This window comes from Arthrobacter sp. LAPM80, from assembly GCF_046736435.1.
In the GTDB taxonomy this organism is placed as follows: domain Bacteria; phylum Actinomycetota; class Actinomycetes; order Actinomycetales; family Micrococcaceae; genus Specibacter.
In genome coordinates this window covers 1-91,315 of sequence record NZ_JBCHVD010000015.1, presented here as the reverse complement: position 1 = coordinate 91,315, position 91,315 = coordinate 1, and the positions used below count along the sequence as shown (strand labels likewise).

The following is a 91,315-nucleotide window of genomic DNA, read 5'->3' as shown; positions in this document are numbered from 1 at the left end:
TCTTTTTTGACCTTTTTATGGATTAAATCAAGCCCCAAGTGCTTCGAGTTGCCTAAATATCGATCGGGCGAGGAACCGCTTGAGGCATCTCTTGATTTCTCGGTAGCTCAGTCCCTCTGCGGTTCGTCGCCCCACGTAGGCCTTGGTTTTCTCATCGAATCTCATCTGGTTCGTGGCAATGATATCCAAAGCCATGTTCAGTTGCCTGTCGCCTCCGCGGTCAACAGTCGGGTAACTCATGGCGGGCATCAACTCCTCAGTCGATTAACCGCACCAGAGCATTCAAGGCATTGCGGTTTGCGGTGCGCTGATGATCGATACGGCGGCGGTCTCGTATCCCAGAACACTCGTAGCTGCAGCAAATGCGTTGATCGGATCGGATTTGCCGACCCCATGACGGGCCTTCTTCCGTGGTGTTTTCACCTCCACTACGCGCACCCCCTCAACAATCAGCGCACGGCGAATGCAAGACCCGTAGGAGTTGGTTCCCTACAATGGCAGCCAAGATCTCCCCGAAGGTATCCCTGTGGATCCAGGCGATGGCACGGTTCATCCCGGGTTTGGTGACAGGGAATGCTTTACAGCCGAGGTTGGCTCCGGTGCTGGTGTTTATGAGGGCGTACGCATGGGTACGCGAGTGCGTGTCGATGCCGTTATTTGGTGGCATCGCATCCGGTGTTCAAGCCTTGCCCGGCAGATCTCTCATGAGACCCGCACCATCACTGGTGTGGTCAACCTTTTATCAAGCCACGTCAAGGGGGCGGGCTGATGCCACTGCCATTCAATGGACGAATCAAAAATAGGGCAGATGGATTCATCGCCAGAGAAAGATCGAGTCACGTTGAGAAGCAGTGGCACCTATCCTGCCAGTGGGCACCAGGCACACCAAGAATCATTAGAGAGCAAGATAGTGATTATGCCCAAGAATTTTCCCCCGAAGTTTGTGACCGTGCAGTGCGTATGGTGTTGGATCACCTGCCGGAATATCCGTCCGTAAATGCTGCGTGCAAGGTGGTCACTCCGAAGCTCGGCGTTGGAAGTGAGTCGCTGCGCCGCAGGGCGATCCAGGCCCGGATTGATGCTGGCGAGAAGACCGGTCCGTCCAGTGTTGAGCTCTAGGAGATCAAGTGGTTGTAGGCCGAGGTGCGGGACTTGAAGGAATCCAACGAGATCTTGAAACAGGCCTCGAATTTCTTTAGCTAAGGGAACTCGACCCTCGCCGCCGCTGATCTGCCGCTTCATCGATGAAATGCGCGCTATTGGGTACGCGGTCGAGTCGATCTGCACTGTCCTGCGAGAGCGGCGCGTGCAGGTCGCCGCACGACCCTACCGGGCCTGGAAAACACGGGTGCCAGCCCTGCGCATCTTTGAAGATGCCCGGATCACTGACGCGCGCCGAGCACTGACGGTAGAAGAAGCGGAAGATCGGCCCCGGCCCGAGATTATCTGCTGGTGGCGAAAGGTGACTGCGTGGCGGCTTGAAAGCCGCTAGCCTTCGAACACAACGCTCATCGGTCGGAGTCGGTCGGTAGGTCGCGGTATGTGCCGCTGACCTGCGGTTTCGCTGTCGGGGAATGGTCTCGAGAGGCGTCGTTCGGACCGGACTCATTAAAAGCTCATTAAATCGACGGTCGGTGTTTGTTTGGCTCGTGGTTTTCCAGCTGCTCGGGCCCCCGTCTGTTTTTCATTGCGGAGCATTCCCCGGTCCAGGAGATGGTTAGTGCCACGCCGCGTTTGGAAGCGTCATGGCATTCGTAAGTCATACGGACTTCCTGCCACAAGCCTGCTCGAGGATGCCTTCCGACGCCAACGGGAACTTTGCCAGGTTACGCTGACCTGGTCGCTGAACGGATTGCTCTGCCACTGGCAGGCCGGCACAAAGTGGGCGCAGGACTTGCAGGTCGCCTTCGATGAGGCGCAAGAATCTGCCGATGGGGTCATGCCTGAAGCTAAAGAGGAACAGCAAGAAGCCCTGCGCCAGGAGATTGGCAGGGTCGTTGGCGCTGTCATGGCTGACCTGGGGTGCCGCGCAAGACCGCCCAGAAACGACGGGGCGTTGTGGACAGCTTTTCGAAAGGTATGGTGATTGACGATGCACTTCGGGATGATTTGTGATCTCCCAAAAATCACCATGGCCGTTTGCTGTCGTTCATGATATCCAAGCGGCAGTCGGATCGACCTCCATTAATCGCTCATTTGCACAAATGATGCGGGAGATAGAGCTTCGACGGTTGCCAGCTCCGAATCGAAGGACCAAGACGGATCGGTGGATTCAGGCTTAGCGTTTCTCGAATTGCTGTGGCGGCCCCGGTTTCAAATGCGGAGAGACGAATGCCCAGCTGGTGCAATTTGTCCCGTGAAGCATTTATGGCGGTGCCAAATGACCTGCATGCTTGGCGGTGCCCCGACCGTAGGCTGTTATCAAGAACCCACGCAAACTTGGAGGAACGCATGCTTTTGGCCGTATTGCAGGCGCAGGCGCAGGTGCTCGATAGCAACGCGAACCTAGCCACTCTCGAAGATGCCGCCGAGCGCGCAGCCTTGGCCGGGGCAGACGTGCTGCTGACCCCGGAGCTGTTTCCCGTTGGCTATGCCCCGCGCAGGTTGCGTAGCGAACTGGATCCAGCTTCGCTGCCCGCACTTCATGACCGCTTGGCTCGGATTGCTGTCCGGCACTCCATAGCCATCGTCTATTCCCTCCCGGATATCCAAAGGGGCAGCTGGAACATCACATCCACATTTGTGGACGAAGTCGGAATCGTCCGAGGCGGCTACGTCAAGGTCCATCTCTTTGGGGCCGGAGAAAAGGAAGTGTTTACCCCCGGGGATCGGCCGGCAACCATCATCGACTACCAAGGCCTGAAGTTGGGCATGATCATTTGCTTCGATGTTGAGTTCCCCGAAGCGGTCCGTGCAGCAGCCTTGCAGGGGGCGCAGCTGCTGCTGGTGCCCACCGCCTTGGGGCGTGGCTACGAATCGGTGAGCACCACCCTCGTTCCCGCGCGCGCTTTGGAAAGCCAGCTCTATATTGCCTACGCCAACCACGTCGGCATCGAGGACGGTTTTGCGTTGGGAGGTGGCAGCGTCGTCGCCGACCCGTTCGGCCAAATCCTGGCCATGGGCGGCCAAGAAGAGCAGCTGCTCTTTGCACGGGTCGAACCACAGGAGCTGGAAAAGGCCCGCGCCGAGATTCCTTATCTCACCGAGCGCCGCACAGATCTGTATCGTGGCTGGGGTCTTTAAACCGCCCAGTGTTTCAGGGCAGGAAGCGAAGCGCCACAAACAGCTCGTAGCGCACCGCTGCGCGGGTCAGGTCCATGTCCAGGATCTCGGTGATGGAGGCGATGTGCCGTCGTACCGAGTTGCGATGTAAGTCGATGGCCGCGGCCGTCGCGTCCCAGGACCCATTGGTGTCCAACCACGATCGCAAGACCTGTAGGTAGAGTTCCCTGCGCTTGGTCGGCAGCTGCAGCAGGTCACCCAGCATATGCTCTGCCAGCTGCCGGCTTGCGTCCTGGGGCAGCAGGGCGGAGAACGACTGTGGTAATTCCTCGGCGCTGAGGCTGCGACCCTCATCCAGCAGACGTGGCACCAATCCGCGGGCCTGCCGAGCCAACGCGCGCAGGTTCGCGGCCAGCGCGATTCCCTTACTCTCCGGTTGGAACAGATCCGCCGGTTGGCTGAATGCGGCCAAATAGCCAGCCGCCTCAATTCGCTCGAGCAGATCCTGGGTTGGTTCACTGCGCGTGATCGCGGCAAAGCTCCCCTCGCTGTGGGCTACCAGCTTGGTTTCCAGGAGCGAGCGAAAGCGGGTGAGAGCATGGCTGGGGTCTTGTGCGGGCAAGTGGGGGCGCGGGATGGCTACCGCGACCCGGGGAGCTCGCCGCGGGGTGCCACCGAGCGAACTGTTGAACAGTTCCAACGCTCCGGAGCCCAGCGAGTCGACACCGTCCAACAAGAGGATCGTTGCCAACTGGGTGGGGGCGAAGGCTCCCAGGACGCGCTGGCGTGCGACCACTTCCAGCAACCCCAATGCAGTGGACATGAGATTGTGTTCGGCAGCCCCCGGCTTGTTCTCGAAGCTCAGTTGCAGTACCCCGAGCAGCGGCGGAACCCGCGTGCCCGAGGTTGCCGTTGACCTGATTGGAAAAGCCAAATGATGCCGTCCCGCGGATTCGCTCAACACAAGCTTGGGGCCCTGCGCGGCAGAAGCCTGCGCCAGCAGCGCCTCCAGCTCCTGTCCTTGGGCGGGTTGGAGGCCTGCGGGAGCTGCATAATGGCGCAACCGACCGTCCTGGTCCAGCAGTTGCGCAGCGCATTTAGCACGGTGCGCGAGCACCGAGACGATTTCCTGCTCGGGATGCTCGCTGGCCACGCAGCGCATCAGGTGCCGGTTCGCTTCGGCGTTCTCCCGCAGCATCCGGGCGTTGTCGGCTTCCATGAGCTTGGCGAAGGCCAAGCCGATGGCAGCGAAGGAGATCGACGCAGGGATCTGCCACAGGGGCAGGCCCAACTCGCGGCAGGCATCAATCACGGTGGACGGCACAGCGGAGAAATATGGGTCCAGCCCGAAGCCCAGTGCCGAGACTTGCGCATCGACCAGGCGTGCAATGAATTGGCGGACCTCGGCGGCATCCCCGGCATGCTTCACGAGTGGGAATCCGCTGGTGAGAATCAGTTCATGGTCCACCAGGTACGGTGTGGGATCGTCGATGTCACTGGGTTCCACCCACCGCAGGGGGCGATCTCCTGCCTCGTGCAGGACTTCGATTCCCGGGGGAAGCTGGCGAAGGAACCGGGCCAGGGTGATTGAATCCCAAGGCCGGGCAAATTCCTGGTTCAGAGGTAGTATGGATTCGCGATCCGGTGCAATTTGTCCCATGAGAAACAATTTTAGTTCAAATCGGCACGCTGTGAGAGCGAGGTCACAAGCTTAGGGTTGGTACCGGCAACGCCGAGAGACCGTTCAAACGAGGATTCGCAAATGCAAACCACCATCAGTACAGAGCGCCGTGCACCGGTCCGACTGGACCAGCAGCTCAGGCGACGAAAGTCGATCAGTTCCATGCTCCGGGAAGCAGAGAACAATGCCGGTGGCGGCAAGATGCACCGCAGCCTGGGTCTGCTGCAACTGACCATGATCAGTGTCGGCGCCACCATGGGCACCGGCATCTTGGTGGTTTTGGGCGCCACGGTTCCCGTGGCCGGTCCGGCGATTTGGATCTCCTTTGTTCTTGCCGGCATCACCGCCTTGTTCTCGGCCATCTCGTACGCCGAAATGGCGGGTATGGTGCCGGTCTCCGGCTCCAGCTACTCGTACACCTACGCCACCATGGGTGAGGGAATCGCCTGGGTATGCGGCTGGTGCCTGGTCCTGGAATACGCGGTATCCGTTGCCGCGGTGGCCGTGGGCGCGGGCGAATACGTCAACGAAGCGCTGCGTACCTTCGGCATGGATCTTCCCACCGCACTTGCCGGCGGACCCACCGAGGGAGGGGTTGTAAACCTCCCGGCGCTGGTGGTCGTGGTGCTCGCCACCTTGCTGCTGGCTCGTGGCGCACGGGAATCGGCAATCGTGAACACCATCGTGGTGATCATCAAGGCATGCATTCTGGTCTTTTTCTCGATCGTGGCCTTCACGGCCTTCGACGCCGGCAACTTCGAACCCTTGCTGCCGATGGGCGCCGCTGGCGTCACCGGTGCAGCCTCGATTGTCTTCTTCTCCTATATCGGCTTTGACGCTGCCTCAACCGCGGGCGAGGAAGCGACAAACCCCAAGCGGGACATGCCGCGAGCCATCATGCTCTCAATGGCCATCGTGACGGTGACCTATGTGCTCGTCGCGGTTTCCGCTATCGGTGCCCGCGACTGGACATGGTTCGTGGGAACCCAAGCGGCACTCGTGCAGATCATCGGCGAACTGACCGGGCAGGCCTGGATCGTGCTGCTCTTTGCCGTAGCTGCCGTACTGGCCATAGCATCGGTAGTACTGACGGTTCTTTACGGTCAAACCCGTATCCTGCTGACCATGTCCCGCGACGGACTGGTACCCCCGATTTTCTCCCGCGTCTCCAAGCGCACCGGAACCCCGGTGGCCGGCACCTTCATCACCGGCGGCATCGTGGCCATCACCGCCGGATTCATTCCACTCGGCGCGCTGGCCGAGGCGACCAGCATCGGCACCCTGTTCGCCTTCGCCCTGGTCGGCGTCTCGGTCATCTACTTACGGCGCAAACAGCCACTGGTTGAACGCACGTTCAAGGCGCCGCTGTACCCGCTCACCCCGCTTTTGGGAATCGCGGCCTGCCTCTTCCTAATGGCCAACCTTTCGTGGCACACCTGGCTGGTGTTCGGCATCTGGATGCTCGTCGGAGTGGGCCTGTACCTGGGCTATGGACGCCGACGTTCCCGGCTTGGGGCATTGAGCAAGCAGCAATACATCGAGAGCCACAGCGGCAACCAATAACCCACGACTTTCATTTTCCTCAACCACAGAAACACTCGAAGGACCAAAGAGATGACCTCGATTCCGCAGGCTGACGGCACGATCAACATGCTAAATCCCGACTTTCCGTTCAACTACGACCTGTTCTTGCAGAACCCCGCGGGCCTTGGCAGCGTCCCGGAAGAGCTGCACGGCACCGAAGTCGCCGTCATCGGCGCAGGACTTTCCGGACTGGTGACCGCCTACGAGCTGATGAAACTCGGCCTTAAACCGGTTGTCTACGAGGCTGACCAAATCGGTGGACGGCTGCGTACCGCCAGCTTCGCCTCAGCCCCGGAGGTCACCTGCGACCTCGGTGGCATGCGCTTCCCGATTTCCAGCAAAGCGCTCTACCATTACATCGACTTGCTGGGACTAGAGACCTACGATTTCCCGAACCCGCTGGCTGCGCCGACCGACTCGACGGTCATCGAGCTCAAGGGCGAAAAAGTCTACGTGGAAAATGAGGGCGACCTGCCGCAGTTCTTCCACGAAGTTTCCGACGCCTGGAAGCGGGCGCTGCGTGAGGACGCCAAGTTCGATGAAATGCAGCAGGCCATAAAGTCCCGCGATGCGCACGAGGTGAAGCGGATTTGGAACTCGTTGCTGAAAGACTTCGACGAGGAGAGCTTCTACGGCTTCATCGCCAATTCGAAGGCCTTTAAGGAGGCCGGCTTCGACCACCGTGAGGCGTTCGGCCAGGTCGGCTTCGGATCCGGCGGCTGGGACACCGACTTCTCGAACTCCATCCTGGAGATCCTGCGCGTGGTGTACACCGACGCTGATGACAATCACCGTGGCATCAGCGGCGGCGCGGCCAAGCTGCCGCACGCCTTGTGGAACCACGCACCCGAACAGCTGGTGCACTGGCCCCAGGGCACGACACTCTCCGCACTGCACGCCGGCGCCCCGCGCGGCGCCGTGGCTACGATCCGCCGCTCGGATGCCGAGGGATTCAATGGGGCCAACGCCATCGAGATCAGCGAACGATTCGGGCGCACCGAGACCTACCCTGCGGTGGTCTCCTCGGTGCAGTCATGGCTGCTGTCCACCGGCATCGACACGGAGGAATCGTTGTTCCCGGCCGAGCTATGGACGGCGATCGAGCGCTCCCACTATATGCAGTCGTCGAAGACCTTCGTGATGGTGGATCGCCCGTTCTGGAAAGACCGCGACCCGGTGACCGGCGAGTACCTGATGTCGATGACGCTCACTGACCGGCTCAACCGTGCCACCTACCTGCTGGATAACGGTGAGGATAAGCCCGCCGTCATCCTGCTCTCCTACACGTGGAACGACGACGCGCTGAAGTGGCTCGCGCTCTCGGCAGAACGACGTATGGAACTGATGCTGCACTCGCTCCAGAAGATCTACCCGGGAGTCGATATCCGCAGCCACATCGTCGGACAGCCGATCACAGTTTCATGGGAGGCCGAGCCGAACTTCATGGGCGCCTTCAAAGCCAACCTGCCCGGCCACTACCGCTATCAGGAACGCTTATACACGCACTTCGACCAACACGGGCTGGCCGCCAAGCACCGGGGTATTTTCCTCACCGGTGACGACGTTTCCTGGACGGCCGGCTGGGCGGAAGGTGCAGTGACCACCGGGCTGAACGCCGTGTGGGGCGTGCTGAGGCACTTGGGCGGACAGGATGCAGAGAAGAACCCAGGCCCGGGCCAATTCCTCGCGGAGCTCGGACCATTAAAGATTTAGGAATTAGCTACGCCCAGCAGCTGATCCACGATCCCATTTTGTTCCCGGGTTTTAGCGTGCTGTTGTAAGTGTCACGATGACCCTGGGGGAGTAGTTCAGTACGCCTCGCCTAGCAGATCCTGGATCGTAGTGAGCAGCTGAAATCGACCGAGCTGAAGTTGGGCGAGCTGGCCACACGAGGGACTGGTCCGTAGGGAGCCTGCCGTCGCTTGTCCGGCCGGAGTGAATCTGATCCGCGAATCGTCGAGGGAACACGGTACGGCATCGGCTGAACCGGGGTAGGCGTCGACACTCACGCAACCACATATACGCTATCGTTTCCGGCGCCACCGGTGGCGGCATCCGTCCCGGCGGTCCTCAGAGACCTTCGCAGGTGAGGACTTCGGCCGACGCGAGCGTGGCTTCAGGGCAGCCGCCTGACCTTCATCACGGGCCCTGGTCTTGATCGTGTAAGAGGTCTTCCGTGTGGTCTCGTGTTCAGCGCAGATGGTGGTGACAGCGCCGCGTGGTCCATCATCGGGTCAATGGGCTTCACCACCACGAACCACCAAAATGTCGCCGACGTAGCGAGGCAGAACTGTCACCGCTGTCCTGCGAGATCACGGACCTATTAGAGAATCCTTGACTGTATGGCCGGAGTGTGTTTGGTTGTGGTGGCCTCGGCAGCTTCTCAAAATGGGTCACAGTCTAACCCTCATGCCGGGGCGGATGTTGTGTGAGAACATGCCCTGTTCCGCGGCGTCCAGACGCTCCGCAAGGTTCGACTTTGCCTCGGCTGTCTTGCCCTCAAGGACGAGCCGGCAGAATTCCTCGTGCTGGGCCAGGCCATGGGCCGTGACGCTTTCATCGGCTTCCTGGCGAACGATGACCAGGCGCAGTCGTGTCATCAGGTCTTGATGGGTTTGCGAGAGGATCTGTGACCTCAGGAACCCAACTGTCCGCGCATGGCACAGGGAGTCGGCTTGGACAAACCCGACGACGTCGTCGTTCTCCACAGCCTCCCGCATGCCGTCGACGGCAAGTTTGAGCAGCTGCAACTCCTCGTGGCTTGCTGTCTGCGAGGCTGCCACGCCAGCCAGCTCCAAAACCCTGCGGGCCTGGTAGATCTCAGCGATGTCCTCGGCATCCAGACTGATCACTTCCAGGACGCGTGTGGCGGGATTGCGGACTAACAAGCCCTCACTGACCAAGGTGTTGAGGGCCTGGCGCACGGTGGCACGCGAGATGCCCAATTCCTGTGCCATCGCATCTTCGGTAATCCTGGCTCCGGGGGCAATATCGCCGTCGAGGATCTGTTTCCGCAGTGCCGACGTGCTTAACTCCGCTGTGGTGGTTCGTTGGATCTTATTCACGGTGTGGCGCTCCTGGCATCTGTCGTCCATGCCGGCAGTCATCCCGGCATGCTTCACTGTTGTGCCTATTGTATTGTGTTCACTGTTCGCCGGGTCGGCGTGGCGCTGACAGAGCCGCAGCGCGTTGCCCGTCCAGCAGGCGGGCGGGCCGGAATCCGGCGAAGAGAGGTTCCGGCGTGCCATATAGCTCCGCTGCGACGCCGGAGCCAAGCAGCGGCGCCAGCGTGACTCCGCTGTGTGTGGCTACCAGGTACAGCCATGGAGCGGAGTCCACAGTCCCAATGATGCTTCGTCCATCGGCTGGCATCGCCCGCCGGCCAACACCCAACTCGGTGATGGCCACATCTTTGGTGTTGCGCAGCAGCCCCTGCAGCCGGCTTGAGAATTCGGCGGCGAGCGCTGAGCGGGTGCCTGGGGTGCTGATGGCTGACGCCGTGGCGTCCAGGTCCAGAGCTTGGAGCATCAGCCTGCCCCCGCCTGCCGGCCTGACGTTGAGTTCCGCACTGGTGACGAGCCGGGTGATGTCGGTGGGGAGCTGGTTCGTTGTGGCCAGGTAACCCACCGTGACGTCGCCAGGTGTCTGGTAATCGGTCATGACCGGTCCCAGCCCTGCCATGGCGGTTATGGAATTGGTCCACCGGCCCGCCGCACTGATGACGTGATCGGCATATATGGTCCCCCCGTCGCAGAGTCCGACCGTGGCCCCGGAACCACTGGCGGACAGCTGTTCAACCTTGACCCCGGAGAGGACCTGCAACTTGTGGGGGCGGGCTTGGCTCAGCCGGTTGCGGATGTACAGGCTGGGGTAACAGTGGGCCTCATGCGGGAAAAAGGCGGCAACCTCGCAGGAGGCGGGGATGAGCAGGTCCGGAACCAGGACTCGGGCACGGGATGACGTAATTTTTTCGCAGGTATACCCGCGCGCTGCCAGCCGGTCCACCCTCCCCTGCAGTTCCGCGGCATGCGCAGGGTCGGTGGCGAACTCCACATGGCCGGTTGGCACGAACCAGCCGGAGCCGGCGCCTGCCAGACGGTAGTGGGCCTCAACTCCCGCGCGGTTGAGCTCGAAGTAGTCCTGTGGGTCCTTGTTATTGGCATTGACCCACCCGTACGACAGCGAGGAGGTACCGGATCCGGGGGAGTGCTTGTCAATGAGTGTCACGTCGGCGCCACGTGCGGCGGCTTCGGCCGCGATGGAAACACCGAGCATGCCTGCGCCGATTACTACGATCTTCACTCTGGTTCCTGTCTTCTCGTGGTCTCTAAAGGACTTTGCTCAGGAATGCCTGGGTGCGTTCCTCTTGCGGGTTCAGGAGTACGTCAGAGGGTTTGCCGCTTTCCACGACCACGCCTCCATCCATGAACACCACAGAATCTGCAACTTCCCGCGCGAACCCCATCTCGTGGGTCACGACGATCATGGTCATGCCGCTGGCCGCCAGGTCCTGCATGACATCGAGCACCTCTCCCACCAGCTCTGGATCCAGTGCCGAGGTGGGTTCGTCAAAGAGCATGAGTTTGGGTTCCATGGCAAGTGCCCGGGCAATGGCAATGCGCTGCTGCTGCCCGCCGGAGAGTGACGACGGATAGGCGTTTCGTTTTTCACTGAGGCCCACGCGTTCAAGCAGGGCTTCTGCCCGCGCCTTGACGTGGGATTTGGGCTCCTTTTTTACCCCGACCGGTGCCTCCATGATGTTCTGCAGTGCGGTCATGTGCGGGAAGAGGTTGAATTGCTGAAACACCATGCCCACTTCTGAACGCATTCTGGCGATGACCTGGGGACGCAGTTCGTGCAGCGCCCCAGCCTGCTCCCGGTAACCCACCAGGTCGCCATCGACGGTGATCCGCCCGGCCGAGACGGTGTCGAGGTGGTTGATCAGCCGCAGAAAGGTTGACTTTCCCGATCCGGAGGGACCGAGCAGGGTCATCACTTCCCCCTTTTGTACTTGGAGGTTGATGCCCTTGAGCACGTCGTTGTGGCCGAAGGACTTCCATACGTCCTTGGCTGTGACCATGGCTTGGGGTGACTGGTTCATGGCGATCTCCTAGCGGGTGCCGGCGGTGGCGCCGCGGCGTGTTTGTAGTTGCAGCAGACGGCTCAGCAGCCCTTGGCCTTCCAACCGGTTGCTCCGGCCGTAGTGGCGCTCGATGTAGAACTGGCCGATCGTCATGAGGGTGGTCACAATCAGGTACCAGATGGAGGCGGTGATCAACAAGGGGATGGTTTGGAAGTTATCGGCATAGATCAATTGCGTGGCATACAACAGTTCCGGGAAGGACAAGACGCTGACCAGGGAGGTGGTCTTGAGCATCGAGATGACGTTGTTGGCGGTGGGTGGGACGATCACACGCATCGCCTGGGGCAGGATCACACGACGCAGAGTCCGCAAGTTGGACATTCCCAGGGCATGGGCGGCCTCTGTCTGGCCCTTGCCAACGGACACGATTCCGGCCCGGATGATTTCCGCCATGTAGGCGGCTTCGTTGAGTCCGAGCCCCAGGATGGCGGCCATGAGGGGGGTGATCAAGGAGTTGGTTTCCATGGCGAACAACGTGGGGCCGCCGGGGATAGACAGGCCCACGGTGGGGTAGAGCGCCGAGATGAAACCCCAAAACAGCAACTGCACGAAGATGGGTGTTCCCCGGAAAAACCAGATGTACAGCCCAGCCGGCCCGGACAGTGCTGGATTGGTGCTCAGGCGCATGACTGCCAGGATCACGCCCAAAACCAAGCCCAGGGCCATGGCTGCCACGGTCAGCTGGAGCGTGTTTCCCAATCCTGCCAAGACGCGGGGCGAGGTGAAGTATTCGGCCACAACCGGCCAGCCGAAATTTGGATTGGTGGTTACCGAGCGGAGGATGAGAAGGCCGGCAAGACCCATGGCCGCGTAGCTCGCCCAACGCACCGGACGTTTGAGTTTGATGACTTTTTCGGGGGGCCTGCGCCCAGAGACGGCCGGGCCGTCACCGGCTACAGCCAACTTCCCGGAGACTGTGATCATGAGCGGGCCCCGTTGATTTCAGACTTCTCAATGGCGATGGGGGACAGGTTCCACTTCTTGAGCAGCGTTGAGTACGTGCCGTCGCTGATGAGTTCATTGATGGCGGCGTTGACCGCGGCGGTGAGCTCGCTGCCCTTGGGCAGGGCAACGCCTCCGGGGTTGGGGTTCTTCAGTAGCGGACCGACCGTTTCGAACTTGGTGGGGTTCTTCGCCGCAGCGTCAGCAAGCGGCGGGGCATCAAGCATGACGGCGTCGATGCGGTTGCTCTGCAACGCCAGCTCTGCCTGCGGGGCGGTCTGGAACACATTTGCGGTGGGGGCTTGCAGCCCGGCGTCCTTGCACGTGGCGCTCTGCTCCGGCAGGAACGTTGTCTGCTGCAGGGAACCGCGGATGACGCCGACCTTTATGCCGCAGGCACGGTCACTGGTTAGTCCCTTGGGATTACCCTTACCCACCAGCAGCAGGGTGCCGTTCCAGTAGTAGGTGGCGAAGTCAAGGGTCTCTTCCCGCAGCTTTGTGTCACCGATCGATGACACTGCCATGTCAACCTGCTTGGCCTGGAGCGCTGGAATGAGCGCATCAAAGGAAGTGGGCACAAACTCGACCTTCAGGCCGAGCAGACCGCTGATGGCGCTTGCCAAATCCGGATCGAAGCCCACAATAGTCTTTCCGTCCTCGGCCATGGATTCGAAGGGAGGGTACGTGGGGTCTGTTGCCACCCGAATCTTGCCGGAGTCCATCATGGCGGCCGGCACCATTGCTGAGATGGCCAAGTTTTTCCCCGGGGCCGCCGAGGCTGCGGCTTTTGTGCCATCGGGTTGTGGCGTTGATGCAGCACTGCAGGCGGTGATGGCCAGCAAGCTCGTACCGATTGCTAAGACCATGAACTTTTTGGCCTTGATGTGAATACCCATATCGTAACTCCTTAGTATCAGACTGTCTGACAGACTAAGTGTCACACTTCACAGCCACTGCGTCAATGGGGATGGGGAACCGTCTATTTGAGTCAAGAAAAAGGTGGGGCTGGAACACGGCGTGGTGTAGCCGCAGCGGGCAGAAAGGCAAGGTGGGGCGACGGCGTGGCCATGTTGGGCAGCCGGCCCGCCAGGCGGCCGGGCGGAGTGCACTGCTGATCCGAGGAGATGTCGACTCTCGGCGGGCGCGTTGATTCCCGTGGCCGCTGGCGACTGAGATGCCGGAGTCGATGCCGGGCAGCCTTGATTGTCAGCGGGGAACGGTTCCGAGCTTTTCAAGGACGGTGAGTTCGGATTCGTTGAGCCGTTGCGTCAGGTTTTGCTGGGCTTGCTCAAGGTGGCCGGCCAGAATTTTTGCGGTGAATTCCTCATGGATTTTCAGCGATTCCAGGTTGTCCTGCTTATCGACGGTCACATGGGCGATGGCGATCCTCAGCTTGGACATCAGCAGGGTGTGGGCTTCGGAGAGGTTCCGGGATCCAAGGAAACCGACGATTGCGGCATGGCAGTCGTAATCGGCCTCAATAAAACCTTCCAGATCGCCTGCGTCCACGGCCTTTACCAGGCCTCGCAGGGCAAGGCGCAATTGCTCGAGCTGCTGCGCTGAGGCAGTGGCGGCGGCATTGATGCCGCCCAGTTCAAGGAACCGGCGAGCCCTGTAGATGTCCCGGACGTCGTCGTGATTCAGGGTGGTTACCTCCAGTACGCGCGTGCTGGGGTGCCTGGTCAGCAGCCCCTCCAAGAGCAGGGTGTTCAGGGCCTGACGCAAGGTGGGGCGGGAGATGCCGTATTGCTCGGCCATGGCTTCCTCGGTCACCGGGGTCCCTTGAAGAAGCCGGCCGCGCAGAATGGATTGGCGTAGCGCTGTGGTGACGCGTTCGGTCACGGTTTCACGGTGTATCTTGCTCACGGGAACTGTCTGCTTTCAATGTCAGGCCTCGGTAGGTCCGACGACGAAGTGCAAACTTGATTTTCCATGCAAGTTTCCCCGCGATGGTGCCGGCAGCCGGATCCCCTACGGTCTTCCGGCTGCGGTCCCCTAGCTGATTGCCAGGTCAGCTCCGACGGCTGCTGGCTCCGTGTGGACGCTCGCGAGCATTTCTGCCAGGGTGAGCCCGGCGAGGCCCATGGACTCCGCATCGCGTCCGGTCAGGGCATAGTCCGTCTGGTTGTAGGCATTCGTGATGGTGATGCATGCATCGATCATCGGTGTTGGCACCCCGCCCATTCGCGCCAGTTCCTGGATGGGCACAAGGAGGTAGGGAACGTCTTCGCTGACGTAGCGATGATTCGGCGAATTCGGGGCGTTCGTGATTTTGCTGTGGGCATCGGAGCTGCGATTGAGCTCGAAGACGGATGTTTCGTGCAGCCCATAGAGCTTGTTCATGGCAGCGAGTTCCGACATCAGCGACAGGCCCAGCGAACGGCCGATTGCCTGGCGTTCCTCCTCCATCACGGCGGCGGCACGAGCCGTTGCCGGTGAGCAGCAGTCCCGGTAGTAGTTGAACTTCCCGTCGAAGTTTTCCAGCAGTCCCATGCTCAGGGTGGTCAACAGTGGATGGCCGCCGAAGTTGATGTTTTCCAGACCGGCAGCCAACACGTTATCTAGGGCAGTCAGCGGCAGTGGCATGAGGGGAGCTAGCCGGGCTATGGCATCCTCGGTCCGGGTAGAGGGCAGTGCAGCGACTGGCAGGCAGGTTTTGAGGCCCATGATGGCGATGTGGGCGGGGCCGGTGATGCGGCAGGCCCATGGGCTGGAGATGGCCTCAACAAAGATTAGCCGCTGAGTGTAGCCACGTTCGTGCTGGCGGCGGCGCAGCGCGAGGCTTCCGAAGTTGCCGGGTAGGAGCATAATAATCTGTTCGTCCCGCAGGTGCGGCAGAAGTGCGTCGAAGAGTGGAAGTTGGGCGAAGGACGGCACCGGCAGCAACAGCACGTCGGCGTAAGCTGCGGCTTCGGCGACGTCATCGGTGAGCGTGTGGACCGCCTGAAATCCCGCGAAGTCCAAATCTGCACCGTCCAGTGTTGCGTCGGCGCGAATGCCGCCGGCCTGGCGGATGTCATCTAGGGGCTGCGCGAAGCCGGGGGACCCGTACAAGCAGACGTCCACGTTCAGGGCTGAGAGGTGATATGCGGCGGTCAAGGCAGCGTTGCCGGTGCCGATGATGCTAACGCGGTGGTTGGAGTTCATGGTGTTCCCCTTCAGGGAGTCGTTCTGGGATGAGAAAGTGGGAAATCAGGTGAGATGGTCACGAAAGGGCTGCGCCCACGGCGACAAAGGCCGTGCACAGGACGATGAGGATCAGCAACAGCGGGCCGATGAAACGCAGATATCGCTGGTAGGGAACCTGTGCCAGCGCCAGCCCGCCCATGACCACCGCCGAGGTGGGTGCGACCAGGTTGATAATGCCGTGGGCAGACTGCAGAGCCGTGACCACGACGGCGCGGGAAACTCCCGCGAAATCGGCCAGTGGAGCTAGGATCGGCATGGCCAGGCCAGCGTGTCCCGACGACGAGGGGATCAGGAAACCCAGGGGCAGGTTGATCAGGAACATGACGGCTCCGAAAACTGCGGAACTGGTGCTAGTCACGAGGTTCTCCATCGAGTTCAGCACCGTGTCGGTGATGTAGGCGTTGTTCATGATGACGGTGACACCGCGGGCCAGGACGATGATCAGGCCTACCCCGATGAAGTCTCCGGCGCCGCGTACAAGGGCGGTGGTCAGTTCCTTCTCTTTGAGTCCACCGATGAAACCGACCACGATGGAAGCCACAATGAACAGCGCAGCCAGTTCCGGGAAATACCAGTCCAGTTGCCAGCTGTAGCTGGCAGCACCGGTTCCACCGATGACCTGGGCCCAGGGGACGATGGCGAAGATCATCATCGCAAAAGTTAGCCCAACCACCACGAGCACCACTTTTTGGCGCCTGGTCAACACCGTGTCGGTGCCGGGGGCGGCGAAGTTGCTGCTTGGCATGTCTGCCACCAGGGATTTGCTGGAGTCCTTCTTTACCCGGCGAGCGTAGCGCAGGACGTAGAGAATCGAAATCGTTGTCAGGACCACATACATCAGCACGCGAAGTCCGATTCCGCTTCCGATTGAGATGTCAGCGGCCGCGGAGGCGACACCGGTGGAAAAGGGGTTGATGGTAGACGCGAGAACGCCGATGCCTGCCCCGATGAGAATGGTTCCGGCCGCCACCATCCGGTCGTAGCCCAGGCTCAGCATCAACGGCACCAGCAGCGCGTAGAAGCCGAGGGTCTCCTCAGACATACCCTCCGTTGTGCCGCCAATGGAGAAAAGGACCATCAAGATAACGATGAGCACGCCGCCGCGATGGGAGAATCGCTGGGCCACCCGGGCAATGCCATTCTCGATGGCGCCCGTGCGCATCCCCATCGTGATGAACACTCCGATGGCCAGAACAAACATGAATACCCCGGCTGCCCCGTAGAGTTCACCGCTCTCGTAAGGGCCAATGAATCCTGTGGTTGGATTCTTGACGCCGTAGAGCCCGTTGATGGGGGCAAGGAACAGCTGCATGAGCCGGTTGCCCCACGAAAGGTTTGCATTGATCGCGTGATATGTGCCGGGAATGGGTCCGCCATCAGCCTTCGTGTCGTACGTGCCGGAGGGCAGAATCAAGGCGGCAAGCCACACCAGAATCGTGACGCCGGCCAACACGGTGAAGGCGCTGGGGAAACTGAATTGTCTTCGCGGCTTCATATGGTTGGGCGAGGCTGTGAGAATTTTAGTATTCGGCATATCAGTCCTTGGACGCTATGAGCTAAGAATTTGACTACGGGACGAGAACTCTGCCGGGGAGAGCGGCAGAGTTCCTGTCGGACCGTACTAGCGGCATCGACAAGGCCCTCTGCGGAACCGCATTGACAGTGACCAACAAATTTACATTGTCTTACTGTCAGCTTGTCATACAACGATTGTGATGGGTCTCTCATTGTTTTGTCAACTTTCGCACCGTCCGCGCTTCATCTCAACGGCTTCCCCCTTCGGTCTGGGCATAACTGAAATGACGCCATTGATGCGTTGGGCCAGTAGGGGGTGCCGGAGTAAGATCTCGCTGGCCAGATTGCATCCGAGGCGGGGGCGGAGATCTGTGCGAAGATCACGTCACTCGCAGGTTATGTCCCATGGAGTGTGTAGTTTCCGGTTGCTGGGCTTCCAGTTTCCGATGTCAAGAGCCATCGTGCGATGGTCAGTGAGTATCGATCGAAGAACTCACAAAAGGACACAAACGCACGATGGCTCGAGACTAGTCTGCCCTGCTCGATCTGCTGGGAAAACTTAGAGGGTCTGACCAAGAGTCGGTTAACAATTTGGGATGGTATTTCAGGGACCGGTCATCCTATGCATAAGGGCTAGGGCGTTTTGCCTGACAAGGCCGCCAAACCGCAAAGAGTGGCACCCGCGCTGACCAGTAGGGCTGATTGCTCACAGTGGTGACCGCCATCCGCAGGCCTCTGGCCAGGCCAAATTCCATGCTGGCCCAGGGTCCTCCCGGCACGCTTACGATTACGTGAGGGATCAAGTTTGCCACTAACTCAGAGCTTGAGTGTTATCGGTAGGGTTCCCGCATGGGGGCGGATAAAAAGCGCCATGGTGTCGTTACCTTTGCATGGGTTGGTGGGCAGCGGGAGCACCAACCCTTCGCGGATGGATGTGGTACACAGATCAGCATCAATAATTGCGATACCGGCGAGAATTCACCTCGTACCCACGAACGTGCGTCATTATCCTCACGACAGGAATTGTTTCGCAGATCCGCGGCGACTGCTACACCCGCAAGATGTGTGGGTGGTTCCATGGGCTGTTGGCCATAACTCGTCCGCCCCAAGGATGCCTCGACCTCCGTGTAGCGTTCCCCGGTCATCGCGAACCTGCGGTAGGCAGTGACTGAAGTAAAGGTGCAATATTTAGCGTCGACAACAACAGGCCTCGAAGCTACCGAACCACGCCGCAAGTCGCCATGGCGCTCCACTGTGACCACACCACCTTGAGGCGAGAACGGCTGTGCGCCTCCGGGGCCGCTAGGTAGCTCACCAACATTTTTGAACGCAACGCCAAGAAACTGTTGCCCACATCACAAATTTAAACTAGAGTCTAGTTTCAGTTATTGAATTTGCCGCTGGACGTTCAGGACCCCCGTGGGGAACTGCCGTCCGTGATTTTGGAGTGATTAGATGCCGCTGTCCCTCACAGAAGAGCACGCCGACCTGGCTGCCGCCGTTTCTGAATTCGCTGATCGGTTCGCCGATATCCTGCAGACGCGGGAACTATTCGACGCTTACGGCGCTGGCGGCCGCCCCGCACACTGGGGTGAGCTGGTGGACAACGGACTCCACTCCCTGCATATCAGCGAGGAACGCGGAGGGCAGGGCGGCAGTGTTGCCGACACCGCGATCGTGGTTGAAGAATTTGGGCACCGTCTGGTGCCCGGACCTTATGTATCTACCGTCCTGGCTAGTGCGGCTGTGGCCGGAGCCGCCGAATGCAAGGCATCCACGCGGGGACTGGACATTTTCGCCGAGGGCGCCACCGGGGCGTTGATCATGCCCACCTCCGCCATCACTGCCGCCGCCAACGGTGAAGGCTGGACACTGAACGGCCGCACGGAAGTGGCGTCGCTGCTTTCGGCCGAATGGCTCGTTATCGGTTTCAACGACGGTACAGCAACACGCTTTGCCCTCGTTGATGCCGAGAGCGCGGACCTTTCCAAAGCGGCCGGCAGCAGTACTGACCTGACCCGCGACGCCGGAACGCTGGTCCTTGACTCTGTGGTGATCGAGGCCAATGACGTTTTGGCGGGCCTCGATGAGCAGTATGTTCGCACCCTGCAGGCCGGACTGCTCGCCGCAGAGGCCGCAGGCATTATGCGCTGGGCAGTGGAAACGACCACTGAGTATGTCAAGATCCGCGAACAGTTCGGCAAGCCTGTGGGCTCCTTCCAGGCCGTCAAGCACAAGTGCGCCAACCTGCTCATCGCCTCCGAATTGGCCACCGCTGCCGCCTGGTCGGCGCTGGTAGCCATAGACCAAGACGCCGCCCAGCAGGTGCTCGCGGCCGGCTCCGCCATTCAAACGGGCATTGTCCCGGCGGTGGATGCGCTCACTGAGGCCGTCACTATCTTTGGTGGCATCGGCTACACCTGGGAGCACGACACTCACCTGTACCTGCGCCGCGCCATCACCCTGGCAGCGCAGGTGGGCACTGTAAGCACGCACATGGCAGCTCTGGGCCGGGTTGCACTGGAGCTGGACCGCCGCATTGACATTGAACTCCCGGATCAAGATCCAGCCTTCCGCCAGCGCATCGGCGCGCTTCTGGACCAAGCCCGCGAACTAAGGAACGAACATGACGGCGGGCGCTGGAATTCCCGCGGCTCGCAACGCACATTCCTGGCCGAAAACGGCCTTGCAGCCCCGCACTGGCCAGCCCCGTACGGCCTGGGTGCAAGCCCTGCAGAGCAGGTAGTCATCGCCCAGGAATATGCCCGGCGGAATTTGACCCAGCCCTCGTCGGTCATCGGCGAATGGGCCATGCCCACCGTCCTCGCCTTCGGCAGCGAGGAGGTTAAGGAAAAGTTCGCACTCCCCACTCTGCGCGGCGAACTTATCTGGTGCCAGCTGTTCTCTGAACCCGGCGCCGGCTCCGATCTTGCCGGTCTGTCCACCCGTGCCGTGAAGGTCGACGGCGGATGGGAGCTGAAGGGGCAAAAGGTTTGGACCTCCGGTGCCCACGAGGCGGACTGGGGGATCTGCCTGGCACGCACCGACGCCGACGTGCCCAAGCACAAGGGACTGAGCTACTTCCTCGTTGACATGCGAGCCAAGGGCGTCGATATCCGGCCGCTGAAGCAGTCCACGGGTGACTCCGAATTCAATGAGGTCTTCCTGGATTCCGTGTTCGTCCCGGACGCATTACTGCTGGGCGAACCAGGCCAAGGATGGCGCATCACGGCCACTACGCTGCAGAATGAGCGCACTCAAATCTCCTCCGGTGTTTCTGTTGGAACCGAAGAGTCCCTGCGTCAGCTCATCCGCGACGGCGGTTTTGCCGGCGCCGCAGAGGAGGCCTACGCGGCACTCGGGCGCATTGTGGCCGTCAGCTCCGCCATTGGAGCCCTGAACCTGCGCGAAACACTGCGCCAAGTCAACGGGCTTCAGCCCGGGGTTGGCTCCTCCCTCGCGAAGGTGGCCCACGCCCGGCTCTCGCGTGAAGCCGCCACTGTGGTTCTGCAACTGGCCGGCCCGGGCGCACTGTTTGCGCAGGCGCCGGGGGACGCGGTGACAGGGCTGCTGGGCGTGCCCCAGGTCCTCATTGGCGGCGGCACGGTTGAAATCCAGCTCAATGTCATTGCCGAACGCATCCTTGGCCTGCCCCGGGGCTAGGCACCGCACCGACCGCGGGAACACTGCGGCGAGGAACAATCCTTCAGTAATCTAAGTTTCACCGAAAGGAACACTTTTCGCATGACAACGATGACAGGCGAGGCCGCCACATTGAAGAACCTTGACACAGCACGGCTGAGGGAGCTTGTTGAGCCCCGAAGCATTGTCATTATCGGCGCCAACACGAAGTCCAGCTGGTCCCACTTCACCCATTCCAACCTCCTGGCAGGCGGTTTTGAGGGGGAGCTGTTCATGGTCAACCGGCGTGGCGAGGAGTGCCACGGCCAGCCGTCGTTCACCTCGATCGCCGAACTGCCCGACGTACCCGATCTGGCCATTGTGCTTACCGGCGTCAACTCGTTGGAGACCATCCTTGAAGAGGCCAGGGTCAAGGGCATCCGCAACCTGATCATGCTTGCTTCCGGTCTCGGCGAGGCAGGAGCGGAGGGCCAAGCGCTGCAGGCGAAGCTCGTGGAGCGGGCCCGTGAAGCCGACCAGCTCATCCTGGGCCCGAACAACCTGGGCTTCGTGAACTCCCACGCGAAGGTGGCCGCGTTCAGCCACATGACGCAGATGCCCATGATTCCCGGCGGTGTTGGCGTAGCCAGCCAGTCAGGGGCCCTGGCCATCTACCTGCTGCCGCACATGGCCTCCCGCGGGGTGGGTTGTTCCACGGCCGTCACGGTGGGCAATGAGGCCATGATTACCGCCATTGACGTCATGGACATGCTCGTTGAAGACCCGGACACCCGCGTCATTGCCGCCTACCTGGAGCAAATCTCCGACCCGGGGCACTTCTTGTCCGTGGCTAAACGCGCCCGCCTGGCCGGCAAGCCAATCGTGGTGTTCAAGGCCGGGCGTGGGGAGGCCTCCGCCCGCGTGGCAGCCGCCCACACCGGCTCGCTCGTGGGGGATGACAGGATCATCGATGCCGCGTGCAGGCAGTTCGGCGTGGTGCGGGTGGACAACATCGAGGACCTCGTGGCCACCGCCGGCATCATGGAATCCCACGGCCGGATTTCCGGTAGCCGCATGGGCGTGGTGACAGGATCCGGCGCCATGTGCGCACTGATCGCCGAGAAGGCCGAAGAAGCGGGACTGGACATGCCCGCCCCGGCCGAGAAAACGGTGCGGGCCCTGCATGAGGCCGGCCTGCCCACGTTCTCCACCGTCAACAACCCCATGGACACCACCGGATACATTTCGGTTGACCCGACCATCATCACCAAGGCCAACCAGTGTTTCATCGACGATGACAACTTTGACTTCATCGTGATCAACAGCAGCTGGCCCATGAACCAGCCCATGGCAGACATGGGGCTCCTCAACCAAGATGAACTGCACCGCCAGCTCACCTCATCCCCGAAGCCCGTTATCGGGATGAGCTTCCTGCCCACCGAGGTCACCGATTTTGGGCGTGCCTTCGCCAACAAACACGGCCTGCCGCATGCTTCGGACTCCTTTGACCGTGGCATCCCTGCCGTGGCACGCAGCGCCTGGTGGAGCAAGCGCTCTGATGAACTCGCCACCGACCCCGTCGTGGCGCCGGCAGAGATCATTGTGAAGCCATCCGGTGCCGAGAGTTGGAGCGAAATTGAGGCCGGTGCGTTCCTGCGCGGGCACGGCGTTCCCTATGTTCCGGCCGCCATAGCTACCTCGGCCTCGGACGCCGTAGCGGCGGCGCAGGACATGGGCTATCCGGTGGTCCTGAAGGTGGCCTCCGAAGACATTGCCCACAAGACGGAGGTGGGCGGCGTCCGGCTCATGCTGCGCGACGCCGAGGCCGTCACCGAGGCTTACGACTTCATCATGGATTCCGTGGCAGTTCTCGCCCCGGAGGCACACATCCAGGGTGTGGCTGTCTCGCCCATGCGGCCCGCCGGAAACGAGCTGCTCGTGGGAATCGTCCGGGACCCGCAATGGGGACTGGTGCTCGCGGTGGGATTTGGCGGTGTCATGGTGGAGATCCTCAAGGACTCCGCGTTGCGTCTGCTGCCCGTGGGGCCGGTGGAGATCCGCCGCATGCTCGATTCTCTCAAGGGCATTGACCTACTCAAGGGTTTCCGTGGAAATCCGGCGACGGACCTGAATGAACTGGCCGAAGTTATCTTCCGGATTTCTCAGGTGGCCGTGGGCCTCGGTGACGAGCTGGAAGAGCTTGAAATCAACCCGCTGCGCGTTGCCGGCGACGAGATTGAGGCTCTCGACGCCTTAGTTCGCTGGAAGCAGCCCTAATGCGAAGCGTCGAACCCCAGTGCGCCAAGGCCCGGTGGTAGCGTTGGTAGCCAACCGGATATTTACGCAGGAGGCGAACCATGACCGGAGTACTATCTGGGGAAAGGACCGAGCTTCCCGCCTATCAAAAGCTGCGACGGCAACGGATCCTGGATGCCGCGAAATCGCTGCTACGCAACCACGAGTACGAATCGATCCAGATTCGCGACGTCGCAGCAGAATCAAACGTCGCACTGGGAACGCTCTACAGGTACTTCTCCTCGAAGGAACACCTGTATGCGAATGTGGTCTACGACTGGAGCCTGCCGTTCAACGCGGCGGAGCCGGCACAGGCGGAGAACCTCAACACGATAGAGTGCATCTCCCGGCGGTTGCGCATGGCGTTGGCTGCGTTCGAACGGCAGCCGAATTTCTACAAGGCAATCCTGATGCTGCGCTCCACGAACGATCCCGACGTCGCCGCGCTCATGCAGCAGCTGGGCACGGTGCTCGAGGAACCCATTCTCTCGGACCTCTCGATGCTGCCGCACGACGAGGCCTCGGACATTACGGCCATGGTCTGGTGCGTGTTGATGGACCTGGTCGCCAGACTGCTGTCAGGGGACAAGACCATGGGCGAGGCTCTGCGGATCTCGGACAGATTCGTGCAGATGGTCGGATTGCGGCTGGCGCAATTCGAGGCCGAAACCGCCTAGTCGCCGCGCCGGACGCACCCTGCGGGGAGGTGGGGGCATGAGCGCCCACGAGCTTGACCACCTGGCCATCGCGGTCCCTTCGTGGGCACCGGCCGGTGCCGTCCTGAACCGCGAGCTGGGTGCCCGCTGGGCCAGCGGCTTCCACATGGAAGCCTTCAGTCCCTGCCAGCTGGCGGTGGCGCAGGACATGCGGCTGGAGCTTCTGGAACCCGGCAGCGGGGAACACTCGTTCATTCAACGTTTTCTTTCCGAGAATGATGGACATGCCGCCCCGCACCACATCACGTTCAAGGTCCATGACATCCGTGCGGCCATTGCCAGAGCGCAGGAAGCCGGGATCGAGCCGATCCTGGTCAACTTGGAGCACCCCCAATGGCAGGAGGCTTTCCTGCACCCCCGAGATACGGGGCTGGGTTTCCTTGCCCAGATGGTGCAGGCGCCCCTGAGTGTGGAAGAGCTGACCGGAACGGACGACGGCGGTGGCCTCGCCTGCCCGTGGGAGCAGAACGACACCGTGCCCCTGCAGATCCCGCTTATTTATGGGAACGTCACCCATTTGTCGCAGGCCGGTGCTGTTCTGCGCGATGTTCTTGGTGCCCGGGAGTACTCCACTAATATGGGCGCCGCAACCGCGGGCTTCTACTGGGACGAGGGCGCCGATTTGCTGCTCTCAGAGATAGGTGACGCATCAGGAAATGGTGGAATCCAAGGGATTCTGGCCCTTCCGGCAGACACGGACTTCTCGCCTCGGGACTTCCCGGAACACCTGGCTGCCGTGCTGGCCGCGGGCGTTGACCATCCAGAGATTGGCCTGAAAATCTCAGTCCTGGCGAATGTTCCCGCCGGCGCCAGCCCTTAGCTCCAGCACGTCCATGCAACCACCAACAGATCACCATCCCGTACACCCAAAAACAGGTGCAGAGGATGAAAATGAACGAATATTTAAGGAGATCACCATGGGACTTCGAGGAGAAGCCGCAATCCTTGGCTTTTACGAATTGCCACCGCAGCGCAAACTTGCCCGCGAAAAAACCTTCAACTTAGAACAGTGGGCCAGGCTTTCCAAGGCCGCGCTGGACGATGCCGGGCTGGACGCTAGCGATGTGAACGGCATTGTCACACCCCTGATTGGTGAAGCCAGCATGTTTGTGCCGTCCACCATCACGGAATACCTGGGCATCGATGCGAACTTTGCCGAGATCGTTGACCTGGGCGGGGCAGGCTCGGCCGCCGCTGTCTGGCGTGCCGCGGCCGCCGTCGAACTTGGCTTGTGCGACGCCGTCCTGGTCACCTTCCCGGGGACGCACGAGGTGCCCACCCACGAGCGCCACCCCTTTGTGATGGAAGATTCCATGTACTTTGGTGCTTCCTCCAACAAGTACGGCTCGCCGCAGGCGGAATTTGAGATCCCGTACGCAAACCTTGGGCAGAACGGCCCCTACGCCCAGATCGCCAAACGCTACGGCTACGAATTTGGCTACGACGAGCTGGCCATGGCAAAGATTGCCGTGGACCAGCGCACCAACGCCTGTGCCACACCGGACGCCATTTTCCATGGCAAGCCCATCACAGCCCAGGACGTCTTGGACTCCCCGATGGTGGCTGACCCGCTGCACATGCTGGAAATTGTGATGCCCTGCCAGGGCGGCGCGGCCGTGGTGATTGGCAACAAGGAAATGGCCGCCAAGTCCAAGAACCGGCCCGTCTGGATCAAGGGCTTTGGTGAGCGAGTCCCCTACAAGACACCCACCTATGCCAAGGACCTCATGTACTCGCCCATGGTCCATGCTGCAGACCAGGCGTTCAGCATGGCCGGGATCACCCGGGACGAGGTGGACATGGTCTCCATCTACGACTGCTACTCCATCACCGTGCTCATGAGCCTGGAGGATGCCGGCTTTGCCGAAAAGGGCAAAGGCATGCAGTTCGTGAACGAGCACGACTTGACGTTCCGTGGCGACTTCCCGATGAATACGGCCGGCGGTCAGCTGTCCTTTGGCCAGGCGGGCATTGCCGGCGGCATGCACCACGTGATCGACGGCGTCCGCCAGATCATGGGGCGCGCCGGCGAGGCACAGGTCGCTGACTGCAACCGTGCCTTTGTCACCGGCAACGGCGGCATCATGAGCGAGCAAACAGCACTAATTTTCGAAGGGGAATAGGAACACACCATGAGCACCACTTACACACCTCCGGCCTTAACACAGCCGCTTCCCGTCCCCACCCCGTTGACCCAGCCATTCTGGGACGCACTGGCTGAGCACAAGATCCGTATCCAGTACTCCCCGTCGCTGGGTGAATACATCTTTTACCCACGCCCGCTGGCGCCGGGCACTCTGGCCGACGACCTTCAATGGCGGGAGATCTCCGGGGCTGGAACGCTGTACACGTACACCATCACCACACGGCCGGTGTCGCCGCACTTTGCCGCGGCGGGTCCCATGGTCTTGGCCGTTGTGCAGTGGGACGAGGGTCCCAAGTTCTCCACGGAGCTTGTCAACGTTCCCTTCGAGGACGTGAAGATCGGCATGCGGGTCAAGCCTGTGTTCTGCGACTATCCCGAAGCGGACGTCACCATGCTCCGCTACGAAGCTGAGGCCTGAGATGAGTATTGCGACCGAGCAGAGGGCACCCGGATTCGTGCTGCCGGAAGTGACCCTGCGCATTGGGTCCACCTCACGTGCCACGGGCTCCGGCACCCACCACCACATCAACCCGGCCACGGGCCTTGCTGATGCCACGGTGCCCCTGGCCAGCGCAGCCGATGTTGACGAAGCCGTCTGTAACTCACATGAGGCATTTTCGGTGTGGAAGTCAACCCCCGCAGTTCAACGGGCCCGCGCGCTGCTGAAGCTGGCGGACCTTGTGGAAGAGCATACCGGCGAGTTCGCCGCCCTGGCCACGGCGGATAACGGCACTCCGGCACGTACGGCGAAACTTATGGTGGGCGCCGCGGTCGAGTGGATTCGGTACTACGCTGGCTGGGCCGACAAGCTGCCGCTGGGCCGTGTCACGTCGGTGGCCGGCGCCGGTGGTTCCTTCGGGCACACACTGCGCCAACCCTACGGTGTGATTGGCATCATCATCACGTGGAACGCGCCGCTTATGTCGCTGGCCATGAAGGTTCCGGCCGCGTTGGCGGCCGGCAACACCGTGGTGGCCAAACCGAGCGAATTGACTCCGTTCAGCGCCATGCTCTTTGCCGACCTGATCCGCGAGGCTGGCATTCCCGACGGCGTGTTCAACGTTGTCACCGGCGGCGCCGACGCCGGCTCCGCCCTTGTCAGCCACCCGCTGGTCAAAAAGGTGTCCTTCACCGGAGGCCCCGACACGGCACGGAAGATCACGGCCGAGTGCGCACGCACGTTCAAGCCCGTCCTGCTGGAGCTGGGTGGAAAATCTGCGAATCTAGTGTTTGCCGATGCCGACCTTGAAGCAGCCGCGTTGCACGCGGCCTTCATGGCGTTTGGGATCATGACCGGCCAAGGCTGCGCGCTGCCCACTCGCCTGCTGGTGCAGGAGTCCATTTACGAACAGTTCGCGGCCAGAGTGGCGGAGATTGCCAGTTCCTTCACGGTGGGCAGCCCGCTTGAGCTGGACACAGTTTGCGGACCTGTCATCAACCAGGGCGCAATCGACCGCATCGAGTCCATGGTGGCTCAGGCACGGAACGACGGCGCCCGCGTCCTGACCGGCGGAAGCCGCCTGGGCGGGGAGCTAGCCGATGGCTACTACTATCCGCCGACGGTTGTTGCCGACGTCGACAGGCAGAGTGAACTGGCCCGGCAGGAAGTCTTCGGCCCAGTGCTGGCCATATTGCGCTTCAGTGACGAAGCCGATGCCGTGGCCCTGGCCAACGGCACCGACTACGGACTTTCCGGATACGTGTGGACCTCGGACGCCAAGCGCGCCATGCGCGTCGTGGAAGCGTTGGAAACCGGCGAAGTGGTGGTCAACGGGGCACCCAATGCAGTGGCCGAGCGCCCCTTCGGTGGTATCGGCCACTCCGGCAATGGCAACGAAGGCGGTTTGGAAGGGCTCGAGGAGTTCTTCTGGACCAAGTCCGTCGCCTACGGCGCCAACTAGGCACCCTGCTCAAACTGCTTCTCCCTTTTTGACCCATGGCCCACCGGTCCACGGTGTGCCTTGGGGAAGCGTGTCAAAACCGCCTGTGCTGCCTCATGCGGCAGCGCAGGCGGGGAACGGCCGGGCCAACACCATCATGTTCGTCCGCCGTTTCAAAGAATGTTCGTTACATTGCCTGCGGATTCCGTGAGGGCACAACCACTTTCTTTTCAGCACACCCACGAAAGGCTGGACAAAGATGTCCTTCGCTAACCTCCGGAAATCCGGACCCCTGCAAAATCTCAAGCGCCCCGGATTCGCCGCCGTGGTGACAGTTCTTATCCTGGCCGAGGTTGTCTCGGCCTTTGAACTGTCCATGATGTACGTAACGCTGCCCACCTTGATCAAGGAATTCCACGTTGATGCCAGCACAGTGGCCTGGGTTGTCACGGCCTACCTCCTGGTTTCCGCTTCCGCAGGTGTCATGGGCGGGCGTTTCGGCGACATGTACGGACGTCGAAAGGTCATGGTTATCGTCTTGATGATCGCCTGCGCCGGCTCGGTGATCTCCCTGATCGGCGGCAGCCTGGGCATGATCATCCTGGGCCGTGCGATCCAGGGCACCGCTGGTGCCTTGATGGGGCTGGCCTTCGGGCTGGCACGCGAACACATGGCCAAGGAACGCATCCCCGTGGGCGTCTCCATGATCGGAGCCTCTGCCCTGATCGCAGGCGCAGGAGGGGCATTCATTGCCGGTGCCATGATCCAGCTCTTCTCCTGGCACCTGATCTTCATCTTCTCAGCAGTGCTTGCCGTGATTTCGGCAGTGGCCATCATGGCGGTGATTCCCCGCGACACACTAATCCCCAGCAAGGACAAGCCCGACTACCTCGGCGCTGTCCTGCTGCCGATCGCCGTCAGCGCAATCCTGCTGGCACTCTCCAACGTCTCGAAGACCGGCTTTGGCTCGGTCGAGTTCCTTGGCCTGATGGCCGTGGGCATCGTCGTCGCAGCCCTGTGGGTTTGGTGGGAATTGCGCATTGAGTCTCCCATTGTGAACCTGAGGATGTTCAAGAACCGCCAGATCGCTCTCGTCATGACGGCCACCATGCTCGCTGCCCTGGGCCCCATCGGGGGCATGTCGGTCCCCACCCAAATGGTTTTGCAGTACCCGACGACGCTGGGCTTTGGTCTGGGCTTCACCCCCGCGGCAGCAGGTATTTTCAGCGCACTGACGGCCGTTGTCGGCTACCTCTTCTCGCCCTTGGGTGGCAAGCTGGCGTTCCGCCTCGGCGCACGATCGGTCTTCATTGGCGGACTCATCCTCATGGCAGTTGTCATACCGATCATCCTTCTCACTTACGGCAACGTGGTGGCATTCTGCCTGGCCATGGCCCTGAACGGCATTGGCATCTCGTTGACCTTCGGCGCACTGCCCAATGTGCTCATTGAAGCCATCCCGGAAACCCACACCTCGGAAACAGCCGGCACCAACACGATGGTCCGCAACATCGGCCAGTCCGCGGCCACGGCCGTTGGAGCCATCATCCTTGCCAGCTACCAGAACCCGGAGACCACCGTGGTGGCTCAGGGCGGCATCAGCGCAAGCTTTGTCTTCGTGCTCGTGTTCGCGGTGCTGGCCGTTGGTGTAGCCCTGCTCCTGAAACGTCATCCCGTGCAGTGGGTTCCGGAAACAACTCAGGAGCGTGCCATCCGGCGCGGAACACCGGCCCAGGTTCCCGTGATGGCCGCCGACTGAACCGGTTCCGTCTGTGCTGCGCGGAGCGCAGCGGACCACGAGGCGCTCTGCCAACCTACCCTTTTCGGGGCAGGCAGGGCGCCTCGTCTCATCATGTGGGTTCGGACCAGTGCAGGGATGTACGAAACTTGGGCGGCCCAGCCGTAGACAAGAACTAGAATCTCGTTATAGTATTTTATCTAGAGTGATCCACGCCACCTCCGGGTGGCCGGCTGAATCGTTGGGGGACACCCCGTGAAAGGAGCAGGGCAGTGGCGATCCACATGCACAACATTGGAAAGAAAAATGAGGGGGAGCCCTTCTCCTGGACGTCAAAAGATGCGCTTTTGTATGCGCTGAGCGTGGGCGCCGGTGCCAGCGACCAGTTGAAGAATTTGGCCTTCACCACCGAAAATTCGCGTGGCATCGAGCAAAAGGTCCTGCCCACGTTCGCGGTGTTGTTGGGCTCCTCGGCGGGCCCCATGGATCAGCTGGGCGACTTCAAGCTCTCACAGATCCTGCACGGCGGCCAGCAGATCACACTGCACCGGGCTTTGCCCGCCAGTGGAACCGTGGTCCCCGTCAGTGGCATGAGCGCCGTGTATGACAAGGGAAAAAACGCGATCATCGAGCTGAGCACGGAAGTGCTTGACCCGAGGACGCGTGAACTCGTGGCCACGAGCGTGACCACCATGATCATCCGTGGCGAGGGCGGCTTCAACGGGCCAACGGGGCCGTCCGAAAGCTGGGAGGTTCCAATCCGCCCGGCAGATGTGACGGTCGTGGAAAAAACCACCCTTGACCAGGCCCTCCTCTACCGTCTTAACGGCGATACGAACCCGCTCCATTCAGATCCGCAGCTAGCCAAGATGGTCGGCTTTGACAAGCCGATCCTCCACGGTCTGTGCACCATGGGATTTGCCGGCCGGGTAATCCTGGAGCAGCTCTGTGACTCGGAGCCGGCCGTATTCGGCTCGCTCAGTGTCCGCTTTGCCTCACCCGTGGTGCCTGGCGACGAGCTGTCCATCAGCATCTGGAAGACCGAAACCGGCGCAGAGTTCCAGGTCCGGGTGGCGGACACCGTTGTCCTGGACCGGGGTACCTACACGCACCGCACCGCCGAACCGGGCACCACCACCGAAGAACTGGAAGCAGCAACGGCCTAGGGCCGTCTGGACGGGAAGGAAAACCATGAAGATTGCAGTACTGATCAAGCAGGTCCCAGATACCGGCGAGGACAGGAAGCTGACCGCATCCGGTGCCGTGGACAGGGCTGCCAGCGACCGTGTTGCCGATGAAATCACCGAGCGTGCCCTGGAAATTGCGCTGCGTGAAAAGGATGCCGACAAGTCGGTAGAGATTGTGGCCGTCACGATGGGCCCCGGAACGGCCACGGAAGCGCTGCGCAAGGCTCTGTCCATGGGAGTCGACTCGGCCATCCACGTGCTGGACGACACCTTTGCAGGCTCCGACGCCCTCACAACCGCCAAGGCGCTGACCGGCGCGTTGCAAGGAGGCGGATTTGACCTCGTCGTTGCCGGCAACGAGTCCACCGACGGCCGCGGCGGCGTTGTGCCGGCCATGATTGCCGAATTGCTGGCGCACCCGTACCTGGGCTCACTGGACACCGTTGTCATCGAGCGCGGCAGGGTGTCCGGGCAGCGCCGGGACGCCGAAAGCATCCAGACACTGGCAGGAGAGCTCCCGGCCGTCATTTCCATCACCGAGAGTTCCGCCGAGGCACGGTTCCCCAAGTTCAAGGGCATCATGACCGCCAAGCGAAAGCCAGTATCGGTTGTCAGCGCCGCGCAGCTTGGGCATTCGGCCTCCAGCCAGGCAAACGGCAACGTGGTTCTGTCCACGAGTCTGCGCCCCGCCCGCACAGCCGGCATGAAGGTTATTGACGACGGAACTGCGGCCACACAACTCGCTGATTTCCTCAGCGCCGAAAACCTGATCTGAAAGGGCTGCCCATCATGAGCAACATTCTTGTCAACATTGAACTTGCAGCGGACGGATCGCTGCGCTCCACTACGGCCCACCTGCTCAGCCTGGCAACACGCCTCGGCGAGCCCGTCGCCGTCCTGGCCGCGCCCCCGGGCGACTCCGGCGAGCTCGTTGCCGAACTGGGCGGGCTGGGGGCGGCCGTGGTGGTGCTCGGTGAGTGCCCGGCGTCGTCAAACCTCGTCGCAGCAGCATCGGTGGCTGCACTGGCCGAGGCCATAGCCAGCCATGCACCTGCTGCCGTGCTGGCCTCCACGAGTCCGACTGCGCGCGAAGTCATTGGCCGCCTCGCAGCCCGCACCGGTCACGCTGTGATTCTCGACGCCGTTGACATCACCATGAACGGCGGCCAGATCGTGGCAAGCCATTCGATTTTCGGTGGAAGCTATACGACCGAATCCGGTGTTGGCGCAGGGATCGCGCTGGTCACCGTCTCCTCCAGCGGTTCCGCGCCTGCCACGGCAGTTACCTCACCCGTGGTGGAGGTGCGCCAGGTGGATGTTTCCAATCAGGGGGCCGCAGTCATCACGGATGCGCGGGTGGAAGCGGCAGGTTCGGGCCGTCCCGAGCTCCGGTCGGCCCGGATCGTGGTCTCAGGGGGCCGCGGCCTGGGCTCGAAGGAAAACTTTGAGCTGATTGAGGAACTGGCCGACATGCTCGGGGCTGGATTGGGGGCGTCCCGAGCGGCTGTCGACGCCGGATATGTCCCGCAGAGCTGCCAGGTGGGCCAGACCGGTGTGAGTGTTTCGCCCGAACTGTACCTTGCCGTGGGCATCTCCGGCGCCATCCAGCACCGGGCCGGCATGCAGACGGCCAAGCGGATTGTGGCCATCAACGAAGACGCCGACGCCCCGATCTTCGACGTCGCCGACTTTGGCATTGTCGGGGACCTGTTCACGGTCCTGCCTCAACTGCGGGAGGCCATTGCAGCACGCAGCGGCGTTCCCGCGGGCGTCTAGGGAGGTTGGCCTGTGTCACTGCTAACCAAGCCCACACCACAATCCCAGGGTAGGCACAAGCGCTGGCTTGGACCGGCCGCGTGGGCCGCTGCCGCAGTGGTGGCGCTGGCCGCCGTCGTGATTTTTGCCCGATGGGCCCGCGAATTGGCGCCCATCCAAGACTTCCTGCTGCAGTTCCCCGGCCACAGCGAACTGCCCGCGAACGCACCCGTGGGGATTCCCGCGTGGCTTAGCTGGCAGCACTTCCTCAATGCCTTCTTCCTGGTGCTCATCATCAGATCGGGCTGGCAGGTGCGGACCACTGCCCGGCCCAAGGCGTACTGGACCCGGAAGAACACAGGGCTGCTGAAGACGAAGACCAAGCCGGCCAAGATCAGCTTGGAACTGTGGTTCCACTTGAGCGTGGATGTCCTGTGGCTGCTCAATGGCGCAGTGTTTGTAATTCTGCTGTTTGCCACCGGTGCCTGGATGAGGATTGTGCCCACAAGCTGGGACATCTTTCCCAACGCGCTCAGTGCCGGATTGCAATATGCGTCGCTGAGCTGGCCGGTGGAAAACGGCTGGGTTTACTACAACGCCCTGCAGGTCCTGGCCTACTTTGCCGTGGTGTTCATCGCGGCTCCTTTGGCCGCCATCACTGGCCTGCGCATGAGCCCGGCCTGGCCCAAGGAGAAGATAGCGCTCTCGAAGGCCCTCCCCATCGAAATGGCCCGCAAGATCCACTTCCCCGTCATGGTGTTTTTCAGCGGCTTCGTCATCATGCACGTGGCGCTCGTGCTGTGTACGGGGGCGTTGGCAAACCTGAACCACATGTTCGCCGCTCGCCAAGACGCCGGCTGGCTGGGCTTTGGAATATTCGCCGCCTCGCTCGCCGTCATGGTGGGGGCGTGCTTCATGGCCCGGCCCCTCTTCCTGCGGCCCATCGCGGGCACCATGGGCAAAATTTCCAAATAGGCGCTGCGACTTCGGCCAGAATTGTCCACCAAGTCCGCAACCTAAGGATCGAGAGATTCAACCATCGAAAACCAAGGAGTCAGCATGCAGCTCGAGAACAAGATAGTCGTCGTCACCGGTGGGGCTTCGGGAATTGGGGGTGCGATTTCCAGGGTGTTGGTGGCCCGCGGCGCCAAGGTCGTGGCGGTTGATGTCAACGGAGATGCGGGGGAAGCCCTTAAACAGGATCTTGGTGTGAACATCCAGTTCGTCTTGGGCGATGTCAGCGAGAAGTCGGTTGCAGTGGCCGCCGTCGAACTGGCGGGCGCAACCTTTGGCGGGCTGGACGGGCTGGTCAACAACGCCCATGCGTCGCGACAGGCCATGTTCAATGACCTGACCGAGGAACAGTGGGACCTTTCCTTCAACACAGGTTTCCGTGCCACCCGCCAGTTCATGGCGGCAGCGTACCCGCTGCTGGCCGTCAACGGCGGCTCGGTCGTGAACTTCGGCTCGGGCTCGGCCATAGTCGGGCAACAGACCCAGGCTGCCTACGCGTCAGCCAAGGAAGCCATCCGCGGGCTGTCCCGTGTCACGGCCAACGAATGGGCCAAGGACAACATCCGCGTCAACGTCGTCTCACCCATGGCATTGACCCCAGGGGTAAAGGCATGGAGCGAGGCGTTCCCTGAGATGTACAAGGACTCCCTCGCAAAGGTTCCCCTGGGGCGCTTCGGAGATCCCGAAGCAGATGTCGCCCCGATCGTCGCATTCCTGCTCTCTGACGATTCACGGTATATGACCGGCCAAACCCTCATGGCGGACGGTGGAGCCAACAAGGTCTACTAATCCGCCCAAGCTATTTGTTCCACATTGGACACGGCTACTTCTGAAGGTGGGGACTGCCCCGTCCCGGGAATCATGCCGCCGTATTATTTGTGGCGAGGCCGGACCTAACCCGGTGGTTCAGATCGAGGACGCAACACGTCCAGGAACAGTGTTAGGTGTGCCCGTTAGCTGCCTTGGCGAGCTAGGCACACCTTCACCTGGGGGTGGATTGGCTGAGACGGGCCCGGCGTGGCCGGACCCGTCCCAGTCAGACGTTATTTCTGGAGTGCTTTGATGACTTCCTTCGCGACGTCCTCGCTGGACTGGGGGTTCTGTCCGGTGATGAGGTTGCCGTCGCGGATAACATGCGAGCTCCAGGGGGCAGCGTTTTCGATGATGGCGCCCTTTTCACTCAGTGCGTCCTCGACGAACCAGGGAGTGTTGGGCCCTGTGCCGCCATTGAGTTCTTCCTCGTTGGTGAACACTGTCAGGCGCCGCCCCTCGAAAGCGAACGTACCTTCGTCATCCACCGCGCTGAGCAGGCCTGCCGGACCGTGGCAGAACGGCGCAACAATCTTACCGGCCTTGTTGGCTGCGATCAGCAGACTACCCAGATCCGCGTCCTTGTAGAGATCAGTCATGGGCCCGTGTCCACCGGGCATGACAACGCCGTCGTAGGTCTCGGCGCTCACCTCGGCCAGGACCAGCGGGGCGCTCAGCTCGGCGTCTATCGAAGCGATGTAATCACGGAAACCGTCTGCCCTTTCCTTGCCCCCTGCCGGATCGTCCATGAGGCTCACCTGGTCCACGGTGGGCTTCACGCCTCCGGGAGTTGCGATGTGAACCGTGTGGCCGGCTTCGAGCAGGGTTTTGTGAGAAACCACTAGCTCTTCTGCCCAGTATCCGGTGGGATGTTCGCTGCCGTCCCGCATGGTGAGGGAATCGGCTGCGGAAACAACCATCAGTATGTTTGCCATGTTCTTGCTCCTAATCTGCCAGCCCTTCCGGGCCAGCGGATGTTGTTGTGTTGTTGCTGCCAGCGGTGGAAAGCGGTCAGCGCGCCGCTTCGAGTTCGGCGTAGGTGTCGTCATCGAGTACGACGGTGGCCGCACCCAGATTCTCTTCGAGGTGTTTCACGGAGCTGGTGCCGGGAATTGGCATCATGACCGGCGAACGTCGCAACAACCATGCCAAGGCCACCTGAGACGTGGTGGCACCGAGCCGCTTCGCGGCCTTATCCAGAGGTCCGCCGGGCTGTGCCAGCTCACCAGCTGAGATCGGCGCCCAAGGGATAAAGCCGATCCCGTTCTGCTCGGCGTAGTTCAGGACGTCCTCGGAACTGCGGTCCGTGAGGTTGTAGCGGTTCTGCACGGTGGAGACGGTGAAGTACTTTCCGGCTTCCTCGAGCTCGGCCACGCTGACCTGCGAGAGGCCCAGCGCCTTGACCTTTCCCTCTTTTTGCAGGTCACGCAGGAGAGTGAATTGCTCTTCCGGGTCCACCTTGGGGTCGATCCGGTGCAACTGCAGCAAATCCAAGGAATCCACTTTGAGTTTGCGCAGGCTCAGCTCGGTCTGCTGGCGCAGGTACTCGGCTCGGCCCACCGGAACCCACACGTCGGGTCCTGTCCGGGTAAAGCCGACCTTGGTGGCGATCTTTAAGCCATCCTTGTACGGGTGCAGCGCCTCGGCCAGGATCTCCTCGCTAATATTTGGTCCATAGGAATCAGCGGTGTCAATGAAGTCGACCCCGAGTTCCACAGCACGGCGTACGACGGCGATCGCGGCACCCCGATCCGCAGGCTCACCCCAGACGCCGTCCCCGACGATGCGCATCGCACCGAACCCGAGACGATGGACCCTGCCCAGATCCAACAGATCGATGGTGGTTGATAGTTCCGGATTCTGTGAGTTGTCTTGGTTCATAGGGGCGACAACCCCCGAAGTCTGCCGCGTATTCCCTAAATGAAGCGTCCTGGACATCGCGCCGCCGTTCTTAAGCGGCGCGGCCGAACGCAACCCCAACCGCTGCGATCCAGGGACGCACCTCTTTAAGGATCAGTGTGAAGTGTTTCAACGAGCCAGTACCCGCGTCGGCGTACCGAAGGTCGGTTCCGTAAATTCAGCTGATTGCGGGCTGACAGTGAGCGGCCACTAGCAAAATTGGAAGCACAGCATTGACCGTGGACGCCGCTGATTGGCTTTGCTCGAGGTCCTGCCGCAGTTGGGTGGGAGTTCCCCCCGCGTCAGACAAAGCTGAAGCGTGATCGAGAAGACCAGCGGCACCGTGTCCCATGCCACGGACACAGGCAAGCAGAACCTCTGTGTCTATTCCAGCGGCGTCGTCAAGATCGGCAGGACGCTGTTCTTCGTGACGCAACGCATGGGCGGACGCATCGTCATGGCCACCAGCGACCGTGACGGTGTCGTGTTCGCCAACACCGAGCTCACCGCCGAGTAGTCCTGGCCAGCCCACAGCACCCAGCCGAACCCAGGGCTGACCTTGCATTCGCGGCCTGCCCGAATAGGCGAATCCAAGCGAGGAGAGCCCACAAAGCGTCTGCGCCTGAGATCTCAGTTCGTGACAACGCCGAAACTTTAATTGCCTTAAGTGTTGGTACTCACATTCATAGCAACGTACAGTGTGTACTGTATACAGAATTATAGGTCGGACAAGGAAGTCAAATGCTTAAATCATTGAAGTTTTTCGCGCCTCTGGTGGCGCTGACACTGCTCACTGGTTGCGCGAGCGGCGGTGGCCCTTCAGTCGTGGGTGCCAAATTGAACCCGGAGGCCGATGTGACAGGGCAGATCACCGTCTGGAGTTGGGACGTGGCTGCAACGGCGTTGAAGCGGTTGGCGTCGTCGTACACCAAAGAGCACCCGGGCACGACCATCAATGTGGTGGACATCGGATATGACAACGCCTATGACAAGATGTCCGTCGCGCTGCAGGCCAAGAGCGGACTCCCGGACGTTGTCACCGTTGAAACGGACCACATGCCCGCTTACATACACCAGTTCCCCAAAGCCTTCACTGACCTCACCCCGTTGGTGGGCGATGCGAAAAGTGAATTCGATCCTTCGAAGGTCTCGGCCTCCTCCAACAGCGACGGCCAGCTGCTGTCCATGCCGTGGGATTCCGGCACCGTCGCACTGTACGTGCGGACCGATTACTTCAAGGCTGCAGGTGTTGATCCCCATCAGCTCGCGACATGGGATGACCTGATTTCGGCTGGCGAGAAGGTGAAGGCTGCGACGGGCCACGCCTTGATCTCCACTGATCTTTCCACTGGCAGCCTATTTCAAATGCTGCTCCAGCAGCAGGGCCAGGGCATCTTTACCCCCGAGGGTGGGATAAACCTGACCTCCCCGGCCGCCGTCAAGGCCCTGACGCTGATTAAAACTATGAACGACAAAGGTCTTTTGGATAACGTCAAGGGCTGGGACGGCCGCGTGACGGCAACCAAGAACGGCAAAACTGCTGTTATGCCATCGGCAGTCTGGTGGATTGGCACACTCACGGGCGAAATGCCCGAACTGGCAGGAAAGTTCACAGTGGTACCGTTGCCTGCCTTCACTTCCGGCGGCACGCAAACCTCCAATGACGGCGGTTCAACCCTGGCCGTCCCCGCTCAGGCCAAGAATCCGCAGCTGGCTGGCTCCTTCGTCAAGTTCATGCTGGCGAACAAGGACAATCAGGTTTCCATGATGAAGGACGAAGGCTTGTTCCCGTCCTACTTGCCGGCACTTAATGCGCCGCTGTTCCACGAGCCTCAGGCGTACTTCGGTGGCGAAAAGGTCTATGAACTCTTCGCCGCGCAAACCACCAAGATCCCGTCAATCACGTACACCAGTGACAACGCCAAGGCCGGGGACATTGTCTCCAACGCCGTAGTTGCCTCGGTCCTCAACCACCAGGACCCTGCCGCGGCGCTGCAATCTGCCGCCGAGCAGATTGCAACCGCAACGGGTCGAAAGATTGCCCAGTAGCCATGGCCAGCACCCTTCTTCGACACTCCCGACGGCCGTCCGCAAATGCGGGCGGCCGGGCGGGGGCGCATGGCTCAGCTCGACGCCGTCGGCCCGGCTATTGGTTTGTCCTGCCGGCAGTCGCCCTCTTCGCCATCTTCTTTCTTTATCCGCTCCTGTCCTCCCTGTGGCAGAGCTTCTTCTCAACCAACGGTGGTGAATCAACGTGGGTGGGAGGGGCGCAATACATGCGCCTGTTCCACGACCCGCTGGTGGCTAAAAGCCTGTTCAACGTTGGCCTGATCCTGGTCATCCAAGTGCCCTTGATGGTTTGCATCGCATTGGGATTGGCCTACCTGCTCAACCAGTCATGGCTGCGCTTCCGCACAGGATTCCGCGCTCTCCATTTCTTGCCAGCCGTGACAACGCTCGTGGCCTACTCGCTTGTCTTCCGAGTCATGCTCGCCACCGACGGCGGCGCCGTTAATCAAATTCTGGGCATGTTCGGCATGTCTGCGGTGGACTGGCTCAACAGCGAAGCCTGGTCACGTGTAGCGCTGATCGCCTCGATCACCTGGCGCTGGACCGGTTACAACATGATCATCATCTTGGCCGGCCTTCAAGGAATCCCATCTGAGCTCTACGAGGCCGCCCGTATCGACGGCGCCGGCCGCTGGGCGATCTTCACCAAGATCGTCATCCCGCAACTTCGCCCCGTGCTCCTCTTCAGCTCCATCACTTCCACCATTGGCGCGTTGCAGCTGTTTGATGAAAACTTCATCCTTACCGGTGGCGGGCCCAACAACGCCACCCTGACCCCCGTTCTGTACCTGTACAAGGTAGGTTTCCAGCAGTTCGACTTTGGCTACGCCTCCGCCATCGCCTGGCTGCTGGTAGCCATCATCGCCGTGGTTTCCGTGGTGCAGTTCGTGATCATGAAAGAGAAGAAATGACACAAGCGCTCAAAAGGCTTCCGGTCTATATAGTCCTGCTGGTCGGTGCAGGCCTGAGCATCATCCCGTTCCTGTGGATGGTTATTGCTTCAACGCATACGACGGCGGACGTGTTCGCGACGCCGCTGCCGGTGCTGCCTGGTGGGGAGCTGTGGAACAACCTTGCCCGGCTCCAGCAGGAAACCAACTTCTCCCAGGTCATGGTGAACTCGCTGCTTGTGGCTGTCATCTACACCGTCTTTTCCTCGGTGGTCAGCGCCATGTGCGGCTACGGCCTGGCAAAATTCCGCTTCCGCGGTCGTGGCCTGGTGCTCGCTGCCGTCCTGCTGACCATGATGATCCCCATGCAGGTGCTGTTGGTGCCCCTGTTCCAGATGATGGCGAGCCTGGGCTGGGTCAACAGCTACCAAGCCCTGATCGTGCCGTTCCTGGCCAACGCCTTCGGCATCTTCCTCATGCGACAGGCGTTCCTGGACTTCCCGGACAGCCTCATCGAGTCGGCCCGCATTGACGGCGCGGGCGAACTGAAGACTTTTTACCGCATTGTGCTGCCGGTTGCCAGGCCCCAGCTTGCGGCGCTGATAATTTACACGTTCATCAGCCAGTGGAACTCCTTCATCTGGCCTCTGCTGATGCTCAACACCGAAGACAAGTACACCCTGCCGGTGGCGTTGAACACCATGATCGGGCTGTCCAGAGTGGATTACTCCGGCCTGATGCTCGGATCTCTGCTGGCCACACTGCCACTGCTGATCGTCTTCATTATTTTCCAAAAACAATTCGTATCAGGACTTATGGGAGGGGCGGTCAAGGGATGACCCGGACGCTTAATCTAGATGGCATCGCCTTTGGTGGCGACTACAATCCGGAGCAATGGCCGCGGGAGGTGTGGGAGGAAGACATCCGGCTGATGCGCCAGGCCGGGGTCAACTTCATCACCGTTTCCGTCTTTTCGTGGCCGCTGCTGGAACCGGAAGAGGGCCACTTTGCCTTCGGCTGGCTCGATGACGTCATCGAGTTGCTGCACGGCGCGGGCATCGCCGTCGACCTGGCGACGGCCACCGCAACCCCGCCGGCGTGGCTCATTCGCAAATATCCGGAAATCCTGCCGGTCACCGCCGACGGCACCAACCTGGAATTTGGCTCCCGGCAGGCGTACTGCTTCAGTTCGCCGATTTTCAGTCAGTACGCGCTGCGGCTCACCCGCGCCATGGCCGAACGTTACGGCAAACACCCTGCGGTGCGCCTCTGGCATGTCTCCAACGAATACGGCGACCACGTCGCACGCTGCTGGTGCGACGCCTCCGCAGTCCACTTCCGCAGCTGGCTGCGCGCCAAGTACACCACCATCGAGGCACTGAACGAGGCGTGGGGCACCAGCTGCTGGGGCCAGCATTACCTCGACTTCGAGGCGATCGAACCGCCGCGCGAATCCACCGGCCCGATCAACTCCACCCAACGGCTCGACTTCGAGCGTTTTTCCTCCGATGCCATGTTGGAACTGTTCACCTCGGAGGTTGACGTGCTCCGCGAGGTCACCCCGGATCTTCCGGTGACCACCAACTTCATGTCCATCCTGCACGACCTCGACTACTTCGCCTTCGCCGACGCCGAGGACATCGTCACCGACGACGCCTATCCGGATCCGGCAGATCCCGGCGCTCACGTGGACGCATCCCTGAACTACGCGCTCATGCGCGGCGCCAAGGGTGGCGCCCCCTGGCTGCTGCTGGAGCAGTCGGCCAGCGCCGTCAGCTGGCGCGAAGTCAACGTGCCCAAGGCACCCGGAGTCATGCGGCTGGACAGCTACCAGGCGCTGGCCCACGGCGCCGACGGCGTCATGTACTTCCAATGGCGGGCCGCCAAGTTCGGTCCGGAAAAATTCCATGCCGCCATCCTGGGGCACCGCGGTGAGGCGAGCCGGACGTTCCAGGAATGCAGCCAACTCGGCGCCGAACTGCGCCAGTTTGGCGCGCTGAAGGGCAGCCGTGTGGTGGCGGACGTCGCCATGCTCTTGGATTGGGACGCCAAGTGGGCCTTGGCCGCGCCGGATTCGCTGCCCACCAACCGGTTGAGCTGGATTGGCCAGGCCCGGGCGTGGCATCGCGCCACCTTCAACCTGGGCGTCACGGTGGACCTCGTCCGCGCCGGCGCCGACTGGTCGAGCTACAAGGTGCTGCTGGTGCCCAATCTGTACCTGACCACCCCGGAGCTGGCCGACCAACTGGAGGCGTACGCTGCTGCCGGCGGGACCGTCGTCGTCGGTGCGTTCTCCGGCGTGGTTGACCGTAACGACCACGTGCACCCGGGCGGGGCGCCCGGCCCGCTGCGCCCGCTGCTGGGCGTCGAGGTGGACGAGGTGTGGCCGCTGCCCGACGGCGACACCGGTCACGTCCTGATGGATGGAGTGCGGCATGAGGTGCACACTGTCAGCGAATGGCTCGACGCCGTGGACGCCCACACCGTGGCGAGCTACTGCGGCGGTGAGCTGGACGGCCGGCCGGCCGTGACAGTGCGCCAACACGGTGCCGGCTCCGCCTGGTACCTGAGCAGCTGCCTGGCCGATGCCGGCCTGCTCACGCTGGTGCGGCGGATCCTCGGCGAATCCGGCGTCTCCGTTCGCTCAAGCGCTGGGCCCGAACTTGAAGTCGTGGTCCGCCGCGGCACCGAGGCTTCCTTCACCTTCGTGCTTAACCGTTCGGCGTCGGCCGTGGATGTCTCCGTGCCCGCCGGTGCGGCCATTCTGGTCGGCGGAGCCGACGCGGAACCCGGCGCCGGGAGACTTCTCGAGCTTGCCGCCCGCGGAGTCATGGTCGTCCAACACGACCATGCCGATGCCGTGAGCGTGGTTGCCGAAGGAGCCCAGCTTCAGGCCGTCTAGACCCGGGTTTCCGCGAGAACCTTGACCTCCGCCCCGCCCCGGCATTTACCGGCGGGGCGGAATGAAATAATTCCCCGCCTAAATCTTGACTGCATAAAACCTTCCGTATAATGTGTACTGTATACAGAATGCAGCAACTCTTGTCGCACCATGCTGCGGTACATCCGCCACCACACCCGAGGTGAATCCATGAACCACCCAGTAACCCACCCCTACATCCCGAACTCGGTCCCGGCCGTCCGGGACGAAATGCTGGCTGCCGTCGGCGCCGCCAACATCGAGGAGTTTTACGCGGACATCCCGGCCAGTTTGCGTGTACAAGGCAGCCTGAACCTGCCGGCGCCCTTCCTGGCCGAGGCTGAGCTGGAGCGTCATGTCAGCTCGTTGCTGAACAAGAACACCAGCACCCGCGAAACCCTGACTTTTCTGGGCGCCGGGACGTACAACCACTACGTGCCGTCCGTGGTCGACGAGGTCATCGGCCGCAGTGAATTCCTGACCGCCTACGCCGGGGAGCCGTACGAGGACCACGGCCGTTTCCAGGCGTTGTTCGAGTACCAGTCCATGATGGCGGAGCTGTTGAACATGGACGTCGTCAACGTCCCCACCTACGACGGCATGCAGGCGACTGCCACGGCACTGGCCATGGCCGGTCGCATCACAGGCCGCCGCGGCATCGTCCTGGTCAGTGACGCCAACCCGGACACGCTCTCCAAGGTTTCCGACTACGTGCGCTCCTTCATGGACCTGCACATCGTCCCCACGTACAACGGCACTGCCGACCTTGAAGCCGCCACATTGGCCATCGGCGCCGACACTGCCGCGGTTTGGATCCAGACGCCCAGCTTCCACGGTGCCTTGGAGGAACAGGGCGCCAAGCTGGCCGAGCTGGCCCACGACGCCGGGGCGCTCGCCGTGGTCGGCACCGACCCCATCGCCTATGGTGCGCTGACTCCGCCCGCAGACTGGGGGGCCGACATCGTCTGCGGCGACATCCAGTCCCTGGGCATCCACCAGTGGTTCGGAGGAGGACGCGGCGGCTTCATCGCCGTCCACGACGACCCCACCTTCGTGCTGGAAATGCCGTCCCGGCTCTTCGGCCTCGAATCCACCGACGTCGAAGGCGAGTACGGTTTCGGCGACGTCGCCTGGGACCGCACCTCCTTCGCCCTGCGTGAAGAAGGGAAGGAATGGGTGGGCACCGCTGCCGCCCTGTGGGGGATTGCGGCCGGTGTCTACCTGGCCTCGATGGGCCCCACCGGCATGGCGGAGCTCGGCGAAACCCTGCTGGCACGCACCGCCTACGCCGCGCAGCAGCTCGCCTCTGTAGATGGCCTGGAACTGTGTGACTCCGCCCTTCACCTGCGCGAGATCGCCGTCGACTTTTCCGGCGCAACATTGACCAGCACCGAGGCTGTCACGGCCTTGCGTGCCCGCGGTATCGAACCCGGCGTCGTCCTTCCCGGCAACCGCCTGCTGGTCTGCGTGACCGAACAGATAACCGCTGCGGACATCGACACCCTTGCCGCCACCCTGACTGCCGTTTTGAAGGAGAACTAAGATGGCACTTCCCGTCGCCCCCAAGCCCGCCCTGCGCCGTTTCCACCAAGCACGGTGGGATGAGCCGATCATTTTCGAACTGACCACCCCCGGAGAGCGCGGCATTCTCGTCCAGCAACCCGAGCCCGCAACCTCTGAGGCTCTGGCCCTGCGCGAGGACCGCCTTGCCCCACTGCGGCGGGCCGTTGCGCCGGCACTGCCGGAAATGGCCCAGATGCGGGTGGTGCGCCATTACCTGCGCGTGAGCCAGGAAAACCTGGGCGCCGACTTCAACATTGACATCGGCCAGGGCACCTGCACCATGAAGTACAGCCCCAAGGTCAATGAGACCATCATCCGCACGCCCAAGCTTATGGATGTTCACCCGCTGCAGGACGAAGACAGCATCCAGGGGGTGCTGGAAATCTTCTGGCGCCTGGAGCAGATGCTCGCGGAGATCTCGGGTATGAGCAGGGTCAGCCTGCAAACCCAGGGCGGGTCGGCAGCGATTTGGGCCAACATCGCCATGATCCGCGCCTATCACGAGTCCAACGGCGAGGGCGAGGTGCGTGACGAGGTCATCACCACGATCTTCTCCCACCCCTCCAACGCCGCCTGTGCAAAGGCCGCCGGTTACAAAGTCATCACGCTGATGCCCGACGCCGACGGTTATCCGGACATTGACGCGCTCAGGGCAGCGGTATCCCCGCGGACCGCGGCGCTGATGATCACCAACCCCGAAGACACCGGCATCTACAACGCCAAGATCCGCGAATTCGTGGACATTGTCCATGAGGTGGGTGCACTTGCCGCCTATGATCAGGCCAACGCCAACGGCATCCTGGGCATCACCCGTGCCTCTGACGCCGGGTTCGACTTATGTCACTTCAATCTGCACAAGACATTCGGCACCCCACATGCCAGCGGCGGACCGGGTGCCGGTGCCAGCTGCGTGTCCGAGAAACTGGTGCCTTTCCTGCCTGGCCCGACCATTGACAAGGTGGGGGAGAAGTTCGTCATCAATCGCGACCACCCGCAGTCGGTGGGCGTCGTGGCCCCGTTCTTCGGTGTGGCCCCGAACATCGTCCGCGCCTACGCCTGGATTATGGCGCTCGGTGCGGACGGATTGCGTCAGGTCGCCGAGATTGCCGTGCTGAACAACAACTACCTGCTGGCCAAGGTGTTGGAAATTCCCGGCGTCTGCGCTCCCTATGCGCAGGGCAAACGCCGCATTGAGCAGGTCCGCTACTCCTGGCAGGAGCTCTTTGAGGAGACCGGCATCTCCTCGGAGGAAATCGGCATCCGCATGTCCGACTTCGGAATGCACTACTGGACCAGCCATCACCCCTATATTGTCCCGCAGCCGTTCACACTGGAGCCCACCGAGTCGTACTCGAAAGCGGAGATCGACGAATACGTGGCTGTGCTGGCGCATGTGGCACAGGAGGCGCGGACCAACCCGGAGCTGGTCCGTTCCGCACCTCACAACCAGACAGTGCACCACATCCACCACGACGACCTGGATGATCCGGCCCGCTGGGCCATCACGTGGCGCGCCTACCAGAAGAAGCATTTGAGTAACTAAGGCAAGAAACGTTCGACGGCGGCAGGCGCCATGCGTGCCGCCGTCGAACGGCTCCATCCCATCAAGCACCAACGAACCAGGAGTATCCCGTGAACCGCATCCCTTTAAGTCGTCGGAATTTCGTTGCAGGCGCCCTGGGCGTTGGCACCTTGCTGGCAGTCACAGCTTGTGGCGGCGCTGCCGGCGGTAACGCCTCCTCCAAAATTACCTGGTCCACCTGGGGCACGCCGGAGGAGGGGCAACGCTTCAAGAAGTTCAACACCCAGTTCAAGACGGACAATCCCAGCATTGAGGCGACCTTGCAGATGGTGCCTTCCTACTCGGACTATCACTCCAAGCTCCTGACCCAGCTCACGTCCGGCACCGCACCGGACGTTTTCTACGTAGGGGATGACCACATCGGAAAATTTGTTTCCGCTGGCGTGCTCATGGACTTGACCCCTGTGGTTAGCGGTGCAGAAACAAACGTCAAAATGGATGACTTCAACCCGGCCCTGTTTGGTGCAGGGAAGACGGACAAGGGGCTTTTTGCCCTTCCCAACGACTGCAACCCGGACGTCTTCTGGTTCGACAAAAAAGCGTTGGCCGCGGCCGGCATCACGGAGAACCCGGCAGAGCTCGCCGCGGCCGGCACCTGGAGCATCGATACGTTCCTGGCCATGTGCACCAAACTGGCTGCCAAGGGCATGACCGGTGCCATGTTCTGGAACTACTGGTCCACGCATTGGAGCTGGGTCGCTGCCCACGGCGGACAGGTCTTCGACGCCGCCGGAACGTTCGTACTGCCGCAGGATCCCAAGAGTGTCGCAGCCATCCAATCGCTTGCCGACGCTTTCACCAGCAAGTCGTTCACGGTGGCTGATACCCTGCCGGACGGTTCCGGTGCAGATAGCCTCTTCGTCTCGCACAAGGCTGGCTTTTACGTCCAGGGGCGGTACGGCATTGCCACCGCCGAACAGTCCGGGAGCAAGGACGACTACGACATCGCCCCTTGGCCCACCGTCTCCGGCAAGCCGGGTCCGTCAGGTGTCGCCGCGTCCTATTTGGTTATCAACGCCAAGACGAAGGCACCAGACGCGGCCAAATCCTTCGTTGGGGACTTCCTTAGCGCCAAGGGCCAGACGCTCCGTCTGGCAGAAGGCGGCAACGCCGTCCCGTCCGTTAAGGGCGCAGACTCTGTGGTCCTGGACGGTAACTACCCTGCCCATGCCAAGTCGTTCCTGGAGATGACGGACACGGGATTTGAGGATTTCTCCCAGGAAGCCAGGGTTCCCGGGCTCTCCTCTGACGTCAGCACCGCCATGCTCACCATGTACCAGGGCAAAGCCAGTGCGCCCGACACCATCGCCGCCGTGGCCAAGTTGATGCAAAAGGCGGTTTGACGCCGTGACCGCCGTCATGACCAGGGCCAACACCGCTGGTGCCGAGCTGGTCGAACGCCCGGAAGCTGGCTGGCGCAAACGTGACCGCTGGTGGGGGCTGGTCTTCGTCAGCCCGCAGCTGATCGGGATGATTGCGTTCGTCCTGCTGCCGTTCGCGGTGGGGCTGGTGCTGGCTTTTGCCCAATGGGACGGCCTGACCGAGCTCACCTGGGTGGGATTTGCCAACTTCCAGGCGCAGCTTGGCGACCCTGTCTTTCTGCGCTCCATCCTGAACACACTGGGCTTGGCGCTGGTCACGGTGCCGGTGGGTTTGGCATTGTCCTTGTTGGTGGCGGTCGGACTGGATCGGCTGCGCGGGCGCACCGGATACCTGCTGCTGTACTTTGCCCCCGTGATGACTAGTTCCATCGCCGTTTCACTAGTGTGGCAGCAGATCCTGCGGGCCGACGGCCCGCTCAACGAGGCCTTCACCAAAGTCTTCGGCATCCCAGGTCCGAACTGGCTCGGTGACCCCCGCTTCGTGCTGCTGGCAGTGAGTATTGTGACCATCTGGTCTTCATTGGGCTTGAACGTCATCATTTTCCTGGCGGGCCTGCAGGGCATCAACCCGAATGTCCTTGAGGCCGCACGGGTTGACGGCGCCGGACCACTGCGCACCATGCTGCAGGTCAGGCTGCCGTTGCTGTCCCCGGTGGTGTTCTTCTCCACCGTCGTTGCCGTCATCAGTTCCTTCCAGACCTTCGACGTAGTCTTCATCCTGACCAAGGGCGGGGGACCGGAAAACTCAGCTAGGACCATCGTGTACCAGATCTATGACGAAGGCTTTGTCCACTTCCAATTCGGCATGGCCAGCGCGGCATCCATCATCCTGCTGGTCCTGACCCTGGTCGTCACCGCCGTGCAGCTTGGCCTGCAGCGCCGATTCGTTCACTACGAAAGCTGATAGACATGGCTACTTCACTGCAACAACGACCCGCCCGCATCGTGCGACTAGCGCCGCGCCGGCGTCCGGCGCGCAGCGTCAAAATGTCCCGGATCATCCTGCACGTGCTGCTGGCCGTGGGGGGCTTGCTCATGGTGGCACCATTTCTGTGGATGCTGCTGACGTCCTTCAAATCGCTGCCCCAAATTCTGGCCAACCCCCTGGGATTGTTCCCTGCTCCTTGGAACTTCGAAAACTACGCGGCAGCCTGGAACGCAGCCCCGTTCGGCCTGGCCTACTGGAACAGTATTTACATTTGCATACTGACAGTCGCCGGAACCATCCTGACTGCTTCCATGGCCGCCTACGCTTTCGCCCGGATTGAGTTCAGGGGTAGCAAGTTCCTGTTCGTCTTGTTTCTGGCCACCCAAATGGTCCCGCAGCAGGTCACGATCGTGCCGCTGTACATGATCTTTGCGAAGCTGGGCTGGGTGGATACCCACCTGGCGCTCATTATCCCGGCTGTGCTGTGCAACCCGTTCGCTGTGTTCCTGGTGCGCCAGTTCATCCGCTCGCTTCCCGTTGAGCTTGAGGAAGCGGCACGTCTGGACGGTGCCGGCCGCTGGCGGATCCTGTTCAGCATCGTGATGCCCAACATCAAGCCCGGTTTGGCAGCGTTGTCCATTGTGGTGGCTCTGGGGGCTTGGAACAATTTCTTCCTGCCCCTGATTGTCCTCAATAGCGAGAACCAGTTCACCGTTCCGCTGTTGCTCTCACAGTTCACCGGCCAATACGGCGGCGTCAATTACTCGCTGATCATGGCGGCTTCGGCCATCTCGATTGTGCCGATGCTGATCGCGTTCCTGATCGGCAACCGCAGGATCCTGAACTCCATGGCCATGTCCGGCATGGGCGGCTCCTGATGAGTGCCTGGCCCGGTGCAGGGGCGTTCCTGGACCTCGACGCCGTTCCGTTGACGGACAGGGGATCCCGGCTTCTCATCTTCGCCCGCCCCGACGGGAGCCTTAGAGTTGCCGGGGCGGTCTACGAGCGCCACGCGGACCGCTGCACGCACCTGCGCCGGCTCGCCGTGGAGGACGCGGACGGCCGGCAGCTGCCGGTCACCGGCGTCGGCCCCGAGGGCATCAGCTTTTCCGACGGCGCGGTATCACTGACGTTCGTCGACGCAGAAACTCTCAGCCTTGGGGTTGCCGACGAGGGCCCCCTGGTCAGAGTGGTCCTTGAAGCCTTTGGGACCGACGAACTTGGGCAACCAATCTCCGAGGCCGACGGCGCGCCCATTCGCTGGTGCAGTACGCAAGGACGCGCCACCTTTGGCGCGCCCAGCATCGTGCTGCCGGCCGGCGGCAGCGTGAGCGTCCGCATGGGCGGCGCCGTGCGTGCAACCCCGGAACCCGGCAGCCACGGGCGGTATGTGGAGGCCGCGTCGGGCCGCTGGCGGGACTGGTTCGACAAGCTGCCAGCCGTCCGGGACTCGGATCGAGAAATGGCCCGCTACGCGTGGTGGCTCCTAGCCAGCAACATCGTCCGGCTTGCCACGCACCCGGACTTAGAAACAGTGGTTCCGTCGAAGCAGGGCTACGTTGCGGCCTGGCAGTGGGACTCCTACTTCATCAGTTTCGGCCTGCGCCACGGCGATCCGAAGCTGGCGGCAGACCAGTTGCGCTTGTTCTTCGCCGAGCAGGCGCCCGACGGCGGTTTGCCGGACGTGGTGCACGACGGCGGGACACTGGCTTGCGTCGCGGACATGCCACCTGGGGACCTGGTCGCCCTGGCCCGGATTCATGGGCCGGACTCGCCCATGGTCACCCAGGCCTACATGCCCATCACGAAACCGCCGCTGGCAGCGTGGGCGGCCCGCGCCGTGGACCAGGCGGCCGGCAGCTCCCTGCAGGACTCCGTGCAGGCCGAACTCAAGGGCGGACTGGACCGGCTGCACCGATGGTGGTTCGACCGGCCCTCGCCGGACGGGCTGCCAGGCTATGAGCACGTCTATTCTTCGGGCCTGGACGATTCCCCTCTCTTTGACGACGGTGGCCCGGTGTTCGCCCCCGATCTCCCCAGTTACCTGGTCATGGCACTGGATTCGATGGCCGCACTGGCCGACGACTGCGGCGACGTTGAGGAGGCGGGGGCGCAGCGGTCCATGGCGGACGCCACGGCGGATCTGCTGGTTGCAGAGCGCTATGACGCCGGGCTCGGCCAATTTGTGGCGTTGACCCCTGCTGGCCGTCGAGAGACGCTCACGCCGTTCGCGCTGATGCCACTGTTGACCGGCAGGCTGTCCACCCAGGTGCTGGAGAGCTTGCGGGAATCGCTCACTGCGCCGGGGGCCTTGGGAGCGGCCTATCCGCTACCAACCGTGGCGCTGGGCGAGCCCGAATTCGATGCAGACAAGATGTGGCGCGGGCCGGTGTGGTTGAACGTGAATTGGCTGGTGGTCCAGGGGTTGCAGCGAAGCGGCATGGATGCTGAGGCCGCCGATCTTGCCGAGCGGACAGTCCACATGGTAAGGGAGAGCGGGGGAATCCACGAATACTGGAACCCGCTGACAGGGGCTCGCGCGGCCGGCGCCACCACCGGCTTTGGCTGGTCCGCAGCCCTATTCCTTGACCTGGCCGTGTGGCTGGCTTCAAGACGCAAATAACTCCTCTCAACCACGCAAGCAAGTGCGGCACACAAGGAAGCCCATCCTGGAGTATCCAGGATGGGCTTCCTTGTGTGCCGGCATGCTCAGGCGATGCCGCCGCCGTCGACCACCAGCGCAGAGCCCGTTACGTAGGAACTCGCATCGCTGGCCAGCCAAACCACGGCCTCCGCGATTTCCTCAGGGGTGCCCATCCGCTTGAGCGGACGGTCATCGGATTCGGCCAGGAAGCTCTGCTCTTCTTGGGAGAGCTGCCGGGCCTCCTCGCGGAGCATTGGAGTGTTGGTGTCCCCGGGGTTGACCGAGTTTACCCGGATGTTATCCGGTCCGTGATCGATGGCCAGTGCGCGGGTCATGTTGACCACGGCAGCCTTGGACGTGCAGTAAGAAAGGGCGTTGCCGCCGCCCTTCAGGCCCCAGCCAGAGCCGGTGTTGACGATCGAGCCGCCACCGGCCGCCTGCATGAGGGGAACCACGTGCTTGCACAACAGGAACGGGCCACGCACGTTTACGGCCATGACGCGTTCCCAGTCCTCCAGGGAGGTTTCGAGCACGTTGGCGCGGCGGATGATGCCTGCGTTGTTAAATAGCACGTTAACGCCGCCAAAGGCATTCACCACTTGGGCCACGCCCGACTGGACCTGATCATTGTCGGCCACATTGACCGCAAGCCCAAGAGCCTTGACACCAAGTGCGGCGGCCTCCTCAGCCACGGCCTTGGCAGCTGCCTCGTTGATGTCAAAGATAGCCACATTGGCGCCTTCGGTGGCCATCGCCAATGCAGTGGCGCGGCCGATACCTGAGCCGCCGCCGGTGACGATGGCATTTTTGTTCTTCAAACGCATTCAGTACTCCTTGGTTGTGGTGGTGCCTTGGGTTTCTTCAAACACCCGGCGGACCGGGTAGACAGTGTGGGTGCCCGCACCCGTGAAAACTTTTGCGTAGCCGTTGAGCTTGGCGTCGACCTCGTCATCGCCGGAGTCCACCCATAGCGGCCGCCCGGCCAACGATGAGAGTTTGCCGTCCGTTGCGACGATCTGAAGCGGCACATGGGAAAGCAGCCGCGCTGTAACCTGCTGGTTTCCCCGGCCGACGACGAAGCCCTGACCGCCCAGAGGCGTGAGAACCACGGTGGCCGGTCCGCCGTTGAAATCAGCGTCCAGCATGGCTTCCAGCGCGTGTGCATCGGCGTCTGCAGTGACCAGCACCCCGTTTCGTACAACATCCACGCCCAAGCGTGTCGTGGCCAGGCCGAGCACGGCGCCAATGGCGTTGGTCGTTCCGCCGGGCCCCAAAATGTAAGTTCGGTTCGATTCCATGCCCCTGACAAAGGCGCGCGCCAAGGCTGCCACTGCATTAGCGTCCGATGCCGGAGTGGCGGCCTTTCGCGACTGCAAGCGGCTTGGGTCCACAGGCACGCTAAGTGTTCCGTACAGGGCGGGGGAAGCGAGCCCTGCGCGCAGAAGTTCCTCATCAATGTCGACGACGTCGCGCTCTGCAACAGCCCTCTCCTCACCCGTCAGCCAAGACGCTGCCAGTGACCCCGCGGTTGTCGGTGTGAGCGCAAAGACCGAAGAGTATATTTTGACACCAGAAGGAATGCCCAAGACGGGAATGGCGCCGCCAATAGAGTCGAGTACATCCCGTGCCGTGCCGTCCCCCCCGGCAAAGAGAATTATGTCAACACCGGCCTTCACGAGTAGCCGGGCCAACCGTCGGGTATCAGTTGCGCTACTTGTGTCCCTGATGCTCGTGCCGCATATTCCGGCGTCCAGTACTGTGAGTGAGCAAAGCCCTTGGACAACATCCTCACCCAACATCCCCGGGCCGGTGTACACATGAAGCGTGTGACCTGAGCGTTCCAGCAAAACGGAGAGCTGTTCAAGAGCGTGCCGCGCACGATTAGGGGATGTCATCGAATAGCCGGAACTGCGAGCAATCCGTAGAATGTCTGGGCCGTCACTGCCTTTTTGCCCGGATGGACCGCCCAGTCCGGCGACCGGATTGACTATAAGCCCTACACTAACTGTGTCCATACATATCCACCTCCATTTCTGTATACAGTATACTGAAACTTCAATGGAGTGGTAGATCTATCGCGCCATCACTTCACAAGTCGATACTGCGATGCAAAGGGGAAACAAGTGTCCATTCAGCGTCAAACACTGCGTGAGCAGATTGAAACGGAGATTATGGACCGTGTGGGTGCCGGTGAATTCGCCATGGGGGAGAGCATCAACGAGGTCGCCGTGTCCGAGCAACTCGGGGTTAGCAGGACCCCGCTACGGGAGGCGCTCATCTCACTGTCTCAACAGGGCGTCATCCTTCGTGTATCGGGCAAAGGTTTTAGATGGGCACCCATTGGCGCCAATGACTTTACGGAGACCGTGCAGATCATCGCAGCACTGGAGGGGCTCGCTCTGCGCCTGACGCCGGCCTCGGAGTTGCCCCGCATTGGGCGCCTCTTGGCGGAACAAGCTCAAGGCTTCACTGCTTCCGTCAGTTCGGCCGACGAAATACACGAGCACGACGACGCATTCCATGCCCTGCTCACATCCGGTAGTCCTAACAAGCGCCTGTTGGAGACCGTTGCGTCCTACAAGCTAGCTTTGCGACGGTACGAGCGGCTTTTCGTTGGAAACGCAGACTTGATGGAGCGCGCCGCGGACGAACATGAGGCCATCGCCGAGGCGCTGGCTGCCAACGATCTGCACGGTGCTATTGGTGCACTGGAGGACAACTGGCATAATAGCGTCCCGCGCATCATCAACGCGCTCAAGGCCAAGGTCCCTGCTCACTAAAGTCTCTTCCGCGGTGATTGGTACCCCCGTTACCTTTTTAGTAGCCCCTTAAAGAGTAAGAATTGGGGTTGTTGGCCTGTCGGTCCCGGCATGATTAAGTCCCCCAGTCATTGATGATCCGGGGGGTGTTGGTGCTCCTATTCTTGTCGGCTACATTCCCGGTTTGGCGATGCGCCGCATCGCTGATCTGCACCCTGGAGAAGCCAAGACCGCCAGAGACGCAGCCATCATCGCTGAGGCCGCCCGGTCCCTGCCACACACGCTGCGTTCCATCGTCGTTGCCGATGAAAAATCTGCCGAACTCTCGATGTTGTGTGGATTTGACGATGATCTGGCGAAGCAAGCCACCGCGACCTCGAACAGGATCAGGGGCCTGCTCACCCAGATCCATCCCGCCTTGGAACGTGTCATCGGTACGCATCTGGACCATCCAGCAATAGCAGAATTACTGATCAAATACCCGACCCCGGACAAGCTTCGCAAAGCAGGACAAACCCGCGTCACGACACTGCTTTCGAAGTACGCTCCACGGGCCGGGAAACGCTGGGCCCAAGAAGTATTTACAGCCCTAGGCGAGCAGAGCGTCGTGGTCGCTGGCACTAACGCGGCAGGCATTGTTCTGCCTCAACTCGCCGGAATGCTCAAGCAACTACGCACCGCCCGAGATGAGCTCCTCAAGCAAGTTGAAGCACTCGTGGAGGCCCACCCTCTTCACCTCGTCCTGACTTCCATGCCAGCAGTCGGGGTCAGGACCGAAGCACGCATCCTCACCGAGGTTGCAGGCAAGGAATTCAAGACTGCCGGCCACCTCGCCTCCTACGCCGGACTGGCCCCGGTCACCTGGCGCTCAGGCACCTCAATCCGTGGCGACCACCCCTCCAAAAAGGGCAACAAGTCCCTGAAGCGGGCGTTCTTCCTCTCCGCATTCGCAGCCCTGAAAGACCCGCTCTCACGGGCCTACTACGACCGGAAACGAGCCGAAGGCAAGCGCCACAATCAAGCCCTGATCGCCCTCGCCCGACGCCGCTGCGACGTGCTCTTCGCCATGCTCGGCGACGGCGCCCTCTACGACGCCCCAACTTCCAAAACCACATAACCATTCCAAGACAGCAGCTGCCGGACACACACCGGCAGCCACTTTCCCCTGCCAAAAATAGTTACTCAATATTTTTGGAATAAAGACAGCTAAACCCCTTGACGAAAAACATAGGGACACCCCCCATTGGCGGCTTTTCAGAGAGTGTAGAGGCCACCGCAGTGTGGTGAGCCGAAGTTCGTTGGGTTGCTCCGAATTAAGCTGAGGACCGTGGGAGAGAATCAAATTGCCTAGCTGAAGTGCCTATGGCGGTTGCATCCCTGCAGTTGGACGCAACAGACGGTTTGGCTACATGCGAGTCGGCTTGGACGAAAGCGAAGACGCCGTCGTTCTCCGCGGCTTCCCGCATCCCGTCCACGGCGTGCTGGAGCCCTCCCAGTTCACTGGCGCTTGCATTGCGTGAGGACTCATTCCCGGCGAGTTCCAAGACCTTGCGGGCTTGGTAAATCTCGGAGATGTCATGGGTGTCCAGGTGTGTCACTTTCAGGACGCGTGTGGCGGGGTTGCGGACCAGCTGGCCGGGGGAGTGATGTGTCCAAACGGCGTTTTCCCTGCCAATTAGTTAATGACAGCGATCAAAAATCATGAGTGGAATCTCCTCAATGCTCTGTTGCTGGAGGTGTTCTCGGGTTAGGCTCTGGCCATGGATCCAGTTGACGCGAATCCGCAGAACTATCGGGTTGTATTTGAGAATGATCGGGTGCGTGTGCTCGAGTACACGGACACGCCAGGACACGTGACCACCGCGCATCATCATCCTGACAGTGTGATGATTACGGCCAGCACGTTCCGCCGCCGTCTTTCTTCCAACGGACAAAGCGTCGACGTGGAATTACCCGCAGGCGTGGCACGTTGGATGTCTTCTCAGGACCATTACGGGGAAAACATTGGGGAAACGGACACTCATGCGTTCTTTGTGGAACTCAAGGAGCCAGCCCAGAGCGCATCTCAAGGCCCAAGCGGCTCGCTAGGTCCGGAGGGGCCCTGAAAACTGCTGGTACACCCTTCCAATTAACGGGAGATTTGTTGAAGTGCCCAGGAATTGCCGTCGGGATCGCTGAAGTACGCGTAACTGACGCCCCCGCCCATGTCGCTAACCCCGGACACCTCAACCCCCCTGCCGAGAAGCATCCGGCGAATGGTGTCAAGGTCATCCACCACCAAGTGCAGGCCATGGACAGGTGCTGCTGTGGGGTCGCTGATGCCCACGCCAATAACGATGGAGCATGCTGATCCTGGGGGTGTCAGCTGGACGACGCGCATGCCGTTGCCCGGCTCAATGTCATGATCTAAGTTGAAACCCACCTGATCAACGTAGAACGCCTTGCTGCGGTCAACATCAGTTGAGGGCAGCGGGACCAATTCCAAGCGCATGTCCACAAGGACTCCTTCCACCCGCAAGTTTCGCGGAATCAGGGCAGGCCGGTGACCTGCGTAAGTGCCATGGTACTCACTTTCAGTGGAGTCAATGCGCAAGGACTTTCTCATCATGTTCATCAAAGTAGACAAATTGCGGTTGGCCAACTGACCTTTGCGGTTGACCAACCCGAGGCGGCGGTCGTTGTAGAGCGCACCGACAACCCCTACGCGGTCGGCCAGGGCTCAAAGAATAGGCATGCTCATCGGCAGAGAGGGCTACTGGGTGGATTCAGCGGGTGCCGGGGTTGGGCCGGTTACTTTGCGCCATGCTCAGGGAGCTGAGGCCGGCGGCGGACACCTCAAGTCCTTATCCGTGGGTACGAGTATGCATTCGAGGATTGCTTCCCTGGAAGTCAGCTCGCCCGAGTAACGCCTTGAAATCTCCGCTCTAGCACGCGGCATGAGGGCCTGCCAGAGAGAACCCTGGGGCGTGATCGCAGAAGAAAATAGCACAAGAATGCATTGCCCAGCGGATATTCCTGTCGGAGCTCTCGGTGCAGGATCACCTCACATCGATCGTCGCGAAGGTCCTGTTCCAGAATCTCCAATCCTTTCACTTTCAGATCCTTAGCCCTCGCGCGGAGCCAAGATGAAACCGGCAGTGTGACTGCCCTTGAAGACCTTTTCGCGTACTCGGATAAGCCCACTTCTGCGCTTCCATCACGGCCTCCGTCGATGCTCAGGAGCGGTGATTTGGGACTATGGCTGTACAGCATGGAGGCTTGGCGGCACCTCGTATAGCCGCACATGGGTAGATTGTCGTGGTGGCTGAGAAGAACTTGCCCGGGGAATTAGCTTCTGTAAATTGGACGTGACTGGTGAGAGAGTCGAGATGTTCGAACCAAACCGTAAGAGGGAGTTGACATGATTGAGATGTTGCACAATTCGGGGATCAAGAGCGAATACGCTTACGCTGGTGGCTTCGCATCCATCGTATTGTCACTCGGTTCTTGGCTCGTCAGCCGAGCCAAGAGCGACGATTCGAAGGCTCAGTCAGACCGGTGGGGCATTTTCGTTGGGCATTGGGCCCCGACATTCTTCGCAGTGGGCATTGCACTGAAACTCGAAGAAAAAAAATAGGAATTTCCTGCTCACCCATCAGGTTCCTCCTGGCTGCGCACATTCGTGTCCGGCCTGATTCACAAAAAAGCCACCCTTGGGTTAACGACTCTGCAGACAAATGGATCGTTGCCAAAGCCTGTTGCCGATGTCTCCCAGAAGACAACGGGCCGTTCACTCTTGGCTTTCGCGGCAGTCCGGGGGCAGTCAGTGGTGGCCTCGTTTTCCGAGACATCGTCAAAAACAATTGGCGGAGCGGGAGCAAGGACTTACCGCACCGGGGCATTCCCATCACGACCATCGCCGATACTGACATTACGGCGTACACCTTTGGGGTGGACCTGTACCGCGACAAACTCCAAGCGATCCGGGACGCTAAAGTCAGCATCGTGATCGCGACGTTCATCTGGAAAAATGATGAAACCGGGCAGCAAGTCAAGGACGCCGTCAATGCGGCGGCCGGCCCGGGTATCAAGGTTTATATCATCCATGACCAATTCGTGAACCTGGTCGTGCCACCCTCTTTCGTCCAGTTCCACCCGGACGTCCACATCCATCGGTCCCGGTGCTGCGCACCTCCATGCTCACCAAGACTTCGCGCAAGCACCAGACAGGCCCACCGCAAATTCTTCAGAGTCGATGATCCGATTGTGGATGACGCGATAGGACAGTGTGTGGGGGCTACAATAACGGGTCCATGTACGCCACGGAATGGCGAGACACCCATGTGTGGATGGTGGGCCCTTCCGGACGGGATCTGCGGCAGGGGTTGGTGAACAGCTGGAACGAGAACGCGACCGGATCCACACCGGGAGTTCCTCACACCAGCCCGGATCAGTCACTCTGCCCAAGGATGCAAATCACATCCTCTCCGACTGGCTTTCACCCGGTTTCTACCGCTCCCTGCTCGAGGTCGGGGTGACCTCCTCCTCTGCCGAGACGCGATGATCACCGCCAAAACGGCCACCATCGACGGCAGCTGGTCAACGATGGGCGCATCCGGTAGTGAGTTCCAGGGTGACGGGGACACCGTACCGGCCAGTCGCAGCCAGATGTCCACCACCGTGCCGGGGTTGAGAAACATCGAATCGATGCCCTCGACCACCTGCCAATGCGCAAAGGCCGCATGGTCATTGGGCCCCGCCGGTATCGGAGCCAGCCATCTGAGTTCTGACCGTAAGGATGCGGACAGTGCCCGAGCCAAAGCGCTGGCCAATGGCGTCCCCCTTGTATCGAGAGGCGGCCACTCTCATTGGGCTGAAAGCGGTTCAGGATCCTCGCTGCCCTGCACCGTGCTCTGGACGCCTGCTTCGCCCAGCCCGCAGGAGGGAGTAACGAACACGGCGCCCGGCAATCCGGAATTGTTATCTATGGTGAACATGACGCCGGGGTGCTCACCTCTGAAAGCACCATCCGCTGGTATGAGCTGTGGCCCTGGCGATTCAAAGTCCGGCGGCAACGGCGGGAGGCGGCCCCGTGCCTGTGCCACATGGCCCCCGTGTGTGCCGATCATCTCGCCCGTGGTTCCCCGGCAGAGTGGGAAGGTCAGGGCGAACCGCTTGCGGGCGGGAAAGCCTTAGCGGTCCGCCACGATAGCCGCGCTGTGACCCGGCAGCTCCAGCCGAGGCTCGAGCCCGGAAACATCCAGCAGGGAGCCGCCATCAGTGGCGAGTAGCAAATGCTGTCCGCGGACCGGCAGCTGTGCCGTTTCTGGGGAGAAGTTTAAGGCCACATCGATCCCGCCCCTGCGCAATAGCAGCCACTTCGCATCCTCATCAAAGACGACCGAGGTGGCAGCGAAGCCCGGCTGGCTGAGTTCGGGCGTGGCCCGGCGCAGGCAGATCAGCCGCTTGTACAAGTCCAAAAGGCGCGCATGGTCGCCGTCGTACGCTTCCGACCACTTGAGCTTGGACCGGGTGAATGTCCTAGGATCCTGCGGGTTCGGGACCACCTCCGGGTCCCATCCCATGGCCGCGAACTCGTCCAACCGGCCCGTCGCGGTGGCTTCAGCCAGCTCCGGCTCGGGATGGGAGGTAAAGAATTGCCAGGGGGTGCTGGCCCCGTATTCCTCGCCCATGAACAGCATAGGCGTGAACGGGGACGCCAGCGTTGCCACGGCGGCGACGGCCAGCTGCCCGTACCCGAGAGTCTGTGACAGCCGGTCACCGGCGGCACGGTTGCCGATCTGGTCGTGATTTTGGTTGCACACCACCAGGGCGGAGGGATGCACCGCCGCTTTGTTGATCTTCCGGCCGTGATGGCGGCCCCGGAAACTGGAGTAGCTTCCGTCGTGGAAGAATCCGTCCTGGAGCACCTTCGCCAACGCTCCCACTGAATCAAAGTCGGCGTAGTAGCCCGCAGTCTCACCGCTGACATTGACATGCACGGCGTGATGGAAGTCGTCACTCCATTGCGCTCGCAGCCCGTTACCGTTCTCTGGCCGCGAGTACAGCAGCCGCGGATCATTGAGATCCGATTCCGCGATCATGGCCACCGGGCGGCCGGTCTCGGCAGAGACGACCTCGGCCATCTCGCCCAGCTCTTCCAGCAGCGGCAGCGCCCGTTCATCCTGCAGCGCGTGGACGGCGTCGAGCCGCAGGCCGTCCACATGGTAGTCCCGCAGCCACATGGCGGCGTTGTCCAGAATGTAGCGGCGGACGGTATCCGAGCCGGGACCGTCCAGATTCACCGAATCCCCCCACGTGTTGCCGGCACCGTCCTTGAGGTAGGGGCCAAAACGGGGAAGGTAGTTCCCACTGGGTCCCAAATGGTTGTACACCACGTCCTGGATGACACCGATCCCCGCCTGGTGCGCCGCGTCGACGAAGCGCTGGTAGGCTGCCGGTCCGCCATAACCCTCATGAACCGCATACCAGAGTACGCCGTCGTAGCCCCAGTTGTGGGTGCCGTTAAAGCCATTGACCGGGAGCAGTTCGATGAAGTCAATGCCGAGCTCCGCCAGGTAATCCAGCTTCAGAGCCGCCGCATCCAAGGTGCCCGCATCGGTGAAGGTGCCCAGGTGCAGCTCATAAATGACGGCACCCGTCAGCTCCCGCCCCTGCCACGCCCCGTCCTGCCAGGCGTGCGCGGTGGGATCAAAGGTGCGCGAGAGTGAATGGACGCCGTGAGGCTGCCGGCGGGAGCGGGGATCCGGCAGGGCGGTGGTGTCACCGTCCAACAGATAGCCGTAGTCCACCTCATCGTGCGCGGGGACGCCAGCAGTGGTCCACCAGCCTTCATCGCCGGGGGCCTCATCGCTACGCCGGGTCATGGCATATTCGGTCCCTCCGGCCAGCAGAGTCACAGTATCTGCTGCCGGGGCCCACACATCGAAGCGTCCGCGCTCTGGTGCCTGTTGGGTCACGACACCCTCCTTTTCATCGTTGGGGCGTTAGACGCGGGTGGCGGCAGGGTCCGGGCCATCGGGCAGGGGCTCGGGTTTCAGCAGGGCTACGGGGTGGCTGGAGAGGATCTCTCCCACGGGCACCTCGCCCGCATTGAAGCTGCGGCCCGTCAGCTCATCAGACATGTCGCCAGCGAGGCGGATGTGCGTCCCTTGCCAGCCGCCGCCTTGTTCCAGCCCATGGGGGAGCCTAGTCGCCAGTGTCAGCGCGCCCTGGCCGCTGCCGTCGCCGCGGCTGAAGGCGAGCAGGTGTTTCGCTGCCGGGCCTTGGGCGTACACGGGGGTGTAGCCACGGAACAGGTCCGGGCGGGTGCGGCGCAGCCGCAGCGCCCGCGAGGTCACCAGCAGCTTCGTTTCCGCCCCAACGGCCGATGCCGGGAGCCCGCCTTCGTCCAGCTGCTCCAGCATTCGCCAGCGTGCAGGGAAATCGACGGGCCGGCGGTTGTCCGGGTCCGTCAGGGACAGGTCCCACAGTTCGGTGCCCTGGTAGACGTCCGGCACACCCGGCATGGTCAGTTGAACGATTTTGGCGGCCAGGGAATTGGAGGCCCCATAGGGCTCCAACAGGGCAACCAGCGCCTCCAGCTCGCGGTGCGCCTCGGGGTTGTCGAAGGCAGCGTCGACCACCTGCGCTAGCCGCTCCTCGAAGTTCTCCTGCGGGTCGGCCCAATCGGTTGATTTTCCGGCTTCCCGGGCTGCCTTTTCGGCGTATGCGTGGAGCCGGTCGCGGTCCGCCGGCCAGACACCGGCGACGGCCTGCCACAGCAGGTTGGCAAGCGGTCCGTCGGGTAGCGGTGCCAGGGTCTGCATGCGCTGCACAAACTGCCCCCACACAGCGGGCAGTTCCGCCAAGACAGAGATCCGGGCCCGGGTGTCCTCGCTGCGTTTGGTGTCGTGGGTGCTCAAGGTTGTCATGGACAGCGGGATCTGCTCCAGTCGGCGGTGCATCCGGGCATGGAACTCCGCCGCTGGGATGGCGAACTCCGTGGGGTCGGCGCCGACCTCCGTCAAGGTGCCCAAACGGTTCTGGCGGAAGAAGGCCGTGTCCTCAACTCCCTTGGCCATGACCATGCCGGAGGTTTGCTGGAAGCGGCGGCCCATCTCGGCGCCGTCGTCCGGCCCCACGTCCAGCAGCAACGGCAAAAGGATCCCCACGGCGCCCTGCAAGTCGGGGCGGCGGCGGCCCGCCTGTTCGCACGCCGACCGCAAAATATCGGCACCCTCGGGCAGGTACGTCCGGTAGACCGGGAAGCAGGCGATGATTTCAGACAGGGCATCGGCCCAGTGCTCAACGCCCAATCTGGCGCTCGCAGGAACCAGGCGGGCCAGGCGCAGCATTTCTGAATGCAATATTCCATCTGTGACGCGTCGCTTGGTGCCGTGGATGGTCTCTTCATAGTCCGTTATCCGTGACCCGCGGAGCTTGGCGCTGACGGCATCAATACCCGCTTGCCCGGCGTCGTCAATGAACACCCGGTCTATGTCCGCCAGGGCGTCGTAGCCGGTGGTCCCCTCGCAGTCGAAACCTTGGGGGAGGTCCTCACCAGGCTCAAGGATCTTCTCCACCAACACATATTTGCCGCCGATGCCCTGCCTGAGCCTGTGCAGATACCCTTCCGGATCGGCCAAGCCGTCGGGGTGGTCGATGCGCAGCCCGTCCACCAGGTCCTCATCGAACCAGCGCAGAATCTCCCGGTGGGATTGAGCGAAAACTTTCGGGTCCTCCACGCGCAGGCCCGCCAGTGAGTTCACCGCGAAAAACCGGCGGTAGTTCAAATCAAAGTCGGCCCGGCGCCACCCGATCAGCTCGTAGTGCTGCCTGGCATGCACGTCGGCAGCAGCGTCGCCGTCCGAAAACGTGCCTGTTGCCAGAGGGAATCGGTGCTCGTAATAGCAGAGCTCGCCATCCTCGATCTTCAAGGCAGCCACATCTTCGTCATCGTCTAAAACAGGGATTCGGATGCGCCCCGCACCGGCGGCCCAATCGACGTCGAACGAGCTGGCCCACGGCGAGTCCTGGCCCTCTTTCAGGAGGGACCACCACCACGGGTTCTGTTTCGGCGTCGCGACGCCCATGTGGTTCGGCACAATGTCCACCAGCACCCCGAGGCCGGCCTCGCGCGCCGCCTGGGAGAGAGCTGCCAGACCTTCGGGACCGCCACGTTCCGCATCAACCTTGGAGGTGTCGGTGACATCGTAACCGTGTGTCGAGCCCTTTTCAGCCGTCAGGATGGGGGAGAGGTACACCCAATCCACACCCAGCAGCTTCAGATAGGGCACGGTGCTGGCGGCATCGAACAAGGTGAAGTCCGCGCTCAACTGCAGCCGGTAGGAGGAAGATGGGGCTCTCATGACCAGGCTCCTTCCGGAGTGGCTTGACCTTCGGGGTGCTCCCCGCTGTCCGGGGCCATGGCGGCCAGGGACGCCGCGGCGGAGTAGTCAACCACTTCTTCAGGGCCGGAATAGGCGCGCAGGACCATCGTGGACTTTCCCGCCAATTCGACTGTGGCGCCGGCATCGGGCAGTTCCGTGTCAGCGCTTCCGGCGGTGTCCACCAGAATCTCCCACGACGGAGAATATTCCTTGGCGGGGAGATGGAAGTTCACGGCCTCGTCGTCGGCATTGAACAGCAACAAGAAGCTCTTGTCGGTGACGCGGCGCCCGCGGCTGTCTTTCTCGCCAATGCCTTCTCCGTTGTAAAAGACGCCCACGCAGCGGCCAAATCCACTGTCCCAGTCTTCGGGCAGCATATCGGCGCCGTCCGGCCTGATCCAGACGATATCCGGGAGAGCTTCGCCTTCTCCGCGGAGAACCGGCCGGCCGTCGAAGAAGCCACGGCGCCGGAAAACGGGGTGGTTGAGGCGAATCTGATTGACCCTGGCCGTGAACTCCACCAAGGGCTGATCCACAGCATCCCAGTGCACCCAGCTGAGCTCGGAATCTTGACAGTAGGTGTTGTTATTTCCTTGCTGGGTGCGGCCCAATTCATCCCCGCGCACGAGCATGGGAACGCCTTGGGAGAGCATCAGCGTGGTGATGATGTTCCGTTGTTGGCGTGCGCGCAGGCTCAGCACGGCGGGGTCGTCGGTGGGGCCTTCGACACCGCAATTCCAAGAGCGGTTGTGTGACTCGCCGTCATTGTTGCCTTCACCGTTGGCATCGTTGTGCTTCTCGTTGTAGGAAACCAAGTCGCGAAGTGTGAATCCGTCGTGGGCCGTGACGAAGTTAATGGAGGCTACGGGGCGGCGGCCGGAATTTTCGTACAGATCTGCAGAGCCAGTCAGCCGGGAGGCAAATTCGGCGAGCGTTGCCGGTTCTCCTCGCCAGAAATCCCTCACGGTGTCCCGGTATTTGCCGTTCCATTCCGTCCACTGGGGCGGGAAATTGCCCACTTGGTAGCCTCCGGGACCCACATCCCACGGTTCGGCGATGAGCTTCACTTGGGATATGACCGGATCCTGCTGGATCATTTCAAAGAATGTGGACAGCTTGTCCACCTCATAGAATTCACGCGCCAATGTGGACGCCAAATCGAACCGGAAGCCGTCCACATGCATCTCCTGCACCCAGTAGCGCAGGGAGTCCATGATGAGTTGCATCGAGTAGGGATGCCGGACATTCAGCGAGTTCCCGGTGCCGGTGTAGTCCATGTAGTACTGGGGGTGGTCTTCGACCAAACGGTAATACGCGGCGTTGTCTATGCCCTTGAAAGAGAGGGTGGGGCCCAGATGGTTGCCTTCGGCGGTGTGGTTGTAGACCACATCGAGAATGACTTCGATCCCTGCCTTGTGAAGGTCCCGGACCATAGCCTTGAATTCCTGGACTTGACCGCCGTCCTCACCGGAGGAGCTGTAGGTGTTCTGAGGGGCAAAGAAGCCGATGCTGTTGTAGCCCCAATAGTTGCTGAGCCCCTTCTCCACCAACGTGCCGTCGTTGATAAATTGATGGACGGGCATGAGCTCGACGGCGGTTATGCCAAGTTTTTTAAAATGGTCCAGCATCACCGGGTGGGCGACGCCAGCATAAGTGCCGCGCTGCTCCTCGGGTATTTCACTGTGCAGCTCAGTGAGGCCCTTGACGTGTGCCTCGTAAATAACGGACTCATGGTACGGGATGCGCAGTTGGCGGTCACCGTCCCAACTGAAGAACGGGTTGATGACCACGCTGTACATGGCGTGGGGTGCTGAATCTTGTTCCTGCCGAGCGTCCGGATCGTCAAATTGGTAGGAAAACAAGGCCGGATCCCAGTCAATCTGTCCGTGGATGGATTTTGCGTACGGATCCAATAGCAGCTTGCTTGGGTCAAAACGCAGGCCCTGTGCCGGGTCGTACGGTCCATGAACGCGGTAGCCGTACTGTTGGCCGGGTTGGACGTCAGGAAGATAGCAGTGCCACACGTGGCCGTCCACCTCTTCCATTTCGATGGCGGTCTCCGTCGAATCATCGGCGAGAAGGCACAGCAACACTTTCTCGGCACGTTCGCTGAAGAGTGAAAAGTTGGTGCCTGTTCCATCGAAGGTGGCTCCCAATGGGTAGGCATTTCCAGGCCAAACTTCCAAGTCTCCTCCAAAGTGAGAGTTAAGTGAGGTGCGGTGCGGCACCCGCATTCAGGTCGTGCACGTCACAATACCCGATCGACAGGGGTAGCTTGTGGGTCGGTGAACCCCCGCGTCGGCCCCAATGCGGACAGCTGCTGGGGAATGAGGAATGGGTAATTAACGCACTCTCCGCACGGGCCCGTGCGCTCCCGACCAAACCCGTGCCGGTGGCTGAGGGCGTGCCCATCGGAGAGCATGTCCAAGGCCTAGTCATCCCAGGCTGATGCGTCAGCTGCGCGTGAGTTCCCTTCAAGGCTCGGTCCCGGGCTGCCCCTGAGGACCGCGTCGTCTAGGACGCTCAGCGCAACAATCAGACGTTGCTGATCGGGTCTCGGTGGTAACTCCGAACGTGCTCAATCCGCCGGCAGAGAAGTACTCGGAGGGCTCCAAGCCGGGCGGCGGATTCGGACGAGACCCGGAACTTTTGGGTCTTTGTTGAGCCTTTAGAGGTGCTGACGGGGTCCGCTTTCTTGATGAAGCGAGAGGTTCCGTCAACAACTCTGGGCACACCGAGACGATGTTCAACGCGTGTGGCAATTGTGGCCCAAAGTGCGTGCGATTCGCGATTTGGCCGTGGTAGCCGAAGAAGGGCAAGAAGGAGTGCCTCGCACGTTCAGGCAAGCTCGGTGGCAGAGCCGCCAACATCGCAATCTATGCCGTCCCCGGCCAAGTGGCGGAAAGACCGTTGATGCTCGATTTGAGACACGGATATACCCCAGCCGAACAAACATCCGGCTTACGATTCCAGTGAGATGGCCTCAACGGAGTTCTGCTCAGTGCTGGTTTAGAGTCTCGAATGATTGCAGGGGCCCAGGGGCCGGTATGACCCTTGTTCCGCCCTCGTTGCACTGTTGACCGAAGATCCTGCGGTAGCTGCGTCAGATCCATCTCACTGGAATCGTAAGACGGACAAACATCCTAGGGGTCGCACCGAGGTGGGATTGACCTCTGACTTGTGAGCGCAAAGCCAGTGATGAGACATGGCTGAGAAGCCCGGGACGAGCGTGAACAATCTTTAGTTATGCGGGGCCCAAGGTGAGGTAGCGGTTTACGGTGGCGCGGCTTGTTCCGATGATGTTGTCGACGTCGGCTGGGTTTGGGCTTTTTTAAGTAAGCGGGTTTCTTTACGCTGGGGTGGGAAACGGTGACTTCCTCGCGTCCTGTTTTGCGCAGCTCTCCTTTGGAGTCGCGCTGGGTGAAATTTCGAAAGATGCCACACCGGGCAAGAGCTTCAACATACTGTCCCACCTCTTGAAGTCACTTGGCACGACGGCACTCAGTCCCCTGGAGGCAGGTTAGTGGGCAGCGTTTCCGCCCTTTGTGGACGAAACCAGAAACTGGTGCCAGTCGGTCGCGATGGGGGTCCTCGTGACGAGGCCTGCTTCGCCCCGTTTTTCGCCAGCCAGGCTACTCTCGCCCGGGCAACCGACTTCGGACAAAGGCTTTCTCTGCATGCTGTTCCTCATTCCTTGGGCGCGTTGCCGTCGCTTTAAGGGCGGCATCAGTGGGGCCTGTCTGCGCGAGCGCGGCCAGTGTCTGAGCCTGACGGTGATAGCTATGCCGGGCTTCTGCGACGGACAGTCGGGAGCTGGTCCGGGCGCGGGGAACGAGAACGAGACCATGAATGGTGCCTTGTGCTGGCGGTCAATGCTCCGGTGCGTGCGGCTGGCGAATGCGAGCCCGATGCCGGACCGTGACTTGGGCAAGGTCCCCGGTTTATTGACAAGCAGCTTCTAGCTATATCGGGTTCTGCTGGGCCCTCCGCTACCCCGTTCGGCGCTTTCTAAACCTCTTGTGAAGTTAGTCGGCACCTGCTTACCATCAACCTCATAACCGTGCCCCACCATTCTCATCCGGTCCGTGAATCCATGATTTCAAGCGGATCATTCCTGAAAGAGAGCGACGATGACGGAGAACTCATGGCCCCACGATGAGGGCCTCGAAATGTACGAACCTGAGCTTCTGATCCCCAACCAAGCGGCGTCGACAGTTCCGGCTCCTCAGAGCCTGCCGACACCCCAGAGGCCTCCACAGGGTGCGGATTCAAAGCCGGTGGCGGCGAAAGAGGAAGCGGGGGAAGTTGCCCGCCTTGCCACGGAGGGTGTGCAGAACGTTACTGATACGGCAAGGGACGAAGCAGCCAACGTTGTGGCAGAGGTGAAGATCAACGCACGCGAGCTGATGGCGCAGGCGGTCTCAGATCTTACTGAACAGGCCGCAACACAGCAGAAACGAGTTGCGGAGGGGTTGCGTTCAATCTCGGAGGAACTGCACTCTATGGTTTCCGCAACTGATCAGCCCGGTCTGGCCACCGACCTCGTGCGACAAGCCGCTGAACGCTCTGCAGCCGTGGCATCCTGGCTGACTGACCGCGATCCCGGCTCCCTACTGGCTGAGGTAAAGACTTATGCTCGTCACAAGCCGGGCACGTTCTTGCTGTTGGCGGCCGGGGCAGGGATTGTGGCCGGAAGACTCACCCGGAGTCTGAGTGCGGGTGCCCCCAAACCCACCGGACCGGTGGTCCACGCCCACGACACCATCTCCCCGCGGACCCCGGCAGCGAGCACAGCGGTGACGCGACCACCTGCACCACCTGCACCAACGGAAGCCCCTGTCTCGGATACCCCTGCCTCGGAAACCCCCACCACGGAATTCCCCGCAGCGTACCCATTGCCCCCGGTGGGGGAGACCGGTACCTATCCTGCGGGCCAGTCCGGAACCCACGCGCAGACCGGCCCAGGCCGGCCGGAGCTCTGGAGTGCTGAGCCAGTGGTAATCGATCCGCTGCCGGAGTTTGACCCGCTGAGCGATGATCCCTTCGATGGTGGCCGTCAATGAGCGCCGATTTGCCAGCCCCCGGCGCCCACGCCAAGGCAGAATCCTCCTCTCTGGGAGACCTTCTGGGGGAAGCTACCCGGGATCTGTCGACTTTGATGCGTCAGGAAGTGGAACTGGCCAAAGTGGAGTTGAAGGACTCTGCCGTCCGGGCTGGGAAAGGCAGTGGAATGCTGGCCGGGGCTTCAGTCGCGGGCCACTTCGTCCTCCTCTTTTTGTCTCTGGCTCTATGGTGGGCGCTCGGGACGTGGTGGGGGCTGGGCTGGTCCGGTGTAGTGGTTGCCGTCATTTGGGCCATCGTTGCCGCCGTTCTGGCCGCTTTGGGGCGAAGGGAACTCAAAGCTATCAAGGGTCTGCCCCAGACCGGTCAGACTCTGCAGGAAATCCCATCAACCCTCAAGCCCAACTCTTAGATCAGCGAGGAAAAAATGATGAGTGAAGATCCGGATGTTATTCGTTCAAATATCGAGGCCACCCGGGCACGCCTGGGCACCACCGTTGATGCTGTGGCGGATAAAGTCAGCCCGTCGCACATTGTGCAAAGACAGACCGACAAAGTCAAAGACGCCGTTTTCGGGGTCAAGGACAAGGTCATGGGTGTGGCAGATCATGGCGGGGAGAGCGTGAGTGGGGTTGGTTCTGCGATCGGGGATGCACCGGCTCAGCTCAAGGCCAGGACGCAAGGGAATCCCCTCGCGGCCGGGCTAATCGCTTTCGGCGCCGGTTTGCTCCTCTCGTCCCTGATCCCGGCCAGCGAGCCTGAGCGCGAAGCTGCTGAGGCGCTGAAGTCGGCGGCTGAGCCTCTGACCCAGGAGCTGACGGAGGCCGCAAAAGACGTTGCGGAGGGACTGAAGGGACCGGCCCAGGAAGCCATGGAAAACGTCAAGGCTACCGCAGCTGACGCTACCGAACACGTCAAGGCCGAGGGCCAAGATGTTGTTGCCGATGTCAAGGAGCGGGCCGCTGATGCCAAGGACAACATCGAGCAGGCCTGAGCACGTGAATCGGCCGGCCGTTCCCTGCTTGTCAGGGCACGGTCGGCCGCGGCGCTTAACCCCCGAAGGATGATCCAATGACAGAAAATGACGCGGAAATGCGCCACAGCAGCACTGCCAAAGCCCGCACAGCCCCCGAACCGGACGATAGTCGCAAACCAGAGAGTCCCACGGATCTGAGTAAACCGTCCTGGAAGTACATCGGCAAGAAGACACTCCGAGAGTTCAGCAAAGACCAGTGTCCGGATCTCGCAGCCGCGCTGACGTACCATGCCGTCCTGTCGATTTTCCCGGCCCTTTTGGCACTGGTTTCCCTGCTGGGCATTTTCGGGCAAGCGGAGAAAACGACCTCGGCTGTGCTCAATATCGTTCAGAGCATCGCCCCGGGCCAGACCGTGGAGACCCTCCGTCCCGTGGTCCAGGGCCTTGTCAGTTCCTCCAGCGCCGGGCTGACCCTAGTCTTGGGCATTGTCATTGCACTCTGGTCCGCGTCCGGCTACGTGGCCGCTTTCGGTCGGGCGATGAACCGAGTGTACGAGATCGATGAAGGCAGGTCGTTCCTGAAGTTTCGCGGCACCATGCTGGTCGTTACCGTTATCAACTTGTTGATCGTGGTCGTGTTGGCCGCGATGCTTGTGCTCAGCGGCCCGGTGGCCACGTCCGTGGGCAACACCGTCGGGCTGGGCGGGACTGTCCTGGCGGGGTGGAACATTGCCAAATGGCCGATCATGCTAGTGCTGATTATTCTTGCGATTGCCATCCTCTACTACGCCACTCCCAACGTTAAACAGCCCAAATTCCGTTGGATGAGCATGGGTTCGGCGATCGCCCTTGTGGTGTTTCTGCTGGCATCGTTGGCCTTTGGCCTCTACGTCAGCAACTTCAGCAGCTACAACAAGACCTACGGTGCGATCGGCGGAGTGATCGTCGCACTGCTCTGGCTGTGGATACTGAACATGTCATTGCTTTTCGGCGCCGAGTTCGACGCAGAAGTAGAGCGCGGACGCGAACTCCAGGCCGGCATCCAAGCCGAAAAAACCATCCAGCTCCCGCCCCGGGATACCAAAAAGAGCGAAAAACTCCAGGCCCGTGAGGAAGACGACATCCGCCGCGGCCGCGACCTACGCGAACAACACAGCGACAAATTCCCAGAGAAAGATCGCAGATGAGCCCCTATGACTAAACCTGTATCCACCGATCCGGGCCGGGCTCGTGCCAGTTCCCGGTTTTTCGTGATTTTGTGATTTGGGGCAGGGGCGAGTGTTCGGCCTTGCTGCCGTTGGTGTTCCACGTTGGGGTTCCTGGGTTGCGCCGGTACTGGCTGGGTTGACGGGTTTTATGCTGCTCGTGGTGGCGAGTGGGTTGCGGTGTGGAGGTTCTCCCAAGCAGTTTGCCAGGGCCAGGATTCGGGTAGGTGGAGCCGTATTTTTCGGGCGCTGGAAGCGATCCGGGCGGGGACAATGATGAGTTTGGCCCGGATCGTGCCGGTCCTGGCCTTGGCGAAAGCCCCGCCGGCAAGGACCCCGGCAGCCCGGGTCAGGTTATAGGCCATCACCGCGGCAACGAGCCATGCCGAATTCGCCCCGAAATGCCCCGAGGGCAGGTGGGCCAGGGCGCTGTCTTTGAGGTCGGCATTGACCTGCTCGATAATGGCGTGGCGGCGGTGGGTCTTGTCGGCTGCGACCGTGTCCAGGTCCTTGGCATCGACGGTGGTGAAGAACGCGTGGAAGCGGTGCGTGTCAAAGAGGGTCGGCTGCCCCTCAACGGCTTTCGGGTTCAGTTCCGGGATGCGGCGCACCACCAGCCTGCCGGTGATTCTCTCATCCTTCGTCCGTGAGGAGAACGCAGTAAACGGCACTTCGGCGACTTCCGCGGCCGACACCCATGCCTCGGTGGCCTCGTCGAAGACGGCGTTCGTGTACTGGATCGGCACCCACGCAGAATCCGGGACCCCCGCGATGGCGCGTTTGACGGCGGGGTCCATGCTCACCGTGACCGAAACCTGCGCGCCACCGGCCAGGGCCGCGCTGACGGCGGGGTGGCCGTAGTAGGCCGAATCAAAACGACACAGCACCGGCCCTGCCACGCCAGTGCGTTTGAGGGTCCCCAACGACTCGGTGATGAATTTCTTGGCTCCACGGGCCGAATTCGCGGCTCCCTTGCGCAGGCGCTGACCGATGATCACCGGGGCGGTGTCCCTCGTGGAGGCGGTGGCGAGCAGGGCGTTGAGGCCACGGACCCCGGAATACCCGTACCCGGAACCCTGCTTCTGGTATCCGTGGACCTCCACGATGGTGTCGTCCACATCGACGAAGACAAAGCCCTCCCCGGACGGGGTCCCAAACAGCGGAGCCTTCCGGGCCAGGTTCACCAGGAGTCGGGAGGCGACCGCGTCGAGCTGGCGCACATGCCCGAACGTGAAGGAGCGCAGGAACGAACCCAACGTGGACGGGGCATAGCAACCCGTGAAGATCTTCTTCATCCCGCCGTGGCGCAACACCGCCATGTCATCAATGGAATCGGCCCCGGCAACCATGCCCGCGACCAGCGCGGCGACCTTCAACCCCGCATTCGCGCCCTTGTCCGTCGGCACGGACAACCACTCATCAGTTAGCTCGTGCAGTCCCGCGTCCTGGCCCAGGCGCATCACCGGCACCAACCCGGCCGGCGACACAAGATTCGCCTCGTCAAAGGAAACTGACCTGGCCGCTGCGGTATGGGAAACTAGCATCTACGAGATGTCCTCTTCTGGGTAAGAAAATTTGACTGTGGTAAGCCAATTTTCCCCTAAAAGACGGACATTTCGTGCTTAAAACGCCGAGCAACCCCAAACCGGATCGGTGGATTCAGGCTAAACAATCCACGAGATCTTCTCCAGCACCCTCCAAAACGGTGCATTTGACATGACTCGGTTCCAACCAGACAAAGTGATCCAGCCCGCAGGCACTGCATCTTGACGATGAACAGCTTGGATGTTCCCCGGCTCCTTGGCTGTGAATGCCTACTCTTGCCCGCACAAACTCGGCAATCTTGAGTTCCCCAGAAGCGGAAAATACGTCCGTTCAGCAGTTACGCGGGCACCTTTGATGAGTCAACGCGAACCCTTGCACTGTGTGGATCCACAGCGCATGATAGTTGTTATCTGCAACGGCGGCCTCTGAGAAGCTTCGAGAGGGCGTGGTAACAGTGTTCAGCAGTCTCGCTCGATGATTTGAGGAGGAGCCATGGGTTTCATCGGTTGGATCATTCTGGGGTTGATTGTCGGTGCCATCGTCAAGGCCGTCATGCCGGGCCGGGTTGAAGGCGGTTGGGTGACCAGCTTGATTTTGGGTGTGGTCGGAGCCATTGTCGGCGGCTGGATCGGAGATCTTCTCTTCGGATCCGGAAAGATGGAATTCTGGAATCTGGGCTCGTGGATTCTGGCCATTGTCGGCGGTTTGGTCGTGGCCGGTGCCTACGGTGCGATCACCGGACGCAGCCACCGAAGCCACGCCTAAAAGGACACCCCGTGCGCAGGGCGGTGCTCGAACGGAGTGGAGACCTCCGTTCCTGATGATCACTTTCGCGATCATGTGGGGTCATTGGCTGGGAGTGTGCCTGCTCACATCAGCTGCAGTGCCCACGCAATGCAGGGATCATTCCGTGATTGCGCGTGGCGGTATCTCTATGAAAATCCCAGTTGCCGTGGCTAGACTTGGTCGGGTAACTGTTGGACTGATTAGTGGAGGAGGACCTCATGGGTCTGGGAGACAAGATCGGCAACAAAGCACAAGAAGTCACCGGCAAGGCCAAAGAAGCAGTAGGCAATGCCACGGATAATGAGAAACTCCAGGCCGAAGGCGCCGCAGATCAGGGCGCGGCGAAGACCAAGCAAGCCGGTGAGCATCTCAAAGATGCCGCTAAGGATGTCTTCGACAAGTAAGTTCCCGGGGACCGTTGGCCGGGCTTTTCAAGTGGCGTCGCACCTTCAGTGCGGCGCCACTTGTGCGTTTGGAAGCCAGCAGACATCCACGCTCAAGGCCAGAGGGCCACTGAATGAGTCAATACAACCATCAGTGGTTCAGAGCCGCGCCAGATGCTGAGAAACTGTACCGGGACCGTGGGCGGGGACCGCGGAGGCCGCCGATAATTGGTCTCGACGGGCATAAACTAGCAAGTTCCTACCGGCGCTGAAGACGGTCCTGGATGTTTCTTCCCGTGCCGGAGTTCCCTGTTCGCGTCTGGGCAGCAAGGGGTGTGTGCTGGGCCCTCGTTGATGCGGCGAGCCGTCGTTGAAAGACAAGTCTGGTTCATGACGCAGGTTGAATCTCTTCAGATTCGTGGTGACTTGTGGCAGAGTCAGATTGTTAGCTTCGAGCCTGACCATGTGAGGGAGTTGCCATGATTGAGATGTTGCACAACGCAGGTATCAAGAGCGAATACGCATACGCCGGTGGATTCGCTTCCATCGCCTTGTCCTTGGGATCGTGGTTGATCAGCCGCGCCAAGGAGGACCATTCCAAGGCGCAATCGGACCGCTGGGGAATTTTCATTGGACATTGGGCGCCGACGTTCTTCGCATTGGGTGTGGCGTTGAAACTCGAAGAAAAGAAATAGGCGAACTTTTCCCCCGGCCCAGCAGGGTCAATTCGCCCAATCCTCGACACCACGGTTGATCCGCACGTTGCCGCCTCCCGTCTTCGTCCGGCTGCGGCTGATGCACAGAGCATCACGGGTCCGTGAGTGAAGGCCAAACCTAGTCCCCATCATCTGACCGCGCCCGGTTACAAAAGACCTTACGTGCGGCTGCGCCAGCAAGGAGGGTGGCGCGTTCCTGCGTGAACAGGGGCTGTATTCTTCGAAGGTCACTGAGTGGCGCGCGCAGCGCGACGCCGGTGTCCTGGCGGGCAAGAAGGCCGGGGAGAAGATCGGGAAACCCTCTGCGGAACAGGCCGAGATCGCGCGTCTGAGTCGCCAGTTGGAGGCTCTCTCCGAGGCCACGCACGAGGATCCGAAACCCAAGACAAGAAGTGGTGAGGGGCGCCTACAGGCAGCTGGTCTTTTTGGCTGTTCCGACCAGGCGGGCCGCTGCCCTGCCTGGGCAAGTGTCCGCCTGACCCGGCCGATCTCGCACGGATTACGACTTGTGCCGACGCCGGGGTCAGCGCCATTTTCTCCTCCACCATCGAGGACAGGTTCCCAGACCTCGACGGGCTGCCCCGCCGCGGCATGGAGCAACGGCACGATGCCAGCGCCCCGCAAAATCTCTAATGATTACTGACGAACCGGCTTAATACCGCAGAGCCTATTTTTCAGACGTCACAGCTACGAAGACTTCTCCAGCGCTGGAAGAATTCTCTGTTGCTGAGGGATCCGGCTGCCAGGTTGCGGTGATCCTCTTGCCTCCGGGCAGGTCGCTGAGGTGCAGGGACAGGTCCAGCCCGGCGGGTTCGTGACTGGGATCGATCCCGGCGGTGTCAATGATCTGCTCGACCAGTTGGCTGACAGCACACGCCAAGGCTCGGCCCCAGTCACAGGGATGCTGGCTTGAGGACTCCGTCACCACACTTATCCCGGCCCCGGGATTCGAATTATGCAGTGGCTGTTTCGATTCCATCACCATGTCAGAGCTCTTTCGGCGAAGCGTGATCTATCTGGATTTGGAATCCGCATTGGCACCGCACCACGGAGTACCGGGGTGCACCAGGTGGTTCTGCATGCGGATCGTTGTTCGGGCTGGGCATCTGGGTTGCTGGGAGGTTTGTCTCTTGCATGGGTTCGCCACAGTGGATGTAGTGTTCCCCGAACTTGAGCACTCCTGACCGGTCGTAGCCAGCAGTGGTGTTCTGCAGGATTTTAGCGACGGCCTGCACACTGGCTGTGTGGGCGGAATAGGATTCGCAACGCCCGCAGCTGTACTCCACCTCCACCATCCCGGGCCTTCGTGGCCGGTGCGGTTGGAGGGATTCAATGATGAGGTCGGCGGCTGTGTGGCACACCTGGCATTCTAACGAATCTTCCACATCAACAATAGGCTCATCAAGATCGTGAAAAAGGTGATGAATCGCCATGACAAACTCCTAGAAGCTTTCAGCCAGAATGAAAGGGGGTGAACCCTGCCATATGCTTAGGCAATAAACCACGAGGTTTCTCACCTCGAACTTTACAACCCCCACAATGGACTGTCCATGGAAACTACGCGGGTAGTTTGAAATGATTCTCCGGGTAGAACGACAGGCTGTTGCTTCCCCGGCCTCCTGACTGTGAGTTGGCCAGAGACTGTGGTGTCGATGTCACCGCCCTGGTTGACGGCTTGGCGCATCAGGGCGTGGGCTTCCTGGCTGGCCCGGGTTCAGGTCCCCGAGGCGTATCTTCGCGGGACTCTTCTTGTTGATTCTTTCGGCGGCGATCAACGCTGTTTCTGCTTCCCAGAACGGTGCCATGGCTTGGTTGTGCATGGCGTTGGTGAGCGTGAGGGAAAGTTCCTTGGCTCCTTCTTCCGGGGTTTTCAGCGCCATCAGGTTGATATCGGCGATGGCATCAGCCTCGGCATAGGCGTTCCTGGCGGCAACGACTTTTTGATACGCCGTCGCCTTGGCAGGGTTGGGCACTATCCGAACCTCACCGTCTTCGGTGCTGTTGTAGGAATCGTGGGAATCCTGGTCGAAGTGCATGCGGGCGTAGCGGAACTGGTTTTCCTGCCGCCACCACCAGTAGCCGGGACTGTTCGGCTGATCTGGTGCATCGTGAAGACTTCACCGGTCTTCTTCGTCGCTGCCAGGGGCAGGTCAACGAGCGTGTCCGCCACTACCCACGACCTTTGCTCACCGTGCCCGTCGGTGTGGGAGACCTCGCAGAAGTGCTTTTCCTCAATATCCGGGGTGGTGCCTTTGTGCCAAGTCAGCACATCGAAGCCTGACTCGTCCATGTGTTTGAACAACGCTGGTGACCAGCCGCCCCGGTCAAAACCAACCAACACCCGTCGGTCGTCCCCGACCGCTGTGCGCAGTTCTGGCAGGAGGCGGCGGAGTTCCGCGGCCAGGGACGCCCCGGGCTCGGCCATGACAACGAACAGTGGGGCGCCGTGGGCGTCACTGACCCAGTTCTCCTCGGTGGCCGGGACCCGGAACTTCAACCGGGTCGAGCAGAGTTTCCCGATCTTCTTGCGGGCTTGGTAGGCGCGCACGTGCCCGCCAACATAGAGGAGCGCAGCGAGGTCCTCCCCGCCCGGGCCCGTCGCTGTCAGGTGGTGGGTGGCAAGGGCGGCGATCAGCTCACCGGCTTTGCCCCTCTGGGCGAGTTGGTGGATCCGGCAGTGGATCGTTTATATTTCCGGGGCCCGATCCATGCCCAACACCTGACCCAGTTCTATCGGGTCGAAGCGGGTGGCGCCTTTGGCCCGGACTTCCCCGGCCAACACCCGCAGGACGGCATCGATGAGCATGGTTTCCAGTACGTAGCACCGGTCAGGCAACGCCGAATACACGGTCTTCACGCACACCAGCAGCCCTGAGACCTCCAGCGCAGGCAGTGCCAAGAACAAGCCGGCATGACGTACCCGTGCGGCCGGGGCAAACACCGGGGCGGCGGCTTCGTTCGTGGAGGTTTCGGTCCTGGCCATGGCTCCTCGGACCGTGTCGGTGGAAACCCCGGTCGCTGCCGCGGTTGCACTCAGGCTCGCACCACCGGCACGGATTTCTGCTGCTTTTTCCTCCGTGAGCAGCGACGGACGCTTGGGGCCCTGCTTCACCGGGGCCAGCCCCATCAACCCGGTATCCTCAAGGGATTTACGCCAGCGCCGCAGTGACTCGGTATTGATGCCGAACCCGGCCGCGACTTCCTTGACCTGGGCCACGCCGGTCTCCACGAGCTGTGAGGCCGCGAACCGGCGGATCCCGTCCTGGCCGGGCTCCCAGACAAAAGCCAATTGGCCGTTGATGAAGACCTTGCCGCCAGCCTCACTCTCGAGCAGTGCGGCACGGTCGCCAATGAGTGTGGCGCCAGTGCAAATTAACAGCCCGGACCAACATGAAAACCCCGCCAATCCAACGAACTGACTACAGGCAGAATCGGCTATGTCCGGAGCCCTGAAGCCGTGGCAAGCAAGGACACCGTGTTGTTGGTCGTGGATCGGTCCTCGACCGTTGGTGCGCTTCTGGTTGCGGTCGCACAGACTGAGGGCATCATGGTTGGTTACCGGCCCGGCGAGGGTGTGCAGCCCCGGCCGTGGCCGCGGCACCCATAAGTTTGCCCGGGTTGAAGGTCGATGCCTGCGAAGAGCTGGGGTACCGTCACGAGGGTGTAGCCGGCCTTTTGCAGGTCCGCGATCAACGCGGCCTGGTGGTCAACGGTTGTTGCATGGATGTCATGTTCGAGGATGATGGCGCCGGGGGCAACTTGGGCCATGATGGCGGGGGTGTATTTCGCCGGGTCCCGGGTGAGCCAGTCTAGGGAGTCAACCGACCATAGGATGATTGGCATTCCCACGTTCTGCCGCATCCTCTGGTTCACACCCCCATATGGGGGGCGCATCAAGGTCGGTACTTCCCCTGTGGCGGCTTTGATGGCAGTGTTGCTCCGCTGGATCTGGTCAACGATGGCGCCTGGGCTGAGCAGGCGTAGATCCGCGTGGCTCCAGGTGTGGTTGCCCACTGTGAATCCGGCGTCGTGTTCGGCCCTGACGAGTTCGGGGCTGTAGTTCGCCGCGCCGCCCACGGCGAAGAAGGTGGCCCCGGCGCCGGCCTGCTCAAGTGTCCTCAAAAGCTGTGGTGTCGTAGCCTGGGCGGGTCCGTCATCGTAGGTCAGGGCGGCACACGCGACAATGTCGCAGTTGACGTGCCGTAAGGCTTTGGCTTCCGGGGTAGGCGGTTTCCAGGGGCTGGCGGCCGCGTCCTGGACGCGCTGTCCCAATTCGCTCAGCCATGGACGGGCCGTGGCAGATGGCACCGTCACCGTCCGGTATCCGGAGTCGGAGAGTATTGGGGCGGCAACAGGAACCGTGACGGTAAGATTCCCAGTGTCGTCGAACGCCAGATCCGTCAACGACAAAAGCGTTGAGGAGTTCAAACCGGTCGAGGATTGGGCCAATGCCGCCAGGTGAGCCCGGTGCGTCGGGAGGACCAGTTCTGTGGACGGCACTGTTGCCCCCGTCCCGGAATCGTAGACGATTGTCGTCTCATCGCTGCTCCCGGGTCCCTGCCCTATTGTTGTCCGCAGTCTGCCGATAAGAAAGTTCCCGCTGGCGTGTGCCAGCGATCCATCCACGGCCAGTTCCGCGGTGGCCGGATGACCCTCCTGAGCTTTATCCACGGCTGGCTGGTACGGTCCACCGGTGTGCTTGTCCAAGGCTGCCAACAACTGGTGGTCGATGGCGGCATTGAAGCTTGTTGCTCCGTCCATATAAACCCATGTGCCCAACGCCGTAGCAGACTGCAGCTTCATGGTGTAGGCGCCTGCGACCGCGGACAGGTCCCGCCCGTAAGCCGGAGGAACCCTCCATGAACCGGGCGAGGGCGCGGCTGCAGCGCTGGGGCTCCCGGAGGTTGCGGGTGTGTGGGCAGCCACAGGTGCGCAAGCAGTGGCCATCGTCAAAGCCGCAAGGGCAGCCATCGCGCCCATCCGCCTCCAGGACACGAGGACCGACAATGAAGAGTGGGGCATGAAACTCCAGACACGTGCGTAATGATCCAGATGAATTATTCCACGGGGCAGCGCACCAGTAGGGCCCAGTACTCCTGAGGGCGTCGACAGGTGCAATCCCGCCCCTGCTTGGGGTATACTCCCGCCAGAGGTTCAATATGGAGCTCAAATCTATCAGATTAGGCTCCGTATCTAATTTTCTGGACACCGAAGCCCATGAACCTACGAACCCAAGCTGACACAACGTCGGGCTCGAGAAATCCCCTAAAACAAGCGGAAGTTCTCACTTCATTGCCCCTCAAGACAGCTACAGGAGCACTGGGCCATGATTGGGCCCACGGCTAGAAACCAGACAGGGAACTGATCAACTGCTAAGCACTTTGGGCGAAAAATCGCATTAATGTCGCATGTGCAACTTTTACAAGCCACTCCCATTGCGACCAGGGCCTGCGATTGTCCGGGATTATCTTTGATCGATGGGTGGGTCTGGGCATGGCGTGGGTACCTGTGGAAAGCTGGGGATGTGTACTTCAAACGTAAAAAATCCCCCATATCCGGGACTGTCGGTGACTCTACAGCAGAGCGAGTGGAGTTTTCCGCGGCTGCTTTGTCACGGAGGACGGCAGGAGTGGATGCGGTGGGCCTGGCTGCAGAGCATCCGGCCTTGTTCGCCCAGTGGCAAGGTGGTGTATTACGGCCGACGGCAATCACCTTGGCTTTTGAGCCGCAGGCACGTGCCGGCCGCCGTGGCGCCGCGGCTTCCACGGTATTTGTGGGGGAGTGGGTGGATGTGGCCTGTGGTGTCCAAGAACCTGCCGTGGACAGATGGGAACAGGGCCTGATCTACCCGACGTGGGAACAACTCTGCAAGCTCTCTGCCCTGACCCGCACACCCCTGGAAAAACTTTTCACCACACCTGGACCCTTTGACGGGTTGCGCGGATGTGTGCATGATCCACTGGGGTTTGCCTTGCGTCAGAGCTTTCATACAGCGATTGTGGCGGCCACCATTGACGCCCATCCCGGCGAGGCGTCCTTGGAAGAGATCGCAAATGCCATCGATCAAGCCATCACTGATATTCAAGACCAAATCGAAATGAAAACCGATCCCCTGACCATCTATATCAATGCCCTGTTAGCAGAAACTAACCTGCACCGCCCGCGCTGAATGAGTTCGCCAGTAATCGAGACGAGAGGGTTAGAGACGGATTCTGCGACGATCTTGCCTTCCAAGTATGTGTCTCCATGAGATGTGCCTGCAAATACAGGGTTGAGGTTGGCCCTTCGGTTCGGTTTTTTGGCTCAGTCGTGTCACTTCAATTCTTGCCGGTGCCTGGACAGCCATGCGAGTCGCCACTGGTCTGACAGGCTTGGTGCAGCAGCCGGTCCGCGGTTGCCATGGCCAGGATCTTGGGCAGAAGAGCTCTTCGAAGCTGGCCCGGTGCAGCTTGGAGGGCGTCGTGATGGAACACTTCGCGTCGGCGGCGTCAACGCCCCGTCAGTGGCCGGTGGACGGCTTTCGTCACTGCCTGTTGACGTCGGCAACGGCTGGGGGTTATGGGTGAGCTGGCCAAGGGATTCCAGAAAGGAGCTCTTCCGGGCGCAAAGGCGGCCAAGGATGACGAGCCGTGAAAGCCGGACTCATCCGGCGTGACCAAAAGTGATACCCGGTCCCCACACGCCCGCTACCGGGTCGACCCACACCTGTTATTCGAAGTCTCCTCTATACCGAAGTCGTCGCCGGACCAATCCAAGCTGGGCTTCCGTCTTCAGCAGTTAGGCTCCTGTCGGGGAGGGGCGAAAAATGACCCATTGTGACGGTTGAATATTGAGCCACTTAGTCTTGCCGATGGGTCAGATAGAGAGTCGGTTGACAATTCGGAATGGTATTTCAGGGACCGGTCATCCTATGCATAAAGGCTGGCCACGCAAAGAAGGCATTAACTGCGCCACGGTCATCAATATGGCCAGTGGCTGCCCCTCGAGCCACCTCGACACAGGCGCTTTTCAAGTCAGCAGTTTTCGCAGTCCCAGGCCGTAGCCTGCTCGTGCAACAACTGTTCCAAAGGGTCTGAGCCAGCGTGGCAGCCACGCTGGCCGGAGGCTCTGGCGCCAGATGACCACCACGTCGGAGCCATGTTGCTCGATGCTAGCCTCGACTTCGCCTGCTACCGGGCCAAATTTCGACACTTCTAGACGTCCCGGATTTCCCTCACTAGGTGCTTGGGCTCGGCGTACCAGCATACGGTCTGCTATTTTCACTGGCCCCAAGGACGTGAGTCCAACAAATTCCAGGCCATCGCGCATCCGGCTTCGTGCTGGCGTCACTATGGTGAGGGGAATGGCCCTGGTGTGGCTATCCAGATCGGTCAGCTTATCCCATATGTCCTTGGCGTCGCCGATACACCGAATCTGTAGGGTGAACGTATCGTGGAAGGACTCACGCGTATTGACCGTTCCTCGTGTACCGCCCAGTGCCTGTGCGGCTGCAACTCCACTGGCCAATGCGCCCTGAATGCTGGATTCCGCAGTGTCACCGGCAATTATCACTCCAGCAATCCCACTAGCCAGGGGACGGTGTCCGGGCTCGATGGAGGGTAACGCATCGGGAATGTCGTGGCGCACCAGCAATCGCCAGTCGGGATCATGAACCCCCATGAGGCTCGCGGCTTGGGCCATAGCTTCGCTGTCTTCTAAATCGTGCGCACCGACGACGGTTGCCTGGACCAGATGACGTCCGGCAGGGGCGTACGACGGGCACGCATTGGAGATCACGGAAGTATGGGTCAGCCGTGCATCGTCTCGGACATCAAGGTAGAGGAAAGGCAACCTACTGGGACGGTCAGGAGCATCGAACCACCACGTGGTCAGGGAATTCAAGGTCGGCTCTGGCTGTCGAGTGAGGCGGGCACTATGCCGGGGACCGGCTGCCACCACCACCCGGTCCGCTATCAGCTCTTCGCCGGAGGTACAGACTACTCTCACTTGGCCATTCTCGCTGACGAGGGATTCCACGGTCGTTGAGAATCGGATGTGCTCTAAGATCGGCGCGGCCAACTGATGTGCCACTGCCGACATTCCTTGCGCTGGCAATGACGGGTTTCCCTTAACGAAATACCCAGCCAGTGTTCGAGCTGAGGAAGCCGCGGTCTTTAGATCCCGGTCTGCCACCACACCCGAAAAGAATTTGTCGATGACCTTGCGTAAGGGCAAAGAAAAACCAGCGTCGTTGATGGCTTGGTGCAATGTCAGCGATTCGCTGCCTGCAAGGCGGCTCCAACGGAGTAAAGCAAAAACATCGCTTAGCTTGACCGTACCGCCGAGCAATCCTCTCATGTATGAGGGATGCCGGAAGGGATCCGCCACTATCTGAACACCGGGGCCATTCCGAACTGCGACACCGCGTCCCAAAGCATGTAGATCAAGGTCCTTTAGGTTCAGTGCCCGACGAGCGTCTGGGTAGGCAGGATTAATAAGCTGAAACCCTCGGTCGCATTGAAATCCGTCAACCAGCTCGGTATCGACGCGGCCACCAACTCGTTGTGAGGCTTCCAAGACCGTGACGTTGTGCCCTTGTTCGCAGGCCAGGCCTGCGGCACGTAGCCCCGCCAGTCCCGCACCAATCACAATTACTTTCACCGCATTTTCCCTCATCGATCAGGACTCAAGCTATTATTTCGTGGCGTTACCAGAGCTTAGCCTTGATCTGCCAGTGGAAGTCTGTGAACGACCGATATTTTTCACCACGAAATCCCCCTTCCCCGGAAAAATTGAACCTACCCTAGAACACTTTTTAAGAACAAAAAAGGGTGTAATCCTCCACGGTATTTGGCGTGTATTTCGCGGCGATATTTGGCGGTCAGGTGCCGATGAGCAGGGTTTCGCGCGCTGCTTCGACGACTTCCTTGGTGATGTTGTTGAGTTGGTTGATGTCGCGGATGCGTGTGATCTGGGTGAAGAGGCGTTGGATGAGCCGGAAGTTGCCGTTGGTGATGCGGGCGACGGCGGCGACGGCTTCGGCGTCGGTGAAGTCGTGAGGGTCGATAGTCAGGCCGAGTTCCTGCCAGCGGTTTGCCAGGACGAAAGTGAGTTCGTCGGTGCTGAGGGTCCGGTAGTGGTGGGCGAAGCCGATGCGGCTGTAGAGCTGGGGGTAGCGGGCGAGGCGTTTTTCGATGCCGGGCATGCCGATAAGGATGATGCCCATGGTGTGCCGGTCGTAGTAGTCCCGGACCTGCTCGAGCGCTGGCGGTTTGAGCCGGTCGGCCTCGTCGATGATGAGGAGTTCGGTCAGGCCTGATGCCCGGGAGTCGCGGTGCTCCAGGACGTCGATGTTGCCTTCCCGGGCGTATTCGAGGGCAAATGAGATCTTTTGGCAGATCCGGGGTAGTTCGCGGTCGATCTCTCGGGGGCTGATGGTCACGGTGGGGGTCCAGAATGCTGTTCTGGCCTCAAGCACGCGGGCAGGGATGGGCTCGGTGTTGGTTTCGCTGGTCCGTTGCCATTGTTCCCATTCGGTCGCGCCGGCGTAGGCGCGTGCGGAGAGGGTTTTGCCGACGCCGGGCGGGCCGTAACAGACGCCGATGTGGCGGTTGGTGCGCACTGCGGTGGCAAATTCGGTGAAGCGCCGGTGCTCCTTGGTGATGAGAAGTGATGGTGTGTCGGGCGGGACCGGTGGTGGGGCTGCGGAAATCTCGCCGAGGTCGTTGAAGAGGAAGCGGCGGCCGTCGTCATTCTCGTTCTTGGCGGGCATGGGGTTCCTATCTTTAAGTCAGTCTTCGGCGTAGGTGCGGAGCTGGCGCTGCTTCAGATCCGCGGGTTGCCCGGCAGTCTCGGCGGTTTCGGAGGGTGCCGACGGCGCGTAGCGGTCGTCGGCTGGGAGGGCATCGGCGAGACTGAGTTTTGTACGCAGCTGTTTCTTCAGTTCGTTCCGGCGTGCCGATCTGGCCGTCTTAAGCTGCTTGAAGGTGATGGTTCCTGCGGCGAGTTCGGGGGCGATGGCACGGCAGAGGAAAGTGTTTTGGTGCCACACGCGGATTTCGGCCATGTCCCGGGGGTCGTAACGGATGGTCACGGTCTCGCCGACGAAGGCTGAAAGTGTGAGGTCCAGGTAGCGCAGGCCGTTGAAGTAGATGCCGTCGCGGTGGACGATGCGCTGGTGTGCGACGGTCAGGAGCAGGAGGTCAAGGTCCTCGGGCCGGGCGGGCATCCGAGGGATCCAGCCCCCGGCCTGCCAGCGCACGGCGGGGACCTCTCCGGTTTCGGAGTGCGTGCGTTGGTTGTATTCGTCAACGATGAACCGCTCCAAGGCGGTGTCGAGTTGCTCGAGGGTCATCGTTGGTGCCGTCACGGCAGTACCGTGAGTGCCGTGCGGGATGAAGCCGGGCAGGTGCGGTAAGAGTTCGTCGGTGATGGTGCGGTAAAACCTTTCGATCTTCCCACGGCCCTGCGGCACTCCGGGGAGGGAATGGATCAGGCGGATGTGGGTGTCAAGGCAGACCCGTTCAAGATGTTTACTGGTGAAATCTGCGCCATGATCGCTATAGAGGACATCGGGCAGACCCATGACGGGCCATCCCGGATGCTTTTTGCGCTGCATGGCCTGATGAAGGGCCAAGGCCGTCTGAAGCGCGGTCGGCGCACCGGTAAAAACGGTGTAGCCGGCGACGGCACGGGAGTAGTCATCGAGTACGACGGTCAGCCACGGGCGGGCACGGCCGCCACCGGTATCGATGATTTCAATGTCGAGCTCGGTGTGGTCGCACTGCCACTGCTCGTTCGCGCGGCTGGCGGTGCGCCGGAACACAAGCTCGAAACGGTCGCGGTAGGCCGCGTCACCTTCAAGCGCGATCGTGCGCAGCCCGGGATCTATGGCGGCAACGACCGCCCGGACCGTCGAGTAGCCGGGTGCGGAAATGCCGCGGTCGAGCGCCACGGCACAGATCCGCCGATGGATGAACGCGATAGTTGGTGCCGGCCGGCGGAGCGCGAGGCCTTCGATCGCGCCAACCATCTCAGGCGGTAGCGAACGGCTCCCGCGGTCCGAGCGTGGCCGACGCGCCAAGGCCTCGACCGAACCACCGGCGCGGAGTCCTGCCGCCCACCGTTGCAACGTGCGGAGAGGGATGCCCGCTTGATCGGAGATCCTGGCGAGGGGAACGCCGTAATCAAGGTGCTCCCGGAGCAGTGCCTCGCGGTCTTGGGCCGACAGCCGATGCTTCATGACCGGCGGTCTTCGGCCGCCTGCTGGTGGCGGTAGAGCGTCGCGCGGCTCCACCCGACCAGGCGTGCCGCATCTTCGGCGGTGCGTCCCTTCGCGCGGGCGTCCGAAGCGATAGCGAGCTTGTCGGCGATCACCGCCGGGTCCGAGAGTGGCCGGCCAAAACGGGTGCCGCTTTGCCTGGCCGCGGCGATGCCAGCGTTCACGCGTTCCACGATCAGCTCGCGCTCGTACTCGGCCAAGGAAGCCAAGAAGTTCAACATCATCCGCCCGGTCGAGGTTGCCGGGTCGATCCCGTCCGAGATGGAGCGCACGTTGACCCCGCGTTCACGCAGCAGGTTCACGGTGTTCAGCACGTCGATCAGGGAGCGGCCGAGCCGGTCGACCCGCCAGACCACCACGGTGTCACCGGCCTCGGCGTATTCCAGGAGCTTCTTCATCCCGGGCCGCTCGATCGCGTTCCTGCTGCCGGATGTGACATCGGCGAACACATCACGCTTTTGCACCCCGGCAGCGACCAGCGCGTCAAGCTGAAGCTTCGCATCCTGGCTCGAGGTGCTCACCCGCGTGTATCCCAAATGTCTCACAACTCATTTTGGCTCAAAAACCCCTGATCGACAACCGACTAGGACACTTTACGGCACGACGACTTTTTGAGACACCAGGCGTCCCGCCACTCCAGCTCAGACGAATAACGGAAGGAGCCCCGAACCGATGTCTCAAGAAGCTTTAGTTTTTCGAGACGCGTCGCCTGAATGCAAGGGGTGCCATCAACGGCCACGATTCCTGCCCAGAGGGTCTATGGATGTGGGTGGGGGATGATCTGGCAGACGGATCCTGCCGTGCAGTCGGCAGGGTCGAGGTCTCGACTCGTATCGATGAGATTCTGAAGCTCGCTTTCCAAGAGTGCGAGTTCTCGTTGCCGGGAATGGACGTCCTCGAGTTTCCCGACGAGCAGGGCAGTGACGTGTTCGCAGGGAACCATGCCACCCTGGCGGAGGGCCAGGATGCTCTTAATGTCTGCCAGTGTCATCCCGAGCGCTTGGGCTCCCCTGATAAACCGTAGCTGCGAGGCGGCAGCTTGGTCATATTGACGATAACCGTTCACTTCACGTTCCGCCGCAGGAAGAAGGCCTCGGCGTTCGTAGAATCTGAGGGTTTGTGGGTTCACTCCGGTGGCAAGGGCCAGTTCTCCAATTCGCATGGTCCTATCCAATCACTTGACCTTGCACTGCGGTGCAAGGTTTAGTGTCGGTGCCATGGAGATCATCTTGCAATACTTCAACGGATGCCCGAACTGGCTGATTGCCGCTGAACGGCTGGCCCTCGTTGCACAAGAGCGCACCGACATAACAGTGACGCACCTTTTGGTGGAGACACCCGAGGAAGCGGAGGCTACCGGCTTCCGTGGCTCACCGAGCATGCTGCTCGACGGCGCGGATCTTTTCCTGGATCGAACCTCTTCCGTGGGGCTCTCCTGCCGTCTTTACCAGACGCCCGACGGTATCGCCGGAGCGCCGACACTTGAGCAACTCCGGGCAGCGATCCCCACCATCTAAGCAGAACGACCCCGACCACGATTCACGAGACCGGCGCCACTGGCAAGAAGGAAATATCCCATGGACGAGGAATACGATCTGTTTGTTATTGGCGCCGGCATGGCTGGCACGACGGCGGCGAACAAATGTGCGGCCCGGGGATGGCGGGTGGGAATCGTGGATGCCCTGCCCTACGGGGGCACCTGTGCGCTGCGTGGTTGTGATCCCAAGAAGATCCTCCGTCGCGGCGCGGAAGTGATCGACGCGGCCAACTTGATGCGTGACAAGGGCATTACCGAGGACCGGCTGTCGATCGATTGGCCGGCACTGATGCGCCACAAGCGAGGCTTTACTGACGGTGTGCCGCAAGGCATGGAAGATGAACTCACTGGCAACGGGGTAGAAATCTTCCATGGCACTGCCTGGTTCACCGGGCCGAACCTGCTCAGCATCAACGGGAGAGAGCACCATGCGAAACGTTTCCTCATCGCGACCGGTGCACGCCCACGCACACTCACTTTTCCCGGCCATGAGCATCTGATCGACAGCGCCGACTTCCTGGACCTCGACTCGCTACCGCAGAAAATCGTGTTCATCGGTGGAGGGTTCATCTCCTTTGAGTTCGCGCATATCGCCGCCCGCGCCGGCGTTGAGTGCGTGATCATCGACCACGGTGAGCGTCCCTTGAAGGAATTCGATGCGGACCTCGTGAAAAACCTCATCCACAGGAGTGAGCAGGTTGGAATCCAAGTGCTATCAAACACCACGCTCACCCACGTGAGAGGAACCGCCACCGGGCTGGAAGTGACCGGGGAAAAAGACGGGAAGACATTAACCCTCGGAGCCGACTTGGCGGTGCACGGCGCCGGCCGCACCGCCAACCTGGAGACTCTAAACCTCGAAGCCGCCAACATCACATCCGGGCCCCGAGGAGTCACCGTGAGCGGGCACCTGCAAAGCACCACAAACCCTGCAGTGTTTGCCGCGGGCGACGCCGCCGACACCCCTGGAAAACCCCTCACCCCCGTCGCAGTGTTCGAAGGGAAGATCGCCGCCTCCAACATGCTCAAAGGCATCACGACCGTCCCTGACTACACCGGCGTTCCCACCACTGTATTTACCATCCCGGAACTCAACCGGGTCGGCGTCCTTGAACAGGAAGCTCGAGACGGGGGCGTGGACATCGTGGTCGAGACCAACGACACCAGCGGCTGGTACTCCAACTACCGGGTGGGCGAGACAACCGCCAGCACGAAGATCATCATCGACAAAACCACGAATAAAATCCTCGGAGCGCACCTGCTCGGGCCCGGCTATGCCGAACTCATCAACATTTTCGCCCTCGCCATCAAACTGGGCCTTACCTCCAAACAGCTGAAATCCATGACCGCCACCTACCCATCCATCGGCTCAGACCTCGGATCCATGCTCTAGAACGAAACCGCAGCAAAAACTTCGGCTGCACACCATTTACCGCTGCGATTCACAGACTCGATATATGTGCTTGGACTTTGTCCGGTGGAGGTCGGCTACCAGGGAGGCATCGCTTTGGTTGGTGCGTTCCCAAACATGGAGGAAGTCCCCTGCCCATGCGGCCAACTATTGACGGGGACGAGAAGGGCGGCTGTTGGTAGCAACAAACTAACGATGGCTTCCGCCCGCCAGGCGCCGCCGGTGACGCATGCGTCACCAGTAGCTCGGAGGTCGTCCAGAGGGTAGCTCCGCAGCCCGAATCATGACACCGAAGGAACGCGGACCACTTGAATAGCCGCTATTACCAGTACGCCGTGTCTTGCGAACGATCGTGATAGGACATCACAGGTCTTCGACAGCTTTGTATTCGATTTTCCATCTGGTGCGCAGCCGTGGCGACTTTCGCTTTTTACAAGTCTGTCACGCCAATCCTTTGGTCGTCGAGGCAGGGTGAGCGTTTTCCTGCCGATGCTCCGATGGAGCGTAGGCAGGTGCAGGCTGGTCCTTTGACGGCGGGTAGTGTCAGCCACACGAAGCGTTGGATTTTGTTGTACTGCCCGAAGTCCAAGACGGCGCCATCAAGCTTAGGTGCCAGCTCGTGGCTGACACTGATCAGTATTTCTTCCCCGGTTGGACGGTCCCAATCATGGCCGGTATCTCCTCCAGCCTGCTCTGGGCCCCTGATTAGGCACCGAAGCAGCTTCTTCGGTTCCGTCCGTGAGAAGTACAGGCCCTGCTTACGGCAGCCACCGTTTCCTTGGTAGCAATGCAAAACACCGCCGAACACATCGATCATGTGCACCGCCTCCGCGGTCACAGTGAAAGTGCCATGGCCGGGGATGCCTGCCAGTAGATTCTGCCCATCCCGTGACTGCCTCATAAGTCCGGCATTCTCATCAGTGAACGTGGTGTGTGGACGGGTCAAAGTCAGGACCGTTTTTGTGCGCTGGATCCGTGATGGTTTTGATAAGTATGTCGTCGAGTTTGGGCAGCGCATGGCCGAGTCGGTGTTCTGCCTCCCGAACGATCTCTTGGACCGTGGATAGGGTGGCATCGGCGACGACGACGGTTGCTGTTCCTTGGAGCCGGTGGCCAACCCAGCGCAGCTGCAAGCGTTGTACGGATAGAACTCCAGGAGTGCCATCCAGGGCGGTGTCGGCACGGGCGACGAGCTCAGGTTCGATGCCGTCCATGAGTCGGCGGCCTATGCTCTTGACGGTTCCCCACAGCAAGACGATGATCGCGGCTGAGATCAGTAGACCAACGATCGGGTCCGCTAGCGGGAAGCCGAGCATGACCCCGCCAGCGCCGAGGACGACGGCGAGGGAGGTGAACCCATCAATTCGGGCGTGCACTCCATCGGCTACCAGGGCGGCCGAGCCGATCTGTCGGCCCACCCGGATACGGTAGATCGCCACGGCCTCGTTGCCAGCAAAGCCGATGACCCCTGCAGCCAGCACCCACCACAGATTGTGTAAGGGTTGCGGGTTGAACAGTCGGTCGATGGACTGCCAAGCGGCAACGACGGCAGAGAGGGCCACGACGGCGACAATGAACAGCCCCGCGAGGTCCTCGGCCCGACCGTACCCGTAGGTGTAGCGGCGGTTGGCCGCCCGACGTCCCAAGATGAAAGCGATCCACAAGGGCACCGCGGTGAGGGCATCAGAGAAGTTGTGAATGGTATCTGCCAGCAAGGCAACGGACCCGCTGATAAGAACTACGAGGAACTGCAAGACAGTGGTACCCAAGAGCAGGAAGAGGCTGATCTTCAGAGCACGGACACCTTTAACGCTGGATTCCAGGGCATCGTCGATCGAGTCTGCGGAGTCATGGGTGTGGGGGACAAACAACTCGAAAAGCCACCCCTTGAAACCGGTGTGGTGCTTATGGGAATGTTCGTCGTGATCATGATCGTGATCGTGATCGTGCGGGTGCCCGGTGTGGTGAGCATGGTTATGGTCATCAACGTAGTCGTGGCCAGCGTGATCGATGCTGCTCATGATGGGCTCTGGTCTGCGCGGTGGTGTGCGGGCATCCCACCGAGAGCATGCTCGGCCTGATAGATCGCGTCAACCACCAGCTGGCGTGCATGCTCATTCTCCAGTCGGTACATGACTTTGGTCCCGTCTTGGCGGGTGGAAACCATGCGAGCAAGGCGCATTTTGGCTAGGTGTTGCGAAACCGCAGCTGGGGATTTTTCCACCATTTCAGCCAAGGCTCCGACCGCCATTTCACCTCCACGCAGCGCCAAGATGATCCGGACGCGGGTGGCATCGGCAAGCATGGCAAAGATTTCCACTGCCAGTTCCACATATTGGCTATCAACATCCAATGTGCAAGACTTCTTATCTGCATTCATACGCATATTGTTCCATTAAAGTATCATTTCTGTCGCATCTGCCTCGCTTTAAGCTCGGGGACTGACCGCTATCAGGGATCGGTGTCTCGCATTCTTGCCTTGAGGGCCGAACCATGCGCGCAGCACAAATCGGCCGGGAAATCGAAGCTGCAGGGCCCCTTCTTGTCGGCGCCATTGTTACGACCGTCGACGCCGGAGCAAGATTCGGAACCCTCACTCTCCCCGTAGCCATCGCACTAGTACTGTCCGCGACACTTCTGCTCCAACGTCACCGCCCATGAACACAGCGGCCTTTACCGCCCACGCCGATGCCATCCGGTGCACCTGGACACCGCAGCCAGAACCCAGACATCGCATGAATACAGACCACATAAATAGTGGCCATTCCCAGTAGGTAACACCATCATCAGCCCATCGGCTCAGATCGAGCTCAAGCGCGTGATGCCAGAGTAGGTGGCCGACTTCCGACGCCGGGACTGGACCCCCACGCCATATGTCCCAGTGAAGGATCGGCTAACGGGCGGCCGGAGGTGACATTTATCGCTGCGAAAACGCCGCCATTTATCGTTGCGATTCACAAAAAAGGGCACTTCACGGATGCAAATTTCTTACCGTCTATCCCGGGCGCCGTCGTTCAACGCAGAAAGTTGCTGCTCGAGCCGTTCCGCCAGCGCATTTACGGTCGCCACCTCCCCGGTCCTGATATCCGAGGCGATTAACAGGATATTTGCCTCCAACGCGAACATTCGCTGGATCGTTTTGATAGTCGGTGCCATGTCGACATACAGCGGGGTCGGAGTACCGTGATGACATGACTGATCAGCAGCCTTACGAACTCGTGCGCAGCTACGATAATTTCGAGGTGCGCCGCTATCCCGAGCACCTCCTTGCCGAGGTCATCGTCGAGGGAACCTTTGAAGACGCCGGCAACCGCGCGTTTCGGTACCTTTTTGCGTATATCAGTGGAGAGAACCAGGCAAGCCAGAAAGTCGCGATGACCGCCCCGGTGGTGCAAGATGCTTCTCCGGAAAAGATCTCGATGACCGCGCCCGTCCTGCAACAAGGAGTTGAGGTCCAAGGGGGTGACGGCGGGACGCCACAGTTCCGGGTCGCCTTTGTCTTACCGGAAGGTTTCACGATAGAGGACGCACCTCGACCCACCAATCCCAAGGTGCACCTAAGGACAGTTCCAGAGAGTCTTGCTGCGGTTATCCGCTTCAACGGGCGCTGGAGTGCCGTGCGCTATCAGCAGCATCTTCAATCGCTGAAAATTGCCTTGAGAGAAGCCGGTCTGCCGTCGATTGGAACACCGCGTTTCGCAAGATTTGATCCGCCGTTCAAGCCATGGTGGCTGCGTCAAAATGAGATAGTGCTTGACCTTCCGGAGCCCGACCAAGAAGGCGCCGGATACAGCTCCCCATAGAAGAAGTGCGTTGTAGTCAAACAGGCGCTTCAACACATCACTACGTCCCAGAGTTGAACGGAACCACGGTGACCAAAGTCCCAGATCCTTGACACACCTCACTCCAGCGGTTGTCCAGCCGGGTTCAGTAAGTTTCAGAGCAGGGGTCGGAGGGGAACTAGAACTGTTTCGCTAAAACGGGCCAGT

At 61.2% G+C, this 91,315-nt stretch carries 72 protein-coding genes and 3 pseudogenes; 43 read left to right on the top strand and 32 right to left on the bottom strand.

The window, feature by feature from the left end; all coding sequences use genetic code 11:
* The first annotated feature begins 2,451 nt into the window (after window positions 1-2,451).
* Window positions 2,452-3,243 (top strand): carbon-nitrogen hydrolase family protein, encoded by a 792-nt coding sequence (locus AAGW05_RS14515; protein ID WP_411805261.1) that lies wholly within the window; start codon window positions 2,452-2,454, stop codon window positions 3,241-3,243.
* 13 nt (window positions 3,244-3,256) lie between these two features.
* On the opposite strand, the gene AAGW05_RS14510 is transcribed toward AAGW05_RS14515, so the two are convergent.
* The gene (locus AAGW05_RS14510) at window positions 3,257-4,882 is read right to left on the bottom strand and encodes a PucR family transcriptional regulator (RefSeq protein WP_411805260.1); all 1,626 of its coding nucleotides are present in this window, start codon (window positions 4,880-4,882) and stop codon (window positions 3,257-3,259) included.
* Between the two features lie 102 nt (window positions 4,883-4,984).
* Between AAGW05_RS14510 and AAGW05_RS14505 the strand changes: the two genes are divergently transcribed.
* Window positions 4,985-6,466: an APC family permease gene (locus AAGW05_RS14505; protein ID WP_411805259.1), complete on the top strand. Its 1,482-nt coding sequence runs from the start codon at window positions 4,985-4,987 to the stop codon at window positions 6,464-6,466.
* Between the two features lie 51 nt (window positions 6,467-6,517).
* Window positions 6,518-8,200: a flavin monoamine oxidase family protein gene (locus AAGW05_RS14500; protein ID WP_411805258.1), complete on the top strand. Its 1,683-nt coding sequence runs from the start codon at window positions 6,518-6,520 to the stop codon at window positions 8,198-8,200.
* A gap of 680 nt (window positions 8,201-8,880) precedes the next feature.
* Here AAGW05_RS14500 and AAGW05_RS14495 read toward each other — a convergent pair.
* The 8 genes from AAGW05_RS14495 to AAGW05_RS14460 all read right to left on the bottom strand — a co-directional run bounded on the left by AAGW05_RS14495 (window position 8,881) and on the right by AAGW05_RS14460 (window position 17,295).
* Entirely contained in the window at window positions 8,881-9,552 is a 672-nt protein-coding gene (locus tag AAGW05_RS14495) for a GntR family transcriptional regulator (protein WP_411805257.1), read from the bottom strand.
* 79 nt (window positions 9,553-9,631) lie between these two features.
* Complete coding sequence (locus tag AAGW05_RS14490; protein WP_411805256.1) at window positions 9,632-10,789, bottom strand: NAD(P)/FAD-dependent oxidoreductase; 1,158 nt, start codon at window positions 10,787-10,789, stop codon at window positions 9,632-9,634.
* Window positions 10,790-10,814: 25 nt separating this feature from the next.
* A complete protein-coding gene (locus AAGW05_RS14485; RefSeq protein WP_411805264.1) occupies window positions 10,815-11,567 on the bottom strand; it encodes an amino acid ABC transporter ATP-binding protein in 753 nt (250 codons plus the stop codon).
* 30 nt (window positions 11,568-11,597) lie between these two features.
* On the bottom strand, window positions 11,598-12,554 hold the full coding sequence (locus AAGW05_RS14480; protein ID WP_411805255.1) for an amino acid ABC transporter permease: 957 nt from the start codon (window positions 12,552-12,554) through the stop codon (window positions 11,598-11,600).
* Window positions 12,551-13,468, bottom strand: coding sequence for an ABC transporter substrate-binding protein (locus tag AAGW05_RS14475; RefSeq protein WP_411805254.1), 918 nt, complete (start codon window positions 13,466-13,468; stop codon window positions 12,551-12,553). Before AAGW05_RS14475 ends, AAGW05_RS14480 begins: the two co-directional genes overlap by 4 nt.
* Before the next feature lie 310 nt (window positions 13,469-13,778).
* Complete coding sequence (locus AAGW05_RS14470) at window positions 13,779-14,438, bottom strand: GntR family transcriptional regulator (protein ID WP_411805253.1); 660 nt, start codon at window positions 14,436-14,438, stop codon at window positions 13,779-13,781.
* Window positions 14,439-14,567: 129 nt separating this feature from the next.
* Entirely contained in the window at window positions 14,568-15,719 is a 1,152-nt protein-coding gene (locus AAGW05_RS14465; RefSeq protein ID WP_411805252.1) for an NAD/NADP octopine/nopaline dehydrogenase family protein, read from the bottom strand.
* Window positions 15,720-15,777: 58 nt separating this feature from the next.
* Entirely contained in the window at window positions 15,778-17,295 is a 1,518-nt protein-coding gene (locus AAGW05_RS14460) for a YfcC family protein (RefSeq protein WP_411805251.1), read from the bottom strand.
* Between the two features lie 1,436 nt (window positions 17,296-18,731).
* On the opposite strand from AAGW05_RS14460, the gene AAGW05_RS14455 reads away from it, so the two are divergent.
* The 13 genes from AAGW05_RS14455 to AAGW05_RS14395 all read left to right on the top strand — a co-directional run bounded on the left by AAGW05_RS14455 (window position 18,732) and on the right by AAGW05_RS14395 (window position 34,417).
* Complete coding sequence (locus AAGW05_RS14455; RefSeq protein ID WP_411805250.1) at window positions 18,732-20,939, top strand: acyl-CoA dehydrogenase; 2,208 nt, start codon at window positions 18,732-18,734, stop codon at window positions 20,937-20,939.
* Between the two features lie 81 nt (window positions 20,940-21,020).
* A complete protein-coding gene (locus tag AAGW05_RS14450; RefSeq protein ID WP_411805249.1) occupies window positions 21,021-23,174 on the top strand; it encodes an acetate--CoA ligase family protein in 2,154 nt (717 codons plus the stop codon).
* Window positions 23,175-23,254: 80 nt separating this feature from the next.
* Complete coding sequence (locus AAGW05_RS14445; protein WP_411805248.1) at window positions 23,255-23,869, top strand: TetR/AcrR family transcriptional regulator; 615 nt, start codon at window positions 23,255-23,257, stop codon at window positions 23,867-23,869.
* 37 nt (window positions 23,870-23,906) lie between these two features.
* Window positions 23,907-24,728: a VOC family protein gene (locus AAGW05_RS14440; protein ID WP_411805247.1), complete on the top strand. Its 822-nt coding sequence runs from the start codon at window positions 23,907-23,909 to the stop codon at window positions 24,726-24,728.
* A gap of 97 nt (window positions 24,729-24,825) precedes the next feature.
* Window positions 24,826-26,031 (top strand): thiolase family protein, encoded by a 1,206-nt coding sequence (locus AAGW05_RS14435; protein WP_411805246.1) that lies wholly within the window; start codon window positions 24,826-24,828, stop codon window positions 26,029-26,031.
* Between the two features lie 9 nt (window positions 26,032-26,040).
* Entirely contained in the window at window positions 26,041-26,472 is a 432-nt protein-coding gene (locus AAGW05_RS14430) for a Zn-ribbon domain-containing OB-fold protein (RefSeq protein WP_411805245.1), read from the top strand.
* 1 nt (window position 26,473) lies between these two features.
* Window positions 26,474-27,955 carry an aldehyde dehydrogenase family protein gene (locus AAGW05_RS14425; RefSeq protein ID WP_411805244.1) on the top strand — a complete coding sequence of 494 codons (1,482 nt, stop codon included), beginning with the start codon at window positions 26,474-26,476 and terminating at the stop codon, window positions 27,953-27,955.
* A 238-nt stretch (window positions 27,956-28,193) separates the two neighbouring features.
* Window positions 28,194-29,693, top strand: a complete 1,500-nt coding sequence (locus tag AAGW05_RS14420; protein ID WP_411805243.1) for an MFS transporter — start codon at window positions 28,194-28,196, stop codon at window positions 29,691-29,693.
* 251 nt (window positions 29,694-29,944) lie between these two features.
* Window positions 29,945-30,838, top strand: a complete 894-nt coding sequence (locus AAGW05_RS14415; RefSeq protein WP_411805242.1) for a MaoC/PaaZ C-terminal domain-containing protein — start codon at window positions 29,945-29,947, stop codon at window positions 30,836-30,838.
* A gap of 25 nt (window positions 30,839-30,863) precedes the next feature.
* On the top strand, window positions 30,864-31,634 hold the full coding sequence (locus AAGW05_RS14410) for an electron transfer flavoprotein subunit beta/FixA family protein (RefSeq protein WP_411805241.1): 771 nt from the start codon (window positions 30,864-30,866) through the stop codon (window positions 31,632-31,634).
* 14 nt (window positions 31,635-31,648) lie between these two features.
* Window positions 31,649-32,635, top strand: a complete 987-nt coding sequence (locus AAGW05_RS14405; protein WP_411805240.1) for an electron transfer flavoprotein subunit alpha/FixB family protein — start codon at window positions 31,649-31,651, stop codon at window positions 32,633-32,635.
* A gap of 12 nt (window positions 32,636-32,647) precedes the next feature.
* Window positions 32,648-33,589: a cytochrome b/b6 domain-containing protein gene (locus AAGW05_RS14400; protein WP_411805239.1), complete on the top strand. Its 942-nt coding sequence runs from the start codon at window positions 32,648-32,650 to the stop codon at window positions 33,587-33,589.
* Window positions 33,590-33,673: 84 nt separating this feature from the next.
* Window positions 33,674-34,417, top strand: a complete 744-nt coding sequence (locus AAGW05_RS14395; protein ID WP_411805238.1) for an SDR family NAD(P)-dependent oxidoreductase — start codon at window positions 33,674-33,676, stop codon at window positions 34,415-34,417.
* A 254-nt stretch (window positions 34,418-34,671) separates the two neighbouring features.
* Here the strand turns inward: AAGW05_RS14395 and AAGW05_RS14390 are convergent, their stop codons facing one another.
* Entirely contained in the window at window positions 34,672-35,373 is a 702-nt protein-coding gene (locus AAGW05_RS14390; protein ID WP_411805237.1) for a type 1 glutamine amidotransferase domain-containing protein, read from the bottom strand.
* A gap of 76 nt (window positions 35,374-35,449) precedes the next feature.
* Window positions 35,450-36,319 (bottom strand): aldo/keto reductase, encoded by an 870-nt coding sequence (locus tag AAGW05_RS14385; RefSeq protein WP_411805236.1) that lies wholly within the window; start codon window positions 36,317-36,319, stop codon window positions 35,450-35,452.
* Window positions 36,320-36,656: 337 nt separating this feature from the next.
* Here AAGW05_RS14385 and AAGW05_RS14380 point away from each other — a divergent pair, with 337 nt between their 5' ends.
* The 11 genes from AAGW05_RS14380 to AAGW05_RS14330 all read left to right on the top strand — a co-directional run bounded on the left by AAGW05_RS14380 (window position 36,657) and on the right by AAGW05_RS14330 (window position 50,295).
* A complete protein-coding gene (locus tag AAGW05_RS14380; protein ID WP_411805235.1) occupies window positions 36,657-36,854 on the top strand; it encodes a hypothetical protein in 198 nt (65 codons plus the stop codon).
* Between the two features lie 224 nt (window positions 36,855-37,078).
* Window positions 37,079-38,386, top strand: coding sequence for an ABC transporter substrate-binding protein (locus AAGW05_RS14375; RefSeq protein ID WP_411805234.1), 1,308 nt, complete (start codon window positions 37,079-37,081; stop codon window positions 38,384-38,386).
* A 2-nt stretch (window positions 38,387-38,388) separates the two neighbouring features.
* Window positions 38,389-39,318, top strand: a complete 930-nt coding sequence (locus AAGW05_RS14370; RefSeq protein WP_411805233.1) for a carbohydrate ABC transporter permease — start codon at window positions 38,389-38,391, stop codon at window positions 39,316-39,318.
* Window positions 39,315-40,136 (top strand): carbohydrate ABC transporter permease, encoded by an 822-nt coding sequence (locus tag AAGW05_RS14365; protein WP_411805232.1) that lies wholly within the window; start codon window positions 39,315-39,317, stop codon window positions 40,134-40,136. The genes AAGW05_RS14370 and AAGW05_RS14365 overlap by 4 nt, the downstream gene beginning before the upstream one ends.
* Window positions 40,133-42,199, top strand: coding sequence for a beta-galactosidase (locus AAGW05_RS14360; protein WP_411805231.1), 2,067 nt, complete (start codon window positions 40,133-40,135; stop codon window positions 42,197-42,199). Before AAGW05_RS14365 ends, AAGW05_RS14360 begins: the two co-directional genes overlap by 4 nt.
* Before the next feature lie 189 nt (window positions 42,200-42,388).
* On the top strand, window positions 42,389-43,759 hold the full coding sequence (gene gcvPA / locus AAGW05_RS14355; protein ID WP_411805230.1) for an aminomethyl-transferring glycine dehydrogenase subunit GcvPA: 1,371 nt from the start codon (window positions 42,389-42,391) through the stop codon (window positions 43,757-43,759).
* A 1-nt stretch (window position 43,760) separates the two neighbouring features.
* Complete coding sequence (gene gcvPB, locus AAGW05_RS14350; RefSeq protein ID WP_411805229.1) at window positions 43,761-45,323, top strand: aminomethyl-transferring glycine dehydrogenase subunit GcvPB; 1,563 nt, start codon at window positions 43,761-43,763, stop codon at window positions 45,321-45,323.
* 89 nt (window positions 45,324-45,412) lie between these two features.
* The gene (locus tag AAGW05_RS14345; protein WP_411805228.1) at window positions 45,413-46,705 is read left to right on the top strand and encodes an ABC transporter substrate-binding protein; all 1,293 of its coding nucleotides are present in this window, start codon (window positions 45,413-45,415) and stop codon (window positions 46,703-46,705) included.
* Between the two features lie 4 nt (window positions 46,706-46,709).
* On the top strand, window positions 46,710-47,648 hold the full coding sequence (locus AAGW05_RS14340; protein ID WP_411805227.1) for a carbohydrate ABC transporter permease: 939 nt from the start codon (window positions 46,710-46,712) through the stop codon (window positions 47,646-47,648).
* Window positions 47,649-47,653: 5 nt separating this feature from the next.
* Complete coding sequence (locus tag AAGW05_RS14335) at window positions 47,654-48,550, top strand: carbohydrate ABC transporter permease (protein WP_411805226.1); 897 nt, start codon at window positions 47,654-47,656, stop codon at window positions 48,548-48,550.
* Window positions 48,550-50,295, top strand: coding sequence for an amylo-alpha-1,6-glucosidase (locus AAGW05_RS14330; protein ID WP_411805225.1), 1,746 nt, complete (start codon window positions 48,550-48,552; stop codon window positions 50,293-50,295). Before AAGW05_RS14335 ends, AAGW05_RS14330 begins: the two co-directional genes overlap by 1 nt.
* Window positions 50,296-50,381: 86 nt before the next feature.
* Here AAGW05_RS14330 and AAGW05_RS14325 read toward each other — a convergent pair whose 3' ends face one another.
* Together AAGW05_RS14325 and AAGW05_RS14320 are read right to left on the bottom strand one after the other, a co-directional pair.
* Window positions 50,382-51,140 carry an SDR family NAD(P)-dependent oxidoreductase gene (locus AAGW05_RS14325; protein WP_411805224.1) on the bottom strand — a complete coding sequence of 253 codons (759 nt, stop codon included), beginning with the start codon at window positions 51,138-51,140 and terminating at the stop codon, window positions 50,382-50,384.
* Window positions 51,141-52,115: an ATP-NAD kinase family protein gene (locus AAGW05_RS14320; protein ID WP_411805263.1), complete on the bottom strand. Its 975-nt coding sequence runs from the start codon at window positions 52,113-52,115 to the stop codon at window positions 51,141-51,143.
* 324 nt (window positions 52,116-52,439) lie between these two features.
* Between AAGW05_RS14320 and AAGW05_RS14315 the strand changes: the two genes are divergently transcribed.
* Together AAGW05_RS14315 and AAGW05_RS14310 are read left to right on the top strand one after the other, a co-directional pair.
* Window positions 52,440-53,096, top strand: a complete 657-nt coding sequence (locus AAGW05_RS14315) for a GntR family transcriptional regulator (protein WP_411805223.1) — start codon at window positions 52,440-52,442, stop codon at window positions 53,094-53,096.
* Between the two features lie 106 nt (window positions 53,097-53,202).
* Window positions 53,203-54,192, top strand: a pseudogene (locus AAGW05_RS14310) (IS110 family transposase); the annotation flags it as partial.
* Window positions 54,193-54,388: 196 nt separating this feature from the next.
* Here the strand turns inward: AAGW05_RS14310 and AAGW05_RS14305 are convergent.
* Window positions 54,389-54,673, bottom strand: a complete 285-nt coding sequence (locus AAGW05_RS14305) for a hypothetical protein (protein ID WP_411805222.1) — start codon at window positions 54,671-54,673, stop codon at window positions 54,389-54,391.
* Between the two features lie 162 nt (window positions 54,674-54,835).
* Between AAGW05_RS14305 and AAGW05_RS14300 the strand changes: the two genes are divergently transcribed.
* Entirely contained in the window at window positions 54,836-55,180 is a 345-nt protein-coding gene (locus AAGW05_RS14300; RefSeq protein WP_411805221.1) for a cytoplasmic protein, read from the top strand.
* 23 nt (window positions 55,181-55,203) lie between these two features.
* Here AAGW05_RS14300 and AAGW05_RS14295 read toward each other — a convergent pair whose 3' ends face one another.
* On the bottom strand, window positions 55,204-55,566 hold the full coding sequence (locus AAGW05_RS14295) for a VOC family protein (protein ID WP_411805220.1): 363 nt from the start codon (window positions 55,564-55,566) through the stop codon (window positions 55,204-55,206).
* Window positions 55,567-56,475: 909 nt separating this feature from the next.
* Between AAGW05_RS14295 and AAGW05_RS14290 the strand changes: the two genes are divergently transcribed.
* Window positions 56,476-56,691, top strand: a complete 216-nt coding sequence (locus AAGW05_RS14290) for a hypothetical protein (RefSeq protein ID WP_411805219.1) — start codon at window positions 56,476-56,478, stop codon at window positions 56,689-56,691.
* A 248-nt stretch (window positions 56,692-56,939) separates the two neighbouring features.
* Here AAGW05_RS14290 and AAGW05_RS14285 read toward each other — a convergent pair whose 3' ends face one another.
* From AAGW05_RS14285 to glgX, 4 genes are all read right to left on the bottom strand, one after another.
* Window positions 56,940-57,209 carry a hypothetical protein gene (locus AAGW05_RS14285; protein WP_411805218.1) on the bottom strand — a complete coding sequence of 90 codons (270 nt, stop codon included), beginning with the start codon at window positions 57,207-57,209 and terminating at the stop codon, window positions 56,940-56,942.
* Between the two features lie 1,037 nt (window positions 57,210-58,246).
* Window positions 58,247-60,034, bottom strand: a complete 1,788-nt coding sequence (gene treZ, locus AAGW05_RS14280; RefSeq protein WP_411805217.1) for a malto-oligosyltrehalose trehalohydrolase — start codon at window positions 60,032-60,034, stop codon at window positions 58,247-58,249.
* Window positions 60,035-60,061: 27 nt separating this feature from the next.
* Window positions 60,062-62,425 carry a malto-oligosyltrehalose synthase gene (gene treY, locus AAGW05_RS14275; RefSeq protein ID WP_411805216.1) on the bottom strand — a complete coding sequence of 788 codons (2,364 nt, stop codon included), beginning with the start codon at window positions 62,423-62,425 and terminating at the stop codon, window positions 60,062-60,064.
* Window positions 62,422-64,632: a glycogen debranching protein GlgX gene (gene glgX, locus AAGW05_RS14270; protein WP_411805215.1), complete on the bottom strand. Its 2,211-nt coding sequence runs from the start codon at window positions 64,630-64,632 to the stop codon at window positions 62,422-62,424. Before glgX ends, treY begins: the two co-directional genes overlap by 4 nt.
* Before the next feature lie 1,944 nt (window positions 64,633-66,576).
* On the opposite strand from glgX, the gene AAGW05_RS14265 reads away from it, so the two are divergent.
* The 4 genes from AAGW05_RS14265 (at window position 66,577) to AAGW05_RS14250 (ending at window position 69,670) form a co-directional block, all read left to right on the top strand.
* On the top strand, window positions 66,577-67,509 hold the full coding sequence (locus AAGW05_RS14265) for a hypothetical protein (protein ID WP_411805214.1): 933 nt from the start codon (window positions 66,577-66,579) through the stop codon (window positions 67,507-67,509).
* A complete protein-coding gene (locus tag AAGW05_RS14260; protein WP_411805213.1) occupies window positions 67,506-67,919 on the top strand; it encodes a phage holin family protein in 414 nt (137 codons plus the stop codon). Before AAGW05_RS14265 ends, AAGW05_RS14260 begins: the two co-directional genes overlap by 4 nt.
* 18 nt (window positions 67,920-67,937) lie before the next feature.
* Window positions 67,938-68,501 (top strand): DUF3618 domain-containing protein, encoded by a 564-nt coding sequence (locus AAGW05_RS14255; RefSeq protein ID WP_411805212.1) that lies wholly within the window; start codon window positions 67,938-67,940, stop codon window positions 68,499-68,501.
* A gap of 77 nt (window positions 68,502-68,578) precedes the next feature.
* Window positions 68,579-69,670 carry a YihY/virulence factor BrkB family protein gene (locus AAGW05_RS14250; RefSeq protein WP_411805211.1) on the top strand — a complete coding sequence of 364 codons (1,092 nt, stop codon included), beginning with the start codon at window positions 68,579-68,581 and terminating at the stop codon, window positions 69,668-69,670.
* 167 nt (window positions 69,671-69,837) lie between these two features.
* On the opposite strand, the gene AAGW05_RS14245 is transcribed toward AAGW05_RS14250, so the two are convergent.
* Entirely contained in the window at window positions 69,838-71,232 is a 1,395-nt protein-coding gene (locus AAGW05_RS14245; RefSeq protein WP_411805210.1) for an IS1380 family transposase, read from the bottom strand.
* Window positions 71,233-71,725: 493 nt separating this feature from the next.
* Here AAGW05_RS14245 and AAGW05_RS14240 point away from each other — a divergent pair, with 493 nt between their 5' ends.
* The 4 genes and pseudogenes from AAGW05_RS14240 to AAGW05_RS14225 form a co-directional block, all read left to right on the top strand.
* Window positions 71,726-71,998: a GlsB/YeaQ/YmgE family stress response membrane protein gene (locus AAGW05_RS14240; RefSeq protein WP_411805209.1), complete on the top strand. Its 273-nt coding sequence runs from the start codon at window positions 71,726-71,728 to the stop codon at window positions 71,996-71,998.
* A gap of 239 nt (window positions 71,999-72,237) precedes the next feature.
* Window positions 72,238-72,423, top strand: coding sequence for a CsbD family protein (locus AAGW05_RS14235; protein ID WP_411805208.1), 186 nt, complete (start codon window positions 72,238-72,240; stop codon window positions 72,421-72,423).
* A 458-nt stretch (window positions 72,424-72,881) separates the two neighbouring features.
* Window positions 72,882-73,097, top strand: coding sequence for a hypothetical protein (locus AAGW05_RS14230; protein WP_411805207.1), 216 nt, complete (start codon window positions 72,882-72,884; stop codon window positions 73,095-73,097).
* Between the two features lie 199 nt (window positions 73,098-73,296).
* A pseudogene (locus AAGW05_RS14225) lies at window positions 73,297-73,461 on the top strand (IS3 family transposase); the annotation flags it as partial.
* Window positions 73,462-73,785: 324 nt separating this feature from the next.
* On the opposite strand, the gene AAGW05_RS14220 reads toward AAGW05_RS14225, so the two are convergent.
* From AAGW05_RS14220 to AAGW05_RS14205, 4 genes and pseudogenes are all read right to left on the bottom strand, one after another.
* A complete protein-coding gene (locus AAGW05_RS14220; RefSeq protein WP_411805206.1) occupies window positions 73,786-74,103 on the bottom strand; it encodes a hypothetical protein in 318 nt (105 codons plus the stop codon).
* Between the two features lie 670 nt (window positions 74,104-74,773).
* The gene (locus AAGW05_RS14215) at window positions 74,774-75,091 is read right to left on the bottom strand and encodes a hypothetical protein (RefSeq protein ID WP_411805205.1); all 318 of its coding nucleotides are present in this window, start codon (window positions 75,089-75,091) and stop codon (window positions 74,774-74,776) included.
* Window positions 75,091-76,245 (bottom strand): annotated as a pseudogene (locus AAGW05_RS14210) (putative transposase). The gene AAGW05_RS14215 and the pseudogene AAGW05_RS14210 overlap by 1 nt, the downstream one beginning before the upstream one ends.
* Window positions 76,246-76,673: 428 nt before the next feature.
* Complete coding sequence (locus AAGW05_RS14205) at window positions 76,674-77,879, bottom strand: polysaccharide deacetylase family protein (protein WP_411805262.1); 1,206 nt, start codon at window positions 77,877-77,879, stop codon at window positions 76,674-76,676.
* 868 nt (window positions 77,880-78,747) lie between these two features.
* Here AAGW05_RS14205 and AAGW05_RS14200 point away from each other — a divergent pair.
* Complete coding sequence (locus AAGW05_RS14200) at window positions 78,748-79,287, top strand: hypothetical protein (protein ID WP_411805203.1); 540 nt, start codon at window positions 78,748-78,750, stop codon at window positions 79,285-79,287.
* A gap of 839 nt (window positions 79,288-80,126) precedes the next feature.
* Here AAGW05_RS14200 and AAGW05_RS14195 read toward each other — a convergent pair.
* The 5 genes from AAGW05_RS14195 to AAGW05_RS14175 all read right to left on the bottom strand — a co-directional run bounded on the left by AAGW05_RS14195 (window position 80,127) and on the right by AAGW05_RS14175 (window position 85,540).
* Window positions 80,127-81,758, bottom strand: a complete 1,632-nt coding sequence (locus tag AAGW05_RS14195) for an NAD(P)/FAD-dependent oxidoreductase (protein ID WP_411805202.1) — start codon at window positions 81,756-81,758, stop codon at window positions 80,127-80,129.
* Window positions 81,759-81,978: 220 nt separating this feature from the next.
* Complete coding sequence (locus AAGW05_RS14190) at window positions 81,979-82,869, bottom strand: AAA family ATPase (protein WP_411805201.1); 891 nt, start codon at window positions 82,867-82,869, stop codon at window positions 81,979-81,981.
* 18 nt (window positions 82,870-82,887) lie between these two features.
* Window positions 82,888-84,339 carry a Mu transposase C-terminal domain-containing protein gene (locus AAGW05_RS14185; protein ID WP_411805200.1) on the bottom strand — a complete coding sequence of 484 codons (1,452 nt, stop codon included), beginning with the start codon at window positions 84,337-84,339 and terminating at the stop codon, window positions 82,888-82,890.
* On the bottom strand, window positions 84,336-84,923 hold the full coding sequence (locus AAGW05_RS14180) for a recombinase family protein (protein WP_411805199.1): 588 nt from the start codon (window positions 84,921-84,923) through the stop codon (window positions 84,336-84,338). The genes AAGW05_RS14185 and AAGW05_RS14180 overlap by 4 nt, the downstream gene beginning before the upstream one ends.
* A gap of 212 nt (window positions 84,924-85,135) precedes the next feature.
* Window positions 85,136-85,540, bottom strand: a complete 405-nt coding sequence (locus AAGW05_RS14175; protein ID WP_411805198.1) for a heavy metal-responsive transcriptional regulator — start codon at window positions 85,538-85,540, stop codon at window positions 85,136-85,138.
* A 55-nt stretch (window positions 85,541-85,595) separates the two neighbouring features.
* Between AAGW05_RS14175 and AAGW05_RS14170 the strand changes: the two genes are divergently transcribed.
* Both AAGW05_RS14170 and AAGW05_RS14165 read left to right on the top strand, forming a co-directional pair.
* Window positions 85,596-85,895 (top strand): thioredoxin family protein, encoded by a 300-nt coding sequence (locus tag AAGW05_RS14170; RefSeq protein WP_411805197.1) that lies wholly within the window; start codon window positions 85,596-85,598, stop codon window positions 85,893-85,895.
* Window positions 85,896-85,955: 60 nt separating this feature from the next.
* A complete protein-coding gene (locus AAGW05_RS14165) occupies window positions 85,956-87,308 on the top strand; it encodes a dihydrolipoyl dehydrogenase family protein (protein WP_411805196.1) in 1,353 nt (450 codons plus the stop codon).
* Between the two features lie 448 nt (window positions 87,309-87,756).
* Here AAGW05_RS14165 and AAGW05_RS14160 read toward each other — a convergent pair whose 3' ends face one another.
* The 3 genes from AAGW05_RS14160 to AAGW05_RS14150 are packed head-to-tail and all read right to left on the bottom strand — an operon-like array spanning window position 87,757 to window position 89,706.
* Entirely contained in the window at window positions 87,757-88,227 is a 471-nt protein-coding gene (locus tag AAGW05_RS14160; RefSeq protein ID WP_411805195.1) for a peptidase, read from the bottom strand.
* 16 nt (window positions 88,228-88,243) lie between these two features.
* Window positions 88,244-89,347, bottom strand: a complete 1,104-nt coding sequence (locus AAGW05_RS14155; protein ID WP_411805194.1) for a cation diffusion facilitator family transporter — start codon at window positions 89,345-89,347, stop codon at window positions 88,244-88,246.
* Entirely contained in the window at window positions 89,344-89,706 is a 363-nt protein-coding gene (locus AAGW05_RS14150; protein WP_411805193.1) for an ArsR/SmtB family transcription factor, read from the bottom strand. Before AAGW05_RS14150 ends, AAGW05_RS14155 begins: the two co-directional genes overlap by 4 nt.
* A gap of 811 nt (window positions 89,707-90,517) precedes the next feature.
* Between AAGW05_RS14150 and AAGW05_RS14145 the strand changes: the two genes are divergently transcribed.
* Window positions 90,518-91,129: an SOUL family heme-binding protein gene (locus tag AAGW05_RS14145; protein WP_411805192.1), complete on the top strand. Its 612-nt coding sequence runs from the start codon at window positions 90,518-90,520 to the stop codon at window positions 91,127-91,129.
* Window positions 91,130-91,315 lie beyond the last annotated feature (186 nt).

Excerpts from the sequence above, each read along its gene's own strand:
- AAGW05_RS14515 (WP_411805261.1), top strand. The coding sequence starts at position 2,452 with ATGCTTTTGGCCGTATTGCAGGCGCAGGCGCAGGTGCTCGATAGCAAC.
- AAGW05_RS14510 (WP_411805260.1), bottom strand. The coding sequence starts at position 4,882 with ATGGGACAAATTGCACCGGATCGCGAATCCATACTACCTCTGAACCAG.
- AAGW05_RS14505 (WP_411805259.1), top strand. The coding sequence starts at position 4,985 with ATGCAAACCACCATCAGTACAGAGCGCCGTGCACCGGTCCGACTGGAC.
- AAGW05_RS14500 (WP_411805258.1), top strand. The coding sequence starts at position 6,518 with ATGACCTCGATTCCGCAGGCTGACGGCACGATCAACATGCTAAATCCC.
- AAGW05_RS14485 (WP_411805264.1), bottom strand. The coding sequence starts at position 11,567 with ATGGTCACAGCCAAGGACGTATGGAAGTCCTTCGGCCACAACGACGTG.
- AAGW05_RS14480 (WP_411805255.1), bottom strand. The coding sequence starts at position 12,554 with ATGATCACAGTCTCCGGGAAGTTGGCTGTAGCCGGTGACGGCCCGGCC.
- AAGW05_RS14475 (WP_411805254.1), bottom strand. The coding sequence starts at position 13,468 with ATGGGTATTCACATCAAGGCCAAAAAGTTCATGGTCTTAGCAATCGGT.
- AAGW05_RS14465 (WP_411805252.1), bottom strand. The coding sequence starts at position 15,719 with ATGAACTCCAACCACCGCGTTAGCATCATCGGCACCGGCAACGCTGCC.
- AAGW05_RS14460 (WP_411805251.1), bottom strand. The coding sequence starts at position 17,295 with ATGCCGAATACTAAAATTCTCACAGCCTCGCCCAACCATATGAAGCCG.
- AAGW05_RS14455 (WP_411805250.1), top strand. The coding sequence starts at position 18,732 with ATGCCGCTGTCCCTCACAGAAGAGCACGCCGACCTGGCTGCCGCCGTT.
- AAGW05_RS14450 (WP_411805249.1), top strand. The coding sequence starts at position 21,021 with ATGACAACGATGACAGGCGAGGCCGCCACATTGAAGAACCTTGACACA.
- AAGW05_RS14445 (WP_411805248.1), top strand. The coding sequence starts at position 23,255 with ATGACCGGAGTACTATCTGGGGAAAGGACCGAGCTTCCCGCCTATCAA.
- AAGW05_RS14440 (WP_411805247.1), top strand. The coding sequence starts at position 23,907 with ATGAGCGCCCACGAGCTTGACCACCTGGCCATCGCGGTCCCTTCGTGG.
- AAGW05_RS14435 (WP_411805246.1), top strand. The coding sequence starts at position 24,826 with ATGGGACTTCGAGGAGAAGCCGCAATCCTTGGCTTTTACGAATTGCCA.
- AAGW05_RS14430 (WP_411805245.1), top strand. The coding sequence starts at position 26,041 with ATGAGCACCACTTACACACCTCCGGCCTTAACACAGCCGCTTCCCGTC.
- AAGW05_RS14425 (WP_411805244.1), top strand. The coding sequence starts at position 26,474 with ATGAGTATTGCGACCGAGCAGAGGGCACCCGGATTCGTGCTGCCGGAA.
- AAGW05_RS14420 (WP_411805243.1), top strand. The coding sequence starts at position 28,194 with ATGTCCTTCGCTAACCTCCGGAAATCCGGACCCCTGCAAAATCTCAAG.
- AAGW05_RS14410 (WP_411805241.1), top strand. The coding sequence starts at position 30,864 with ATGAAGATTGCAGTACTGATCAAGCAGGTCCCAGATACCGGCGAGGAC.
- AAGW05_RS14405 (WP_411805240.1), top strand. The coding sequence starts at position 31,649 with ATGAGCAACATTCTTGTCAACATTGAACTTGCAGCGGACGGATCGCTG.
- AAGW05_RS14395 (WP_411805238.1), top strand. The coding sequence starts at position 33,674 with ATGCAGCTCGAGAACAAGATAGTCGTCGTCACCGGTGGGGCTTCGGGA.
- AAGW05_RS14390 (WP_411805237.1), bottom strand. The coding sequence starts at position 35,373 with ATGGCAAACATACTGATGGTTGTTTCCGCAGCCGATTCCCTCACCATG.
- AAGW05_RS14385 (WP_411805236.1), bottom strand. The coding sequence starts at position 36,319 with ATGAACCAAGACAACTCACAGAATCCGGAACTATCAACCACCATCGAT.
- AAGW05_RS14375 (WP_411805234.1), top strand. The coding sequence starts at position 37,079 with ATGCTTAAATCATTGAAGTTTTTCGCGCCTCTGGTGGCGCTGACACTG.
- AAGW05_RS14370 (WP_411805233.1), top strand. The coding sequence starts at position 38,389 with ATGGCCAGCACCCTTCTTCGACACTCCCGACGGCCGTCCGCAAATGCG.
- AAGW05_RS14365 (WP_411805232.1), top strand. The coding sequence starts at position 39,315 with ATGACACAAGCGCTCAAAAGGCTTCCGGTCTATATAGTCCTGCTGGTC.
- AAGW05_RS14360 (WP_411805231.1), top strand. The coding sequence starts at position 40,133 with ATGACCCGGACGCTTAATCTAGATGGCATCGCCTTTGGTGGCGACTAC.
- gcvPA (WP_411805230.1), top strand. The coding sequence starts at position 42,389 with ATGAACCACCCAGTAACCCACCCCTACATCCCGAACTCGGTCCCGGCC.
- gcvPB (WP_411805229.1), top strand. The coding sequence starts at position 43,761 with ATGGCACTTCCCGTCGCCCCCAAGCCCGCCCTGCGCCGTTTCCACCAA.
- AAGW05_RS14335 (WP_411805226.1), top strand. The coding sequence starts at position 47,654 with ATGGCTACTTCACTGCAACAACGACCCGCCCGCATCGTGCGACTAGCG.
- AAGW05_RS14330 (WP_411805225.1), top strand. The coding sequence starts at position 48,550 with ATGAGTGCCTGGCCCGGTGCAGGGGCGTTCCTGGACCTCGACGCCGTT.
- AAGW05_RS14325 (WP_411805224.1), bottom strand. The coding sequence starts at position 51,140 with ATGCGTTTGAAGAACAAAAATGCCATCGTCACCGGCGGCGGCTCAGGT.
- AAGW05_RS14320 (WP_411805263.1), bottom strand. The coding sequence starts at position 52,115 with ATGTTGGGTGAGGATGTTGTCCAAGGGCTTTGCTCACTCACAGTACTG.
- AAGW05_RS14300 (WP_411805221.1), top strand. The coding sequence starts at position 54,836 with ATGGATCCAGTTGACGCGAATCCGCAGAACTATCGGGTTGTATTTGAG.
- AAGW05_RS14295 (WP_411805220.1), bottom strand. The coding sequence starts at position 55,566 with ATGCGCTTGGAATTGGTCCCGCTGCCCTCAACTGATGTTGACCGCAGC.
- AAGW05_RS14290 (WP_411805219.1), top strand. The coding sequence starts at position 56,476 with ATGATTGAGATGTTGCACAATTCGGGGATCAAGAGCGAATACGCTTAC.
- treY (WP_411805216.1), bottom strand. The coding sequence starts at position 62,425 with ATGAGAGCCCCATCTTCCTCCTACCGGCTGCAGTTGAGCGCGGACTTC.
- AAGW05_RS14265 (WP_411805214.1), top strand. The coding sequence starts at position 66,577 with ATGACGGAGAACTCATGGCCCCACGATGAGGGCCTCGAAATGTACGAA.
- AAGW05_RS14260 (WP_411805213.1), top strand. The coding sequence starts at position 67,506 with ATGAGCGCCGATTTGCCAGCCCCCGGCGCCCACGCCAAGGCAGAATCC.
- AAGW05_RS14255 (WP_411805212.1), top strand. The coding sequence starts at position 67,938 with ATGAGTGAAGATCCGGATGTTATTCGTTCAAATATCGAGGCCACCCGG.
- AAGW05_RS14250 (WP_411805211.1), top strand. The coding sequence starts at position 68,579 with ATGACAGAAAATGACGCGGAAATGCGCCACAGCAGCACTGCCAAAGCC.
- AAGW05_RS14245 (WP_411805210.1), bottom strand. The coding sequence starts at position 71,232 with ATGCTAGTTTCCCATACCGCAGCGGCCAGGTCAGTTTCCTTTGACGAG.
- AAGW05_RS14240 (WP_411805209.1), top strand. The coding sequence starts at position 71,726 with ATGGGTTTCATCGGTTGGATCATTCTGGGGTTGATTGTCGGTGCCATC.
- AAGW05_RS14235 (WP_411805208.1), top strand. The coding sequence starts at position 72,238 with ATGGGTCTGGGAGACAAGATCGGCAACAAAGCACAAGAAGTCACCGGC.
- AAGW05_RS14230 (WP_411805207.1), top strand. The coding sequence starts at position 72,882 with ATGATTGAGATGTTGCACAACGCAGGTATCAAGAGCGAATACGCATAC.
- AAGW05_RS14220 (WP_411805206.1), bottom strand. The coding sequence starts at position 74,103 with ATGGTGATGGAATCGAAACAGCCACTGCATAATTCGAATCCCGGGGCC.
- AAGW05_RS14205 (WP_411805262.1), bottom strand. The coding sequence starts at position 77,879 with ATGGACGGAGCAACAAGCTTCAATGCCGCCATCGACCACCAGTTGTTG.
- AAGW05_RS14190 (WP_411805201.1), bottom strand. The coding sequence starts at position 82,869 with ATGCCCGCCAAGAACGAGAATGACGACGGCCGCCGCTTCCTCTTCAAC.
- AAGW05_RS14185 (WP_411805200.1), bottom strand. The coding sequence starts at position 84,339 with ATGAAGCATCGGCTGTCGGCCCAAGACCGCGAGGCACTGCTCCGGGAG.
- AAGW05_RS14175 (WP_411805198.1), bottom strand. The coding sequence starts at position 85,540 with ATGCGAATTGGAGAACTGGCCCTTGCCACCGGAGTGAACCCACAAACC.
- AAGW05_RS14170 (WP_411805197.1), top strand. The coding sequence starts at position 85,596 with ATGGAGATCATCTTGCAATACTTCAACGGATGCCCGAACTGGCTGATT.
- AAGW05_RS14165 (WP_411805196.1), top strand. The coding sequence starts at position 85,956 with ATGGACGAGGAATACGATCTGTTTGTTATTGGCGCCGGCATGGCTGGC.
- AAGW05_RS14160 (WP_411805195.1), bottom strand. The coding sequence starts at position 88,227 with ATGAGGCAGTCACGGGATGGGCAGAATCTACTGGCAGGCATCCCCGGC.
- AAGW05_RS14155 (WP_411805194.1), bottom strand. The coding sequence starts at position 89,347 with ATGAGCAGCATCGATCACGCTGGCCACGACTACGTTGATGACCATAAC.
- AAGW05_RS14150 (WP_411805193.1), bottom strand. The coding sequence starts at position 89,706 with ATGAATGCAGATAAGAAGTCTTGCACATTGGATGTTGATAGCCAATAT.
- AAGW05_RS14145 (WP_411805192.1), top strand. The coding sequence starts at position 90,518 with ATGACTGATCAGCAGCCTTACGAACTCGTGCGCAGCTACGATAATTTC.